A 95,878-nucleotide genomic window follows, 5' to 3' on the forward strand; every position below is an offset into this window, starting at 1 on the left:
CCCGCGGAGCGGGTACCCCATCGCTGCGCGATGGGCAAGCGAACACCCGTGCTGCGCACGGGTGTTGCGCTCCCGCTCCGCGGGAGCGCTGGCGGGACGCTGCGCGTCCCGCTCACCAACCCGGCTGCGCCGGGTTGGTGACGCTCCGTCCGCTGCGCTTCCGGAGCTGCGGGGCGCTGCGCGCCCGAAGGGCCGGCCCTGCTGCGCGGGTCGGCCAACGGGCCTACGGCCCGGGCAGCAGCAAGGGGGCCGGGATTGGCTCATTCAGCCGTCGCGCGCTGCTGCTTTCCTCTTGGCCCGGCTCGCCACCCACTGCGCCACCACGTTGACCACGGCCACCAGGCCAGCGAAGACAAGCGCGTCAAGCCACGTCCGGCCTGTGAGAGCCCGCCACACCACTGCGGCCGTCCCGTAGGCAAGAAGCCACACGGTCACAGCAGCCGTCCAGCGCACCCATCGGCGAGACCACCACTCGGCCAACCATCCCCGACTCTGCATGCCGCCCGGCTACCCCAGAACACGCCCAACGAGCACCGCGCCGGATCCGAGCGGCTACGGGGAAGGTCTCCCGTCTTCTGCGTGGAGCGCGTCCTGATGACGTTTCAGGCGGGTGAAACTCTGGGCCGCGAGGGCCGGCCAGATGAAGGCGCAGGCGCCCGGGAACCACAGGCTGAACCCCGCGGGCCCGTACTCCCCCCGCCGCAACGCCAGTCCGAACCAGACCAGCATGAGAACAGCCACGGCGAGCTGCACCCACCGCATCGTCCGTAGCGTCTCGGCCTGGCCCTCGGGTAACGGATATGAACGGTCTGCCATACCTGTCGGCTACCCCCAGGCAGCGGACGCATCGACCGTCACCTCTCATAGGGAGGATGCTGAGGTTAGTGCCGGAGCCGCATCGCCTGTTCCTGCCGGTGGCGGCGGAGGGTCCGCAGAGTGCCGAGGAGGAAGATCAGGAACATGGCGGTGCATGCGACCGCCCACGCGATCGCTGCCGGACCTTCATCGCCCACGATCGTGTCGATCAGTAGCAGGCACCACAGCATTGCGAATGTTGCGTGGAACCAGCGCCCGAACCGGAGGATTTTCACGGTCCGGGCCGGGAGCGGATACTGGCCTCGCCATCTGAACTGACTCATAGGCTTCGGTTACCCGTCCACAGTCAGTGCGTGCCTTGGTCTCCCTTCGAAACGGCAGGGCACTCTGTGCTTCATTTTTTGTTGGCGATAGGCTCTGGAGAGAGTAGACAGCAGCCGATAGCATCGCACTTGTCTCCGAGTCGCCGTGTCTTGAGTCCTGCCGACTGGCTGGCAGTGGCATCGCTGCTGCCAATGAGGCCGTCTACGTGCAGCTTTCCATGGCGCACCGTGCGGACACAGCTATGAGAAGGAAGCCGAGAAGACCGTGAAGGAACTCCGCCCTCACCAGCGGGAAGCCGTAGACTCGGTACTTCGTGCCTTCGAATTGCCTGCAAGATCACGTGTGTCCGAGCGAGGGCTTCGGGTGCAGGTGATCATGGCGACCGGGTCCGGGAAGACTCTGGTGGCGGTCCGGAGCGCGGAGGAGCTCCACGCGGGCCGTGTGCTGGTGCTCGTGCCCTCGCTCGACCTGCTCGCCCAGACCGAGTCCGCGTGGCGCGAGGGTGGCCGCCGGGGGCCGATGATCGGGGTGTCCTCGCTGCGGGGTGAGGAGGTGTCCTTCCCCAACACCACGGACGTGGACGAGCTGGTGGAGTGGACGCGGGGCCTGGACAAGGTGACGGTGTACGCCACGTACGCCAGCCTCGGGCTGGGCACGCTGGAGCGGGCACACGCCGCCGGCCTCGCGGCCTGGGACCTGATCGTCGTGGACGAGGCCCACCGCGTTTCGGGCCGGATCGGGAAGCCGTGGGCGGTCGTCCACGACAACCAGAAGATCCCCTCCCTGCGCCGTCTGTACATGACGGCCACGCCCCGGCTGTGGCAGCTCGGGGACGAGGACGAGGCCGGCGCCCCCGGCGAGCTGGTCGCGAGCATGGAAGACGACCCGGACGGCCCGTTCGGCGCCCGCTGCTTCACGCTGACGCTCTCGGAGGCGATCGACCGAGGAATCTGTGCCCCCTACCAGGTGGTGTGCGTGGACATCACCGACACGCAGCTCCAGGCCGCGCAGCTCTTGGGCGCTGAGGGGCGCTCGGACGAGGTCCGCGGGGCCCGGCTCGCAGCCCTCCAGACCGCACTGGTCAAGGCGTCCTCGGAGGAGGGCTTCAGGCGCACGCTCGTCTTCCACCACCAGGTCCGCGAAGCCGAGGCGTTCGCCGCCGGCCTGCCCGACGTCGCCGCCAAACTGCACGCCGATGACCCCGAGCTGTACCCGCGCGCGATCTGGGCGGACTGGCTGTGCGGTGAGCACAAGCCGGGCCACCGGCGGCGGGTCCTCGGGGAGTTCGCCGCCGGGATCGCCACGGACGGCACCGTGGTGGAGAAGGGCTTCCTGGGCTCGGTGAAGGTGCTCGGGGAGGGCGTCGACACCAAGAACTGCGACTCCGTCTACTGGGCCGACGTGCGCGGCTCGATGCCCGACCTCGTCCAGGCCGTGGGCCGCGCGCTGCGGATGCAGCCCGGCGAGGGCAAGGTCGCCTCGCTTGTGGTGCCGGTCCTGCTGGGGCCGGGTGAGACGGCGGACAACATGCTCACGAGCCGTGCCTTCGGCGGGCTGGCCAAGCTGCTGGAGGCGCTGCGGGCGCACGACGCGCGGATCGTGGAGAGCCTCGCGGAGCAGCAGGCGCCGAGCCGCTACAAGCCCGCCAGCAAGGACGAGGGCGGCACGAGCACGAGCGGGAGCGGTGAGGGCTCCGGGGGCGTCAGTGCCCCCGCCAAGGCCCTGCTGAAGTTCTCCACGCCGCGCGACCCGGCCGCCCTCGCGGCGTTCATCAACCTGCGGGTCCTCAACCCGGAGCACGAACACTGGCGGCGCGGCGTCGAGGCCGCCGTCATCTACGCCCGCGAGCACGGCGACTTGAAGGTGCCGTTCACGTTCCGGGTGCCCGCTGTCGACGACCAGGAGCAGGGGGAGGAAGGCGCGGTGTGGCCGGCCTCGCTCGCCGGGTTCCCGCTCGGGCAGTGGATCGCCGACAACCGGCGCTTCTACGCCCGCGGCGACATGGATGAGGACCGCGTCAAGCAGTTGGAGAAGCTGGGCATGGTCTGGAGCCACTACGACGTCGCGTGGGAGGAAGGTCTCGCGGCAGCGCGCGGGTGGGCGGCCGAGGCGGGCCACCTCCTGGCCCCGCTGGACGCCACGTTCCAGGGCTACCGGGTGGGCATCTGGCTGAAGAACGCGCGGGCCGCCGCCCGGAAGGCCGCCGAGATCGAGCAGCGGCGTGCCGAGGGCCTGCCGGTGGAGTCGTCGGCCGGCGCGCTGTCGGACGAGCGGCGCGAGCAGCTGGAGGACATCGACCCGTCCTGGTGCCCGAGCTGGCCGGTGACCTGGCAGCGCTGCTTCCACCTGGTGAGGATGCACCTGGACGCGGGCGAGGCGCTGCCCACCGAGACGGGCGACGTCGTGCGCCAGGGCGAGGATCTCGGGCGCTGGGTGCAGTCGGTGCGGCTCGGCTGGGACAACCTCACCACCGTGCAGCAGTGGATGTGCGAACAGGTCCTCGGCATCACACCCGCGAGCGAGGACGAGAAGCCGCCGCCGCGCCGTACGCAGGCCGACAAGTGGGCGATGAACTACGAGGCCGCCCAGCAGTTCTACGAGCGCGAGGGGCACCTTCGGGTACCGAGGAAGCACGTCGAGACGATCGTCGGCGGGGAGGACCAGGAGGTTCGAGAACTCCGGCTCGGGGCATGGATCGGGAACCAGCGGAGCCGGGCGGCGACGCTGACGCCGGAGCGGATGGAGCTGCTGTCCACGATCGGCATGCGATGGACGTAGGAGTGCTGGTCGGGATGGCGAGACCCGTCCCATGACCTGTCCACGATCGAGTGAGCTATTACGTCGTAATAGCTTCCGAAGCCTGTGGGTGCGGGAGCGCTGTCGAGGCTTGCACTCGATCGGCTTGACGGCGCCGGGGAGCTATTACGACGTAATAGCCCGGGCCCAGTCCGCCTTCCGGATGTGGTGGGTCCGTTTCGAGGCTGCCTTGAGTGGATGTCAAGGGCTGTATGCACGGCAGATGCTGTACTGAGAGACGTAACCGTGCTCGTCGTGGCGTACCGGATCGGGCGAGCGTGACCCACGGGCTACGGAGGGAACATGGGCAACACCAAGCAGAACACGTACGAGGGGTTCACGGCCGAGGAGCGGGCCGCGATGAAGGACCACGCGAAGGAGCAGAAGGCGTCTGCGCGACGCAGCTCGCGTGCGGACAAGGCGGCGTTGGCAGAGCAGGACGTGCTGGCCAAGATCGCCGAGATGCAGGACTCGGACCGGGTCATGGCCGAGCGCGTCCATGCCGTGGTCACTGCGAGCGCCCCGGACCTGGCGCCGAAGCTCTGGTACGGCATGCCCGCCTACGCGCTGGACGGCAAACTGATCTGCTTCTTCCAGAGCGCAGCGAAGTTCAAGGCGCGTTACGCGACGCTCGGGTTCAGCGACAACGCGAACCTGGACGAGGGCAACATGTGGGCGGCCGGCTTCGCCCTGAGCGAGGTGACGCCCGAGGTCGAGGAGCGGATTGCCGCTCTGGTGAAGCAGGCCGTGAGTTGACGGTCATCCCTGTGCGGCCGGCGGCCCGGGGGTGACTGGGTATAGTGGGGGTACGACCTTCACTCAGGCAATCGGGGCCCCGCCGTTCTCGGCGGGGCCCCGATTTCTTGGGGTCAGGCGACTTGGAGGTTCGGGCGGCCGTCGGCTGTAGGCGGGACGGCGGCGTAGGCGGGCAGTTTCAGGCCGGGGAGATCGCCCGCCTTGATGCCGGCGATCGCGGACCTGAACGCCGCTTCCATGTCCTGAGTGCTGGCGTACTTCGCCGCCAGGGGGTGCAGCCGGTAGGAGTTTCCCTTACCCCGGCTCCCCTCCTCGTTCTTCGGCCGCAGCACGATGTTCAGCTCGCACAAGGGAGCGATGAGGTTGCTGACGGCCTGGGGAGTGACGCGGTATTCGGTGGCCATGTCCTTCTGGCGTACGGGGAGGTGCCCCCCGAAGTCGCTGCGATAGAGCAGGTACTGCAGGAACTTGACCGTAGCCCCGGACACGGGCAGGGCCCAGATACGTTCGGACACCACCGGTGACATGACATCAGCCATCGGTACCCCTTCCATGTGCGGGTGGGCGAAGCTCTTGTTCGTGGTGTATCACCCGGTCCTCCTTCCCGCTCCATAATGCGGGTGCTCGGTGAGCCCGAGGTCCAGCTGCTCCTGATGGGCTTCCGGGCCGATGCCGTGGGGGAAGGCCTCGGGGTCGCGGTCATGCTGGACGGCGAGCTGCTCGAGGACGGCGTGCTGGGCGTTGCTGTTGCCGTGGAACCACAGGCGTACGTTCAGCTGGATCATGCCGTTGCCGAGTTGCTCGATCCACTTGTAGCCCACCAGTGCTTTGATGGCGCGGTTGACCGTGGAGCGTGTGATGCGTTTGCCGTCCTTCTGGGCGGCGAGCTTGTTGAGGCCGTCGGTGATCTCTTGCTGGGTGTACTGGGCAACGCCGGTGCCGCGTTGCTGTGCTCCCGCGACGTAGAGGAAGACGCACAGCTGGGACTTGGTGATGGAGTTGGCCACGGCGAGCTGGGCCAGGAGCTGGGTGAACCAGTTCGAGGCCAGGCTGTAGCCGGCGTCTCCGGCCATGTCGTGCACGGCCGTGTGGTCGGTCTCGTACTCAAAGGTGACGTTCTTGAGCTTGCGGCGGCTGCGGGAGTCACTGCTCTTGGCCGCTTCGCCGAGTTGCTCTCCGAGGACTTGGAGGAGGTCGTCGAAGCCTGGATCGCCCGATGCGGCGTCAGGAACGGCGCGGGGCCGTCGGTGTGCTGGTGGATCGGCTGTCACAGGACCTCCCTTGATACTCAGGCAGTCCAGAGACTAGCTCAAAAATCAACCAGGGTTTGTCTTTTGTCGGTTCGGCGTGCCGAGTTCACCTCTCCTCTCGGCTCGCGAGGACCGACGGGTCAGATACTCAAGCCTAGCTTGATTATTTTTTCGAGTTTGCAAGGTTACTCAAGCCCAGCTTGATTTCCTGTGTCGCAATGGCGTCACCTTTCGCTCGCCCCTCGCGCTCCCCCAGGCCACGTTCCCCGAGTGAGCGCGAAGCTGTGACCTGCCACGACGTCAGGCGGGGCAGTCGGTCGCAAAAGTCAACCACAGCTTGAGTCTTACTCCCGAATGTGACCGCCAGGTTGACATTTCGAAGGGGCAAATGTGCTCCCCAGGACACCATGGTTGAGACGAAACAGCAGGTCACAGCCTTGCGCGCGGCTGCCGCTCTTATAAAAGAGGGACGTCTGCGGGCACCCTCGCACCTTCCCCGCTCACCCCTGACCGCCCATCACTGACCTCAGCCACAGAACAGCAACCCCCGCGTCGGGGCTCTTGGGCACCCACGAGCGGAGGTACCTGCACCACCCACTTCGCCCAGCCACGCCAATACGGTGTATCCACCGTCCACGACCCGAGGCCGACAGCGCGCCTTGCCTCTTGCCAACGAGTAGCGAAAACTAACGTGTCGACGGCTCGAAGGATCTTGGACGTTAGTATGGTGTCTCCCATGACTTCGACAGATGCTTCCAGTGACCGGGAGAAGGTTGTCTCCAAACTTCCGGGTTGGCTTCGCCAGAACCTCAAGGTCAGAGCAGCCCAGCACGGCATCGAGATCCAGACGGCCGTCGAACAGAGCATCAATGACTGGTGCGATCTGGCCTCCGCCCCAGAGCCTGTCGACACTTCTGGCGCCGACTCGTTCTCCACTTTTCTCCCGCCCGGGCAGTGGGAGGCCTTCCGTCAGGTGGCTGCGGACCGCCGCGTCTCCCTCATCCAAGGGCTGGCCCAGTCCGTCCAACTGTGGCTCTCCGCCAACCCCGTCCCTGATGTGGAGCGGCCGGAGATCACGCGACGCATCGTCGTCTGCAACCAGAAGGGCGGCGTCGGCAAGACAGCCATCACCGCAGGCCTCGGAGAAGCACTGGCCGAGGACCCCAACGCCCTGCACTCCGTGCAGATCGCCAAGGCACTCGCCAAGGCCCTGCGGGACAGCGACACCCGACCCGAAGAACACGTCGCCGACCCGCTGGAGATCGAGAACCTCCCGGGGCTGGGACTCCGCGTCCTCCTCGTCGACTTCGACCCGCAGTGCCACCTCACCAATCAGCTCGGCGCCGCCCCGCTGCCCATGAACGGCGACAGCCTCACCAACCACATGGCGGGGGACCCCAAGGGCCATCTCCGGGACCTCGTCGTCTCCATCGACGACGACACCTTCCAAGGCCGGCTCCACCTCCTGCCCGCCTGCAACGACGCCTTTCTCCTCGACGTGCGCCTGTCCGCCGTAAGGGCCCGGGAAGCGGCTCTGGAGCGTGCGCTCGCTCCGCTCGAGGCCGACTACGACGTCATCCTCGTCGACTGCCCTCCCAGCCTCGGTCTCAGCATGGACGCCGCCTCCTACTACGGCCGTCGCAGAGAGGGGGAGAAGCCCGGTCAGTCCGGCGCACTCATCGTCGTCCAGGCCGAAGACAGCTCCGCCGACGCCTACGACCTACTCACCACACAGATCGAAGACCTGCGCGGTGACCTCCAGATCGACATCGACTACCTCGGCATCGTCGTCAACCTCTACGACTCCCGCCGCGGTTTCATCGCCACCTCCTCGCTCCAGGGGTGGGTCGACATAAAGGACCCCCGCGTCATCGGACTCATCGGAGACCTCAAGGAACAGAAGGAAGCCGTCCGGATGAAGCAACCACTGCTGTCGTACGCGCCCAGGTCCCAGCAGGCGATCAGCATGCGCGCACTGGCCCGGGAGATCGCATGAGCAAGGCCGAACAGTTGGGCGCCGGTCGGTTCGGCGGGGGAGGCCGCCCGATCAGTGCCCGCCGCCAGGCGGTGGCCGCGGCCACCGGGGTCCCCACTGACGGCGCCGCCCCGCCGACCGTGCTCCCCCTCGACCGCATCAGCCTCAACCCCGACAATCCCCGCTCCAGTCTCGGTGACCTCACCGACCTTGCCGGAAGCCTCAAGACCCACGGCCAGAAGCAGGCGATCACGGTCATGAACCGCGACGCCTACGTCAAGGCCAACCCCGAGCGCGAGGCCGACCTCGAAAGTGACAGCACGTACGTCGTGATCGACGGCAGCAGCCGGCTGGCCGCGGCCCGCGAAGCCGGCCTCGCCACCGTCAAGGTCATGGTCAGCGACGACCAGGGCAACTCGTCCGAGGAACTCCTCGAGTCCGCGCTCGTCGCCAACATCCACCGCCAGGACCTCGAGGAACTGGACGAAGCACGCGCTCTGCAACGGCTCCTGGTCATCCACGGCAGCCAGACCTCCCTGGCCAAGCGGCTCCACCGCTCCCAGGGCTGGGTCTCTCAGCGTCTCGCCCTGCTCAACCTCACTCCTGAACTCCAGGCGCGGGTGGGCGAGGAGCCCATTGACCTACTGCGCGCGGTCGGCAACAGGCCGGCTGCGGACCAGGAGGCGGCTCTGCAGACGCTGAAGGAGGAGCGGGCCCGGAAGGAGGCGCAGAAGCGGCAACGCCGGGGCAGGAGTGAGGCAGAGCCCGATGCCGCTTCCCGGAGCAAGCAGGCCGCCGAGAGGCCCACAAGCTATTACGACGTAATAGAGGGCCCCGGGCACCCGGCTGCGGACGCCGCCGACCGGCCCTCCGCCGCACCGCCTGTCACCCGTGCGGTGCCGGAACCGCGGACGGACGCGTCCGTGTCGGACGACGGTACGGCTTCGGCCCACGACGAGGCGCAGGGACGTCGGGTCCCCTATGACGAGCCGGGCGCCCTCGCCATGCTGCTGGACAGGAAGATCGAGGACGACGACGTCTTCTTCAGGCTCTTGCGGTTCCTGAACATGAAGGCGACGGCCAGGGACCCGGAGCGGCTGCGAGAGCTGGCGCGCTCCTTCACCGGAGAGGTTGTGCCACGAGCCGAGTAGCCCCACAAGTCGCCTCCGTAGTGTCCGGGGCCCGGCCACCTCCTGTGCCGGGCCTCGTCTCTACCAGGCCTCTTGTGCGTCAGGTCATCGAAGACGTCCCAGGGGACTGCCCTCATTGCTTTGGCGTCAATGAGGAACGCCCACGCAGACCGGTCACGTAGCGCGGCGCAGCGGGACCACGACGTTTTCGCCCAGAGCCTTGGGACTGAGGCGGTAGTAGCGGATGTGCGCGAGCCGGTCGGACTCCTCGAGCCAGCCGGCCTCGATGACCTGCTTGCGGGTGCGGGAGAAGACGGGGGCGGACATGCCCACCAGGGCGGCGAGGTTGGCCGCGGTCTCCACCACCGCTCCCGCGCGGTCCGTGGGGTGCAGGGCGTAGAGCATGACGACGAGGCGCTGGTTGGCGGTCATGCCAGCCGTGGCCTGCAGCAGCTCCAGGTTCCTCTGCTTGTCGTCGATGGTCACTGCGCCTCCCACCGTGCAGGGGTCATTTCGTTGAAGCCGGGGATGTCCGGAGGCATGCACGTCTTCACTGCTTCACGTTGCTCGAGACCAGTCCCGTGAAACGCGATGTAGGGGCTGATCCTGTAAAGGTTGTAGTTGCCGATGCGCCCCCGCACGATCAGGATGCGGTGCTTGGTCAGTTTACGGTTGATCTTGCCGACCGCATCCGTGGACATTCCCACGCGTTGGGCGATGTCCGCTCCCGTCGCCCTCAGCGGGTCCATGCCCTCCGGAGAGACACCGATCCACCACAGGACCAGGAACTTCTGGCTGGGGGTGAACGCCTTGGACTCGGTGATCGCCTCGACGCGCGACTTGTCCACCTGAGTGTGCCGACCTGAGAAGGCGTACGGCGCGTAGGGGACCGCTTCGCCCGTGTCGGCGTCGACCAGTCTGCGTACTGCTCCCAACGGACCCTCCGTGTACGGGGGTGACGGACATCTCGGATGACGGCGGCGGCACCGACCTGATGAACCTAACGGACATGAGCAAGAAGTCAATCAACTCGGCTTCGCAGGCCGTGTCACTTGCTCACCAGACATGGCCCAAACGGCAGTTCACCGGAGTCCGCTCATTGACCTGAGAGCAATCTAGTCAGTTCCTGGGATCGTGGCACTCAGTTCCTGTGAACTGCCTGGCAGTTCCTGTGAACTGCCTGGCAGTTCACAGGAACTGGGTTCCCGGCCACGTTTTCGCAGGTTGGAGGCGGTTTGACGGTGACGCGCTCTATAGCTGTTATCCGACGGCCGGACTCGGACCCCGAGGACCCGTGCTCGTACCGGTGTTGCGAACACCGCCGGCTTCCTCACCGCCTTCGAAGGCTGCGCCGTGCAGGGCTTCTGGACACGATCTCGAGCGCGACTGCACCCCGCTCGAACCTGTACCACCGAAAGCCCGCCACGGCGCGCCCGCGGCATGGTCTGCGAGGCGCGCGTATGCCTCGATCAACCACCCTGAGGGCCCGCCATGTTGTCGCCGTCTTCCCGGGGGGCTCCGTGCGGCAGCTGTCGGAGGGCCTCAACCACCCCGTCGAGGCACCGCAAGCCCTCAGGGCCGAGGAACTGCCGAGCCCGAACGGGGCGCGGGACCACGGAGGAGAGCCGCATCCGCAGCGCCCCTCGGAGATTCCTGGCGCTCCGATGGGTACAGAACTCAGTCACAATGTGGGAGTCTTGTAAAGAACCGTCCACCCGGTATATTTTCTGGGTCGCGCCAGCCGACCTCCGGGAGGTGGGTCGGTCTTCCGTACGCCACACAGGAGAGGGGCGTGCACCGTGGGTTCTCATCACCGGCCCGGTGACTCTGACATGCCCCTGATCCTGCCGCAACGCCTTAGAGGCCAAGGGGAGGTCCTACGGTGGAGAGTCGTCTGCACGCGCAGGTCGTGATCGTCGGGGGAGGACCGGTCGGCATGCTGATGGCGGCCGAGCTGGGGGAGCGAGGAGTCCACACCGTCCTGCTGGAGGAGCAGGCCTCGGTCTGTGAGCGGCCCAAGGCCAGGGTCCTCCACGCGAGGGCGTTGCAGGGTCTCGCCAGGCGGGGGTACTTCACGGAACTCGTGCCACGGGGGGCATCCAGCGCGGCCGAGACCGAAGTGTCCTTCCGCTTCGGTGGCATACCCGGGCTGACCATCACGGCCCCGGCCTCGGAGCCGGGGCCCGTTCTGAAACGGCCGCAGGCCGACCTTGAGCGACTGTTCGAGCAGCGGGCGCGGATGACCGGCGTACGGGTCCTGCGTGAGCACCGTGTCACCCAGGTGTTCCAGGACCAGGACGGTGTCCGGGTCCGGGCGCAGGGGCCGGTCGGACCCGTGGAGTGCACCGCTCGGTACCTCGTGGGGGCGGACGGCGGGCGCAGCACCGTACGGGAACTGGGGGGCGTTCCGGCGCGCACCTACCGGGCCACGACGTCCGGGCTGTCCGGACTGGTCCGGCTGGAGGACGCTGGGGCTCTGCTGCCGGGCTGGCACCACACCCCGCGCGGCTGGATCGTCGCGCACGACATTCCCGGGGCGGGCACCCACATCAGGACCCTCGACTGCTCCGGTGCTCATGCCGGGCGTCACTTGCCGCCCACCGCTCAGGAACTGCGAGGGGAACTCGCCCGCATCGCCGGGAGGGAGATCGCGTTCGGGCAGGCACGCTGGCTCAGCCGGTTCAGTGACTTCGCCAGGCTCGCCCACTCCTACCGCTGGGGGCGGATCCTTCTCGCTGGGGACGCGGCACACGTGCACTTCCCGGTCGGCGCCCAGGGGCTGAGCACGGGCGTGCAGGACGCTCTCAATCTGGGGTGGAAGCTGGCCCTCGCCGTGCGGGACCTCGCGGGTGAGGACCTGCTCGACACCTATGACCAGGAGCGCCGTCCTGCCGCCCAGCGCGTCATCGACAACACTCTGGCGCAGCTGGCCCTCATGCGGTCGCAACCCGAGGCGGACGCCCTGCGTGCGCTGTTCGCCGGGCTGGTGACCGCCGACCGGGAGAGCCGGTACCTCAGCGATCTGATCAGTGGTCAGGACACGGTGCTCCCGGGATGCACCAGGCAGCCCGCCGGATTGGAAGGAAGGTTTCTCCACAACGTGGCGCTCAGCACGGGAGGAGTCCGGACCGACCTGGTCGGGCTGTTGCGCACCGGCAACCCGCTGCTGCTGCTCTTCGGGGAGGGGGGCAGCCGGTACGCGCGGCGGGCGGGGGAGTGGACGGACGTACTGAGGTCGGTTCACGCCGATCCGGTGGGTGAGATTCCGTGTCACGCCCTGCTGGTGCGCCCCGACGGCTACGTGGCCTGGGCCTCGGCCCCGGGCCCGGGCCCGGCGGGACGGATCACCGCCTCGGACGGCGCTCGGCTCGACGACGTGCTGGCGCTGTACTTCGGCCGCCGGTCGTCCCGGTCCCGGAGGCAGCCGGTCATGACGGGGGCGGGGGCGCTCAGCTGACGGTGGCCGGCGGCTGTTCCCGGAGCTGGCCTCGGATCTCCTCGTAGACCGACTCGCCTCGCTGTTCGGACAGGTCCAGCGAGGCGAGGACGGAGGGCACGGCGATGCTGGGGAAGACATGGCGCAGCAGTGCGGCGCTCCTGGGCCTCAGGTCCTGGTAGTCGCTGACGGTCTGGGACATGGACTGCACGCCCGCGAACGTGCCCACCATGACGTCGGCGGTCACGGACGGCACGACGTGGGGGAGCAGCTCGCTCTGGGCCTGTGCCTTCTCCAGCAGTTCCCGGCACACGTGACTCCAGCGCAGGAAGGGACCGCTGCGGTCGAGGCCCTCCGCGTGCTGGTCCATGCTCAGCCGGACGCCCGCGCGCACCATCGGGTCGGACTGCAGACGGTAGGCGTGCAGCAGCACCACGTCCGCGAGTTCCTGCAGCTTGCAGGCCCGGTCGGGAATGACGAACCGCTGGTCCTGTTCATGGAGCACGCCTTGGGCCAGCTGCTCCTTCGACTCGAAGTGGAAGTACAAGGCACCCTTGGTCACGCCGGCGGTGCCGAGGATCTCGGCGATGGTCGCGGACTGGTAGCCGCGTTCCTCGAAGACCCTCGCTGCTGCCTCGAGGATGGTCCTGCGCGTGCGGATGGCACGATCCTGTTTCACCACTGTGCGGGCCTCCCGTTGCCTGAAGATCGCTTCGACGGATGGAGCCTCGGAGCGACCTCGCAAAAAAACCGCCCAGTATGTATCTTACAGGTTGTGTCCTGCGTGGCCTCAAGAGGCGAGGCGGCTGCTTCGGTGACCGGGCCTTTCCGGCAGAAGGAGGACAGCGGTGATTCTCGTGACTGGCGCCACCGGAACCGTCGGACAGGAGCTGATGCGCCGGCTCCCCCGAGCCCTCGCCGTGCGGGCCATGACCAGGGACCCCTCGCGGCTGGAGGGAAGGGCCCCCGGCACGGACGTGGTGGCCGGCGACTACACGGATCCGGCCTCCCTGGACCACGCCCTGCGGGGTGTGCGCCGCGCGTTCCTCCTCACCAGCCGGGTCGGCGGGGACGACGACGCGCTCTTCCTGCGAGCCGCGCGCTCGGCGGGAGTGCGACATGTGGTCAAGGTGTCCGCGGCCGGCGTCGCCGACGAGGGTGCGGACGACCTCATCACCCGGTGGCAGCGCACGACCGAGAGGCTGCTGATGGACTCCGGGATGCGGTGGACCGTGCTGCGGCCTCGCTCCTTCATGTCCAACGCGCTGTCCTGGGCCACGTCCATCGCTTCCGAGGGGGTCGTCCGTGCTCTGTACGGGACGTCGGTCAACGCGTGTGTCGACCCGGGTGACGTCGCGGCCGCAGCCGTGTGCGCGCTGACCGAGGACGGGCACGAAGGGCGGATCCACACGCTGACCGGACCGCAGCCGATCAGTGCGGTCGAGCAGACGGCCGAACTGGGCCGGGTACTGGGCAGGCCGCTGCGTTTCGAGGAACTTTCCCCCGACCGGGCACGCGCCTGCCTGCGGGAGCGTCACCCCGTGGAGATCGTCGAGGCGTTGCTGGCCAGTGCGGAACGCCAGCGTGCTGGAGCCAAGGCCGGCGTGGAGGACACGGTTCTCCGCCTGACCGGCCGTCCGGCCCGGCGTTTTTGCGCATGGGCCGAGGACCACCGAGAGGTGTTCCGCCGCAGGCCGTAACTGCGGGACGGCATGCGGCCCTTCGCGGCTCTCGAGGAACGTGACGGCCGGGCGGCATGCAGGTCCCCGGAGCTCGGACTCGGCCGACGTGGCCGCCCTCGGGCTGTGGGGGAGGGCCGAGAGCGCGGGGAGTCGTGGTGGAGGGGTGCGGGCCGTCGGCCGTGGGGGGAAGGCGCCGTCGCTCTGCGTTCGTGGGGGAGGGCGCCGCGAGGCCGAAGGCCGGTCCGGGTCAGCTGCCCCAAGCAGTCGTCACGGTCGTGCTGAAGACGGGCTCGCCGTCCTGGTGGCCGGTGACCAGGACGGTGTCGGGGTCACCGACGGCACCCTTGGGCAGGCGCAGGGCGTCGATCAGGCAAGGCCGGTCCAGCTCCGCGTACTTCGTGAACTCGCAGGCGAGGCCGGTCGGCAGGACCGAGGGCCTGCCCAGGACGGCGGTCGCCGCCTGGCGGGCGGCCTCGAGCAGCACCATGCCCGGGACGTGGTCGACCTGGTGGTCGAAGAGGACGGGGTGCCGGGTGTCCGACCGCAGCTGCCACCGGTTCGTGTCACCGGTGGGGGAGAGCACCACGTCGGCGGGCGAGAGCCGCCCAACGGTCTGCGGTGCCACCGGAGCCGTCAGGGCGATCGGAGAGTGCCCGGGGTCGAACACGCGCTCCGGTCGCAGCCGTCGGTAGACGGCCGGAGCGATGACGCTGAACGAGATCCGCCCCGACGCGGCGAGCCTTCCCTCGCGCTGCACTGTCGTCTCGTAGCGCATGCCGGCCAGCCGGCCGCCGCGCTTCTTGACCTCCGCGCACGTGACGTCGAGGTCCAGCGCGGCCGGCGTGGGACCGATGCGCAACTCGTCGGGGTGGACCGTGAGCGCCAGTTCCTCCAGCAGGAACTGATGTCCGAAGGGCACGCCGAACTCGGCGTGAGCGAGAAGGGCACCGACCTGACGGATCGTTTCAGCGGCGATCAGCGGGTCGTGGTGGGTCCCGTCGACGGGGGTGAAGAAGCTGTGGCCCCGCGGCCACTGCGCGGTCGTCGTGAAGTGGGTGTCCCCCAGTCGCCTCCAGTCGGTGAGCATGACCTCGGCGACGGCCGCTCGGTGCACCAGTTCCCTGGGAACCGTGGTGGTCAGAGGCCCGTGATACAACGCCGCCCTGAAGGGCGACAGGCCGGCTTCCGTCGTCGTCTGCTCGATCGACGGTCTTTCGAACCGGAACGTGCTCGCGGTCATCGCTCCCCCAGAACGAGATCGGAGATGCCTACGGAGGGACCGAAAGATACAGTCCACCCGGTTTGGTTTCCAGAGGAATCGCAGCCTCCGTCCAGGAATGTTTGGAGCCGCAGTCGAGGCCCGGTCGACCGGGCCCTCCTTCACGTCCCGCACTCCGGCATTCCTCCAGCTCACGCCCCGCAGGGCGCTCTGCCGTTCCCGGCCGCCCGTCCGAGTGACTCTCAAGCGGTACTGAGGTCTGTCTGTAGCGCGGTGCCGCACGGTGGCCGCAGTGGAGAGGAGCGGACATGGGCGAACCCGGCGCCTCGGCCTTCGCGTTGCGCATAGAGCGCGGTCTGGCCGACGAACAGGAAGTGGCCGCGCTGACTGCCGTGCTGTACGCGGTGGTGGCCGGGCGGGACGCGGAGGCCGCAGAGCGGGAGCCGGCCGACGTTCCGTCGTGGCGGCCGCCGGAGTGTGCCGGATCGGCCTATCGCTCGCCGTACTGCTGGCGGTAGGACGCACCGCTCGCAAGGTCACCGGGGGCCGACAGGCACCTTTTCCAGATGATTCGTGTGCGCACCGCACCCCGCCCCCTCTGTAAACCGCATAGACGGTTTGATAATTTGGGGTCTCCATGCCGGTCGCGCCCAGGGAGGGAGGCATCGTGACAGTCCTCAATGACATTCCTCAGGTGGCCGCGGAGCTGCCGGACGACCGTGGGTGCGTCGCCGAGCTGTACGGGATCCGTGCGCAGGCACTGGCCGGTCCGTGTGAGAAGGCGACGGCGGCGCAGCACGCCAAGGGCAAGCTGACGGCGCGGGAGCGGATCGAACTGCTCCTGGACCCGGGCTCCTTCCGCGAGGTCGAGCAACTGCGCCGGCACCGGGCGACCGGCTTCGGCCTGGAGGCCAAGAAGCCGTACACCGACGGCGTCATCACCGGCTGGGGCACGGTCGAGGGCCGCACGGTCTTCGTCTACGCGCACGACTTCCGGATCTTCGGCGGCGCGCTGGGCGAGGCCCACGCCACGAAGATCCACAAGATCATGGACATGGCCATCGCGGCCGGAGCCCCGCTGGTCTCCCTGAACGACGGTGCCGGCGCCCGCATCCAGGAGGGCGTCAGCGCGCTCGCCGGGTACGGCGGCATCTTCCAGCGCAACACCAAGGCGTCCGGGGTCATCCCGCAGATCAGCGTGATGCTCGGCCCGTGCGCGGGCGGCGCCGCCTACAGCCCCGCCCTCACGGACTTCGTCTTCATGGTCCGCGACACTTCGCAGATGTTCATCACCGGCCCGGACGTCGTCAAGGCCGTCACCGGCGAGGAGATCACCCAGAACGGCCTGGGCGGCGCCGACGTGCACGCCGAGACGTCCGGCGTCTGCCACTTCGCCTACGACGACGAGGAGACCTGCCTCGCCGAGGTCCGCTACCTCCTCTCCCTCCTCCCGCAGAACAACCGGGAGTATCCGCCCCACACCTCCTGCGCCGATCCGCAGACCCGTCGCTCCGAGTCGCTGGCGAACCTGGTCCCGGCGGACGGCAGCCGCCCCTACGACATGGCCAAGGTCATCGAGGAGATCGTCGACGACGGCGAGTACCTGGAGGTCCACGAGCGCTGGGCGCGCAACATCATCTGCGCCCTGGCCCGCCTGGACGGCCAGGTCGTCGGCATCGTCGCCAACCAGCCGCAGGCCCTGGCCGGCGTCCTGGACATCGAGGCGAGCGAGAAGGCCGCGCGCTTCGTGCAGATGTGCGACGCCTTCAACATCCCGATCGTCACCCTCCTGGACGTACCCGGCTTCCTGCCCGGCGTCGACCAGGAGCACGGCGGAATCATCCGCCACGGCGCCAAGCTCCTGTACGCCTACTGCAACGCGACCGTGCCCCGGATCTCGCTCATCCTGCGCAAGGCGTACGGCGGCGCGTACATCGTCATGGACAGCCAGTCCATCGGCGCCGACCTCACCTACGCCTGGCCCACCAACGAGATCGCCGTGATGGGCGCCGAGGGCGCGGCCAACGTCATCTTCCGCCGTCAGATCGCCGACGCCGAGGACCCCGAGGCCATGCGGGCCCGCATGGTCAAGGAGTACAAGGCCGAACTGATGCACCCCTACTACGCGGCCGAGCGCGGCCTGGTCGACGACGTCATCGACCCCGCCGAGACCCGCGAAGTCCTCATCCGCTCCCTCGCGATGCTCCACACCAAGCACGCCGACCTGCCCTCCCGCAAGCACGGCAACCCGCCGCAGTAAACGGAGCAATTTGAATGGTCAAACAGGAACGAGCCCTGCGCACCCGAGAAGCGCTGATCGCTTCGGCCGCCACGGTCTTCACCCGGGACGGCTTCAGCACGGCTTCTCTCAACGCGATCAGTTCGCTGGCCGGAGTGAGCAGCGGAGCGCTCCACTTCCACTTCGTGAACAAGGCCGCGCTGGCCGACTCGGTGGAGCAGGCCGCGGCGGAACGGCTGGACCGCATCGTCACGGCCCACGAAGGGGTGGCCGGCAACTCCCTGCAGCTGCTGGTGGACACCTCGCACGCCCTTGCGCACCTGCTCGCCGAGGACGTGGTGCTGCGCGCCGGGTTCGAGCTGAGCCGGGACCAGGTTCGCGGAGGCAACCAGGGGCTGCACCACCAGTGGCACGAGTGGGTCGGGGCGGCGCTGAAGCGTGCGGACGGCGAGGGACTGCTGAACGAGGTCACACCCGAGACGGTGGCGGCCTCCGTGGTGGCGGCGACCACTGGCTTCGAGGTGCTGGGCACGCAGGACCCGCAGTGGCTCTCGCACGGCACCGTCACCCGCTTCTGGCAGTTGCTGCTGCCGAGGCTGGCGGCGCCCTCCGTACTCGGTGACCTCGTACCGGAGGGCAGCCGCGCCGAGTGATCACGACGAACGGCCGGGGCAACGAAGCGGCGTTCGGCGAGCAAGGAGGCGATCAAAAACAAGACCGCACGGTCTGATTTTAGGTCGACTATGTCTGTTTTCTCACTTCTTATTGGATCTGCCGTGTTGTGTGGATGGGGCTCCGGGGTGCTGTTTCCCGCCGCGTCGCCACGGTCCTGATCCCGCCTGTCCGGTAGAGCCCTCCTGCGGTCAAGTACGGCTCTGGGAGGGCTCTATCGGCTCTTCAGGGCGCTGTCGGGGGTGGTGCCACGCGGCGCCGGGGGTGGTTCGTGTGGCCGAATGTGCGCCTCTCCCATTGACAAACCGACTGTGCTGTTTTTTTAATCGTCTTCGAGCCAGAGTCGTCGGGTGCCCTCCGGGTGTCCAAGCGGCGGCCCTCGCTGCATGGATCCGCACGCAACCGGCATGCAACTCCGAGGGGGAGAAGACAGTGGACATCGAAGTTCTTGGCGCGCTGTCAGTACGCGAGCACGGCGTCTCGATCACACCGACCGCCCCGAAGCCGCGTCAGGTACTGGCGCTGCTCGCCCTGCACGCCGACCGGGTGGTCCAGGTCTCCTCCCTGATCGAGGAGCTGTGGGACGACGAGCCGCCGCGCAGCGCCCGCACCACCCTGCAGACGTACGTGCTCCAGCTGAGGGAGCTCATCGGTGCGGCGCTGGCCGCGGGCGGCGAGACGGACGTCACCGCCAAGGACATCCTCGTCACCCTGCCCGGGGGCTACCGCCTGGACTCCCGTGGCGGCCGGGTCGACTTCCGCGAGTTCGAGCAACGGGCCGGCGCCGGCTACCGGGCCATGGACGCCGAGGACTTCACGGGCGCCGCACGGCGGTTGCGGGAGGCGCTGTCGTTGTGGACCGGCTCGGCGCTCGCCGACGTGAGTGCCGGCGGCCGGCTCGACCTGGAGGTCAGGCGTCTGGAGGAGTCCCGGCTGTGCGCGCTGGACCAGCGCATCGAGGCCGATCTGAGACTCGGGCGCCACCGCGAACTGCTCTCCGAACTGACCGTCCTCGTCAACCGGCACCGGATGCACGAGAGCCTGCACGGCCAGTTCATGGTGGCCCTGCACCGCTCGGGACGGCGCGGCGAGGCGCTCAGCGTCTACCAGCGGCTGCGTGCAACGCTCGTACACGAGCTGGGGCTCGAGCCCTCGGCGACGATAGGCCGGCTGCAGCGCTCCATCCTCATGGCCGCCCCGGAGACCGTCCCGGCTCGCGGCCCGGAGGCGCCCGGCCGCACCGTGGCCCGGGTGGGCTGACCCCGCCCCCGGCGTGCCGACCGGGCGGGCGGTGCGGTCACCGTGCCCGCGGGGACGCGACCTGCAGGCTGTCGAAGCGCCGGATCAGCGCCTCCTGCGTCCAGGAAGAGCCGTTCCACGTGGCCCCGCAGGCGGGCGATCTCGTGGGTGAGGGTCATGACGGCCGCCTCCTGGTCCGGGACGGCCGTGAAGGGCGGAACGCGGGTAAGTGCCGCCGGGAACGGACCGGCGGGACCAGGGGGCGCGAGCGCCGGGTCGTGGTGGAGTATCGCATCCATCCGGCCCCGCAGCTTGCGCGCGCGGTCGTAGACGCCGAGGGCCTCGGCCTGACGTCCGCAGCGGTAGAGCGCCACCATCAGCAGGTCGTAGAAGCGTTCCCGTACGGGGTGGTCGGCGGTCGGTTCCTCCAGCTCGCCCGTGATCTCGTCGTGCCGGGCCGCGCGCAGGCACGCGTCGTACAGCGCTTCCAGGGCGGTCAGCCGGGTCTCCTCCAGCTGGGCCGCCTCGGCCGCGCAGATGCCACCGCGCGCACTGCCCTCCAGTGCGGGCCCCCGCCACAGCGCCAGGGCGCGGCGCAGCAGATCGGCGGCGCGGCCGGGGTCCCCGACGGCGGCCGCCCGGCCCTCGGCCGCCAGGCGGTTGAAGCGCTCCGCGTCCGTGGTGGCCCGGCCGAGGAGCAGGACGTAACCGGACGACCGGGTCGCGATCCACTCGCGGTGCGGCTCGTGGGCGCCGGAGCGTGGCCGCGCCAGCAGCCGCCGCAGGCGGGCCACATGGGCCTGTAGAGCGTTCCCGGCGTTCGCCGGCGGGTGCCCGCCCCACAACTCGTCGATGAGCCGGTGAGCGGAGACGGTCTGCCCCGGCCTCACCACGAGTGCACCCAGCAGAGCGCGCTGCTTCGCCCCCGTGGGAAGCACCCTGAGCCCGGTACGCGCGTCGTGGACCTCGACGGGGCCCAGGATGCGGAACTCCGTCTCCGGCCCGGCGGGCCCGCCGGGTTCCGCGCCCGGGGCGCCGGGTCCGCTCGTGCTCCGGAGGTCCGGGCCGATGACCGGAATGGAGTGGGCGCCGTTTTCCATGGACGACTCCGTAGCGTGGTCCGATTCCTGTCGGCCGGAAAGGAAATACTGCGTTGCCCGGCTGTCGGACGATAGACGGTGTGCATGACGGGGACGCGGCGGCGCGAGTTCGGTTCCAGCGCTTTTCCGGGCTGCCTGGAGTTCAACTGGTGCGGTGCTCGCGGTGACAGGAACAGGACGGTCGCCGACGACCGGAAGCGGGGCGCGCCATCAGTTCGGGGAACCCGACCTCCACGCCGCGCCGGTGCCAGGCGGAAAGGACTTCCATGGCGGTGATCGAGTCCATGGGGGCGCCATCGGCGGCCACGAGGCGCAGGAGCCGGAGCGTCAGCGGATCCGCGCCCCCGGCCGTCGTCCGCCCGCCGTCACGCCCGGTGCTTTCGGTGGCCTCCATGGCGCAGAAATTAACAGCGCGCATGGACCGGCTCAAGACGGACGGCACATTATTTCCGCAACAGTCAGCGGGTGTCAGAGATGCGTCAGGAACAGCTGGACGAGGGGCCGCAAGAATTCCGCTCGAAGACTCCTCGATGTTTTCCTGTGGCGTAATTGCGGCGGGATACGGTGCGCCTCGTGCATACATCGTGGGGTAAGGACACCGGGTCCCCGCGTGGCGCAATATCGACGGATCTCGGGCACCGATTCGAACACCGGCTCGGAGGCCGAGGCCAGCCGTTGAGGTACGGGGAGGGAAGCCATGGAGATTCGTGTTCTGGGTCCACTGAGTGCCGACGTCAACGGGATGTCGATCGTCCCGACGGCCGGGAAGCCGCGCCAGATCCTGGCCCTGCTCGCGCTCTACCCGGGCCGGGTCATGCCCGTGCCCACGCTCATGGAGGAGATCTGGGGCACCGGACTTCCCCAGAGCGCCCTCACCACGCTCCAGACCTACATACTCCAGCTGCGGCGTCGGCTCGGCACCGCCATGGGACCCGGCGCCCCGGGCACCGCCAAGGACGTACTCGCCACCCGACACGGCGGCTACCTGCTGCAGATACCGGCCGACGCGGTCGACGTCCACGCGTACGAACGCCTCGTCACCGAGGGCCAGCAGGCCTTCGAGAACGGTGAGGACGCGCGGGCCGCCCAGACCTACCGCAAGGCGCTGAACCTCTGGCAGGGGCCCGCACTGGTCGACGTACCCGTCGGTCCGGTCCTGGGGATAGAGGCGATGCGACTGGAGGAGAGCCGGCTCGTCACGCGGGAGCGCCGCATCGACGCCGACCTCCGGATCGGCCGGCACGCCGAGGTCACCGCCGAACTCACGGACCTGATCGCCCGGCATCCCGAGCACGAGGGGCTGCACTCGCAGGCCATGGTGGCGCTGTACCGATCCGGTCGGCAGGCCGCCGCCCTGGACGTCTACCACCGGCTGCGCCGTCGTCTGGTCGACGAGTTGGGCGTGGAGCCCTCACCGCAATTGCAGCGGCTGCACCAGGCGATACTTGCCGTGGACCCCCAGCTGGACCTGGCGTCCGGGTCGCGGCGAACCTCCACCTTCGACCTGTACGCGGCCTGACCCCGCGGCGGCTCGGCGACGGCGCGGCGGCCGTCAGCGTGCCGAGTCTATGTCCTTCAGCAGGGCGCGTTCCAACGCGGTCAGCGGCAGGTCGGGACGCAGTCGTTCGGGGTGGCCCGGCGGAGGCACGTCCACCAGGCGGGTATCGGCCCGGGCCGTCTCACCGGCGAGCTGGACGGCGCCGACGGCGATCAGGGACTGCCAGACAGTGGTGGCCAGGGCGCGGGTGAACCGCAGCACACGCCGGGCGAACGCCATCAGGCCTCCTTCGGTCCGCGGATCGTCGTCCCACACCGGTCAGGCTGGGAGCGGCCGCTCGAGAACCGTCTGACGTTCTCTTGATTCCGGGTCGAGCGCCCGGCGGCCCGGCGCGGAGCTCCGGCCACGTGCCCGCCTGTGTGCCGGCCGCGCCCACCGTTCCGGTGGCCTGACGGCTCGCCACCTGATGTCGGTCTTCCATGACGCCCGACCCGAGGAGCGTCGTCCGGCGCCGGACGCGCGGGACCTCCGGCCGGGGGATCCGGTAGTTGGTGGGGGTGGGCGGAGCGCCCCGGCTGGTCGCAGGCGGACCCGGTCGGTCACGCCACGGGCGGGTGCCCGAGGTGGTGCGGTGGCGCGCGTGCCCGGCGCGGGCCGAACACCGGTGCGCGAAGCGGCGGTCGGCAGGGTCGGGCAGCGTGGTCGTGCCCGGATCGACCCGGCGTCCAGCACGGTCGCGTCCGTGCGGGGCGCGCCGCGCTCCGCTGCCGGTTCCAGCGGCGTTCGAGGAGCGGGCGAGTCGTTCTCCACCGGATCAGGACACAGTCCATGGCGAGCCTGTACCAACCGGCGGGCGGCGTCCCATGGCGGCCCGCCCCGCCTTCCGGACGCCGAGACGAGAGGGGTGTGGGGATGTATCTCGCGCCCGTGCACCGTATGGCCCAGCACACGGAGGTCGACGCCCCCGCCGGCGTGCTCTACGGCCTGATCGCCGACGCGCTGCGCTGGCCCGTCTTCCTGCCGCCGACCCTCCATGTCGAACAGCTCGAGTTCGACGGTGAATCGGAGCGGCTGCGCATGTGGGTCACCGCCAACGGCGAGGTCAAGTCCTGGACCACCCGGCGTGTCCTCGACCCCGAGGCGCACCGTGTCGACTTCCGCCAGGAGGTGCTGCCCCGGCCGGTTACCTCCATGGGCGGCAGCTGGACCGTCGAACCGCGAGGTCCCGAGCGGTCGCTCGTCACCCTTCGCAACGACTTCGCCGTGGCCGACAACGCGCGCGCCGACGTGGACTGGGTGAAGAGGGCCACCACCGCCAACAGCCGGGCCGCCCTCACCAACCTCCGGCAGCTCGCCGAGCGCTGGCGCCGTCTCGACGACCTCGTCCTCTCCTTCGAGGACGCCGTGACCGTCGACGCACCCGTCGAGCCGGTGTACGACTTCCTGCACCGTTTCGGCGACCGGCCGGACGCGGTGCCCGGCGCGAGGAGGATCGACATCGCCGAGCGCGCGCCCGGAGTACAGCTGATGACCGTGGAACTGGCCGGCGCCGACGGGACCGTGCGCACGACCGAGTCGGTGCGCATCGGCTTCCCGCACGCCGGGCGCATCGTCTACAAGGACGTCCGGGACACCGAGGAGCCGGCGTTGCTCGCCGCGCACGCGGGGGAGTGGTCGGTCGAACCCGACGCCTGGGGCGCGGGAGTCACCGTCGTCGCGCGGCACCACGCGGTCCTCGACGAGGACGGTGTGCGCGAGCGGTACGGCGACGGTGCCGACGCGGTGCGTCTCGCCCGGCAGGCCCTGCGCTCCCGGCTCGCCCGGGAGAGCGGCGCCGCGCTGCGGCTGGCCAAGGAGCACGCCGAGTGCGCGCCGGCCCGCGGGGCCTGAGCCGCACCGCCGGTCCGTGGCCGAACCGTCCCCGCTCACCGCGCTGTTCGCACCCGTCCGCACCCGCCGGGCGGGCTGAAGCTGGAGGTCGCACGTGAACAACAGCCTCACCGCGGGTGCCGGCACTTCCGTGGCCGCGGGCCCGGCGCCGGACTCCCGCGTCCCCCGGGTGCCCGGCGACGGAGCCGCACGGGCCCGGCACGTCGAGGACCTGCTCGGCGATCCCTTCGCCACCGGCAACCCGTACGGCCAGCAGGCGCTGCTCGCCGCCGACGAACGGCGCGAGGCCCCCGCCGCCACCGAGGAACTGCTCGGCCGCTTCGGACTCGCCGCCGAGTTCGTGCCCACCGCTCTGGGCGGCAGATTCACCGGTGCCGAGGCACTCACCCAGGTGCTGCGGCCCGTTTTCCGGCGGGACGTCGCGCTCGGTTTCGGTGCCGGGGTGACCGCCCTGTTCGCGGCTTCCGTGGTGTGGACCGCGGGGGACGAGCGGCAGCGCCGGGACACCGCGTCGCTGCTGCTCGGCGGCGGCCGGATCACGATCCTGCACCGCGAGTTCGCCCACGCCAACGCGATCCTGCGCGGCGAGTACACGGCACGGCCCGCCCCCGACGGGTACGTGGTCGACGGCCGCAAGGACGTCGTCATCAACGCCGACCGCGCCGACACCTTCGTCGCCTACGTCCGCACCGCGCCCGGCGACGGCCCGGACAGCCACTCCGTGTTCCTGCTCGAGACAGGCAGGCTCCCGGCGCACGCCGTGCACCGGCTGCCGCGCGTCCGCACCCACGGCATGCGCGGCGCACACTACGCGGGTCTGCGACTCGACGACTGCCCGGTGCCCGCCGACGCCCTCGTGGGACGGCTCGGCGAGGGCGTCAGCCTCTCCCTGCGCACCTTCCAGGTCAGCCGTGCGCTGGTGTCCGGTGGTGCTCTGGTCGGCGGAATGGACAGCGCACTGCGATACGCCGTCCGGGCCGTCAGCGAGTCCCGGCGCCCTCTGGTGCTGCGCGGGCGCCGCGGCAGGGTGCTCGCCGGGGTCTTCGCCGACCTGCTCGCCTGTGACAGCCTCGCCGTCGCCGGCCTGCGGCTGCTCGACCTGGCGCCCGAGCACGCCCTGATCCCCTCCGCCGCCGCCAAGTACGCCGTGTCCGCGCTGCTCCACGAGGACCTCGACGAACTCGCCGCGGTGCTCGGCGCGCGCGGATACGACCGCGGTCCCACCTACGGCGGCTTCCAGAAACTGGTGCGCGACCTCCCCGTGGCCGGGCTCGGACACGCCGGTACCGCCGACACCCAGGCCGTACTCGTCCCGCACCTGCGCACCCTCGCCCACGCGACCTGGAGCGGCGGGAACGGACACGAGGCACCCGGCGCGCTCTTCACACCCGGCGTCGGCCGGAGCGCGCTCGACTTCCGGCGGCTCGACGCGGAACCCCGCGACCCGCACAGCGGCTGCGACGGTCTGCTCGCCGCGCTGCTCGGTGCCGTCGCCCGGCTCGACGGCAAGCGGGACCGGGGCCCCAGGTGGGCGGCGCTCGCCGACCTCGCCCACGCCTTCGCCGCCGAGGTGTACAGCCTCGTCGAGCGGTGCGCCACACTCCTGGGGCGCCCGGACACCGGGGCGCTCGCGCCGGCCGCGTACGTCCTCGTCGACCGGTACTGCCTGCTGCTCGCGGCCGCGTCCTGTCTCGGGGTCTGCGAGAACGCCGACCCCGGCTCCCCGGGCGGTGGCCTGCTCGCCGAGCCCGACTGGGCACTGATCGCCCTGACCAGGTTCGGCCGCCGTCTCGGTCTGGACGTGCCCGACCTGCCGGACGGCATTACGCAGGACCTGGCGGCCCGGCTCGTGGACCGGTACCGGAGCGGGCGGAGCTTCGACCTCTACGGGATGCGGCTCGCGTGAGCCCCGAACTGGGCAGAAACGATTCGGCTCGGGAGGTCCGCCAGCCCGGACCGGCCGCCCGGCCCGCAGGACGACGCTGGGAGGCGAACCCCGTGCACCACAGGGAGCCCATGGCCGTGCGCGGAGGCGACGGCCGCGTCACGGACGACATCGACGCCCGTGACGCTGTGGGTGTCCTCGACACCCTGCGGCGCCTGAGCGCGCTCGGTGTCGTCGCCACCGCGCACGGGTGCGCGGTCGCGCCGCCCGTGCACATTCCGCGTCCGGACAGCTCCTGGCTGCGGATCCGGGAGGATCTCCTGGACCGCGGGACCACGGTGGCGTACGCGACGTGGACCGAGTGGTTTCCCGCGGTGCTCACCACACCACGCCTCAAGGCGCTGCTGGGCCGGGACTGGAACCGCTACGCCGGCACCCACGACCCCGCGGTCCGCAGCCGGTTCGCCGCTTCCCGGCTGCTCATCAAGTACACCGCGGCGGCCGCGCTCGGCATCCGTCCGGAGGACATCGACATCGCCTACCGTCTCGGTGGCCGTCCCTACCTTCGGGGCCTCGACCAGGTGGAGGTGGCGCTGACGCACACCGGCGAGCTGATGGCCGTAGGCATCAGCCGGGTGGGCCGGGTCGGCCTGGACGCCGAGTGCGCGGACCGGCGCTTCGACCTGGACCTGATGCGTGGCCGGATGTGCACCCCGGCCGAGGTCGCCGAACTCGACGCGCTGTCCGCGGAACAGCAGGCGGCGTGCGTGCTGCGGCTGTGGACCCTGAAGGAGGCGTACACCAAGGCGCTCGGGCAGGGCATGCGGCTCGCCTTCACCGAGTTCGGCTTCGGCCTCGCCCTCGGCGGCCTGCGCACCCCCGACGGTGCCGCGGCGCTCGGCGACGAGTGGGCGTTCGCCACCCACCCGGTGCTCGGCCGCTACCTGATCAGCGCGGCCTGCCACGACGCCGGGCTCGACCCGGCCGGGGACACCTCGGTCGGCACCATGCTCGACCCGCGGCTGCTCACGGCGATGACCCCGCCCGGAGACGAGGGCCCCGTCGTGGACGTCTGAGCGCCGGACGATCAGCCCCGCGCGGGAGGCTCCCCCTCGGTGAACAGCACCCGGAACGACAGCTCGCGGATCCGCCACCCGGCAGCCGTCCTGCGAGCCTCACCGGAGGCGAGCGTCCCCGCGCGGAACAGCGGCGGCCGGTCCCCGCCGGGATGGTGCGCGTGCGTGGTCAGCACGTTGGCGCGGAACGCCGCCCTGTCGCCCGTGACGGTCACCACCGCCGGCGAGCCCAGGTGCTGGGTGCGCGCGAACGCCGCGAGCGAGGCGCGGTGCCACTCGGCGAGACCGGCGCACCCCTCGTGGCGGCTCATCGGGAAGGTGACGACCGCGTCCTCGGTGAACAGGCTCCGGGCCCACGCGTCGTCGGGCTCCTCGTCGTCGAGCGTGACCAGATAGCGGCCCAGTAGTTCGGCGACCACAACGGCGTCCGCGGAATCGGCGGCCGCGGCCGAATCGGCGGGCGAAAGATTGGAAGTCACCGCCCGAGCATGGCGCCGGGCGTGGTCGGGGTACCAGGCCTCTGCCAGAGATCTGACATTCCCGGCAGAGTTCTGTAATGGATTGCGCAAAGCCTGTACCGAACTCGCTTTACCGTTCCTCCGTGGTCCGGCAATACTCATCAAACACCAGTCGGAAGAGGGCAGATGGACACCTTTGACGCGGACGTGATCATAGTTGGAGCAGGGCCCACCGGACTCATGCTCGCGGGCGAGTTGAGTCTCAACGGAGTCTCCGCCCTGGTCGTCGATCGGCTTGCCGAACCCATCAAGGAATCCCGAGCCCTCGGCTTTTCCGCGCGCACGATCGAGGAATTCGCGCAGCGCGGACTCACATCCCGGCTCGGCGATGTCGATGTCATTCCGTTCGGTCATTTCGGCGGAGTGCCGCTCGACTACCGGGTCGTTCCGAACGGTTCGTACGGCGCCCGCGGTATCCCCCAGTCGCGGACCGAGGCCATGCTCGCCGGCTGGATCGCGGAGCACGGTGTCGAGGTGCGTCGCGGCGTCGAGGTCACCGGCGTCGAGCAGGACGACGACGAGGTCCGTGTCCACGTGGCCACCGCGGACGGCACCGGCACGCTTCGCGCCCACCACGTCGTCGGCTGCGACGGCGCCCGCAGTGTCGTGCGCACCAGCGCCGGGATCGACTTCTCCGGCACCGCGCCCACCGTCGAACTGCGCTTCGCCGACATCGCCGGCGTACAGCTGCGCCCGCGCTTCAGCGGCGAGCCGGTGCCCGGCGGCATGGTCATGGTGCTGCCGCTCGGTCCGGACCGCAGCCGCGTCATCTACTACGACCGCGCGCAGCCGATGCGCGCCGGCGAGGACCCCATCACCTTCGACGAGGTCGCCGAGGCGTTCCACCGCCTGTCCGGCGAGGACATCAGCGGCGCCACACCGCTGTGGGTCTCCTCCACCACGGACGTGAGCCGGCAGGCCACCCAGTACCGCAAGGGACGCGTCTTCGTCGCCGGCGACGCCGCCCACATCCACCTGCCGATCGGCGCCCAGGGCATGAGCGCCGGCATCCAGGACGCCGTCAACCTGGGCTGGAAGCTCGCGTTGGACGTCAAGGGCCGGGCTCCCGAGGGGCTGCTCGACACCTACCACTCCGAGCGCCACCCGGTCGGCGCCCGCATCCTCGCCAACACCCTCGCCCAGCGCACCCTCTACCTCGGCGGCGAGGAGACCGGGCCGCTGCGCCAGGTGTTCGCCGAGCTGGTGCGGCACGAGGAAGTGCAGCGTCACCTGGTGGGCATGGTCACCGGGCTCGACATCCGACACGACGTCGGATGCGACCGCCACCCTCTGCTCGGCCGCCGTCTGGAGGAGAAGCAGGTCTCCCGGGACGGCGTCAAGCAGAGCGTCTTCTCCTTCCTGGAGCCGGGGCGCGGCCTGCTGCTCGACCTCTCCGGCAGCGAAGAGCTGCGTGCTGCGGGCGAGGGCTGGTCCGACCGCGTCGACACCGTCACCGTGCAGGACGCCGAAGACGGCTACGGCCTCGACGCCGTACTCGTTCGTCCCGACGGCTACATCGCCTGGGTGGGGGGCGCGGGCGACGGTCCGGCCGCCGGTGCCACGGGCATGCCGCTCACCGACGCGCTCGCCCGCTGGTTCGGCCCCGCCGGCTGACCACGGCCCTCCCGACCGCACACACGTATCCCGAGGACTCGAGGAAGCGAAGGAACCATGCCGATCATCTCCACCGAGGACAACTACCTGACTGTTCTCAACCTGTTCACGACCGACACCCCCGAGCACCAGGACCAGCTGATCACCGAGATGGGCAAGATCGTCGACGCGGCCGCGTACGAGGGGTGGATCTCCTCCACCGTGCACGCCGGGCAGGGCACCCCCGGCACCGCCAACCTCATCCAGTGGCGCAGCGGCGAAGACCTGCAGAAGCGGTACTCCGGTGAGGAGTTCAAGCACCGTACGCTGCCCGTCTTCCGCGAGATCACCACGGCCATCCGGCTGCTGCAGAACGAGATCGTCTACACCCAGACCCACCCCGACCTCGGCGGCCGCGTCGAGGTCTCGCCCGACCGCGACGACTACACGGCCATCGAGGTCCACCGGGTCGGCGAGGCCGACCAGGCCGAGCTGGTCAAGCTCCTGGGCGAGGGCCAGGACTGGCTGGTGAACGTCCCCGGCTACCGCTCTCACAGCGTCTTCAAGGGCCTGCGCGCCATGTTCGTCGAGGGCGCCTTCGCCGTCGTCTACTCGCAGTGGGACAGCAAGGAGAGCTACGAGGCATTCCGCGACCTGCCCCACGAGCGCAAGCCCAGGCCCCGCCGCGCCAACGACGATCGCATCGCCGAGCTGCAGATCGAGTGCGACGCGAACACCTACCGCGTCGTGCACACGCGCGCTGCGGGCGAGTAGCCCGCCCGCGCGCCGGGCGGCGCGCACCGGCCGTACCGGCGCCGGCCGCCGAGCGGCATCCGTGCCCCGAGCAACCCGTCGGACCCCGCCAAGGAGCGAGAACCTATGCACAGCACGCTGATCGTGGCCCGCATGGCGCCGGGCTCGAGCGCGGACGTCGCCGAACTGTTCGCCGAGTTCGACGCGACCGACATGCCGCACCGGATGGGCACCCGGCGGCGCCAGCTGTTCGCCTTCAACGGCCTGTATTTCCACCTGCAGGACTTCGACGAGGACAACGGCGGCGAGCTGATCCAGGGCGCCAAGGACGACCCGCGCTTCGTGCGGATCAGCGATGACCTCAAACCGTTCATCGAACCCTACGACCCCGCGACCTGGCGTTCCCCGGCCGACGCCATGGCACGGCGCTTCTACCGGTGGGAGGCGTCCGCCTGAGCGGACGGCGTACCGCCGGCGGGCCGGCCGACCCGCGAGCACCGGAAACGATCAGCTGGGGCGTCACCGCCCCGAGACCGAAGGAAGCACCCCATGGCCAGTACCCAGTTCACCCTCGACGACCTGCGGCGCATACTTCTCGAGGCCGCGGGTGCGGACGAGAACGTCGACCTCGCCGGAGACATCCAGGACACCACGTTCGAGGTCCTCGGCTACGAGTCCATCGCACTGCTGGAGACCGGCGGCCGCATCGAGCGCGAGTACGGCATCGTCCTGGACGACGACGACCTCGGCGACGACCTCACACCGCGCGACCTGCTCGACATCGTCAACGCCCAGCTGTCCCTGTCCGGGGCCCGGGCCGCCTGAGAGGAGCACCATGTCCGACACCACCCGCAGGGTCGCCCTCGTCACCGGTGCGACCAGCGGCATCGGCCTGGAAGCCGCCCGGTTGCTGGCGCAGCAGGGGCATCAGGTCTTCATCGGCGCACGCGACGCGGACAACGTCGCCCACACCGCCAAGGCGCTGCGCGAGGAGGGCCTGGACGTGGACGGCCGGCAGCTCGACGTCCGCGACGCCGACTCCGTCAAGGAGTTCGTGCGCAGCGCCGTCGCCGCGTTCGGCACCGTCGACGTGCTCGTCAACAACGCCGGACGCTCCGGCGGCGGCCCCACCGCGGACATCACGGACGAGTTGTGGGACGACGTCATCGACACCAACCTCAACAGCGTGTTCCGGATGACCCGCGAGGTCCTCACCACCGGCGGCATGCGCGCCAAGGACCGCGGCCGGATCATCAACATCGCCTCCACCGCCGGCAAGCAGGGCGTCGTGCTCGGCGCCCCCTACTCGGCCTCCAAGCACGGGGTCGTCGGCTTCACCAAGGCCCTCGGCAACGAACTGGCACCGACCGGCATCACCGTCAACGCCGTCTGCCCCGGATACGTCGAGACGCCGATGGCCCAGCGGGTGCGGCAGGGCTACGCCGCGGCGTACGACACGAGCGAGGACGAGATCCTCAAGAAGTTCCAGGCCAAGATCCCGCTCGGCCGCTACTCCACGCCCCAGGAGGTCGCGGGCCTCGTCGGCTACCTCGCCTCCGACACCGCGGCGTCCATCACGTCCCAGGCACTCAACGTCTGCGGCGGCCTCGGCAACTTCTAGGCCGCCCGTCCACCGGGAGCCGCGCTACCCGCCGTCCGCACAACCGGTACCACCGAGGAGAAGCCGTCATGACGACTCGTGAGGTCGAGCACGAGATCACCATCAGCGCGCCTGCCGCCGCCGTCTACCGCCTCCTCGCCGAGGTGACCAACTGGCCGCGGATCTTCCCGCCCACCATCCACGTCGACCGCGAGGAGACCGGCGGCAACGAGGAGCGCATCCGCATCTGGGCCACCGCCAACGGCGAGCCCAAAACCTGGACCTCGCGGCGCACCCTCGACCCCGAGGCCCTGCGCATCACCTTCCGCCAGGAGGTGCCGGCACCGCCGGTCGCCGCCATGGGCGGCACCTGGATCGTCGAACCCCTCGGTGAGACCACCTCGCGCGTCCGGCTCCTGCACGACTACCGGGCCGTCGACGACGACCCCCACGACCTGCTGTGGATCGAGCGGGCCGTGGACAAGAACAGCACCAGCGAACTGGCCGCCCTCAAGGAGAACGTCGAGCGCGTCCACGCCGCCGACGCACAGGAACTGACCTTCTCCTTCACCGACACCGTGACGATCGACGGCTCGGCCAAGGACGCCTTCGCCTTCGTCAACGAGGCCGGACTGTGGCCGGAGCGGCTGCCGCACGTGGCCCGGGTCCGCTTCACCGAGGACACCCCCGGCCTGCAGGAGCTGGAGATGGACACCCGCGCCAAGGACGGCTCCACGCACACCACCAAGTCCTACCGGGTCGTCCTCGGCCACCACCGCATCGCCTACAAGCAGGTCACGCTGCCGGCCCTGATGACCCTGCACACCGGCGTGTGGACCTTCGAGGAGACCGAGGAATCGGGCACGACGGCCAGTTCCCAGCACACCGTCACCCTCAACACCGAGAACATCGCCCGGATCCTCGGCCCCGAGGCGACCGTCGCCGACGCCCGTACCTACGTGCACGGCGCGCTCAGCACCAACAGCCTCGCCACCCTCGGCCACGCCAAGGACCACGCGGAGCGGAACCGCTGACATGACCGGCGCCCCGCACCCGGACGGCCGGACATCGCGCACCGGGCCCGCCGAGACGGTCGACACCCAGGTGATCGTCGTCGGCGCGGGCCCCGTCGGCCTGCTCCTCGCCGGCGAGCTGGCCCTGCGCGGCATCCAGGTGACCCTCGTCGAGCGGCGCCACGGCCCGACCACGGAGTCCCGCGCCTCCACCCTGCACGCCCGCACGATGGAACTGCTCGACAGCCGCGGTCTGCTCGCGGACCTCGGCAGCCCGCCGTGCGAGCCGCGAGGCCACTTCGGCGGCATCCCCCTCGATCTGACGCTGCCCGGCCCCTACCCCGGACAGTGGAAGGTCCCTCAGACCAGGACCGAGTCCGTCCTGGAGGAGTGGGCCCTCGGCCTCGGCGCCGACCTCAGGTGCGGCCACACCCTGCACGCCGTGCGGGACCGCGGCTCCCACGTCGAGGCGGCCGCCACCGGCCGCCACGGCGACCGCCTCACGCTGCGCGCCTCTCACCTGGTCGCCTGCGACGGTCAGGACTCCACGGTGCGCCGCCTGATCGGCGCCGACTTCCCCGGTACCCCGGCCGCCCGCGAACTGCTGCGCGCCGACGTCGAGGGCATCGACATCCCGGACCGGCGCTTCGAACGCCTCCCCGGCGGCCTCGCCGTCGCCGCCCGCAACCCGGCCGGCGTGACCCGCGTGATGGTGCACGAGTTCGGCGCCGTGGTCCGCGAACGCGCCGGCGCCCCGCACTTCGACGAGATGGCGGCCGCCTGGAAACGCGTCACCGGAGAGGACATCACCGGCGGCACCCCGCTGTGGGTCAACCACTTCGACGACGAGAACCGGCGCCTCGCCCGCTACCGGCACGGCCGCGTCCTGTTCGCCGGAGACGCCGCCCACCGCCAGATGCCCATCGGCGGCCAGGCACTCAACCTCGGCCTACAGGACGCCTACAACCTCGGCTGGAAGCTCGCCGCCGCCGTCGACGGCACCGCACCCGGCGGCCTCCTCGACAGCTACGGCACCGAACGCGCCGCCGTGGGCGCCGCCGTCCTCGGCAACATCCGCGCCCAGGCCCTGCTGCTGCTCGGGGGCCCCGAGGTGGAGCCGCTGCGCACGGTCCTCGCCGAACTCGTCGCCCACGAAGAGGTGCGCACCCGTCTCGCCAAAATGATCAGCGGGCTCGACGTCCGGTACGACGTCGGCGGCCCGGAGCACCCACTGCGGGGCGCACGACTGCCGCATGTGCGGCTGCGGGTCGGCGAGATCGTCTGCAGCACGGCCGAACTGCTGCGCTCCGGACGCGGGCTGCTCCTCGGTCTCGGCGCCCCACCGCCGCGGATCGACACCGCCCTGGCCGACCGCGTCGACACGGTCACCGCACAGGCGGCCCCCGGCTCACCGCTCGCGCGCACGCAGGCCGTCCTGGTCCGGCCCGACGGTCATGTCGTCTGGGCGGGCGGCGGGAACGGGAACGGGCTCGCCGAGGCGGTCGGACGGTGGTTCGGCGCCGACTGAGCCGTCGGTCCCCGGGCCGCACACTTCCCGCCCTCGCCGCCCCCACCCCACCGAGCACGGACCACTGATGACTGAGAGGGATTCCACGACCATGCAGGACACCACGATGGACGCCGACGTCATCGTCGTAGGCGCAGGCCCGACCGGACTGATGCTCGCAGGCGAACTGCGCCTGGGCGGGGCGGAAGTGATCGTCCTCGACAAGCTGCCCGAGCCCACCGGCCAGTCCCGCGGCCTCGGTTTCACCGCCCGCGCCATGGAGGTCTTCGACCAGCGCGGCCTGCTGCCGCGCTTCGGCCAGGGCGAGACCCTGGAGGTCAGCCCTGTCGGCCACTTCGGCGGGGTCCAGTTCGACTTCACCGCCCTGGAAGGTGCCCACTTCGGCGCCCGCGGCATCCCGCAGAGCCGGACCGAGGCCGTCCTCGCCGCGTGGGCCACCGACCTCGGCGCCGAGATCCGCCGCGGGTGCGAGGTCCTCGCCGTCGCCGACGGCTTCCTGGACGGCGACCACGTCGAGGTCACCGTCGGGACCGCGGACGGCGTACGGCAGCTGCGCGCCCCCTACCTCGTCGGCTGCGACGGCGGCAAGAGCACGGTGCGCAAGCTCGCCGGCATCGACTTCCCCGGCACCGAGGCCACCCGCGCGATGTTCCTCGCCGACGTGACCGGCCTCGACCTCAAGCCCCGCTACCTCGGCGAGACGCTCCCCAACGGCATGGTGATGGCCGCCCCGCTCAAGGAAGGCGTACACCGCATCATCGTCTGCCCCCACGGCGCCGCCGCCCGCAGCGCCGACGACACCGTCACCTTCGAAGAGGTCGCCAAGGCCTGGGAGCACATCACCGGCGAGGACATCAGCGGCGGCGGCGCCGAGTGGGTCAGCTTCTTCAGCGACGCCACCCGCCAGGCCGCCGAGTACAAGCGCGGCCGCGTGCTGCTGGCAGGCGACGCCGCCCACATCCATCTGCCCGCCGGCGGCCAGGGCCTGAGCACCGGCGTCCAGGACGCCGCCAACCTCGGCTGGAAGCTCGCCGCCGTCGTCACAGGACGCGCCGACGAGGCCCTCCTCGACACCTACCACGCCGAGCGCCATCCCGTGGGGCGCCGCCTGCTGATGAACACCCGCGCCCAGGGCATGGTCTTCCTCGGTGGCGACCAGGCCGAGCCGCTGCGTCGCATCATCACCGAGCTGACCGGTTACGACACGGTCCGCCGCCACCTCGCGGGCATCGTCTCCCACCTCGACATCCGCTACGACGGCATCGACGGCGGTGAGTCCGGCGACGGCGAAACCGTCCACCCGCTCCTCGGGCGCCGCCTCGGCAGGCTCCCGCTGACCGGGCCCGACGGCGAGACCGACACCTTCGCCCTGCTGCACGCCGGGCACGGCGTCCTGCTCGACCTCGTCGGCGACCCGGGTCTGCGTGCGGCCGCCGCGCCCTGGGCCGGCCGCGTCGACGTCGTGACCGTCACCGCCCGCACGGCCGACCGCGGTGCCGTGTTCGCGGGCGCGGAGGCGGTGCTGGTCCGCCCCGACGGGCACGTCGCGTGGACCGGCGCCGACGGCGGAGACGGTCTCGGCGCCGCCCTCGCCCGCTGGTTCGGCGCACCCGCCGAAGGATGACGTACGCAGTGAGGGGTGCCGCCCGCCGGACCGGGTGGCACCCCTCGTCGCTGCGCGGGCCCCTACCGGAGGCTCGCCTCCACGACCGAGATGGCAGCAGGCGTCTGCACCACCCGCTCCAGCCGGAAGCCGGCCTTCGCCAGCAGCTCCCCGTACTGCCCGGCCGTCCGCTCCCTGCCGCCCACGAGCAGCATCAGCCACAGGTCGACCAGCTTCGAGGAGTGCGCGGCGTTCGGCTTGTCGGGCACGACCATCTCCATCAGCAGCAGCCGCCCGCCCGGCCGCATCGCGGCCCGCACGTTGCGCAGGATCCGAAGCGCCTGCTCCTCGGGCCAGTCGTGCACGATGTGCTTGAGCACATAGGCGTCCCCGCCCTCGGGCACCGGCCCGAACAGATCGGCGGACACCACCTCGCACCGGTCGGCGACACCCTGCTCGGCCAGGTAGTCGGCCGCACCGTTCTCGCCCACCCGCGGATCGGACAGGACCCCGCGCACGCCCGGCGACTTCCGCAGGATCCCGGCGAGCAGCTCGCCCCGGCCCGCGCAGAAGTCGACGACCGTGCCGAAGCGCGAGAAGTCGTACGCCGCGAGAACCGGCTCCGTCTCGGTGGCGGACATGGCGCCCATGCCCTTCATGAACACCTCGCCGTACTCGGGCTTGGCCTCCATGAACTCGAAGGCCGTCATACCGCGCAGCTTCGGCAGACTCGGCTCGCCGGTGCGCACCGCGTCGACGAAGTGCGACCAGTCCTCCCAGTGGATCGGGTGGCCCATGAGCACGGCGATGCCGCGCATGGACATCGGCGCGTCCTCGAGCAGCGCCGCTCCCATCGGGGACAGTTGGAAGGCGCCGTCCTTCCGCTCGGCGAACACGCCGTTCGAGGCGAGCAGCCGCATCAGCCGCTGCAGTGTCTCCGGGTGGGCGCCGACGCGTTCGGCGAGCCGTTCGGCGGACAGCGGACCGTCCCTCAGCGCTTCGGCCACGCGCAGTTCCGCGGCGGCGTAGAGGGCCTGGCTGAGCATGGCGCCCTGGACCATCTCGAGCAGCGAGAACGGTGCGGGGGCCAGCTTCCGTGCCAGCCGCTGCAGACCGGTACGCACGCCTTCGACGACCCGCACGACGCGGGCGGGCGGCAGGGGCATAGGTTCCTCCGTGGTGGGCGGCGGGCGGCCGGGTGGCTTGCCCGCGGGCGGGCGGGGCGACGCGCAGCGGGCGCAACGGCCCGGGTGCGCGAAGGACACCAACGGTCCGGCGGCGCGGACGGGCCGCGCTCGCAGCCGACTCGAGCGGGCACCGCGGTCCTCCAGTTGGTCCCCACCCGCGCTCAGGGGGCAGTCGAGGCAGCCCGGTGACGATCGGGACCGTCCGGCTCGGGCTTGACCGAGCAGAGTCCCGGAGGGGGCCGATCCCGTGAAGAAGCTTGCTTCGTCCGCCGCGCTGTCGGAGCGCGCCGATCGCATCGCCGGACGCTCCCGCGCCGGCAACTGGAAGAAGCCCCCGCGACGCATCGAGGCGTCCGAGTGCATCACCTGCGACAGCTGCCTGCGCGGCTGTCCCGCGGAGTTCGGCGCGATCTTCGACCGGGGCCTCGACGTGGTGATCGTCCCGGAGCTGTGCTCGGGCTGCCCGGCCTGCGTGCTCGAGTGCCCGGTCGACTGCATCTACGTCGACGAGGACTGGACCCCGACCGACGACGCGATGTGGAACCACGTCGAACTCACCGCCGAGAGGGCCGCATGAAGGAGCCCGCAGGGCGCCAGGAGTCCCGCCGCGCCGTCAACGCGAGGAAGCGGATCAGCCGCCGCCCCAGCCGGCTGGGCACCCCCGCAGGCAGCACGGCCAAGCCGGACCGCGTGGGTGACCCCGACGCGGGGTTCCCCGGACTGCTGCGGCGCGTCTGGCGGCGGGCGACCGAGGCCGGGGACCCGCGAGCCGCGCTCGACGTGCTGCTCACCCTCGACGGGCACGTCCCCGGCGACATCCAGTTGCGGGCCCTGAACCGCGCGGAACAGGCCGCCCTCATCGCGCTGTTCGGCCTGAGCTGGCGCGACCCGGACGACCCCGGCGACAGCCTCGCCGACGCGTCGGGCATCCGGGCGGCAGAGCCCGCGCGGCCGGCCCCCGACCCGTCCGGGCCCCCCGCCTTCCTCGGCGAGATCGGGCTCACCACCAACGGCCGCATCGCCGTGCGCACCCCCGGCGCCCGCCCCCTCGACCCTCGCGACCTGGTCGGTGGAGTGCTCCGAGTGCCGTACGACCGCGCCGCTCTCGCCGCCTACCGTCGGGAACTCGACCGGGCCCGGCGAAGGAGTGCCGACAGCGTCGCCGACTGCCGCTCCTGGCTGGCCGAGCAGGGCCCCGAGGGCCGGGCCGCGCTGGTCGCCCAGGCCACGGAGGCGGCGCTGCGCACCGCCCCGTTCGTCCTCCACCAGGAGGACACGCAGTACACCAACTTCCGGGGCCAGAACACGCTGACCGGCAAGACCCTGTGGCCCGGTCACCCCGACTGCGCGTTCAGCGCGCTGCGGGACCTTCCGTTCGACCTGTGGTCGGACCAGGACGTCCAGCTCGTCGTCTGCCTGACCCTGCTCATCCACTCGGCCGGCTTCGGCCGGATCGAGGAGGCCAACGGCACCCAGCTGACCGTCGACCATGTCGCGTACACGCTTGAGCGGGTGCGTCGCGCCTACAACGCCGTACCCGGACTCGAACCCGTGCCCGCCGCGGCCTCGCGGCGCGTCGCCGACCTGAACCGGCTTGCCCTCGCGCTGCGCGAGCGACGCCGGGAGATGGGCGGGCACGCCCAGTTGTACCGGGAGATCCACGGGGCTCTGATGCACAAGGTGGAGCGGGTGGCCGCCGGCCCCGGCCCCGTCGCCAGGGCTCGCGAGGACGCGGTCGCCGAACGCCTGCGCACGAGGCTGCCGCTGGCCGGCGCAACGCTCGCCGAACTCGGCCGCGACCTGGCCGCCGCACCCGGCTGGCTCGCCGAACCGCACGGCTCCTTCGGCACCGGCCTGGAGTCCGTGGTCCACGAGACCGTGGCCGCCACCGTCGACGCCTTCGGCGCCGACTTCGCGATGAGCCGCGGCATGCGCTCGCTGCCCGACCTGGTGCGGGCGCTGCGCGGCGAGAGCTGGGCGGAGATCTGCGACTGGGACATCACGCACTTCTTCTGCTGCGTGGTGCCGCGGCCCGGGGCCGCCGCGCACTTCGGCGGCTCCGAGGCCGCACTCGCCGACGCCGCCTGGGCGATGTCCTCGCGCATGCAGTACAACTCCTGGCACTTCGTCGCCGGCAATCTGCCACGGGTGCCCGAGGTGGTGGCCCGCGACCACTTCGTACCGCCCGCCATCCCGGACGTCGCGTTCTTCTCGGACCAGCACCACCACGGGCACGTCAGCAACAACGTGCGCTTCTCGCTGCGCTCTCCGCAGTCCGTCGAGGTCGACGGCCGCCGCTTCGACGGCTTCATGGACCTCAGGCTGCTGCGCTGTGCCGGGAGCCCGTTCGACGAGCAGGACCTGCTCGCCGCCCACCGGGTGTCGGGGTTCATCGCCCGCGCCACCTCGCTGGCCGCCGGGCTCGTCGCGGCCGGGACGGACATCGAGGTCACCGCGTTCGACGCCGGCTGGCACTGGAGCGCCGTCACCGGCCGGGGACCCGCGGCGTCCGCGGCCGGCCAGGTCCGCCGAGCGTCGTGAAAGGAGACCGATGACCGCCCGCGGCGTCAGCCACACCAGGGAACTCCTGCGGCGGGGCGAACTGTCCGCCGTCGAACACACCACGGCCGTCCTGAGCGCGGCGCGTGAGCGCGACACTCTCGACGCGTACGTGGCCGTCGCGGGCGAGGAGGCACTGCGCGCGGCACGGCGCGCGGACGCCCGCATCCGGGAACTCGGCGCCGATGCCTGGCGGACCATGCCGCTGCTCGGGGTCACCGTCTCCGTGAAGGACCTGCTGCAGACCCGCCACCTGCCCACCGGGCGCGGTTCCCTGCTGCCCAACGACCGGCCCCGCGAGGACGCGCCCGCGGTGGCCCGGCTGCGTGCCGCCGGAGCCGTCGTCGTCGGTAAGACCGCCACCTCCGAGTACGGCTGGAGCGCGTCGACGGTCAGCCGAGTCGCCCCGCCCACCCGCAACCCCTACGATCCTCGCCTGACCGCGGGCGGCTCCAGCGGCGGCGCCGCGGCCGCGGTGGCCACGGGCCTGTGCGACGCGGCCCTCGGCACCGACGGGTCCGGGTCGATCCGGATACCGGCGGCGTTCTGCGGCGTCGTCGGCTACAAGCCGTCCCTCGGCCGCATCCCGTACGTGCCCAACAGCGCCGACCGGCTCGCCCACCAGGGCCCCCTCGCCCGCACCGTCGCCGACGCCGCGCTGCTCGCGGAGGTCATGGCGGGCCCGCACCCGGCCGACCCCGATTCCGGCCTCGGCTCCCTCGACGCGCCACGCACCGCACGGGCACTCCGGATCGGCTGGATCGAGTACGACGGCACCGCCGGCGACGTCCGCCGCGTCACCGAGCAGGCCCGCCTGGCCCTGGTGGGCCAGGGGCACCTGGTCGAGCACGTGGAGGTGCGCTGCACCCACCTGTACCCCGCGCTCGTCGACCTCCTCGCCGCCTCCGAGGCGGCCGGGGCCCGTCCCGAGGACGACGAGTGGGCCGATCCCGGCCGCCTGGAGGTGATCCGGCACGGGCGCACCCTCGGCGGTGCCGACGTGATCCGTGCCGAGGAAGTCCGCCAGAACCTGCGCGCCACCCTGCGCACGGTCATGGACCGCTACGACGTCCTCGCCATGGCCACCGTTCCCGTCGAGCCGTTCGCCGCCGACACCGTCGGTCCGCCCTGGGCGGCCGACGCCCGGGACCTGCAGTGGCTGGCCTGGGCACCCGCCTCGTACCCCTTCAACATGACCGGCCAGCCGGCCCTGTCGCTGCCCGCCGGTCTCACCTGCGCCGGCCTGCCGGTGGGTGTGCAACTGGTCGGGCCCGTCGGCGCCGACGACCTGGTCGTCCAGCTCGCCGGACGCCTGGAGGCCGACCTCGGCACGCCGGTGCCGCCCGGTACGCGCGTGCTGGAACCCGCGATCGCCCGATGACTCACGCCCGTGGAAAGGACGTTCCCATGTACGCCAGGTCATGGTCCTCGCCCGCAGCGGAGGGCAGTGTCGGGCAGCCCTCGTTCGTGGCTGATCACGGGCTGTGGGACGAGGCCCGGCTCGCCGCAGCCGAGCGGGTCGAGGCGAGCCTGGCCGACCTCGACCTCGTGCGCCTCGTCTTCGGCGACCCGCACGGTCTGGTCCGCTCCAAGACGCTCACCGCCGAGGCGTTCCGCACCGTGCTGCGCAACGGCATGAACTTCAGCCCCGGGCCGTTCGTCTTCGACACCGGGCACGCCGTCGCCGTCGACTTCCTCGGCGACCACGGCATCGGCGTCGACGAGATCGCCGGCGCCGGGAACTTCGTCCTGGTCCCCGATCCGCTCACCTTCCACCCGCTGCCGGGCGGCGACGCGCGCACCGCGTGGGTCATCGGCGACGAGTACCTGCGCGACGGCAGCCCGCATCCGCTCTCGTCGCGGGCCGTGCTGCGACGCGTCGTCGACCGGTACACCGAGCGGGAGCTCGCCCCCGTCCTCGGCCTCGAGGTCGAGTGGTACCTCACCCGGCGCCTCGACGACGCGCCCGGCAACACCGGCAACGGCTTCGGACTGCAGGGCGGTGCGCCGCGCGTGTCCGCCCTGAACGCCGGCTACCAGTTCAACCTCGACGCCTACTACGACACCGTCGCTCCCCTCACCGATCCGCTCGCCCTGCACCTGCTCGCCCTCGGCCTTCCGCTGAGGTCGATGGAGCACGAGTCGGGGCCGGGCCAGGTCGAGACGACGTTCAGTCCGATGTCCGCGCTGGACACCGCCGACGCGATGCTGCTCTTCCGCACGGTCACCAAGAGCTGGTGTGCCCGGCGCGGGCACCACGCCTCCTTCATGTCGCAGCCGCTCCTGGACGCCGCCGACCCCAGCGGCTGGCACCTCAACCAGTCGGTCACCGACCTCGCCTCGGGCAGCAACCTCTTCGGCACCGAAGGCCCCTCCGGTGGGCTGTCCCCGCACGGCAAGGCGTACGCGGAAGGGCTGCTGAACTGGGCCCGCGAGCTGTTCCTGCTGTCGGTGCCCACCGTCAACGGCTACCGGCGGCTCGCCGCGGAACACACCCTGGCGCCCACCCGGCTCGGCTGGAGCCAGGAGGACCGCAGCGCGATGCTCCGCGTCGTCGGGCACGGTGCCGGAGCGCACATCGAGAACCGGATCGGCGAGCCGTGCGCCAACCCGTACCTCGCCATCGCCGCCCAGCTGTTCGCGGGCCTCCAGGGCATCACGGCGCCGGCCGCACCCGTGGACGCCACCGGGGCCGCGGGGCCGGGTGACGCCGTCCTCGTACCGCAGCGGCTGGGCGAGGCCCTGGACGCCTTCCGCGCCGGCCGCGCCGCCCGGCTGCTGGGCGAGCCGCTCGCGGCCTGCCTCGCCAAGCTGAAGGAGAGCGAACTGCGCCGCTTCGACGCCTGGTGCCTGCAGGCCGCGCCCACGCCCGGACAGGTCACCGAGTGGGAGCAGCGCGAGTACTTCGGCGTCTACTGACCTCCGCCCTTCCTTGTAGTCCCCGTCCCGACCGGTCTCCTGACGAAGGCGTCGCATGATTCCCCGTTACACGCTGCCCGAGATGGCCCACCTCTTCTCCGACCGGTTCCGCTACGCAACCTGGGTGCGGGTGGAGATCCTCGCCTCCGAGGCGCAGGCCGCCCTGGGCCGCGTACCGCACGAGGCGGTCGAGGACATGCGCCGTGCCCGCGTGCCGGAGCCGGAGCGGGTCGCCGAGATCGAGCGGGAACGCGACCACGAGGTGCTCTCCTTCCTCGCCGCCTACTGCGAGGACATCCCCGAGTCCTCCGCGCGCTGGGTGCATCACGGCATGACCAGCTACGACCTCGTCGACACCGCGCTCGGTCACACCCTGGCCCGGGCCACCGACCTGCTCACCGGCGCCGCCCGGCGACTGCGCCGGGTGCTGACCGGACGGGCCCTGGAGCACTGGGACACCGCGATGGTGGGCCGCACCCACGGTGTGCACGCCGAGCCCACCACCTTCGGGCACAAACTCGCCGGGCACGCCTTCGCCGTGGACCGCTCACTGCGCCGGCTCGACGCCGCCCGCGAGGCCGTGGCCGTCGGCACCGTCTCGGGTTCCGTGGGCACCTACGCGCTGATCGACCCGCGCGTCGAGGAGCACGTCCTGGCCGCGCTGGGCCTGGCCGCCGAACCCGCGCCCAGCCAGGTCGTAGCCCGTGACCGACACGCCCAGCTCCTGCAGGCCGTGGCCACGCTGGGCGCCTGCGTGGAGCAGATCGCCCTGGAGCTGCGGCTGTTGCAGCGCACCGAGGTCCGCGAGGTGGAGGAGCGGCGCACCGGTGCCTACCAGGGCTCCAGCGCCATGCCCCACAAGCGCAACCCCACCACGAGCGAACGGCTGTGCGGCCTCGCCCGCCTGCTGCGCGGCTACGCCGACACGGCCCTGGAGAACGTGGCGCTCTGGCACGAACGCGACCTCGCCCACCAGTCCGTGGAACGGGTGATCCTGCCCGACAGCCTCTGCGTCGGCCACTACCAGGTGACGAAGGCCGCCGACCTGGTGGCGTCGCTCACCGTCGACACCGAACGAATGCGCGCGCACATCGACCAGACCGACGGGCTCGTCCACAGCTCCTCGGTCCTCGCCGACCTGCTCGGCAGCGGCATGGAGCGCGAGAGCGCCTACCGCGGCGTGCAGGCCGCGGCCAACCACACCCTGACGACGGGCGAGCACTTCGGCGCGTCCCTGGCCAAGCAGGGCATTGACGTGGCGGGTCTCGGCCCCGAGCGTTTCCTCGCCCACCACGATGTGATCCACAGCCGATTGGAGAAGCTGCATGAGCTGGAAGACTGACCGCGTCGAGGGTGCCGCGCTCGACCTGGACGAGGTCCTCGGCGTCTACCACGCCTCCGGACTCGGCGAACGACGCCCGGTCGCCGACCGCGAGCGGTTCGCGACCATGGTCCGCAACGCCAACCTGGTGCTCGTCGCCCGCGACGACGACGGAACGCTCATCGGCATCGTCCGCGCGGTGTCGGACTTCTCCTACGTCACCTACGTCTCGGACATCGCCGTCGTCCGGGACCGTCAGCGTTCCGGTGTCGGCCGCGCCCTGATCGACGCCACGAGGGACGCGGCCCCGGCCGCCAAGCTCGTGCTCCTGTCCGCGCCGGCGGCCGTCGACTACTACCCGCGCATCGGGTTCACGCGTCACGAATCGGCCTGGGTGCTCAACCCGTAGGACCTGCCTCCCACCGGGTCAGCAGGGCTGTACCGGGGCTCCACCGCGCTTGCCTAGATTCACGGTCGGGGCGGGCTCACGCATCCGCGGCGCCACGGGTGGTCCGCGTCGTGCCGTCCCACGGCCGCACGCACCGCACCGGACCCCCGGGGGAGGCATGACCCAGACATCGGCACAGGCACTGCTCGACACCCGCCCGCACACCGGCGCCGCCCCGGCCGTCCCACGGACCGCCCAGGAGCGTGAGCCGGTCGCCACCGGCCACGGCGCGGCCGTCTCGATGCCCTCCGGGCGTCGTGTTCTCGTCGTCGACGCCGACGCCGCCTGCGCCGACTCCCTGGTCACCCAGTTGCGCCGGCACGGTCACGAGGCCCTCGGCGTACGGCGCGGCGGAGACGCGCTGAGCGCTCACGAGGACGCCGACCTGGTCCTCCTCGACCTCGAACTGCCCGACCTGGACGGCCTGGAGGTCTGCCGTGCGCTGCGGGCCGTCAGCCGGGTGCCCGTCATCATCGTCACCGCCCGCGCCTCCGAGCTGGACTGTGTCCTCGGCCTCCAGGCGGGCGCCGACGACTACGTGGCCAAGCCGTACGGCCTGCGGGAGCTGATGGCCCGGATCGAGGCCGTGATGCGCCGGGCCGAGTGGCAGCCCGCCGCCGCCCGCGAGATCCGGCACGGCCGCCTGCACATCGACGTGGGTTCCCGCGAGGTCCTGGTCGGGGACGAGGAAGTCGCCCTGACGCGCAAGGAGTTCGACCTCCTGTGCCTGCTCGCCTCACACCCCGACACGGTCATCCCGCGCAAGCAGCTCCTCCAGCAGGTCTGGGGCGACTCCTGGTCCCGCCGCACCGTCGACACCCACGTCAGCAGCCTCCGCGGCAAGCTGGGCGACAGCGGATGGATCGTGACGGTGCGGGGCGTGGGCTTCATGCTGGGAAATCCCTAGCGGTGGTCGGCGGGCGTTCGAGCGGTTCTCAAGCCGGTCTCATGCGTTCCGGCCGACTCTGAGTGAGGCGTGATCACCAGAACGCGCCGTTCCGCTTACCGCACCAATTGGGGAGACGAACATGCAGATCCGCTCGCGTCTGACCAAGTCCGGCCTGCTGGGCGCCGCCGCCGTCGCCGCCCTCGCCTTCACCGCGGCCCCGGCCTCCGCGGCTCCGGCGGTGACCGCCTCGCCCGGCAGCGGCCTGACCGACGGCCAGTCCGTGACCGTGTCCGGCACGGGCTTCCCGGCCGGCTCCGAGGTCGCCGTGTCGCAGTGCCGGGAGAACACCACCTGCACCGACACGCTGGCGACGGCCACCGTCGGCGCCGACGGCAGCTTCAGCACCGCCTACACCGTGCGCAAGCAGTTCACGGCCACCGACTGGAGCACCGGCACGGGCTCCACCGTGACCGTGGACTGCGCCACCCAGCAGTGCCAGCTGGTCGCCTACCAGGAGGCCAGCGGTCCGGTCGGCACCGGTATCTCCTTCGGCTGAGGCGACCCACCCGAGGGTTCGAGCCCACCGGGCGGTGCCCGCGACCGGCACCGCCCGGTGGGCTCGCCCGTGTCCCGCCGCACGTCCTAGGCGGACGTGGACGTCACCGGCGCGGGCTCCCAGGCGAAGCCGTCCGGGTCGGTGAAGGCCTCGGCGGTGCCGCCGAGCACGATCCGGTGCGAGCCGCCGCCGTCCTCGGGCACGCCGACGTCCTTGGCCAGGCCCCGGCGCTTGTACAGCGCCAGCTTGACGGGCCCCGAGTCGTCGGAGGCGAACTCGACGTACTTGCCGCCGAAGCTCTTCGCCACGGTCAGGCCCCGCTCGACGTAGAACTGCTTGCTCGCCTTGACGTCCTCGGCTCCCAGCAGGAGTACGAGGTCGTCGACCTTCCGGGTGGCGGGACCCGTGTTCTTCTTCGACGAGGTGGCCACCTTCCAGATCGTGCCGTCCGGGGCCTGCACGACGCCGCCGTAGCCCCACAGGGACTTCGCGGCCGGCTTCAGGGTCGTGGCACCCGCGTCGAGGGCGGAGCCGATGAAGCTGTCGACGTCGGCCGGCTGGGACACCGTGATCGACATCGTGAATCCGCGAAAGCCGGTCGTCGGCGTGTCGGAGGCCCGCAGACGTACCTGCGAGCCCAGTCCGAAGGCGGCGGTGTAGAAGCGGTCGGCGGCCGAGAGGTCGGCCACCTCCAGGGTGACGGATGCGAGGGAAGTCATGGCGATCACGCTAGCCGCGGTGGGCTCGCCGGGGCTTCTTCGATCCTGCTCGATGACGGCACCGGTGCCGTCACACACCATGGCAGTCCGGCGGACCCGGCTGCCGCCCGGCGCCGGTACACCTCGGGCGGCATGCCGACCAGTTCGGTGAAACGGGTGACGAGGACGGCCGTCGACGGGCAGCCGACCACGAGGCCGAGGTCGGCCGGGCTGTGGTCGCCGTGCCGCAGCATCTCCATCGCACGTTCCACGCGGCGCACCGTCAGGTAGGTGTACGGCGACATGCCGTAGGCGTCACGGAACCGCCGGGCGAGCTGACCGGGCGGTATGCCCGCCTCGCGGGCGAGCGCATCGACGTCCAGCGGCCGCGTGGGTTCCCGGTCGATCCGGTCGCGCACGCGGCGCACGTGCGCGAGGTCGAGCAGGCGTTGCGCGGCGATCATCGCCTGCCTCCACCCGGGATGGCACATGACGGACTCCTCTCAGCCGATGTCGGAAAGCAGTTCCCGGATGCGGACCAGGTTGCCCGCGGGATCGCGGAACGCGCAGTCGCGGAGGCCGTACGGACGGAGGACCGGCTCCTGGACGACCTCGGCGTCGGCGGCCTGCACCCGGGCGAACGTGGCGTCGAGGTCCCGGGTGGCGAGCACGATCCGGCCGTAGGTGCCCTTGGCCGTCATCTCGAGGACGGTGTCGCGCTCCGCGTCGGTGATCGAGGTGTCGGCGGCCGCCGGGGCCAGGAGCAGGGAGGTGTCCGGCCGGCCGACGGGACCGACCGTGATCCAGCGGGTCGCGCCCCGTCCCACGTCCTCGCGGACTTCGAAGCCGGGGGCCTCCCGGTAGAAGGCCAGGGCGGCGTCCGGACCGTCGTGCGGCAGGGCGCTCGTATGCAGGGTGAGGTCCATGAACCGCACGCTAACCGCGGCCCCGTTGAGCGGGCTTCTCCGTTCCTGACCCCTTCCGGAGGGGCCTGTACCGGATCCCTAGCGGGACTCGAGCGGATCGCGATGCCCACGAGCCACCCTGTCGAGTGGACCGACACGTGGTGAGGTGGCTATGGACGCGGCAGTGGAAAGGGCGGTCGAGTACATTCGCGAGCGTTTCGGCGATCCGCTGACCGTTTCCGACATCGCCGAAAGGGTTCGGCTCAGCCGTTTCCATTTCTCGCGCGTATTCAAGGACGAGACGGGGGTGAGCCCCGGGAGATTTATCGCCGCGGTGCGCATTCACGAGGCCAAGCGGCTGATCGACCACTCTTCGATGAGTATCGCCGAGGTCTCCGTCGCGGTCGGGTACAGCAGCCTGGGTTCGTTCACCGACTCCTTCACGGCCGGCGTCGGGCTGTCTCCCGGCCGGTTCCGCAGGCTGTGCCGCGGCGGGGAACAGGAGCCGCCGGGGCCGGACGCGGGACCGCGGCCGGACCTCGGCGCGGTCGCGGGGACGGTCAGGCTGCCGGAGGGGCACGGCAACGCGCGGGTGTATGTCGGCGCCTTCGCCACACCTGTCGTCCAGTATCCGGCTGTCGCCGCGGCCGTCATCGACGTGCCGAGCGACCGGCCGTCCTGCTACTCCCTGCAGAACGTGCCCGAGGGGGAGTGGCACCTGCTCGCGGTGGCGGTGGCCGCCGGTACCGGTCAGGACCCGCGGGCCGGCCGGGCGTCACTCGTCGGGAACCACGGCACGGCGACCGTGACCGTCACCGCGAACACCGTCACCAGCGCGGCGGTGCGGCTGCGCCCGGCACGCCCGGCCGATCCGCCGGTCCTGCTCGCCCTGCCCCGTCTCCGGCCCCCGGAGACCGTCGTGCCGCACCCCGGATGCGCCGCGGCGGCCCCGGGGCCGCCGCCCGCCGGCCGGCTGCGGGTGGTGTCCGCCGCGCCGGTGCGCTCACGACCCTGAGGGCGACGGGTTGCGACACAGCTCCTGCCTGGCCTTCAGTCGTTCGGCGAGCAGGAACCACTCCTTGCCGATGTGGTCGGCGATCGGGGCGATGACGCCCAGCCAGTGTGGCGGGACGGCGTCGACGAGCCGCCGCCAGTCCTCGCCGGGCTCGGTGGCGTGGGTCTGCATCCAGCGCAGCAGTTCCCGGCCGCCGGCGGTGTAGCGGATGGCGGGATCAGTGGCCATCTTGGCTGCCACCGTCGCCCATGTGGGCGGGGTGTCGGTGTGGTTCCTGCGCTGCGGCGGGGCGGCCTCGGCGTGTCCGGCCACCCGCAGCGGTGCCGGGCGAACGCCGTCGGCGACCGCCTCGGCCGGTGCCTGCGGGTCGTCGAGCGGCGGCACGGACGGCACCGGACGCACGTGCTGCGGGCGTGCGGCATGCGTCTGGCGCCCGTTCCGCTCGGGCCCCTCCCCGCGCCGGAGCCGCGCGCTGACGTCGTGCACCGTGCCCAGCGACACGTCGGTCGCCCTGGCGACCTGGCGCAGCGGGGCGTTCGGATGGGTGGCGATGTACTCGGCGGCCCGCCGTCTGCCCTCGCCCGCGTCCACCGGGCGCCGCCTGCCGTCCTGGCCGACGCGCTTGCCGCCCAGCGGCGCCGCGATCGCCGACCGCTCGCGCAGCGACGCGACCGTCTTCGCGCTCAGACCGGTGATGCCGGCGATGGCGCGGTCGGACCAGTCGGGGTGGGAGCCGAGGACCCGCTGGGCGCCCGCGACGCGGTCCGCCTTGGACAGCGGCAGGCCGTGCGAGCCGTTCGCCTGCATGGCGATGACGAGCGCCTCGGAGTTGGAGCAGTCGAGAAAGCGGACCTTGATGCTGTCGTCGCCCATGAGCCTGGCGGCCTCCAGGCGGTGCAGCCCGTCGATGACACGGCAGCCGTCCACCTGGACGAGGAGCGGGGGAAGCTCCGCCGAGCCCGCCGCGTCGACGAGCAGCCGGACATGAGCGGCGTCCGTTCCGCCCTGGCGCAGGGAAACGCCGGGAGCGAGCGCGGCGACGGGAACTTCGCGTGTCGGCAGTTTCTCGAAATTGCGCAGGTCGAATTCGCGGTGCGCCGACGCTCCGACGCCCTCCATCCGGACGGGACTGAATGCACTCGTTATCGAGACGGCTTGCGCATTGCTCTGAGCCATTCCTGTAACTCCCTCTCTGCTGCCGCTGCCGACGAGGGTCGCAGGAGGGTCTCCAGCCGCAGTGGAGAGCAGGTCGACGTCGCCTGGAAACACGAAGCCGTGGGTGCCCGCCGAACCGACGGGCACCCACGGGGATCAGGCGTCGCGGCGCCGCAGCTGTACCGCCGCGACGGCCAGCAGGGCGGCAGCCCAGAGCGCGAGGACCCCGAGGCCCTCCCACGGTCCCAGCAGATCGCCCGCGCGTGCGTGCTGCTGGGTGATCATGAAGCCGGCCTGGGTCGGAAGGTAGGCGTGCACGTGCTCGCCGACGCTGCCGGGCAGCAGGCCCGCCATCGGGGTGATCACCAGGACGAACCCGACGACGACGGTGATGCTCGCCGCCGTGTGCCGGATGATCGCGCCGACGGCCAGGGCGAACAGGCCGAGGAGGGCGAGGTAGAGCCCGCAGCCCGCGACGGCCCGCAGGACGCCGGGGTCGCCGATCGCGACCGGCGCCTTGCCGTCCAGGATCGGCGCGCCGATGAAGAAGGAGCCGAACGCGGTCACCTCGCCCACCGCCAGGACCAGCAGCCCGAACACCGCGCCCTTGGCCGCCAGCACGGGCACCCGCCGGGGCACCGCGAGGAGGCTGGCACGGATCATGCCGGTGGAGTACTCGGAGGCGATCGCCATCACGCCCAGCACGCAGACCGCCAGCTGGCTGAGCAGGATGCCGCTGCCCAGGATGGTGCCCGTCGGGTCCATCCTCATCTCGGCCTGCTGGGACGGATCGGTCTTGTCCCAGTTGGCGATGCCCATCTGCATGAACAGCGCGGTGAACACCAGGGTGAGCACGACCAGGACGGCGAGCGACCAGACGGTGGACCGGACGGAGCGGATCTTGGTCCACTCCGAGAGCATCAGGCTCGCGAAGCCCGGCGCGCGGCCCTCGGCCGTCGACGCGGACGCGTGGGTGGGCGCGGTCGTGGTGGTCACTTCACACCTCCGGCGGTGGGCACGCCGGCGTCGTACTCGACGGCGTCCTTGGTCAGTTCCATGAAGGCGTCCTCGAGGGAGCCGCGTCGGGTCGACAGCTCGTGCAGCACCAGGCCGTCGGCGGCGGCGAGTTCGGCGATGCGCGCGGCCTCCAGCCCGGTGACGTCCAGGTCTCCCTCGTCGGTGGTGGTGACGGTGGCGCCCTTGTCCCGCAGCAGTTCGGCGAGCTGCCTCCCGTCGGGCGTCCTGACCAGGACCGACTGCTCCGTGCTGCGCTCGATGAACTCCTCGGTGGAGCAGTCGGCGACCAGCCTGCCGCGTCCGATGACGATGAGGTGGTCGGCGGTCACGGCCATCTCGTTCATCAGGTGGCTGGAGACGAGGACGGCCCGGCCCTCCGCCGCGAGCGACTTCATCAGGTTCCGGATCCACAGGATGCCCTCGGGGTCGAGCCCGTTGACCGGCTCGTCCAGGACCAGCGCCGCGGGGTCGCCGAGCAGCGCGGCGGCGATGCCGAGCCGCTGGCCCATGCCGAGCGAGAAACCGCCCGCGCGCTTGCGGGCGACCGAGGTCAGCCCCACCTGCTCGATGACCTCCACGACCCGGCGCCTGCCGAGGCCCTGGGTCTGCGCGAGGCAGAGCAGGTGGTCGTAGGCGCTGCGTCCGGTGTGGATCGCGCGTGCCTCGAGCAGCGCCCCGACCACCCGCAGGGGCCGGGACAGGTCGCGGTAGGGCACACCGTTGACGGTGGCCTCGCCTGCGTCGGGCTTGTCGAGCCCCAGCAGGAGGCGCATCGTGGTGGACTTGCCTGCGCCGTTGGGGCCCAGGAAGCCGGTGACCCGGCCGGGCTCGACCGTGAACGACAGGTCGTTCACGGCGGTCTTGTCGCCGTAGCGTTTCGTGAGGTTCTTGGCCTCGATCATGGTCACCTCGGTTGAATGGCCTGCGAGAGTTTCGATGGGGCAGAAAACTCCCCGGCCACCTGTGATAGCAGGATCGCTATCTGTTCAGTAGTCGCAGCCTGGAGTGGCCGTGAACGATGGCCCGGGCATCACGGCACAGATATTTTGACAGCTCCGACTGTCTGGGGAAGTCCGCGTTTCATCTGCTGACTTTCCTCAGTTGAACCCGGAAACCACGAGGTTGGTCATGAATTCAGATACGAACGGGCCGGTGCGCGCCGGGCGGCGGCCGGTGGTCGGGATCTGTGCCCGGACGGCGCCCGTCACCCTCCAGGGCAGCGACCTGGTCGTCTCCCTGGCGCTCCAGGCACACGTGGCCTTCCTCTCCGAGGCGGGCTGCACGCCCCTGCTGCTTCCGGTGCTGCCCGGAGTCGAGGACCTGGCCGAACGCCTCGACGGACTGCTGGTCCCGGGCGGTCCCGACCTGGATCCGTCGCTCTACGGCGCGGACGCCCATCCGGCGACCCGGGCGATGGACCCGGACGCGGACCGCGTCGAACTCGCCCTGCTCGGCAGGGCACTTGACGCGAAAGTACCGGTGCTGGCGATCTGCCGTGGCATGCAACTGCTCAACGTGCTGCACGGGGGTACCCTCCACCAGCACCTGGCGGACGTCACAGGCCACGATGGCCACCGTCCGCGGACGCCGTCCTTCACTCTCGGCCGCCGCCCGCTGAAGCTGCGGCCCGGCAGCCGGATCGCCGGCGTCCTCGACGAGGCCGAACCCGTCACGGCCTGCCACCACCACCAGGCGGTGGACCGCCTCGGCGACGGCCTCAGCGCCACCGGATGGGCCGAGGACGGGACCGTCGAGGTCGTCGAAGCCGCGGACCATCCCTTTGTGATCGGGGTGCAGTGGGAGTCCGGGCAAACGGCCGACAAACGACTTCACCAAGCTCTCGCGGGGGCGGCCGGCAGTGCGAATAATCAACCGGTCGCCGCAATTCTGAGAAATTGAGAAAAGGCGTCCCCGTGAGGAAACTGTTTTCGATCCCCATGCGAAGGAGAAACATGTCGCCGCGGATGCCCAACCCCTCGTTGGTGGTTCCCGACGTTCTTCCGCCCATGCGCGCGCTGGTCAAGGCCGTCAACAGCGTCGGTGTGCCGTTGCAGACGCTCGTGCTCATCCACCTGAGGGTGAGTCAGATCAACGGACGTACGGTCGAACTGCCGCGTAAGCAGAGGGAGTTCGAGGAAGCGGGGGAAGAGGACCACCGTCTGCCGGTGGTGGAGACCTGGCGGGAGCAGACCTGCTTCACCGACGCCGAGCGATCCGTGCTGGCGCTGGCCGAGGCCGCCACGCGCATCAACGACCGCGAGGACCCGGTGTCGGACGAGGTGTGGGACGAGGCCGCGCGGCACTGGAGCGAGGTGCAGCTTGCCGCCGTCGTCATGCACATCGGCCTGGTCAACCTCTGGAACCGGGTCAACGTCGCCACCAAGCAGGAGCCGGTGGACTGGCGGATCAACCCGAAGAAGTGGACCCCGATGACCAGTCGGCTCACCCCGGCGCAGTAACCCGCAACGACTTCGGGCCCTGTCCGGCGCCTCATCGCCGGACAGGGCCCGAAGTCGTTGCGGGCACGCCCGGTTCAGCCGGCGCCGTCGCCCCGCGTGACCGTACCGAGGACGGCGAGCAGCGTCCGGGCCTGCACGTTGACGTAACGACTGTGCCCGGCGAGCCAGGTCAGCTGACCCGGCGTGACCCACAGGTACCCCGGTGGCGGCTGGGTGGGCGTCGTCGCCTCGTCGGTCTCCACGATCAGATAGCGGCTCTCGGCGTTGAGGAACCGGCCGCCCTCCTCGGAGTGGACCGTCGAGTACCGGACGCGGTCGGGGGAGGCGTTGAGTATCGCGTCGAGGAAGGGCGGGCGGTGCTCCGCCGGCAGCGGGGCGTAGTTCGACGGGGCGCACTGCACGGTCGGCGCCAGCTCGACGGTGTCGAGGAAGCCGCCCTCGACCCGCGCGTGCGCGAGGACGTGCGGCACTCCGTCGAACACTCGGTAGGCGAAACCGACGACCCCGGTCTCCACCGGCTCGATGATCGGCTGGCTCCAGCCGGCGACCTCACGCCCCGCGCCCTCGACCGACACCGCCACCACCCGGAAGAACCTGCCGTCGTCCCGGCTGACGGAGTCCTCGCCGGTCCGCCATCCGGCGATCTCGCGCAGGGGCATGCGACGGGCGTGGACGTCGTGCCGGGCCCGCTCCCCCGTGAACCAGGTCAGCAGGCCGGAGTCGGACGACAGCGCCCTCGTCCCGTCCGGAACCGCCGGAGCGCTCGCCAGGACGGTGCGCGCGTCCATGTTCACGACGTTGTCGCGCCCCAGCAGCTCGAGGATCTGCCCGAGGGTGAGCCAGCGGAACGTGTCGTCGACCGGTACGTCGCCGTCCACCTCGACGATCATGTTGCGGTTGCGCTTGCGGTAGAACCAGGCGCCGTGCTCGGACTGCAGGACGTCCGTGAGCACCCGCTCACGCTCGGGGGCGAGGAAGTGCTCCAGGTACTTCACCTCCGTCCCGCCGTGGGCCTTGGTGTAGTTGCTGCGGGTGGCCTGCACGGTGGGGGAGAGCTGCACCAGGTTGGGGTTGCCGGGCTCCATCTTCGCCTGCATGAGGAAGTGGAGGACCCCGTCGAACTCCTTGGCCAGGATGCCGAGGATGCCGATCTCCGGCTGCACGATGATCGGCTGCTGCCACTCGGCCCCGGGCCGGGTGACGTGCAGTCCCTCGATGGTGAAGAACCGCCCGCTGCTGTGCCGCAGGTCGCCGGTGTCCGGAGCGAACGACCAGTGGCCGAGCTCTGCGAAGGGGATTTTGCGGACCACCGTCCCGACGGTCCTGCGGTGCCGGTCCAGCCAGTCCGGTACGTCGCAGGTCGCGATGTGCGCCCCCGCGCTCGACGCGGCGGACCGCGCGAGCCGCTCGGCGGTGCCCGTCCGGGAGCGGGGCACCAGCACGGCCGACGCGCTCACAGCCGGCCACCGCTCTCCTTGACCGGCTTCCACCAGCGGGGGTTGTCCCGGTACCACGCGACGGTCTCGGCCAGGCCCGCGTCGAAGGCGGTGAGGGGCCGGTGGCCCAGCTCGCGCTCGATCTTGCGCTGGTCCAGGGCGTAGCGCCGGTCGTGGCCCTTGCGGTCGGTGACGTGCCGGATCATGTCCGGTTCCACTCCGCACAGTTCGGCGATCCGGTGGGCCAGCGTGAGGTTCGGCACCGCCGTGCCGGACCCGATGTTGTAGACCTCGCCCGCCCGGCCCTCGGTGAGGACCCGGTGCACCGCCCGGCAGTGGTCGTCCACGTGCAGCCACTCGCGGACCTGGCCGCCGTCCCCGTAGACGGGGATGGGGCGTCCCTCGAGCAGGTTGGTGACGGCGAGCGGGATGAACTTCTCGGGGTGCTGGTAGGGGCCGTAGTTGTTGGAGCAGCGGGTGACCGAGAGGTTCAGCCGGTGCGTGCGGAAGTACGACAGGGCCACCAGGTCGGAGGCCGCCTTGGACGCGGCGTAGGGCGAGTTGGGGAGGAGGGGGGACTCCTCGGTCCACACGCCCTCCTCGATGGAGCCGTACACCTCGTCCGTCGATATGTGCACCACCCGCTCGACACCCGCCGCGAGGCATGCCTCGAGCAGCGCCTGGGTGCCCTCCACGTTGGTGCGGACGAACACCGCGCCGCCGGCGATGGAACGGTCGACGTGGCTCTCGGCCGCGAAGTGGACCACCGCGTCCTGACCGTGCAGCACGCTCCCCAGCAGGTCCCGGTCGAGGATGCTCCCGCGCACGAAGGCAAGCCGCGGGTGCGTGGTGGGCAGGTTGTCACGGTTTCCCGCGTAGGTCAGTTCGTCCAGAACCGTGACGTGCGCGTCCTCGAAATCCGGATAACCGCCGTCGAGCATGGTCCGTACGTAATGCGAGCCGATGAATCCGGCGCCGCCTGTGACGAGAATTTTCATGAGACCACACCGCAGTCACCGCAGTCGGAATACCACGCTCGAAGCATGTCCTTTTCCCCTTTCGACGAGGGGACTCGTGACGGGCGTCCCCGTCCGGTGAGGCTGAACGGCCGCCCTCGAAACCCTCTCGAGACGGACTCGAAGAGCTCCGGGGGCGGCCGGTGGTGGGGGGAGGTCAGCTGTCCTGCAGCAGTCCGAGGACGTTGCCGTCCAGGTCGGTGAAGGTGGCCACGCGACGGCCGCCGCCGACGTCCTTGGCGGGGCTGGTCACGGTGGCGCCCGCGGCGGTCACCTCGGCCAGCTTCGCCTCGATGTCGGCCACGTGCCAGTAGGCCACCTGCGAGTCCTGGGCCCCCGCCGGCACCAGCCCGATGTGCTGACCCGCGACGTCGAAGCCGACGTAGTACTCCGAGTCGGTCTGCGGCTCGATGCCGAGCAGGACGGCGTACAGCTTCTTGGCCGCTGCCACGTCCGCCACGGGATGCAGCACGGTCTTGATTCCCTGGATGGCCGAGTCAGCCATTTTCACTCCCGGGGGGTTGGGATTCTGTCGCCTCATGCTAGGAAAATCCGCTGACCCACCGCATCTTCGCGCATACCGCCTCGAGCGGTTTTCCAGGCGTTCTTGACCGTGAGCCGACAGGCCGGTGCCACGCTGCCAGCGCGCTGAATTCAGGAGGGGAATTGTGAGAAGACTTGCGTTGGTCTCAACAGTGATCGCGACTGGTCTGGTGGGCTCGGCCGTGGCCCCGGTCGCGGTGGCGGACGAGGCGTCGTCCGGGTCCGTCGCCGGTAGTGTGGCGTGGGCGCCGTGTCCGGGCGGGGACCCGGTCCTCGGCGACATGCTCCAGGGCCTTGAGTGCGGCACGGTGCAGGTGCCGCTCGACTACGACGACCCCGAGGGCAGGCAGATCAGCCTGGCGCTGACCCGGGCCAAGCACACCGTCCCCGACAGCGAGTACAAGGGTGTCGTCGTGCTCAACCGTGGCCAGTGGCCCGGCGGCATCGGCCGGGACCTGCCCACCCGGTACGCCCAGGGCACCACCGGGCTGGCGAAGGACGTCGGCGACGCCTACGACTGGATCGGCTTCGACCCGCGCGGCGTCGGCGCCAGCGAGCCGGCCGTCGTCTGCGACAGCGAATACCTCGACCCCGGGCACGCCCAGCCCGACCCGGTGCCGGCCACGCCCGCCGCCGAGCGGGAATGGACGGAGCGGGCCCGCGCGTACGCCGAGAGCTGCGGCGACAAGTACGGTGACGTGCTCGAGCACCTCGGCACCGAGGAGGCCGCACGCGACCTCGACCGGATGCGCGTCGCGCTCGGCCAGGAGAAGATCACCTACTTCGGCACCGACTGGGGCACCTACCTCGGCTCGACGTACGGCACGATGTTCCCCGACCGGGTGGACCGGATGGTGCTGGACAGTGTGGTGCGTCCCAGCACAGTGGGGTACCGCAACAGCCTCCGCAAGAACGTGACGTCCGAGCGGAACGCCGAGATCTTCTTCGCCTGGGTCGCCAAGTACGACGCCGTCTACCACCTGGGCACCACCGCGGCCGAGGTCGAGGCGAACTACTACGAGGGGCAGGACGCGCTCCGCGCCGCGCCGGTCGACGGCAGGATCGGCCCGTCCGAGTGGGCGGACGTCTTCGAACCGGTCGTCTACCGCAGCTGGACCTGGCTGTCCCGCGCGCGGATACTCTCCGACTGGGTGGTGAACGAGGACCCGTCCTCGCTGCGGGCCAGCTACTCGCCGCCGGGCTTCCCCCACCAGAACCGGCACGCGATGACCAACGCGGTCAACTGCCTGGACGGCCCCTGGCCGCGGAACTGGAAGCAGTGGCACCGCGCCCACACCCGCCAGTACGACGCCGGTAACCGTTTCCTGACCTGGACCAACGCCTGGTACAACGCTCCTTGCGCCTTCTGGCCGGAGTCCGCCATGAGCGAGCCGCGCGAGATCGGCGACGACGAGGTGGACGTCCTGCTGGTGCAGCCGCAGTACGACACCGCGCACGGCACCGCCGGAGCCGTCGAGACGCACGCGCTGTTCCCGAACTCCCGGCTGGTCCTGGAGAAGGGCGGCCACAACGTCGGCGCGGCGCTGTCGGCGAACAACAACGTCTGCCTCAACGAGTACGTCGGTGACTTCCTGAGGGACGGCACCCGCCCCGCCTCCCGTCGCGGAGTCGATGCCGTCTGCAAGGCGTCACCGGACCCGGTCCCCGCGTCCTGACCCCGCACCGGACGGGCCCCGCACGATCGCCGTGCGGGGCCCGTCGGCCGTGATCCGCGGGTCAGTGCGGGACGGGTGCCGCCTGCTGACGGTGGGCGGTGACCACGTTCCGCAGGGTGTGCGCCAGCTCGTTGGGCGTGGGCATCGCCAGCATCTCCTCCCGCAGCCGCCGGGCGTTCGCGCGCAGGGCCGGGTCCTGGAGCAGGCGGACGAGTGCGGCACGGACCGTGGGACCGTCCGCCTGTGCGGGCGTCATGGCCAGGCCCGCGCCCGCACGCTCCAGGCAGCGGAACTTCAGTGGAGCGTCGAACGCCCGCCCGATCAGCAACTGGGGTACGCCGTGGCGCAGGGCGCAGCCGAAGGACCAGGTTCCGCCGTGGTGCACCACGGCCGAGCAGGTCGGCAGGGCCTCGGCCAGGGGAACGGACTCCACCAGGCGGGTGTTGGCCGGTACTTCGCGCAGCTCGCGCCATGAGTGCGGCGGCAGGGCCAGGACCAGTTCCACCTCCAGACCGGCCACCGAGTCGAGGATCTGCTGGATGCTCTCGACGGGCAGCGGCAGCCGTGCCGGCCCGTCGTCGACCGAGTCGCCGAAGGTCATCAGGACGCGCGGTGCCCGCGGCGTCCGGGTGAGCCAATCGGGCACGACGGCCGGGCCGTTGTAGGGGACGAACTGCACCGGGAGCGTGGTCGGCCGGACATCGGGACGGAACGACTCGGGGAGCGGGGCGATGGTGAACTGCCCGTTGACCAGCTCCTCGGAGAACTCCACGCCGTACCTCCCGGCCCAGCCCGCCAGCCAGTCGCGCAGGTTGTCGGCGCGCCGCTCCGGCGGCTGCAGGGCCTTGGCGTGCAGGAAGTCCTCACGCAGGCGGGTGTAGACGTCGACGGAGTACAGCACCCTGGCGTGTGCCGCGCCGACCGCGGCGGCGGCCACCGCCCCCGCGAACGCCTTCGCGCCCCAGAGCACCAGATCCGGTCGCCATGCGCGGGCGGCGGCGACCAGGTCCTCCATCATCGGGTCGTTCGACCGCCGTGCCTGCGGCAGCACCAGGTCGTCTACGACCCTGGAGGCCTGTTCCCAGCTCAGCCGCTCGCGGTCCGGCCGGATGTCGAACAACGGTTCCAGGCCCGGCCCCTCCCGCGGGGCCCGGCGCGCGGCCGCGGCACGGTCCGAGGTCTGACGCAGGTCCCGCTGCCTGCGTACCTCCGGTGTCTCTCCCGGCCCGACACCCAGGCCCGTCAGTCCCGCTCCGGTGACGGCGCCGAGCAGGTCGGGCCAGCCGGCCACCCGCACCTCGTGCCCGGCGGTCTGGAGCGACCACGCCAGCGGTACCAGGTTGAACACATGCGTCTTCCAAGGGAACGGCACGATGAGGACCCGCACGATGGCACTTCCTTGACGTCGGGGATCACGGACGGGGACCGGGCCGGAGGGCCGCGCATCGCGGCCCTCCGGCCCCAGCCCATCCTGATCACGCGTCCTGCATGTGTCTTCTCCTCGTGTGCCGTGTGGTGCCGGTCGAGGCGGTGACGAGGAGGGTCACCGCGGCGACGGCGAAGGCGGTGGCCAGCGGTCCCGCCAGATCGCAGAGCGCGCCCGTCACCAGGATGGAGACCGCCACGCCGGAGGGGAGCAGGGTGGCCCGGAACGTCACCACCGACGGGAGTTGCGCGTCGGAGGCCGTGGCCAGCAGCCGGTTGTTGTAGTGGACGTAGGCCATCTCGAACAGGATCAGGAAGAGCGCGTAGAGCGCGAGCGTGGGTATCGTGCCGCCGGCCATCATCGCCGCCAGCAGGGGCGGCATCGGGAGCACGGTCCACGCGGCCGAGGGCACCCGGTCGAGGTACCGCTGGGCCGGCAGGGCGGCGAGGGAACCGGCGAACAGGGCCACCGAGGAGACGGCGACGAACACGCCCACCAGGCGGGTGCCGCCGCCGAGCAACTGGACCGGGACGACGGTGACGGCCACCGTGTGGAAGCCCTGCCAGAAGGACACCAGCAGGAAACGGGCGAACAGTCTGCGCAGCACCGGGTCGTCGACGCGCGGGCGCGCGGGTGCCGCGGCCCGGGCTTCGTCCGGGGTGCCCGCACAGGCCGGCTCCGCAGCCGCCGGCAGCGCCCAGGCGAGCAGCGCGGAGACCACCAGCGTCGCCGCGTTCACCGCGAGCAGTCCCCGCAGCGACAGGGTGGACGCGGCCGGACCCGCCAGCGCGGCACCGACGCTGAGCCCGGTCAGCTTGCCTATCTCCGCGACGGTGTTGGCCCGGTCCAGCCGGTCCGGCGGGACCGTGTCGCGCAGGACGACCGCCGTGGCCGCGCGGGTCACCGCCTCGAAGTACCCGCGGGCCAGGAGCAGCACGACGGCGACCGCGAGCAGCGAGCGCCCCGGCGCGAGGAGGGCGGCCGCCGTCAGCACCAGGCTCGTCGCCTCGGCCATCCGGACGAGGCGTTGCGGAGCGTGCCGCGCGAGCAGCCGGTTGAGCGGGCCGGCCAGCAGCAGCGCGGGCAGCCACGGCGCACTCAGCACGGCCCCGGCCAGCAGTCCCGATCCGGTGGCCGACCCCACGTGCGTGGAAAGGCTCACCAGGACCAGGAAGCTTCCACAGGTGTTCACGAAAAGCAGTACCGGAGTGCAGTGCGGCGAGCGGAAATTCGCGGAAAGGGGCGTCATCAGGTATTCCTCCGAAGGGGGAGGATCGCAGAGTTGAACGGTTTTCCGCGAGACGGCGGTCTCTCTACTTTGAACACATGACAGCAGCCATCGAGGACCGCCCGTGCATCGTAATGGTCGACGCGTACGCCCCGGTCCGTTCACTTGTTTTGACATTCCTGGAGCAGGGATGCTCCATCGTCCGCGTGCAGAGCACTCGTGAGGTGCCCTACGTCTACCGCACGGCCCCGTTCGTTCCCGGCGACTTCATCGCCGACATCGTGCACGACGGCGATCTCGACGCCACCGTCGCGGCCGTCGCGGTGTACGAGCCGGCCGCGGTGGTCTCGGGCGGCGAGAGCGGGGTCGAGTTCGCCGACCTGCTCGCGGAGCGTCTCGGCCTTCCCGGCAACGGGACCGAGCTGAGCGCCGCGCGGCGGGACAAGCACCTCATGGTCGAGGCCGTGCGCGCCGCGGGACTGCGCGCCGCTCGGCAGCTGCGGGCCACGGACGGGGACGAACTCGCCGCCTGGCACCGCGAACTCGGCGGTCGTGTCGTCGTCAAGCCGCCCCGCAGCGCGGGCAGCCAAGGAGTCTTCTTCTGCGACACGCCCGAAGAGTCGGTCGCGGCCTTCGAGTCCCTCGCCGGTGCCGACGACGTCTTCTCCCGGCCCAACGAGGGGGCTGTGGCCCAGGAGTACCTGCCGGGCACCGAGTACATGGTGAACACCGTCAGCCGGGACGGCCGCCACCACGTGTGCGACGTCTGGCGGACCGGCCGTCTCAGCGCGAACGGTGTCGTCGACCTCTGCGACGCCCTGATGCTGATCGACTCGGAGAGCCGGGTGGTGGAGCCCCTGCGGGAGTACGCCTTCGGGGTGCTGGACGCCCTCGGTATCCGGCACGGACCGGCGCACCTGGAGATCCGGATGACTCCGGCGGGGCCGTGTCTGGTGGAGATCGGGGCCCGGGTCGCCGGCGGCGGCATCCCGGCCTGCGCGGGGCTCGGCATCGGCGAATCTCAGCTCGAGTGGACCGTCGACGCCTACCTGCGCCCCGACCGGTTCCACAGCCGGGCCGGAACGCCGTACCGGGTGCGGCGCTACAGCGCGATCGCCGGCATGGTCTCACCGGCCGAGGGGGTGCTCAGCGAGTACCGGGGCATCGAGGAGATCGAGCGGCTGGAGAGCTTCCACGGCCTGGCGACCCTGGTGAAACCGGGGCAGCAGATCTCCCGGACGGTCGACGACCTCACCTACCCGGTCGTCGTGACGCTGCTGCACGACCTCGAGGAGGTCGTGCAGCGGGACCTGAACACGATCCGCCATCTCGACGGCGCCGCGTTCTACGCCCTGGACCACGCGGCGAGCCCCTGAGCACGCCGTTCGACTGCCGACCTGCCGCGGTCGAACGTCACAGCCGGGCGACGGCGGCGGGCTCCGTCCGCGTCCAGGACGGCCGCGGCACCCGGTAGACGAAGCTCACGGCCGTACGCGGCTGCGCCGCCGTCGTGTTGGGTGCCGAGCGGTGCAGCACCATGCCGTCGAACATGACGGCCGAACCGGGCTTCAGGGGCACGGCGACCGGTTCGGCCCCACGCGGCAGGTGCCGGTCCGCGACGTGCGGCTCCACGGCCCCCGTCAGCGGCGGATCACCCGGCAGCCGCTCGCGGTCCCCGGTGTGCGGAAAGAGCCCGAGCAGGTGCGAGCCGGGGATGAACTCCAGGCAGCCGTTGTCCCGGGTGGCGGGTTCCAGGGCGATCCAGACCGTCACGATGCCGTGCTCCTCGGAACCGAAGGAGGGCGGCGCGAACGCGATGTCCTGATGCCAGGGCTTGGCCGAACCCACCACGGGCGGCTTGGCCCACAGGAAGGCGTTGACCAGGGTTCCGGGGCTGCCGGCGGCACTCGCGACCGGCCCGTCGGCCAGGTCCAGCGACCGCTGCACGGAGTCGAACTCGGGAACGTGCTCGTGGATGCGGTCGGCCGAGCGGAGCACACCCGTCAGGGCCTCGGAGCCCTGCTGCCAGGCCGCCCAGCCGCCGATGCCGGGCGCCTCCAGGATGAAGTCGTCGCTCGAGGCCGTACGGTCGCGGGCGATCTCCTCCAGCCGCGCCACCGCGCTCCGGAGCCGGGCGAGCGCGTCGCCCGCCGCCACCCCGGACAGGCGCACGAATCCGTTCTCCCGCAGTTCACGGCCATGGGTGTCGCCCATTCTGCTCTCCCTTTCCACACGTCGGACCGTCGCGAACCTACCGGCACATATCACGGGAATGTTCATGTTCAACTCCCGTTCTTCAAGGGCCGTTGCCGTGCCTTCCGGGATTTCCCTATGCTTCCGGGCCGTGAGGATTGGTCCACACAGAACTTGATACGGCGGAGGGAGTGAAAAATGAGCGACCGCGACTTCATCGAGACCCGTGACGCTGATCAGGAGACCAGCAAGTGGTAATCCCCTGACCAGCGAACGCGCCGCCCGTATGGAACTCAATCCGTACGGGCGGCGCGTCGTCCGAGAGAGGCTGAGATGGTAGGAAATCGCGTTTCAGAAGTCATCGACATTCCCGCCGATCTGCTGGTGACCGACGACTCCTCCGACGACCGGTACTGGGCGTCGGTGGAACGCGTCGTCGCGCTGGCCGAGGACCGGGGGCGGGCCGCCGACGGGATACCGCTGCTGGCGTCTGTCGCGGTCTCCCACCCCGAATGGCCGGTGCGGGCCGGCGCGGTGCGCCTGCTGGCCCGGCACCACGCGGGCGACCCGGCCGCCGACTCCGCCGTGGCCGCGGCCACCCACGACGTCGTCGACTGGGTCGCGTTCACGGCACTCAAGGTCATAGCGGAGCACCGGATCTCCGCCGCCGTCCCCGACCTCATCCGCATCTCCGGCTGGCCCAGCAACTTCACCCGGCCCGACTGGACGCGCAAGCCCGTCGGCTGCGGCGCGGCGCTCACCAAGCGGGCTCTCATCGCCGTCTTCGGCACCCGTGACCCCGCCGAGCTCCGCCGCCTGGAGGACGAGTACTTCTCGGACATGCGGACCCGGCTGGAAGCCGCGCGCAAGCGCCCCCGGCGCACCACCGACGTCGTCCTGGTGCCCGGCGGCCCGGCCGTCATCGGTGCCAACGAGCAGCCCGACGCCTTCCGCATGGCACAGGACGACAGCACGCTGCGCGCCGTGGACGTGCCCGCGTTCCTCATCGACCGGACGACGGTGACCAACGCGCGCTACCGCGAGTTCCTCGACGAGGTGGGCGACAGCGGCGAGTTCGACCACCCGGACCAGCCGCTTGAGCGGTCGCACCGCCCGGTGCACTGGCACGACCCGCGCTTCAACGCACCCGGCCAGCCCGTCGTCGGCGTCGACTGGTACGACGCGTACGCCTTCGCGAAGTGGGCGGGCGGTGAGCTGCCCAGCGAGGTCCAGTGGGAGAAGGCCGCACGCGGCGTCGACGGCCGGCGCTTCCCGTGGGGCGAGGAGTGGGACCCGGGCCGGGTGAACTACGTCGAGCGGTCGTTCGGCGAGGAAGTGGCCGACCTCGACTCCCTGGAGGCTCTGCTGGTCACCGTCTCGCAGGGCGACAACCCCGCCCACCCGGTGCTGCCCGCCGACGCCCTCCCGCAGGGCGCCAGCCCCTACGGCGCCCTGCAGATGTCGGGCAACGTCTGGGAACTGACGCGCACCAACTTCTACACCGGCGAGGACATGGACCCCTTCTTCAAGGGCCGCCACCCGCTGGACTTCATGAACCGCAAGGAGGCCTTCCACGTGCTGCGCGGCGGCACCTGGACCTCTCCGCCCTCCTGCCTGACCACGTTCTACCGGGGCAAGGACCTGATCACCGACCGGCACAACGAGGTCGGCTTCCGCTGCGTGTACGAAGCGAGCCTGTGATGCGACTGACCTCCCTCGGCCACGCGGCCGTCCTCGTCGACACGGGAACCGAGCGGATCCTCTTCGACCCGTGGCTCACCCAGCGCCTGGACCGCTTCTGGGAACACCACCCGCCACTGCCGGACCAGCTGGTCCGCGAGGTGCTCGACGAGGGCATCGACTACGTGGTGCTCAGCCACCACCACTTCGACCACCACCACTTCCCCTCACTGCTGCGACTGGTCGACGGCGCCGACGTGGACTTCGACGACAGCCCGCGCCAGAGCTCCGGGGTCACCTGCATCTACCCGGCGGGCCCCGTGCCGCCGCAGCTGACCGCCTCGGGGCTCGGGCATCAGGCGATCGCCTGGACGCTGCGCCGCTTCGGCTACGAGAACCTCCAGCCGGTGACGCCGGGCGACACGGTGACCCTGGGCGGGGCGACCCTGAGGACGTTCCCCTCGGCCGTGTCCTTCCCCGAGATGAGCGTGCTGGTGCAGACCGACGACGCGGCCGTCATGCTGTGCGGCGACGCGCTCCTGCACGAGGACACCGTGGCCGCCTTCCGCCGCTCCGACGCACCGCGGCTCGACGCGCTGTTCGTGCCGGCGCACAGCATCTCCCCGCCCGGTGTGCTCACCGAGCGCCGGCCGCTGACCGACCCGGACGCGGTGCGCGCACGCGCCGTCGCCAACTTCGACCGGTACGTCGACGCGCTCCCCGCGTCCGTGACCGTGCCCTCCTCGTTCGGCTGGCGGATCAGCGGCGACGGGGAACGGGACTACGACTGGTGCAACCGCACGATCTTCCCCTTCACCCCGGCCGAGGCCCTGCGCCGCCTCGGCGAACGGGACCGCGACGGCCTGCTGTGGGGCCCGGGCCAGGTGATCGAGGTCACGGACGGAAAGGTCTCCCCGGTCGAGGGCCCGGTCCCGCCCGGCGGGTACGACTTCGACGAGGTCTACGCGACGGTCACCCTCGACCCGGACACCCCCGTGCCGCCTTTCGACGCCTCCCTCGACCGGTACGGGCGGCAGACCCGTGACTGCGAGGGCATGCTGGGCGAGCTGCTGGACCGGCTGGTGGCGACCGACTACTGGTACCGGGCGCTGGACCACGGCGCCGGACGCCACGTCGTCTCGCTGTACGAGGACGATGGCACCGAGACCTCCTTCCTGCTCGACCCGGTGGCGGGCAGGGTGACCCGGCTCGGACCGGGACCGGCCCGCGGCCATCTCGCCGGCGGTGAGGGCTGGACCGAGATCGCGGCCTCCACGCTGGAGGCGATGCTCGGCGCCGACCTGCTGTTCGGCAGCTCCTTCGGCCTGTGGGCCAGCGACGGCGTGCTGCTCTCCGCGGTCTTCCACCACCCGTCGTTCTACACACGCCACGTGGAGCGCGCCCAGCGGGAGGCGAGCGGGGCATGAGCGAGCCGCTCGTGCTGGAGCACGCGAGCGCCTGTCTGCGCGGCAACCCGCTGGGCGACCCGTACCGCCGCCGCATCGAGGTGCACCTGCCGCCCGGGTACGACGGTGTACGGCGGTTCCCGGTCGTGTACTGGCTGCCCGGGTTCGGTGCCCACCCGAGCCTCGGCAACCGGTCGCTCGCCTTCGGCGGGTCCGTCGGCGACCGGCTGCGCCGGGCGATGACGAACGGCGTGGTGCCTCCCGCACTGCTCGTGGTGCCCGACTGCACGACCTCCTACGGCGGCTCGCAGTACATCGACTCCGCCGCCTGCGGCCGGTACGCCGGCCACCTCGCCGAGGTCGTCGCCGAAGTCGACCGGAGCTTCGCGACGCTGGCCGAGCCCGCGGGACGCGCCGTGGCCGGCAAGTCCAGCGGCGGCTACGGCGCGCTGGTGGCGGGCATGACGTCCGGGCTGTTCGCGGCGGTGCTCGCCTTCTCGCCCGACGCCGGGTTCGAGCACTGCTACCTGCCGCTGCTGCCCGCCGCGCTCGACACCGTCCGGGCGGCCGGCGGCGTCGAGGAGCTGCTGGCCCGCCGGGACACCGGCCCGCACGACGTCCCCTTCATGGTCGCGATGAGCATCGTGGCCATGGGCATGTGCTACGCCGACACCCCGGGGACCACCCCCGGCGACGCGCTGCCGTGCGACCCCGCCACCGGTCTGTTCCGCGACGAGGTGTGGCGGCGGTGGCTCCGCCACGACCCGGTGCGGATGCTCCCCGGCCACGCCGGCCGGCTCGCCGCGCTCGCGCTGCTGCACGTCACCGTCGGCGAACGCGACGACTACGGCATGCACTGGGGGGCCCGTGCGCTGCACGCAGCCCTCGACGCGCACGGCGTTCCCCACGGCTACCGGGAGCACGAGGGAGGACACCACGGCATCGAGCACGTGTTCACCGGGGCGCTGGCCCTGTTGTGGGAACTGTGGCGGGAGGACGGCGCATGTGCGGCATAGCCGGATTCATCAGCTTCGAGGGACGGCGCGACACCGACTGGATGGACGCGCTCGGCCGGACGATGACCGGCGCCATGGCACACCGGGGCGAGGGGGCCCGCGCCCCGTACGTCTCGGCCTGCGGCACGGTGATGCTGTGCGCGACGCGCCTGGCGGTCCGCGACCGCACCGATGCGGGCGACCAGCCGATGACCGACCCCACCGGACGGGTCGTCCTGGTGCACAACGGCGAGGTCTACGGCTCCCGTTCACCCGCCCCGCCGCTGTGGCCCCGCCGCACCACCTGCGACACCGAGTACGTGCTCCAGCAGGTGTGCCGCGAGGACGATCCGGCGTCCGCCCTTCGGCCGCTGTCGGGCATGTTCGCCCTCGCCTGGCACGACACATGGACCGGCCGCGTGGTCCTCGCCCGCGACCACTTCGGCGTCAAACCGCTGTTCTACGCCTACACGCACGGCGGGCTCCTCTTCGCGTCCGAGGCGGGAGTGCTGCTGCGCACCGGCCTGGTGAGCCCCGAGGTGGATCCCGAGGAGTACGTCCTGCGCTCCTGGATCAGGATGGACGCGGCCGACGACCACACCTGGCTGCGCGGCGTGCGCGCACTGCAGCCCGCCGAGTACCTGTCGGTCGACCGTCCCGGCACGAGCACCCACCGCTACTGGCTCCCCACCCCGGTGGACGGGCTGGTGAGCCCGGAGGAGATCAGGGACGCCTTCGACCGGGCGATCGCCCAGCGGGCCGCGTCCGACGTCCCCCGGGCGGCGGTGCTCAGCGGCGGTGTCGACAGCACCGCGGCCGTCGCGGGCCTGACCGCGCTGGGCGTGCCCGTCGAGGGATACGTCCTGCGCTACCAGGACGGCATCGGCGGCTCCGGCGACGACGTCGTGCACGCGGCCGAGGCCGCCGAGCGCCTCGGCGTGCCGCTGACCGTGTGCGACCTGGACCGGCACCGCGCCGCCGAACTCGTGCCCGTCCTGCCCACCCGGCTGATGCGGCCGCTGCTGCACGGCGCCGAACTGGCGATGCACCACCTCTACGGCGTCATCGCCCGCGACCGCAACGTGGTCGTGTACTCGGGCCACGGGGCGGATGAGCTGTGGGGCTACCAGGCAGGTCGCTACTTCCCCGTCGTCGACCCCTACGCGCCCACCTACATCCACGGGCGCCACTACCTGACCCACCAGCTCTACTCCGACGAACGGCCGGTGTGGGCGAAGCTCGTGACGTGGATGGCGCGCGAACTCGACGTCGACATGGCGGCGGTCACCGACCTGGTGTGGGAGCGCACCATGGACGAGTACCGGGCGATCAAGACGGCGTCCCCGCTCAAGCGCGGCCGGCACCACCTGCTGCGGCGCTTCCTGGTCTACGTCAACGACATGGTGGACGCCACGTCGGCGACCTTCACCCTGGAGGACCGGCCCGTCTTCCAGGACGTCGCCCTCGCCGAACTGGCCTTCCGCTGCCCCGAGCACCTGAAGAACTCCGGCGAGCCGGGCAGCAGCCACAAGGGCCTGCTCAAGGAGGCGCTCGCCGACCTCCTGCCGGACTCGGTGCGCCACCGCCCCAAACAGGGCTTCCCCACCCCCACCGACCCCCGGTACGTCCGACAGCTGGCGGGCCTCGCCGACGAGCTCGGCAGCCCGTTCGCGCTGCCGCCGCTACCGGCCGGGCTCCGGGACGAACTGGGCGTGGGCGAATGGATGTTCCTTGCTTCGACCTCCGCGTGGCTCGGCCACCTCGCGGAGCTCCGCACCGACCCGAGGAGTCATGGTGAGCAGTCCCGTTCCCCTGTGGCGCTGGCAGTCCCTGGACCACGTGGAGGGTCTTGACCGGGTGCCCCCGGCGATCGACGAGGCCCGCGCCCAGAGCTGGTGCAACTTCGTGCTGTGGCGGCCGTCCCAGCTGCCCGAGGGGTGCGGCACCAGCGTCGGAACCCTGCGCCGCGAGGCGCCCCCCGGACGGGTCGAGGCGCAGGGGCGGACCCCGTGGAGCGACGCGAACCCGTCCGGCTACCGCACCGAGATCTCCGGCGGGGGCCGGCGGCTGCGTCTCAAACAGTTCCTGTACGACTGGGCCTTCCCGGCCGCCGACCACCCGTGCCTGTGGGGCAGCCGGACCCGGCCGGCGGAGATCGGCGAGGGCCGGGTGGTCTGGCTCGGTACCGACTACCTGGACCACCGGGGCGCCAGCGCCCGGATGGCCCGCACCACGGTCGAACTCTCGGTACTGGAGGGCGAGTTCTCCGACGAGGAGATCGTCGCGCTGTACGCCGCGCTGCGGCCGGCAGTCCCGGAGGCGGTGCCGAGGGTGCTGGCCACCCCCTTCGCCGAGCTGAGCTACTGGGCCAGGCACCCGGCCGACATGGTCTCGGTGCCCACCGGTGTCTTCCGCTTCCACCGCCGCGGGCGTGAGCACGAGGGCGACTGGGTCCCGTCGGAGAAGGTCGAGGACTTCCTCACCGCCCAAGGGGTGCCGGTGGCCGCGGGGGAGTTCCGCGCCGAGAGCGCCGCCACGTTCGGCGACGGCGTCACCGTACGGGAACTGGACGTCGTGTACTCCTCGCCGGCCGGCGCGGAACTGCGCCTCACCGCCCAGCGGACCGGTGGCGGACGGCTCGAGTTCCCGCCGGAGCAGGACAAGCACCCCGCCGCAACCGAGGAATGCGACCTCGGCGGACGCCCGGTCCGGCTCGGCCACCTCAGCGCCGAGTTCGGGGCCTGCGACGCCTGGTGGCAGCACCCCGACGGATACGGCCTCCGGCTGCTCGGCAGTGCGGGGGCGGGCCTGGGCCGGGAGGCGTTCCTCGGCCTGGTCGCCGAGATCGACGGCGCCCTGCGGCTCGACGGCAACGCCGGGGTGCTGGGATGAGTGCCGCGGGCCGACCGGTCCTCGACCCCGCGACCGGCCGCACCGTCGCCCATGTGCCGGACACCGGCGCGTCCGGCGTCGCCGACGCGGTGGCCCGGGCCGAGGCGGCGTTCCACGAGGTCTGGGCCGACACCTCACCGGCCCGCCGCGGCGGCCTGCTGCGGGAACTCGCCCGGCTCCTGCGTGAGGACCGCGACGAACTCGCCGCGCTGGAGCGGCTGAACGCGGGAAAGCCCACCCGGCGTGCTCTGGGTGAGGTGGACTTCGCGGCCGAGGTGGCCGACTGGTTCGCGGCGGCGGCCCGGTACCCGGTGGGGGAGACCCACCCGGCCGGCCCCGGCCTGCGCACCTACACCGACCGGGTGCCGGTCGGGGTGTGCGCGGCCGTCGTCCCGAACAACTACCCGCTGCTGCTCGCCGTCTGGAAGATCACCGCGGCACTCGCGTACGGCAACACGGTGGTCGTGAAACCGGCGCCCGAGACCCCGCTGTCGGTCCGCCGCCTGGTCGCCCGGGCCGGTGAGGTGCTTCCCGAGGGCGTACTCACCGCCGTCCACGGCGGCGCCGGGACCGGCCGGCTGCTGTGCGCCCAGCCGGCTGTCGGCATGGTCTCCTTCACCGGCTCGACGGCGGCCGGGCGCGAGGTGGCGCGGCGCTGTGCGGACGGCCTCAAGCCCGTCTCCCTGGAACTGGGCGGCAAGAGCCCCGTCGTGGTCTTCCGGGACGCCGACCTCGACGCGGCCGCGCGGGCGGTGGTCACCGGTTTCACCGGCAACACCGGTCAAGTCTGCGTGGCGGGTTCCCGTCTGGTCGTGGACCGGGCCGTGCACGCGGAGTTCGTCGGCCGGGTGGCCGCACTGGCCGCGGACCTCGCGGTCGGCCCGCCGGACGATCCCGCCACCGACCTCGGCCCGCTGATCAGCCGGGCCGCCGTGGACCGTACCGCCGACGTGGTCGGGGAAGCGGTGGCCAAGGGCGCGGAGCTGATCCTCCCGCCCGGCCGCTCCGAGGTCACCCACGGCCTCGACGGCGGGTTCTTCGTCCACCCGGCGATCGTGGACCGTGTGCCCCGGGACAGCCGCGCCTGGCGGGAGGAGGTCTTCGCCCCCGTGCTGTCCGTCGCGTCGTTCGGCACGGACGAGGAGGCTCTGGCCCTCGCTCACGACACCGCGTACGGCCTGTCGGCCTCGGTCTGGACCTCGGACGCCGGCCGGGCCGAACGCTTCGCCCGGGCACTACGGGCCGGCATGGTCTGGGTCAACACCTGGGGCGACACCGAGGAGACGGTCAGCGTCTCGGGCCTTGGCCAGTCCGGGTACGGCCGTGAGCTGGGCATCCACGCGGTGGAGGGCTACACCAGGCCCCGCGCTGTCTGGATCGCCCACCGTCCGGGACGGTAGGCCCCATGGTGTGGACCGGCCTCCCGCGACTCGACTTCCGCAGCGACACGCGCACGTCGCCGGACGAACGGATGCGTGCGGCGATGGCCGCGGCCGAGGTCGGCGACGACGTGTACGGCGACGACCCGACGGTCGCCCTGCTGGAGGAGCGGGTGGCCGCGCTGCTCGGCACCGAGGCCGCGCTGTTCACTCCGACCGGCACGATGGCGAACCTGCTTGCCCCGCTCGCCGCGACCGGCGGGCGGGGCACACCCGCGCCGCGGGTGATCGCCGGCGTGGACACCCACATGGCGTTCCTCGAGGCGGACGGGCTGCGCCGGTTCGGCGGGGTCGACCTGGTGCTGGTGGCGCAGCGCCCCGACGGACTGCCCGACCCCGGTGCCCTGGCCGCGCTGCTCGCCGACGGGGCGGGCGCGCCGACCGTGGTCTGTGTCGAGAACACCGCCATGATGCGCGGCGGCAACGCCCTGGACGCCGGGGCGACGCGCACGGTGGCCGCGCTGGCCCGCCGGCACGGTGCCCACCTCCACCTCGACGGGGCCCGGCTCGCGAACGCGGCCGTGGCGCTCGGGGTGCCTCCCGCGGAGTTGGCCGGTCCGGCGGACAGTGTCGCCTTCTGCGTCTCCAAGGGGCTCGGTGCCCCGGCCGGCGGACTGCTGTGCGGAACACGCGAGTACGTCGTGCGCGCCCGCGAGCTGCGGGGGTGGCTGGGCGGCTCCCTGCACCAGGCGGGGGTCCTCGCGGCTCCCGCACTGGTCGCGCTGGGCCGGCTGCCCGACCTGGCCGCCGACCACGACAGGGCCGCCGCGCTCACCCGCGCGCTGGCCTCGGTGCCCGGCGCCCAGCTGATGAGGCCGCCGCGGCCGACCAACATCGTCCTGGCACGGCTGGCCGGGATGACCGCCCAGGAGTGCGCGGCGCGCCTGGCCGACCACGGGGTCGGCGTCCTGCCGCTGCCGAACGGATACGTGCGCTTCGTGACCCACCGGGCGCACGACATGATCGGGGTGCGCGAGGCCGCCGACGCGCTGGAGGCCGTGGCGGCCGGCGCCCGGGGCGCGGTCCGCGCCCGGCCGAGCCCACCCGGACGGGAAGACGTCCCGTCCCGAACGGAGGAAGCATGACAGCGAAAACCGAGGCGCGTGGACTTGAGGCGCGGCTGCGGGACACTCGGGCACGGCTCGAGAACGACGTCGATCTGTGGGTGGCGACCGCGGGCGCCTCGCGCGGCGTCCATCTCGTGCCTCTGTCCTACCTCTGGGACGGGACGGCCATCGTCGTCTCGACGCCCCGCGACTCGGTCACCGGCCGCAACCTGCTCTCGGACGGCCGGGTCAGGCTCGGCCTGGGCCCGACGCGCGACGTGGTGATCGTGGACGGCGTGGCCGAGCCGGTGGACGTCGCCGAGCTGGGCCGGGAGGCGGGGGACGCCTTCGCGGAGAAGACCGGCTTCGACCCACGCAAGCTGGACGAGCCCTACCAGTACTTCCGCATCCGGCCCCGGCGCGTCCAGGCCTGGCGGGAGGCGAACGAGCTGGCCGGACGCGGCCTCATGCGCGACGGCGTCTGGCTCGGCTGACCCCGGCCGCCCCCGGCGCCCCTTCCCGCACCGTCGGCCGGTCGTGGCGGCGACCGGTCGGCGCGGCCGTGTTCCAGTCGTGCTTGACCGGTGTTGAAGAGGGCTTTGCCAGGCTGCGAGTGGCAAGGCATCTGTCGATCTCAAAGGGGCGAATATGGGAGCCATCGAGGTTCCGGTTCTGATCGTGGGCGGTGGCGGATGCGGTCTGTCCGCCTCCGTCTTCCTGTCCGACCAGGGCGTCGATCATCTGCTGGTGGAACGGCACCCGGACACATCGAGGGTCCCGAAGGCGCACTACCTCAACCAGCGCACGATGGAGATCTTCCGCCAGCACCACGTCGCCGACGACGTGTTCGTCGAGGCCGCACCGCTGGAGAAGTTCGGCAAGGTGCGCTGGCAGACCACGCTCGCCGGCGACGGGCCGCTGGACCGGCGCCTGATCCACGAGATGGATGCCTTCGGTGGCGGTGAACTGCGCGAGACCTACGCGGCGGCCGGCCCCGTCCTGCCCGCCAAGCTGCCGCAGATGTGGCTGGAGCCGATCCTGCGCCGGCACGCGGAGGAGCGCAATCCGGGACGGGTCCTCTTCCACCACGAGGTGGTCTCCTTCTCCGACGAGGGCGATCACGTCGTCGCCGAGGTGCGGAACCTGGACACCGGGGAGACCACCACCGTCACGTCGCAGTACCTCATCGGGGCCGACGGCGGCCGCATGGTCGGAGCCGCGGTCGGCATCGAGATGCAGGGCCCGCCCGGACTGGTCAACACCACGACCGCGTACTTCTCCGCCGACCTGTCCGAGTGGTGGGAGGAGGGAACGCTCATCACGCACTTCCTCAGCCCGGAGGACCCCGACCTGTCCAGCAACCTCATCGAGATGGGACCGAGCTGGGGCAAGGACTGCGAGCAGTGGGGCCTGCACTTCGCCCCGGGCCCGCCCGGACGCTGGGACGCGGAGACGGTCGTCCCCCGGATCCGGGAACTGCTGCGCATACCGGACCTCGAGGTGACGGTGCACAAGGTGACGGACTGGATCGTGCACGCGCACCTCGCCGACCGCTACCGGGTCGGCCGCGTCCTGATCGCCGGCGACGCCGCACACCGTCAGCCTCCCGCCGTCGGCCTCGGCCTCAACACCGGCATCCAGGACGCGCACAATCTCGCCTGGAAGCTCGCCGCGGTGCTCGGCGGCCGTGCCACCGACGGCCTGATCGACACCTACGAGGCCGAACGCAGGCCCGTGGGCCGCGAGAACGTCGACTGGGCGGTGTCCGCCGCCGTGCACCACCAGGCGGTCATCGACGCCGTCGGCGCCGGTCACAACATCCCCGCGGGGCGCCGCAAGCAGCGCCTCGAGGCGTACTTCGACCCCTCGCCGCTCGGTGACACCGTGCGCGAGCGTGCCCTGGAGATCTTCCACACGCACCGCGGGGGCTGCCAGTCGCTCGACATGGAGGTCGGCTTCCACTACGAGGACGGTGCGCTCGTCCCGGACGGCAGCGAGGCGCCGGCCCGCGTCCCGATGCGCAACGAGCACCGGCCGACGTCCCGCCCCGGGCACCGGCTGCCGCACGCCTGGATCACCCGGGACGGCCGGCGCCAGTCCACGCTCGACCTCACCGGCCGGACCGACTTCACGCTGATCACGGGCCCGCAGGGGACGTCGTGGCGCGATGCGGCCGTGCGGGTGGCGGAGAAGTTCTCCGTCGGCCTGCGCACGGTGTGCATCGGAGCCGACGGCGAGTACGCCGACGTGGACGGTGGCTGGGAGGCCGTCCGCGGGATCACCGATGCCGGCGCGCTCCTGGTCCGTCCCGACCAGCATGTCGCCTGGCGCAGCGCGGAGGGCGTCGAGGACGCGGAGCAGGTCCTGGCACAGGCGTTCGCCGCGGTGCTTGACCGCTGACGGCACGTGGGAAGACGACAACGGCCGTGCCCGGGAAGCCGGGCACGGCCGCTCGCGTTCGCGCAGGACCGTTCAGGCGCCGACCGAGACCGCAGGGGCCGCGGCGTTCTGCTTGATCCACGCCAGGACCCGGTCGGCGGCCTGGCGGGCGGAGGCCATGCACACCCCGACGCCCACACCGTCGTACAGTGCCCCGCACACCGCGAGGCCGGGCTGGGCGGCCACCGCCTCGCGGATCCGCCGCACCCGCTCGAAGTGACCGACGGTGTACTGCGGCAGGGCGTCCTCCCAGCGGCTGACCCGGGTCGCGACCGGAACCCCGCTGACGCCGGTGGCCTCGGCCAGCTCGGCCGTCGCCAGTGCCACGAGGTCGGCGTCGTCGCGCTGCAGCAGGTTCTCCTCGCCGAACCGCCCGATCGAGCAGCGGACTATCTCCACCTCGCCGGCCAGGTGCGGCCACTTCACGGTGGTGAACGTGACCTCCTTGACCGCCTTACCCTCCACCGCGGGCACCCGGTAGGCGGTGTACCCGCGGCCCGAGAGCCCGCCGGGGAACGCCGCGTGGGGATAGGCGAGGGTGACCATCGCCACGCTCGAGTACGGCACCTCGGCGAACGCCGAGACGGCCGGGGACATCCCGGGGACCGAACCCAGCAGCGCGCCCGCCGGTCCGGCCGGGACGGCGATGACGACGGCGTCGGCGTCGAGGTGCTCGGCGCCGGTGGAGGAGCCCACGGTCACCCGCCAGCCCCCCGCGGTGCGGGTGAGGTCCCGCACGGGGGCGCCGGTACGCACGGACGCGTCGGGCGCGGCCGCCAGCACCTGCCGCACGAGCACGGGGGGCAGCGAACCGAACCCGCCGTCGAGGGTCGCCACCCGCACCGGCGGCGGCTTCTGCCCCTCGGCGAGCACGGGCGTCAGCGAGGCGGCCGCGTCCGCGAGTGAGACGTGCGCGCGGGCCGCCTTGGCCAGCGGCGTCAGCGTGGCCTCGAACGACAGGTCCGCGGCGCGGCCGGAGAACACACCGGCGAGGAACGGTTCGACGAGGCGGTCCACGACCTCCCGGCCGAAGCGCCCGCCGACGTAGTCCGCCACCGACACGTCGCCGTCCCGGTCGAAGGACGGCAGTACGAGGTCCTGCCGGGCCCTGTCCACGCCCTCCGCGGAGACGACACCCGACCTGGCGAGGTCGTCCATGTCGCAGGGCACGCCCATGAACTGCCGGTCCGGCTGCTGCCGGACCTCGCCCCTGGTCCAGATCGCCGACGCGGTCACGCCCGCGGGCATGATCTGCTCGCCGAGCCCGGCGTCCTCGATCAGCCCGGTGGTCCTGCGCCGGTTGGCGTACAGCGACTCGGCGCCCTCGTCGACCGCGATCCCCGCCACTTCGGAGACCGACAGCTTCCCGCCGAGCCGGGACGACGCCTCCAGGACCGTCACCCGGACCGGCTCGTTGCGGAGCCGGAATGCCGCCGCCAGCCCCGCGATACCACCCCCGATGACGACTACATGGGGCTTTCCACTCACCTGATCCTGTTCGGTGCCAGCCATTCCACCAGATCCTTCGTGGTTAGTGTCGTAGAGGCCGTCCCGACGCCGGCGCCCGGCGTCGGGACAGGTCCCGGCAGTCTCGCGGTCAGGCCCAGCCCTGCGGTCGAGGGCGGCTGGAGAACCGTTGCCCGTCGCCGAACCAGCGGTGGAGGGCGTCGGTGAGGTCGTCGGTGGTGCCGGGTGAGGTCCAGGCGACGTAGCCGTCGGGGCGGACCAGGACGGTGTCGAGGGCGGGGTCGGGCGGGGTGGTCCAGGTGCCGGTGACGACGTCGACGCGGTCGGTGTGGTCGCGGGCCGTCTCGGCGGTGGTGCGGTCGGTGGTGAGGAGCAGGCCGCGTCCGGTGCGCAGGAGTTCGGCGACGGTGGTGCGGGTGCCGTGGGCGAGGGTGAGGGTGTGGTCGGGCGGCATGCGCCGGCCGAGCAGCGGGTGGTCGCCCTTGGCCAGGTCGTAGCGGACACCGAGGTTGCTCAGCATGCCGGCCGCGTACTCGGCGGCGTCCTTGTGGGACAGCAGCTCGCCCACGACCTCGCGGACCGGGTCCATGTCCTCGCCGGTGAGCCGCAGCTCGATCGCCGCGCGGGCGTTGCGTGCCAACTGCTCGCCGACGGGGTGGCGTTCGGCGTGGTAGGTGTCGAGCAGTCCCTCGGGTGCCCGTCCCGCGACGGCTGCCGCCAGCTTCCAGCCGAGGTTCACCGCGTCCTGGACACCCACGCTCAGCCCCTGCGCCATGGCGGGGGGCTGCACGTGCGCCGCGTCGCCGGCCAGGAACACCCGCCCGCGCCGGTACTCGGCGGCGGCCCGCGAGGCATCGGTGAAGCAGCTGATCCAGCGGCACCGCCCGTGGTGGATGGACTCGCCGGTGAGCCGCTGCCAGGCATCGGCGAGGTCGGAGAAGGAGAGCGCGTCGCGGTCGCGGGGCGGCGGCGTACCGGCCTCGTGGACGACCACCCGGGTGACACCGTCCTCCAGGTCCATCGCCATCACCATGCTGCCACCCGGCAGGTTCTCGCCGATGCGCCGCTTGCGGGTGTCGACACCGGTGACGTCGGCCGTGAGGAAGCCGCGCCGGCCGTCGGTGCCGGGGAAGGCGATCCCGGCCAGCTTGCGGACGGTACTGCGCCCGCCGTCGCAGCCGACCAGGTAAGCGGCCTGCTCCTCGGCCGGGCCGTCGGGGCCGTCGACGCTCACCACGACACCGTCGTCGTCCTGCCGAAGGGCGGTCACCTCCCGGCCGCGCAGGACCGGTACGCCGAGTTCGCCCACCCAGTCCTCCAGCATCCGCTCGGTGCGGAACTGGGAGACGCCGCGGTGCCCGTAGTGGTCCTGCGCCAGCATGCCGAGGTCGATCGGCACCCCGCCGAAGTGGCTGTCGGCGGGTTCCGTGTCGCCGAGGCGGCCCAGCAGGCCCCGCTGGTCGAAGCACTCGGCAGTACGCCTGGTGAAACTCGCGCCGCGCGACTGACGCGTCGGTGCGGACAGGCGCTCGTAGACGACGACGTCCGCGCCGCCGAGCCTGAGTTCGCCCGCCGTCATCAGCCCGACCGGCCCGGCCCCGACGACGATGACATCCCTGGCCATGTGTTCGCTCCTTCTGAATGGGTGCGACCGGGCGCTCACCGGCCGGCGTACTGCGGGACGCCACTGCCGAACCAGCGGTGGAGGGCGTCGGTGAGGTCGTCGGTGGTGCCGGGTGAGGTCCAGGCGACGTAGCCGTCGGGGCGGACCAGGACGGTGTCGAGGGCGGGGTCGGGCGGGGTGGTCCAGGTGCCGGTGACGACGTCGACGCGGTCGGTGTGGTCGCGGGCCGTCTCGGCGGTGGTGCGGTCGGTGGTGAGGAGCAGGCCGCGTCCGGTGCGCAGGAGTTCGGCGACGGTGGTGCGGGTGCCGTGGGCGAGGGTGAGGGTGTGGTCGGGCGGCATGCGCCGGCCGAGCAGGGGGTGGTCGCCCTTGGCCAGGTCGTAGCGGACACCGAGGCCGCTCACGATTCCGGCGGCCTGTTCGGCGGCGTCCTTGTGGGACAGCAGCTCGCCCACGACCTCGCGGACCGGGTCCATGTGCTCGTCACCGAGGTACAGCTTCGACGCCGCGCGGGCGTTGCGGATCAACTGCTCGCCGACGGGGTGGCGTTCGGCGTGGTAGGTGTCGAGCAGTCCCTCGGGTGCCCGTCCCGCGACGGCCGCCGCCAGCTTCCAGCCGAGGTTCACCGCGTCCTGCAGCCCGGCGCTCAGCCCCCACGCGGCCAGCGGCGGAATCTCGTGCGCCGCGTCGCCGGCCAGGAACACCCGGCCGCGCCGGTACTCCCCGGCCAGTGCGGCCGAATTCCCGCACGCCCACAGCCACTGGCAGTCCGCGTCGTCGATGGATTCGCCGGTCAGTCGCCGCCACGCGTCGGCGACCTGGGCGAACGTCAGGGCGCCCGGCTCCGGACGGGCCGGCAGGGCCGGATCGTGGACGACCACCCGGCAGCGGCCCGGGCCCACCGGAGTGCACACCACCATGCGGCCGCCGGGAAGCCGCTCGCCGATCGGCCGGGGCCGCGGGGTGACCCCGCTGATCTCCGCGGTGTACATGCCCCTGGTGGGCTCCCAGATACGGGTCGGGATGCCGGCCAGCGCCCGCACGGTACTGCCCGCCCCGTCGCAGCCGACCACGTACCCGGCCGTCTCCTCGCCGGGCCCGTCGGGGCCGGTGAAGGACACCACGACCCCTTCGGGTGTCTCCCGCAGGCCGGTCACCTCACGGGCCCGGCGCACCGGTACGCCGAGATCGGCCAGCCAGCCGCCGAGTGCACCCTCGGTCCTGGCCTGGGACAGGCCCAGCACGCCGCTGTGGTCCTGGTCGAGCATGCCTAGGTCGAACCGGACTCCGCCGAAGTGCCCCATCGGGCCCCACCGGAACTCGCCCAGGCGGCTCAGCAGGCCGCGCTGCCCCAGCGATTCGGCCGCTCGCCGGTTGAAGCCGAGCGCCCTGGACTCCTCGGCGGGCGCGGGCAGCCTGTCGTAGACGGCCACGTCCACCCCGCCCAGGCGGAGCTCCCCGGCCAGCATCAGGCCGGCCGGCCCCGCACCGACCACTATGACGTCAGTTCTCTTCATTTCATGAGGCCCTCTGCGCTGTGGCAATGGTTGGCCTTTGTGAAGCTACTCAGGGCGATGTCCGGTCGCAACGATTCCGAATTCCGCAGGCTCCGGTGGAGCGTGCGTTCACGTGGTCGCCACTTTTGAACGCGGGGGTGAACGCTTGAACGTGAGGAGCGCACCGCAGCAATATCGTCGGGTGTCTTCGGGAATTCCCTCTTCCGCGCGGAGAATGCGCGCCTCGACGGCCGCAGAAAGGAAGTCGACGTGACAGTCGAGAAGGTCGCCCTCGTCACGGGTGCCAACAAGGGAATCGGTTTCGCCGCCGCGCGGCAACTCGGTGAGCGGGGGATCGTCGTCCTCGTCGGCGCGCGGGACGAGGTGCTCGGCAAGGAGGCCGCCGACGCGCTGGCCGCCGACGGCATCGCCGCCACGCCGCTGAGGCTGGACGTGAGGGACCCGGCCTGCGTGGCCGGCGCCGCCCGCGAGATCGAACACCGCCACGGACGCCTGGACATCCTGGTGAACAACGCCGGCACCGCCGGGGGTTTCACCGGCGCACCGAGCCGGGCGACCGCGGCCGACATGCGTGAGGTCTACGAGGCCAACGTCTTCGGGGTGGTCACCGTGACCCACGCGATGCTGCCGCTGCTGCGCCGCTCCCCGGCCGGCCGCGTCGTCAACCTGTCCAGCCACCTGGGCTCGCTGACCCTCAACTCGGACCCCGGCTCCCCGCTGGCGGGAATCAACATGATCGCCTACCAGTCGTCGAAGACGGCGCTGAACGCGGTCACGGTCGCCTACGCCAAGGAGCTGCGGGGGACGCCCGTCAAGGTCAACGCCGCCCTGCCCGGGGTGGTGGCCACCGACATCAACCACCATCGCGGTCACCGCACGCCCGCCGAAGGGGCCGAGATCGTGGTCCGGCTCGCCCTGCTGGACGAGAGCGGCCCGTCGGGCGTGTGCCTGGCGGACGAGGGGCCCGTGCCCTGGTAGCGCGCGGCCCCGACGCACGGAGGCCGCCCTGCGGCCGCCGCATCCGACCACACCGCCGGGCCTGGCCGCGGCGGGCACGAGACTTGGAGAAGACAGTGGCGCTTGACGGAACGATCCTGGTGCTGGGCGGGACCGGCCGGCAGGGCGGGGCGGTGACCCGCGAACTGCTGCGGCGCGGGCACACCGTGCACGCCCTGGTCCGTGACCCGGACAAGGCGCAGGCGAGGGAGTTGCGGAAGGCGGGCGCCGTCCTGGTCCGCGGCGACATGGACGACGAGGCGTCGCTGACGGCGGCGATGCGGGACGTCCACGGGGTGTTCAGCGTCCAGACCTTCCGGGGGCCGGGCGGCGTCGAGGCCGAGGTGCGGCAGGGCAGGGCGGTGGCCGACGCCGCGGTGCGCGCCGGGGTACGGCACTTCGTCTACAGCTCGGTCGGAGGCGCGGACCGCGACACCCGGGTCCCGCACTTCGAGAGCAAGCTCCGGGTGGAGCAGTACCTGCGCACGCTCGACCTGCCGACGACGGTGCTGCGTCCGGTCATGTTCCACGACATCCTGCTCGACATCGCCCCGCGCCCGGCCGGCGGTGAACTCGTGCTGGCCATGTGGCTGGACCCGCGGACCCCGGTGCAGCTCATCGCGACCAGCGACATCGGCGTCTTCGCGGCGGACGCCTTCGAGAACCCGGACGCCTGGCTGGGCCGGGTGGTCGAGATCGCCGGCGACGCGCTGACCGGACCGCAGATGGCCGCGGCGTTCGAGGCGGTCGCCGGTGTCCCGGTCCGCTACCAGCGGCTGCCGATCGAGCCGCTGCGCTCGGCCCGCCCCGACCTCGCCAACATGTTCGACTGGTTCGAGCGGGACGGATACCGCGCCGACCTCGACGCGCTCCGCAGCACCAGGCCCGGCCTGGTGACGCTGGAGGCCTGGCTGGCGGACAACTGGACGGCCCCCGTGGCCGCGGTGGGACGCTGACGCGGCCTCAGGTGAACACCGGCTCCCGGGTGCGGGTCCGCTTGAGTTCGAAGAACCCGTCGGTCGCCGCCACGGCGAGCACCCCGTCCCACAGCCGCACCGCCGCTTCACCGCGGGGAGCGGGGGACACCACCGGGCCGAAGAACGCGACGCCCCCCACCGCGACGACGGGCGTGCCCACATCGGTGCCGACCCGGCCGACGGCGTCGTCGTGCGAGGCACGCACCGCGTCGTCGTACGTGTCCGAACCGGCCGCCTCGGCCAGGCCGGCGTCGAGGCCCGCGGCGGTCAGGGCCGCCGCGTAGGTGGCGGGCTCCTTGGGGGCCCGCTCCAGGTGGAACCGGGTGCCCAGCTCGGTGTAGAGCCGGCCCAGCACCTCGGGGCCGTACTTCTGCCCGGCGGCGGCGCAGACCCGGACCGGCTCCAGCCGCACCGCCAGGTCCCGGTGCCAGCGCTCGGGCAGGTCCGTGCGGCCCTCGTTGAGCACCGTCAGGCTCATCAGGCGCCAGCGGACCTCGAGAGGCCGCTGCCGGGCGACGTCGAGGACCCAGCGGGAGGTCAGCCACGCCCAGGGGCAGGTCGGGTCGAACCAGAAATCCACCGTGGTGGGGGTGTCGTGCCGCAACGGGGCCTCCTCGACGTAGCCGGGCCGGAACAATTTGGCAAGCGGTGCCGGAATTCTGCTGGAGCGCCGCTGGACATGGCCTGTTCAACCGCTCAAATTCCACGGTTGAACGCCCGGCGGATAATTGCGTCAAAAATTGAGCTTGCGGTTTTGAGAAGCGCCGACCTATTGTCTGGAATCCGCGAAAAGAGGCGCTCCGAAAGGGAAGGCATGTCCGTGCTGCCCGAGGTTCGTGACCAGTCCGACTCGTACTCACTGCTCCATCTCATTCAGGGCGCGGTGATCACACAGGCGATTTCCGTCGCGGCCAGACTCGGGATCGCGGACGTGCTGGCCGACGGCCCGCTGCCCGTCGAGGACATCGCGGCCCGGGTCGGGGCCCACCCCGGGGCGACCCACCGCATCCTGCGCGCGCTCGCCGGTCACGGGGTGTTCGCCGTCCGCCCGGACGGCCGGTACGAGCACACGCCGTTGTCCGACAAGCTGCGTGAGGACGCGCCGGACTCGATGCGCGGCTTCGCCCTGCTGATGAACCACCCCACGCTGTGGGAGGAGTGGGGCCACCTGTCCAGCACCGTGGAGACCGGTGAGGCCAACCTGCCCAAGCTGCGCGGCATGGGCGCGCTGGACTTCTTCCACGCCAACCCCGGCTACGCGCGGGTGTTCTTCCAGGCGTTCGGCGAGCTGTCGGCATCGGAGACCGCCCCGATCCTCGCCGCCTACGACTTCTCCCGGTTCGGCACCGTCGTGGACGTCATCGCCGGCCGGGGCAACCTCCTGGCGGGCATCCTCGGGCAGGCACCGGACGTCAAGGGCGTGCTGTACGACCAGGAGGTCGCGACCGTGGACTCGCCGGCGCTCTTCGAGGCGGCCGGAGTCGCGGACCGGCTCACCATCGAGCACGGCGGCTACCTGGGCAAGCTGCCCCCGGGCGGTGACGCCTACGTGTTCAAGCACATCATCCACGACTTCTCCGAGACCGACGCCGTCACGGCCCTGCGCAACGCGCGCGAGGCGATCGCCCCCGGAGGCAGGCTGCTCGTCATCGAGTACGTGCTCCCGGAGAACAACGAGAAGCACATCGGCCACACCATCGACCTCTGGCTGATGCTGATGCTCGGTGCCCGAGAACGCACCCGCGCGGAGTACACCGAACTGTTCGCCAAGGCGGGCTTCGAACTCACGAGAGTCGTTCCCACCAGCGCGCCGATCTCGGTCATCGAGGGCATCCCGGTCTGAGGGCGCCGCCGCAAGCAACCGACTCATCCACGCATACCGCACAGGAGAAGACCCGATGACCCCACGGATGGAAAACCCCTCCCTGGTCGTTCCCGGCGCCCTGCAGCCCCTGCTCGACCTGACCGAGGTCATCGGCAAGGTGGGCGTGCCGCAGACCACCCTCGACCTCGTCCGGCTGCGCGTCAGCGAGATCAACGGCCGCACCTACACGTTCCCGGACACCCCGGAGCAGGCGGCCGGGGCGGACGAGCGCCTGCCGCGGGTGGCCGGCTGGCGCACCGAGTCCTGCTTCGACGGGGCCGAGCGCGCGGCGCTGGAGATGGCCGAGGCCGTCACGCTGATGACCGATCCGCAGGACATGGCGTCGGACGAGATCTGGGAGAAGTCCGCCCAGTACTACACCGACGAGCAGCTCGGTGCGCTGGTCATGCACATCGGCCTGGTCAACTTCTGGAACCGGGTGAACGTCGCCACCCGCCAGGAAGCCGCGGCCTGGCGCTGAGAAGGGGAGACGCACTGTGCTGAAGCTCATCAACGCCGGCCTGGGCAGGACCGGCACGACCTCGCTGAAGGTGGCCCTGGACCGGCTCGGTCTCGGCCCCTCCTTCCACATGTTCGACATCGTCGGCGACGCGAAGCGCCTCCAGCAGTGGGAGCGGATCGTCTGCGACGGCGAGAGCCCCGACTGGGCGGCCGTCTTCGACGGCTACGGCTCCGCGGTGGACGGCCCCTGTGCCGTGTACTACCGGCAGATCAGCGAGGCGTTCCCCGACGCCAAGGTGATCCTGACGGTGCGTGACGCCGAGAGCTGGTACCGCAGCACCCACGACACCCTGTACCAGTTCGCCCTGCGCAGCATGGCGAACCCGCCGGAGCCCGGCAGCCCGCAGGCGCGGCTGTTCCGCGTCACCGGCACCATGGTCTGGGACGGTCTGTTCGGGGGCCGGTTCTCCGACAAGGACCACGCCATCGAGGTCTACCACCGCCACAACGAGGAGGTCGTGCGCGCCCTGGGCGCGGACAACGTCCTCGTCTACGACGTGCAGCAGGGCTGGGAGCCGCTGTGCGGCTTCCTGGGGGTCGGCGTTCCGCACGAGGAGTTCCCGCGGACCAACGACACCGCGTCCATGCGGCAGCGGATCGCCCGGGCGGCCGGCGCCGCCGCGGCGGCCACCGGCTGAGCCGGCGAGGAGCCACGGTGCTGATAACGGAAATGACGGTCCCCGGCGCGTACCGCGTCGAACCCGAGCCCCTGAGCGACCGGCGGGGGCACTTCTTCGAATCCGTGCGGTCCAGCTCCTTGCTGGCCGGCAGCGGCTGGGAGTTCACGGTCCGCCAGGTCAACTACTCGGTGTCCCGGCGCAACACCCTGCGCGGCATCCACGGCACCACGGTCCCGCCCGGCCAGGCGAAGTTCGTCACCTGCGTGCGGGGCAGCGCCCTGGACATCGCCGTCGACCTGCGAGTGGGTTCGCCGACGTTCGGCCACTACGACGTCACCCACCAGAGCCCCGAGACGGGGACGGCCGTGTACCTGCCCGACGGCGTCGGGCACGCCTTCCTCGCCCTCACCGACGACACGTGCATGAGCTACCTGTGCTCGCAGGAGTACGAGCCGGGGACGATGATCGACATCGATGCGCTGGACCCGGTCCTCGCCTTGCCCTGGGGCCTGACCGAGCCGCCGATCCGTTCCGACAAGGACGCCGCGGCGCCCACCCTCGCCGAGGCGGCGGCCGCGGGTCTGCTGCCCACCTACGAGCAGTGCCCGCCGCGCCGGCTCACCGCGGCACGGGCCGGACGGTAGAGCGCGCGCGACGGCGGTCGGTGCCCGCGGGCACCGACCGCCGTTCCGTGCTGCCCCGGGTCCGCGCGCCTCACCGGTTCCCGCTCACCGGGGCGTCCGGCCGAGGGCGTGCGCGCGGATGCGAGCCATCAGCCCGGCCTGCCGCACCAGCTCGCGGTGGTGCGCCGCCCGCGCCGCCGGATCGCGCACCGCGTCGTGGAAGGCGGTGAACACGCCGAGGAACTGGTCCGCAGCCGGGGCGAGGATCCTCGTCTCACGGTCCTTCTGCTGCAGCCGGAGAACCGGTCGGGCACTGTGCGAGGGCGTGAACGCCCACTCCAGGACCAGCCGCCCCTCGCTCCCCCACAGGTCGTACGTCGACCGGTAACCGTGGGACAGACCGAAGGAGCAGTGTGCGGTGACGCCGTCGTCGTCGCCCAGCAGCGCCACCCCGGAGACGTCCACGCCCAGGTCCGCGTCGTACTTCAGGCCGGCCCCCAAGACCCGCGCCGACGGCCCGAGGTACTCCTGGGCCGCGCGCACCGGGTAGCAACCGACCTCCCACAGCGCCCCGCCGCCGAGGTCCGCCTGGTACTTGATGCCGCGCGGGTCGGTCGGCGGAATCCCGAACGCGCCGTTGTAGGAGCGCAGTTCACCGATGGCTCCGTCGGCCACCAGGGACCGCGCCTGCTCGTGCTGGGGGTGCCTGAGGAAGGCGAAGTTCTCCATGACGACCAGCCCGCCCTCCTCGGCGAGCGCGACGAGGTCCCGGGCGCTGTCCTCTGCGGGCACGGCGGGCTTCTCCAGCAGCACGTGCTTTCCCGCTTCCAGCGCCCGCTGCGCCCACTTGGCGTGCTCGCTGTTCGGCAGCGGGATGTAGACCGCGTCGATGCCGGGCAGCTCCAGCAGCCGCTCGTAGCCCTCGACGGCCCGGCAACCGGCGGTGGCCGCGACGCCCTCCGCCTTCTCCCGGGAACGGCTCGCCACCGCGGCCAGCCGGAACGGTGAACGGCGGATCGCCGGGAGGGCCCGCCGAACGGCGATGTCGGCGCACCCGATGACGCCGATACCGGCCCTCTGCTCGGATTCGAGAGCGGGCGTCAGATCTTCGATTTCCACAGGTCCACCTAAACGACGACAGTAAATGCGAATGCCTGAACCGGTATGCCGTCAGCCTGAGTAAGCAGGCTCGTGTCTGTCAACAAGAACGTCATTCGGGGCGGTGGTCCGGGAGAGACTTCCGGGTGGGTACCGGCCCCCGATAAAGTGCGGGCACGCCTAATTGGCACGAAGTTACTGAGGAGGCGCCACGGTGAAGGGCATCATCCTGGCCGGCGGCAATGGCACGAGGCTCCATCCGATCACTCTCGGAGTTTCGAAGCAAATGCTCCCGGTCTACGACAAGCCGATGATTTACTACCCGCTGTCCGCCCTGATGCTGGCGGGGATCACCCAGATCGAGATCATCACCACGCCCGAGGACGCGGAGATGTTCCGGCGACTGCTGGGCGACGGTTCCTGGCTGGGCATCACCCTGACCTACGCGGAGCAGGACAAGCCCCGGGGGCTGGCCGACGCGTTCCTGGTCTCCGAGGATCACATCGGCGACGACTCCGTGGCCCTGGTGCTGGGCGACAACATCTTCCACGGGTACGAGTTCGGACCCATGCTGCAGAGGGTCGCGCAGGACCTCAAGGGCTGCGTCCTGTTCGGCTACCCGGTGCGCGACCCCGAGCGCTACGGCGTGGGCACCGTCGACGAGCAGGGCAGGCTCGTCGCCCTCGAGGAGAAGCCCGCCAATCCGCAGACCAACATGGCGATCACGGGGCTGTACCTCTACGACAATCAGGTCGTCGACATCGCCCGCCGACTGCGGCCCTCGGAACGAGGCGAGCTGGAGATCACCGACCTCAACCGCGTCTACCTGGAACGCGGCGAGGCCAGGCTCGTGCCGCTCGGCCGCGGTTTCGTCTGGCTCGACACCGGAACCCACGACGCGCTCATGGAGGCCGGGGACTACGTGCAGGTCCTGGAACACCGTCAGGGCGTCCGCATCGCCTGTCTCGAGGAGATCGCCTGGCGCATGGGCTACATCGACCAGGAGTCCTGCTACCGGCTCGGCAGCCGCCTCGCGAACTCCTCCTACGGCCAGTACGTCATGGAAATGGCCAAGGCCGGCTGATCCCGCATCACATCCCGCGCAGTCCCTGCGCCTCCCAACGGAAGAAGTGCGACAGCCATGAAAATACTTTTCACCGTCGGGGGCAGCCAGGCGGCAGTCTTCGGCGTCGCCCCGCTGGCCGCCGCCGCCCGGAACGCGGGCCACGAGATCCTGCTGGCGGCCGACGAACCGCTGATGGCGGCCGCACAGTCCGTCGGGCTCCCCGCGGTCTGCATCACTCCCGAGCGCATGCGCTACGGCCAGGACGCCATGACGGCCGCCGTCCGGATCGACGCCCTGCTGGAACTGACCCGGCAGTGGTCCCCGGACGTGGTCGTCGGCGGCCTGTCCCACGTCCCCCGGGTGCTCGCCGCCCGGCTCAAGGTCCCCTTCGTCCGGCACATCTGGTACATCGCCCCGATGGCCCGCCGGGACCGCACGGCGGTGGCCGAACTCCAGCCGCAGCTGGAACGCCTCGGGCTGGCCGAGCTGCCGGAGCCCGACCTCTTCGTCGACCTGTGCCCGCCGTCCCTGCGCCCGCCGGGCGCTCCCGCCGGGCGGGCGATGCGCTGGGTCCCCCGGGTGAGCCAGCGCCGGGTCGAGCCGTGGATGTACACCCGCCCCGAGGGCCGCCGCCGGGTACTGATCACCGCGGGCACCCGCAACCTGATGCTCGACACCCCCGGCAGTTCGCTGCGCCGGCTGGTGGACGGGCTGACCGGAACGGGAGCCGAGGTGCTGATCGCGGCACTGCCCGAGGCCGCCGAGCGCTACGGCGCGGAACTGGGCGACGTACGCATCGGCTGGATCCCCCTGGACGTCGTCGCCCCCACCTGCGACCTGGCGGTCCACCACGGCGGCGCGACCACCGCCATGACGCTGATCAACGCCGGCGTGCCCCAGCTGATCGTCCCCGACAACGGCTACGGCAAGGCCGTCGCGGAGGCCGTCAGCGGCTTCGGCGCCGCCGTGCTGGTGGACCGGCACCGGCCGGAGGCCGGCCAGGACCCGGACGAGGTGACCGTCACGGCCTGCCGGTCGATCCTCGCCGACCCGCGGTACGCCGAGCGGACCCGTACCCTCGCCGCGGAGACCGCCGCGCTTCCCACACCGGACGAGGTGCTGCGCGACATCGAGGCCCTGGCCGCCCGCTGACCGGCCGGCCCGCGCGGGCAACGCGAGTCGCCCTGGGACCGGCGGAGAACCTCTCCGCGGCCCCAGGGCGACTCGCGTTGCCGGGAGCGACGCACCTGCCGTCAGACCAGCGCCTCCAGCTTGGGCACGATCTCGGAGGGCGTGGGCAGCGTCGAGATCTCCTTGGCGATGAACCGCGTCCGCTCGGTGTAGCCGGGGTTCTCCAGCAGTTCCCGGCAGGCCGCGGCGATCACCTCGCCCGGCGCCTTGTCGGGCTCCTGGGCCTGCGGCCACAGCGTCTTGCCGGCGCCGAAGTCGGTGATGGCCTTGGCGATGGCCTCCCGGTGGTAGTTCGGCGGGAACTCCGGCGGGTTCTCCGGGATGACCAGCTGCGGCACGCCGTTGGCCATCAGCGTCGTGGCGGTGGTGGCGCCGCCGTGATGGACGGCCAGGTCGCAGGTGGCGGCGGTGACGTCGATCGGGATCCACCCGACGCGGGCGTCGCCCAGCTCGGTGCCGAACCGTTCGACGGCGCCGGGGTTCGACGCGATCAGCGCCTCGGCCCCCAGCTTGTCCAGCTCCTTGACGAGCAGCGGCATGGACCAGCCCGGGTCGCGGAACATCAGGCTGCGGAAGCCGGAGGTGATCACCACCCGCTTGCGGCCCTCGGGACGGGTGTACATCCAGCGCTCCAGCCGGCGCTGCGGGTTGCTGGGGATCCAGCGCATCGGCTGCGCCGCCGGGTCGTGGACGGGTCGCAGCGACGGCGGCGTCGAGTCGAGCAGCAGGTCGGGCTTGAGCAGCCCGTCCACGCCCAGCCGCTCCATCTCGGGCCGCAACTCCTCCTCGGCGCCCGGGTCGATACCGGTGAGCGGGATGCCCAGGTACTCGATGTGGCGCACGTACGGGACCTTCAGGTGGGCGGCGAGCAGCATCGCCGCATAGCTCTGCGAGCTGCCCACGACCACGTCCGGGGTCCAGTCCTTGGCCAGGTCGAGCAGGGACTCGACCCCGGCCAGACCCATCTTCGCGAAGCCGCGGCCCTGCCCGAACATCTCCTCGTCGCCCAGCTCCCGGGGGAACCGCAGTCCCTTGCCCGGGTTGGTGATCCGCATGAAGTGCCGGATCGGGTCCACGGTGAAGCAGAAGGTGGGGAGACCGATGGCCTCCGCGGTCTCCACCCACGGCTCGTGGGCGGCCAGCATGACTTGGTGGCCCGCGTTGCGCGCGGCCGTCGCCAACGGAGCAGCGGCATAGTAGGTGGCCTGGCTGCCTGTGGTGATGAACAGGATTTTCATGGCACTCCGGATGCTTTTCGTGGGACGCGGCCTGCAGCATTTGCGAACAGTACGATGGTCCGCAGGGCGGCCTTTTTCTGTCAAACAGCGGAAATGGGCAAGCTCGTTCAATCGCGGATTTCCCGCAGTTGAACAGGTAATCTCCGGACTTCGTTGCGCGCCCTTCGCCCGCTGACCATCATGAGATCGGTACGTGTGGCCAGGAAGCCTCAGAAACGGATACCGAAAGTCGGTGGCACATGAACAACCTGATCTACGAAGCCCGGATGGCTCTCCGTGACGTCATGGAAGTGAACATCTACAGCCAGGGAAACGACAAGGTCTACCTGACGGTTTTCCCGGAGCTGGTCTGGGAGGGCACCGAAAAGACGCAGCCGGAAAAGGTCGTCCGGAACGTCATCGGCCGCCTCAACGACATGTCCCTGGACGTCGCGGGCGGCGAGGGCGCCGTCCGGACCCTCCTGGACGCCAATCCTGTGGAGATCGTCCGCAAGGCCGCCTGACCGCACTGCCGCCGGCCCCCGCAGCTCTGCCCCGCCGAGTGCCCGCGCCGTCCACCGCCGCGGGCACTCGGCGTGTCAGTGGTGGCCGTTCGCGTGCCGGTGGGCGACCGGGCCGACCACCAGCGGGCGCACCATGTGCTGCTCGTGCTCGAGCATGTGGCAGTGGTGCACGCCCCTGCCGACGACGGGGAAGCGCACCGCCACGGTGACCATCTCGCCCGGTGTTCCGTTCGGTCCGGGGGTGATCCGGCCGGCCGTGCCCACCCGGACGGTGTCCTTCTCCCCGAGCTCGTGCGCCTCCAGTTCCGCCGCCCCCAGGAACGAGACCGGCCTGGCGGAGCCCCTCACGACCCGGTCGAAGCCGGTCACGTCGTAGTTCTCGCGGGACAGCACGTGGAAGTGGGCCAGGTGGATGTGCATGGGGTGCGGCGAGGCGGCGAGGTTGAGGTACTTCCAGATCTCCACATCGTGGTGCGCCACGGTGAACGCGTCGCCGTCGTCGTAGTGCATGGCCGTCCGGCGCAGCGTCGTCACCCTGCCCTCGGCGTCCTCGACCTGGACGATCCCGGCGGACGGCAACGTGATCCCCTCCGCGTCGGACTCCTCCATCTCCTCCATCTCCCACAGCTCGGGCACGTTGGCCGAGCCCGGCCCGACCAGCACCACCCACCGGGGGCGTGCGCCGTGCGGCAGGTCGTGGTGCGTGGGCCGCCTGAAGGTGGGCGAGAGGCTCCGGGGCGGAGCGAACCGTCCGGCGGCCCCCCGGCCGGCGACGCGGAACTGCATCACGTCGGGTTCCAGCAGGTCGTGGCGGGTGCTGGAGTCGCCGGGCGTGACGCCCTCCATCGTGTTGACCAGCTTGACGGACCGGCCGCGGAACGGGCTGAAGTCGACCAGCACGTCGGCGCGCTCGCCGGGGGACAGGTTGAGCGCGCCATCGACCGGCAGCGGCCTGTCGATCAGCCCCTGGTCGGTGCCGATCACCTGCAAGGCGCCGGGCACGGGCCGTCCGTCGGCCAGCAGCATCAGCCGGTAGATCCGGGAGTTGGCCGTGTTGACGACCCGGAACCGGTACCAGCGCGGCTGGACCTCGAGGTAGGGCCAGACCACGCCGTTGACCAGGGTGTAGGGGGCGGCATGGGCACGCATGAGCTTGGTGCCGACCATCTCCACCTTGTGGACCAGACGCCCGGTGAGGGCCCCCGAGCCGTCCAGGGCGAAATTGCGGTCGCTGAGCACCAGCGGCACCTCGTGTCTGCCCCTGGGCAGGTCCAGGGCCCGTTCCTCGGCGTCGCGGGAGATGAACAGGCCCGCGAGGCCGGCGTACACGCTGAAGCGGCTGACGTGGTGGGTGTGGTCGTGGTACCAGAGGGTCGTAGCGGCCTGGTCGTTCGGGTACGCGGACAGCTGCACCTCGCCCGGAGCGACGAGGTTCTCCATCCAGCCGTCGTTGCCGCCGCCGGTCAGCATCCCGTGCAGGTGCACGGCGGCCCACGGCTCCAATCCGGCCACCGCGGCCACCTCCTGGCAGCCCCGCGTCCCGGGGTAGTTGGACAGCGGGTCCGGCATGGGGCCGCCGGGCTGCCCGAACTCCACGGCGGTGACCGGGATGTTCCCCGTCAGCCCGTTCTCCCAGGTGACGCGCAGCCGACGGCCGCGGACCGTCTCGATCGTCGGGCCCGGATGGCTTCCCTCGTACGTCCACATCCGCACCGCGGGCAGCTCCGAGTGCACGGTGACGTCGGCGGTGCGCATGCGTACGGTCAGCTCGTCGTGCCCGCCGCGGTCGCGTGGGCGGAGCACCGGCGGTGTACGCAGCGGGTCCCTGAACTTGGTCAGCAGCAGTCCGTCCGCCGACGGCTCGGGACCGCCGGGCGACGCCGGGCCGGGCGCGGCGAAGGCGGAGGACGACGACACGAGCGCACCCAGGCCGGCCACGGCGCTGCCCCGTAGCAAGGTGCGCCGGGCCACTGAGGGCGGTTCCGGTATTTCGGCAGACGCGGTCTCCATTCGCCGGATCGTAGGCAATGCCCCCTCCAGAACCGCTCGAGGTCCGCTGCACGGCCTCCGCCCGGCACCGGCCTACACGACGGCCATCTCGCTGTCCCGGCGCACCAGCGTGGCGTAGTGACCGTCGAGGGCGAGCAGCTCGTCGTGGGTGCCGCGCTCGGCGACGCGGCCCCGTTCCAGGACGAGGATCTCGTCGGCGTCGCGTACGGTCGACAGCCGGTGCGCGACCGTGATGGTGGTGCGTCCGGCGCTGGCCGCGTCGATGGCCTGCTGGACGGCCCGCTCCGTCTGGGTGTCCAGCGCGCTGGTGGCCTCGTCGAGCACCAGCACGGGTGGGTCGCGCAGGATGGCGCGGGCGATGGCCAGACGCTGCTTCTCCCCGCCGGAGAAACGGTACCCGCGCTCGCCCACCACCGTGTCGTAGCCGTCGGGCAGGGACATCAGGTAGTCGTGGATGTGCGCCACCCGCGCCGCGGCGACCAGTTCCTCGTCACTCGCGTCGGGTTTGGCGAACCTGAGGTTGTCGGCGACCGAGGCGTGGAAGAGGTACGTCTCCTGGGAGACGACGCCGACGGCGGCGGCGAGCGTGTCGAACGACAGGTCGCGCACGTCGATGCCGTCGATCGTGACGGTGCCGGACGTCGCGTCGTACAGACGCGGTATGAGGTAGCTCAGGGTCGTCTTGCCCGAGCCGGTCTCCCCGACGACGGCGAGGCTGTGCCCTGCGGGAACCGTTACGTCGACGCCCTCCAGAGTCGGCCGCTCGGCGCCCGCGTAGCTGAAACCGACCCCGCGCAGCCGCACCTCGCCCCGCAGGCTCGCCGGCACCACCGGGTGCTCGGGCTCGGCGACGTCGACGGGCAGGTCGAGGTACTCGAAGATGCGCCCGAACAACTCCAGGGAGCTCTGGATGTCCAGACCGATGGTCAGCAGCCGCTGCGCCGGCCGGAACAGGATCTGCTGGAGAGTGGCGAAGGCGACCAGCGCGCCGATGGAGATGGACATGTGGCCGCCGCTGCCGGTCAGACCAGCCACCCAGTAGATCACCGCGGGCATGGCCGCCAGGACGATCCAGATCGTGGACTGGTACCACAGGCCCGCCGTGCTGGCGCGCACCTCGATGTCGGTGAGCTTGCGGGACTGTCCCGCGAAGGCGTCGCTCAGCGAGCGCGAACGGCCCATGGTGTGGCCGAGCATGATGCCGCTGACCGACAACGACTCCTGGACGTTCGACGACAGGTCGGCGAACTGGCGCTGCCGGGCACGGGTGAGGACCCGCAGCTCGTCCCCGACGTGGCGGCTGACCCAGACGAAGCCGGGCAGGACGATCAGCGACGCGAGCGTGAGCCGCCAGTCGAGCAGCGCCATCGCGGTGACCGTGGTGATGACGGTGGTCACGTCCGACACCAGGGCCGTCGCCGTGGTGGTGACGGTCACCTGCATCCCGCCGATGTCGTTGGCGATCCGCGACTGGACCTCACCGGTGCGGGTCCGGGTGAAGAAGGCCAGTGACATGCGCTGGAGGTGGGAGTAGACGGCGGTGCGCAGATCGTGCATGACGAGCTGGCCGACCTTCGCGGAGAGGTAGGTCTGCCACACGTTGAACGAGCTGTTGGCGACCGCGACGACGACCATGCCCAGGGCCAGCAGGGACAGCAGTCCCGTCCTGCCCTGCGGCAGCGCCACGTCGATGATCTCGCGGATCAGGAAGGGGTTGACGAGAGAAACCAGCGAAGAGGCCGCGACCAGCGACGCGACGAACAGCAGGCTCTTGCGGTACGGACGGAACAGCTTGAGTATGCGCCGCTTCTGCACGGGAACGTGAGCCTTGGCCGGCCCGGTGCTGGTCACCCTGGTCTCCTTGTCTTCGGGCGGGAAGATGCGCAGGCCGCGGAACGGCTGCGGCCACCTCTCACAAGTGCTTGGCCGCGGTCGTCCACCGGGCGAAATCCTCCTCCGACAGCGGAGGCAGGCACGGCTGCTCGGCGGGCGGCATCGCATACCCCGACCAGGGGTGGGGCGGATGCGTTCCGAACCATCCGAACCCCATCCACATGAGGCCCTCGCCGAAACTCCTGCCGATGGCTCGCATGGCGGATGTGTGCCGTGTCCGCATGACGGTCTCCGTTTCGCCGGTAAACCATTCACCGCCACCTTGATAGACGCGTCTCAAGGACCAGCAGGTGATCCGTCGAGTCCCGCTGGAGGGAGTGCCGAGCCCCGCCGGGAGACGGGCGGACGGCCCGGACGCCCGGCGGACGGAGGGCGCCGCCGGCCACGGGCGACGAGCAGAGCGGAGCGGAGCGCACGGTGCGGGGTGGCTGTCAGCTCCTCACCAGGAGGCCGCGGCTGCGCAGGACCCAGCGTTCCAGTGGGCTGAAGATCAGCAGGTCGATGGCGATGCCGACGGTGAGGATGAGGAGGATCGCCTCGAAGACCATGGCCATGTCGCTGGCGTTGCGGCCGTTCTCCAGCAACTGGCCGAGGCCGACGCCGAGGTCGGGGAAGGAGGCGATGATCTCGGCGGCCATCAGCGAGCGCCAGGAGAACGCCCAGCCCTGCTTGAGGCCGGCTACGTAGCCGGGCAGGGCGGCGGGCAGCACGATGTGCCAGGTGCCCTTCAGTCCGGTGGCACCGAGGGTGCGGCCCGCGCGCAGGAAGATCGGGGAGACCTGGTCGACGCCGGACACCAGGCCGTTGGCGATGGACGGTACGGCGCCGAGCAGGATGACCGCGTACATCATCGAGTTGTTCAGGCCCAGCCAGATCACGGCCGGCGGCACCCAGGCCACCGACGGCAGCGACTGGAGGCCGGACAGGATCGGGCCGATCGCCGCGCGCACGAACTTCACCCGCGCCACCAGCAGCCCCAGCGGGGTGCCGATCACCAGCGCCAGCAGGAAGCCGGACAGTCCGCGCGAGACGCTGGTCCAGATGTAGCCGAGCAGTTCGCCCTGGAGCCAGGCCTGGTGCACCACGTTCCACACGTCGGACGGGGCGGGCAGCTTGGTCGGGTCGTCGACGATCTCGAAGGAGACGAGTCCCTGCCACACCGCGATCACCAGGAGGACGGCGACGGCCGGGGGGAGGATCTTCTCCACGAAGGTCTGCCGGAAGGGCGTGCGGCCCTGCTGCACCGTCTCCAGTGCGTCCAGGCCCGCCTCCAGACCGGCGAGATCGCCGCCGTCCTTGGCGCCCGCGTCCTTGGCGGGACGCGTCGTGTCAGTGCTGGCCATGGCGGCGGATCTCCCCACGCAGTTCTTCGGTGATCTCGACGGACAGTTCCGCCACGGCGGTGTCCTCGATGCGGCGCGGATGCGGGATGCCGACCGTCCACTGGCGGGCGACGCGTCCGGGGCGGGAGGAGAGCAGCACCACGCGCTCGGCGAGGCGGACGGCCTCGCGGACGTTGTGCGTGACGAACAGGACGGACAGCTTCGTCTCGCGCCAGATCCGGGTCAGCTCGTCGTGCAGTACGTCCCGTGTGATGGCGTCCAGGGCGGCGAACGGCTCGTCCATCAGCAGCAGCCTGCTTTCCTGGGCGAGCGCACGGGCCATCGCGACCCGCTGGCGCATACCGCCCGACAGCTCGTGCACCCGCTTGCCGTACGCGCCCTTCAGCCGGACGAGTTCGAGCAGCTCCTCCGCCTTGTCGCGGCGCTCGGACTTGGGCACGCCCCGCAGCCGCAGGGCGAGTTCGATGTTCTTGCCCGCGGTCAGCCACGGGAACAGGGCGTGCTCCTGGAACATCAGGGCCGGCCGCCCGTCCGTGGTGATCGCGCCGGCGCTCGGCTTGTCCAGGCCCGCCACCAGGTTCAGCAGCGTGGACTTGCCGCAGCCGGAGGCCCCCAGGAGGGTGACGAACTCGCCGGGTGCGACATCGAGGGTGATGTCGTCCAGCACGAGCTGCTGTCCGGCGGGGCCCCCGAACGACTTCGAGACGTGCTCGATGCGGGTGGTGCGCGCAGCCGGCTCCGCGATCTTGCCGGGCGCGGCGGTCCCGTCGGCCCCGGCGGTCTCGTCGGCCCCGGCGATCCGGGTGTCCTCGGCGATGGGCGTGGTCGTGGCCATGGTCGAACCTCCTGGTCCCTGGTCCCTGGTCGTGGTCCGGGCCTACTGCCGACCGCCGAGTCCGGCGTCGTCGACCGCGGGTTCGCCCTTGGCCTTGAGGACCTTGTTGAGCAGCGTGAGGTCGTAGATGCCCTTGAGGTCGGGCTGCTCCAGCAGACCCGCCTTGACGGCGTGATCCGTCTGGGCGTCGAGGGTGGCGGCCAGCGGGTCGTCGGTCAGCCGGATCGACTTCCACGCCGGGTCCAGGACGTCGGCGGGCAGTGCCTTGCCGGTGTCCTTCTCCAGCTGCTTGTTCGCCGCGGCCTTGGCCTCGTCGGGGTTGGCCTCGATCCACTCGTTGGTGTCCACCGAGGCCTT

85 protein-coding genes and 2 pseudogenes are annotated in these 95,878 nt (G+C 71.4%); 53 read left to right on the plus strand and 34 right to left on the minus strand.

What is annotated here, in order from left to right:
• The first annotated feature begins 1,404 nt into the window (after positions 1–1,404).
• Both ACIQ6R_RS35680 and ACIQ6R_RS35685 read left to right on the plus strand, forming a co-directional pair.
• On the plus strand, positions 1,405–3,918 hold the full coding sequence (locus ACIQ6R_RS35680; protein ID WP_404226087.1) for a Helicase associated domain protein: 2,514 nt from the start codon (positions 1,405–1,407) through the stop codon (positions 3,916–3,918).
• A 321-nt stretch (positions 3,919–4,239) separates the two neighbouring features.
• Positions 4,240–4,692: an iron chaperone gene (locus tag ACIQ6R_RS35685; RefSeq protein WP_404226089.1), complete on the plus strand. Its 453-nt coding sequence runs from the start codon at positions 4,240–4,242 to the stop codon at positions 4,690–4,692.
• Positions 4,693–4,805: 113 nt separating this feature from the next.
• Here ACIQ6R_RS35685 and ACIQ6R_RS35690 read toward each other — a convergent pair whose 3' ends face one another.
• Together ACIQ6R_RS35690 and ACIQ6R_RS35695 are read right to left on the minus strand one after the other, a co-directional pair.
• The gene (locus tag ACIQ6R_RS35690; RefSeq protein ID WP_404186297.1) at positions 4,806–5,231 is read right to left on the minus strand and encodes a hypothetical protein; all 426 of its coding nucleotides are present in this window, start codon (positions 5,229–5,231) and stop codon (positions 4,806–4,808) included.
• A gap of 48 nt (positions 5,232–5,279) precedes the next feature.
• Entirely contained in the window at positions 5,280–5,963 is a 684-nt protein-coding gene (locus tag ACIQ6R_RS35695; RefSeq protein ID WP_404186299.1) for a hypothetical protein, read from the minus strand.
• A 715-nt stretch (positions 5,964–6,678) separates the two neighbouring features.
• Here ACIQ6R_RS35695 and ACIQ6R_RS35700 point away from each other — a divergent pair.
• A complete protein-coding gene (locus ACIQ6R_RS35700; protein WP_404186301.1) occupies positions 6,679–7,938 on the plus strand; it encodes a ParA family protein in 1,260 nt (419 codons plus the stop codon).
• Positions 7,935–9,068 (plus strand): ParB/RepB/Spo0J family partition protein, encoded by a 1,134-nt coding sequence (locus ACIQ6R_RS35705; protein ID WP_404186303.1) that lies wholly within the window; start codon positions 7,935–7,937, stop codon positions 9,066–9,068. The genes ACIQ6R_RS35700 and ACIQ6R_RS35705 overlap by 4 nt, the downstream gene beginning before the upstream one ends.
• Before the next feature lie 153 nt (positions 9,069–9,221).
• Here ACIQ6R_RS35705 and ACIQ6R_RS35710 read toward each other — a convergent pair whose 3' ends face one another.
• Both ACIQ6R_RS35710 and ACIQ6R_RS35715 read right to left on the minus strand, forming a co-directional pair.
• Positions 9,222–9,533, minus strand: coding sequence for a replication initiation protein, RepL2 (locus tag ACIQ6R_RS35710; RefSeq protein ID WP_404226092.1), 312 nt, complete (start codon positions 9,531–9,533; stop codon positions 9,222–9,224).
• Positions 9,530–9,982 carry a MarR family transcriptional regulator gene (locus ACIQ6R_RS35715; RefSeq protein WP_219189011.1) on the minus strand — a complete coding sequence of 151 codons (453 nt, stop codon included), beginning with the start codon at positions 9,980–9,982 and terminating at the stop codon, positions 9,530–9,532. Before ACIQ6R_RS35715 ends, ACIQ6R_RS35710 begins: the two co-directional genes overlap by 4 nt.
• Before the next feature lie 947 nt (positions 9,983–10,929).
• Here ACIQ6R_RS35715 and ACIQ6R_RS35720 point away from each other — a divergent pair.
• Entirely contained in the window at positions 10,930–12,504 is a 1,575-nt protein-coding gene (locus tag ACIQ6R_RS35720; RefSeq protein ID WP_404226094.1) for an FAD-dependent monooxygenase, read from the plus strand.
• Here the strand turns inward: ACIQ6R_RS35720 and ACIQ6R_RS35725 are convergent.
• Positions 12,497–13,165, minus strand: coding sequence for a ScbR family autoregulator-binding transcription factor (locus ACIQ6R_RS35725; RefSeq protein WP_404186309.1), 669 nt, complete (start codon positions 13,163–13,165; stop codon positions 12,497–12,499). The genes ACIQ6R_RS35720 and ACIQ6R_RS35725 overlap by 8 nt on opposite strands.
• Positions 13,166–13,331: 166 nt before the next feature.
• Between ACIQ6R_RS35725 and ACIQ6R_RS35730 the strand changes: the two genes are divergently transcribed.
• Positions 13,332–14,183 carry an SDR family oxidoreductase gene (locus ACIQ6R_RS35730; protein WP_404186311.1) on the plus strand — a complete coding sequence of 284 codons (852 nt, stop codon included), beginning with the start codon at positions 13,332–13,334 and terminating at the stop codon, positions 14,181–14,183.
• Between the two features lie 229 nt (positions 14,184–14,412).
• Here ACIQ6R_RS35730 and ACIQ6R_RS35735 read toward each other — a convergent pair whose 3' ends face one another.
• Positions 14,413–15,405 carry a ScbA/BarX family gamma-butyrolactone biosynthesis protein gene (locus ACIQ6R_RS35735; RefSeq protein WP_404226096.1) on the minus strand — a complete coding sequence of 331 codons (993 nt, stop codon included), beginning with the start codon at positions 15,403–15,405 and terminating at the stop codon, positions 14,413–14,415.
• 287 nt (positions 15,406–15,692) lie between these two features.
• On the opposite strand from ACIQ6R_RS35735, the gene ACIQ6R_RS35740 reads away from it, so the two are divergent.
• The 4 genes from ACIQ6R_RS35740 (at position 15,693) to ACIQ6R_RS35755 (ending at position 19,555) form a co-directional block, all read left to right on the plus strand.
• Complete coding sequence (locus tag ACIQ6R_RS35740; RefSeq protein ID WP_404186315.1) at positions 15,693–15,902, plus strand: acyl-CoA carboxylase subunit epsilon; 210 nt, start codon at positions 15,693–15,695, stop codon at positions 15,900–15,902.
• Positions 15,903–16,051: 149 nt separating this feature from the next.
• Positions 16,052–17,644 carry an acyl-CoA carboxylase subunit beta gene (locus ACIQ6R_RS35745; RefSeq protein WP_404226097.1) on the plus strand — a complete coding sequence of 531 codons (1,593 nt, stop codon included), beginning with the start codon at positions 16,052–16,054 and terminating at the stop codon, positions 17,642–17,644.
• A gap of 14 nt (positions 17,645–17,658) precedes the next feature.
• The gene (locus ACIQ6R_RS35750) at positions 17,659–18,276 is read left to right on the plus strand and encodes a ScbR family autoregulator-binding transcription factor (RefSeq protein ID WP_404226098.1); all 618 of its coding nucleotides are present in this window, start codon (positions 17,659–17,661) and stop codon (positions 18,274–18,276) included.
• A gap of 451 nt (positions 18,277–18,727) precedes the next feature.
• Positions 18,728–19,555: a BTAD domain-containing putative transcriptional regulator gene (locus tag ACIQ6R_RS35755; protein ID WP_404186321.1), complete on the plus strand. Its 828-nt coding sequence runs from the start codon at positions 18,728–18,730 to the stop codon at positions 19,553–19,555.
• Positions 19,556–19,902: 347 nt separating this feature from the next.
• Here the strand turns inward: ACIQ6R_RS35755 and ACIQ6R_RS35760 are convergent.
• Both ACIQ6R_RS35760 and ACIQ6R_RS35765 read right to left on the minus strand, forming a co-directional pair.
• A pseudogene (locus ACIQ6R_RS35760) lies at positions 19,903–20,634 on the minus strand (BTAD domain-containing putative transcriptional regulator); the annotation flags it as partial.
• Between the two features lie 142 nt (positions 20,635–20,776).
• Entirely contained in the window at positions 20,777–21,028 is a 252-nt protein-coding gene (locus ACIQ6R_RS35765) for a hypothetical protein (protein ID WP_404226100.1), read from the minus strand.
• A gap of 303 nt (positions 21,029–21,331) precedes the next feature.
• On the opposite strand from ACIQ6R_RS35765, the gene ACIQ6R_RS35770 reads away from it, so the two are divergent.
• On the plus strand, positions 21,332–22,153 hold the full coding sequence (locus ACIQ6R_RS35770; protein WP_404186325.1) for a BTAD domain-containing putative transcriptional regulator: 822 nt from the start codon (positions 21,332–21,334) through the stop codon (positions 22,151–22,153).
• 33 nt (positions 22,154–22,186) lie between these two features.
• On the opposite strand, the gene ACIQ6R_RS35775 is transcribed toward ACIQ6R_RS35770, so the two are convergent.
• Positions 22,187–22,411, minus strand: a complete 225-nt coding sequence (locus ACIQ6R_RS35775; protein ID WP_404226102.1) for a DUF6059 family protein — start codon at positions 22,409–22,411, stop codon at positions 22,187–22,189.
• 657 nt (positions 22,412–23,068) lie between these two features.
• Between ACIQ6R_RS35775 and ACIQ6R_RS35780 the strand changes: the two genes are divergently transcribed.
• From ACIQ6R_RS35780 to ACIQ6R_RS35790, 3 genes are all read left to right on the plus strand, one after another.
• Positions 23,069–24,022, plus strand: coding sequence for an SRPBCC family protein (locus ACIQ6R_RS35780; protein WP_404226104.1), 954 nt, complete (start codon positions 23,069–23,071; stop codon positions 24,020–24,022).
• A 94-nt stretch (positions 24,023–24,116) separates the two neighbouring features.
• On the plus strand, positions 24,117–25,928 hold the full coding sequence (locus ACIQ6R_RS35785; RefSeq protein ID WP_404226106.1) for an acyl-CoA dehydrogenase family protein: 1,812 nt from the start codon (positions 24,117–24,119) through the stop codon (positions 25,926–25,928).
• 110 nt (positions 25,929–26,038) lie between these two features.
• Positions 26,039–26,983 (plus strand): 4'-phosphopantetheinyl transferase family protein, encoded by a 945-nt coding sequence (locus tag ACIQ6R_RS35790; protein WP_404226107.1) that lies wholly within the window; start codon positions 26,039–26,041, stop codon positions 26,981–26,983.
• Positions 26,984–26,994: 11 nt separating this feature from the next.
• On the opposite strand, the gene ACIQ6R_RS35795 is transcribed toward ACIQ6R_RS35790, so the two are convergent.
• Positions 26,995–27,462, minus strand: a complete 468-nt coding sequence (locus ACIQ6R_RS35795; protein WP_404186335.1) for a nuclear transport factor 2 family protein — start codon at positions 27,460–27,462, stop codon at positions 26,995–26,997.
• A 186-nt stretch (positions 27,463–27,648) separates the two neighbouring features.
• Between ACIQ6R_RS35795 and ACIQ6R_RS35800 the strand changes: the two genes are divergently transcribed.
• The 8 genes from ACIQ6R_RS35800 to ACIQ6R_RS35835 all read left to right on the plus strand — a co-directional run bounded on the left by ACIQ6R_RS35800 (position 27,649) and on the right by ACIQ6R_RS35835 (position 35,612).
• Complete coding sequence (locus ACIQ6R_RS35800) at positions 27,649–29,115, plus strand: FAD-dependent monooxygenase (RefSeq protein WP_404226109.1); 1,467 nt, start codon at positions 27,649–27,651, stop codon at positions 29,113–29,115.
• Between the two features lie 57 nt (positions 29,116–29,172).
• Complete coding sequence (locus tag ACIQ6R_RS35805) at positions 29,173–29,868, plus strand: antibiotic biosynthesis monooxygenase family protein (protein WP_404186339.1); 696 nt, start codon at positions 29,173–29,175, stop codon at positions 29,866–29,868.
• Between the two features lie 105 nt (positions 29,869–29,973).
• The gene (locus ACIQ6R_RS35810; RefSeq protein ID WP_404186341.1) at positions 29,974–30,303 is read left to right on the plus strand and encodes a TcmI family type II polyketide cyclase; all 330 of its coding nucleotides are present in this window, start codon (positions 29,974–29,976) and stop codon (positions 30,301–30,303) included.
• A 93-nt stretch (positions 30,304–30,396) separates the two neighbouring features.
• Positions 30,397–30,672 (plus strand): phosphopantetheine-binding protein, encoded by a 276-nt coding sequence (locus ACIQ6R_RS35815; protein ID WP_404186343.1) that lies wholly within the window; start codon positions 30,397–30,399, stop codon positions 30,670–30,672.
• A gap of 10 nt (positions 30,673–30,682) precedes the next feature.
• Positions 30,683–31,468 carry a 3-oxoacyl-ACP reductase FabG gene (gene fabG, locus ACIQ6R_RS35820; RefSeq protein ID WP_404186345.1) on the plus strand — a complete coding sequence of 262 codons (786 nt, stop codon included), beginning with the start codon at positions 30,683–30,685 and terminating at the stop codon, positions 31,466–31,468.
• A 68-nt stretch (positions 31,469–31,536) separates the two neighbouring features.
• The gene (locus tag ACIQ6R_RS35825; RefSeq protein ID WP_404186347.1) at positions 31,537–32,481 is read left to right on the plus strand and encodes an aromatase/cyclase; all 945 of its coding nucleotides are present in this window, start codon (positions 31,537–31,539) and stop codon (positions 32,479–32,481) included.
• 1 nt (position 32,482) lies between these two features.
• Entirely contained in the window at positions 32,483–33,988 is a 1,506-nt protein-coding gene (locus ACIQ6R_RS35830; protein WP_404226112.1) for an FAD-dependent oxidoreductase, read from the plus strand.
• Positions 33,989–34,055: 67 nt separating this feature from the next.
• Entirely contained in the window at positions 34,056–35,612 is a 1,557-nt protein-coding gene (locus ACIQ6R_RS35835) for an FAD-dependent monooxygenase (RefSeq protein WP_404226114.1), read from the plus strand.
• Positions 35,613–35,674: 62 nt separating this feature from the next.
• On the opposite strand, the gene ACIQ6R_RS35840 is transcribed toward ACIQ6R_RS35835, so the two are convergent.
• Entirely contained in the window at positions 35,675–36,757 is a 1,083-nt protein-coding gene (locus ACIQ6R_RS35840; protein ID WP_404226116.1) for a methyltransferase, read from the minus strand.
• Positions 36,758–37,025: 268 nt separating this feature from the next.
• Between ACIQ6R_RS35840 and ACIQ6R_RS35845 the strand changes: the two genes are divergently transcribed.
• From ACIQ6R_RS35845 to ACIQ6R_RS35880, 8 genes are all read left to right on the plus strand, one after another.
• Entirely contained in the window at positions 37,026–37,355 is a 330-nt protein-coding gene (locus tag ACIQ6R_RS35845) for a 4Fe-4S dicluster domain-containing protein (protein WP_404186355.1), read from the plus strand.
• Entirely contained in the window at positions 37,352–39,319 is a 1,968-nt protein-coding gene (locus ACIQ6R_RS35850) for a hypothetical protein (protein ID WP_404186357.1), read from the plus strand. Before ACIQ6R_RS35845 ends, ACIQ6R_RS35850 begins: the two co-directional genes overlap by 4 nt.
• Before the next feature lie 10 nt (positions 39,320–39,329).
• Positions 39,330–40,718 carry an amidase gene (locus tag ACIQ6R_RS35855; RefSeq protein WP_404226117.1) on the plus strand — a complete coding sequence of 463 codons (1,389 nt, stop codon included), beginning with the start codon at positions 39,330–39,332 and terminating at the stop codon, positions 40,716–40,718.
• A gap of 26 nt (positions 40,719–40,744) precedes the next feature.
• The gene (locus tag ACIQ6R_RS35860; RefSeq protein ID WP_404226120.1) at positions 40,745–42,256 is read left to right on the plus strand and encodes a glutamine synthetase family protein; all 1,512 of its coding nucleotides are present in this window, start codon (positions 40,745–40,747) and stop codon (positions 42,254–42,256) included.
• Between the two features lie 55 nt (positions 42,257–42,311).
• Positions 42,312–43,598: an adenylosuccinate lyase gene (gene purB / locus ACIQ6R_RS35865; RefSeq protein ID WP_404186363.1), complete on the plus strand. Its 1,287-nt coding sequence runs from the start codon at positions 42,312–42,314 to the stop codon at positions 43,596–43,598.
• Positions 43,582–43,986 (plus strand): GNAT family N-acetyltransferase, encoded by a 405-nt coding sequence (locus ACIQ6R_RS35870; RefSeq protein ID WP_404186365.1) that lies wholly within the window; start codon positions 43,582–43,584, stop codon positions 43,984–43,986. The genes purB and ACIQ6R_RS35870 overlap by 17 nt, the downstream gene beginning before the upstream one ends.
• A gap of 157 nt (positions 43,987–44,143) precedes the next feature.
• The gene (locus ACIQ6R_RS35875; protein ID WP_404186367.1) at positions 44,144–44,932 is read left to right on the plus strand and encodes a response regulator transcription factor; all 789 of its coding nucleotides are present in this window, start codon (positions 44,144–44,146) and stop codon (positions 44,930–44,932) included.
• A gap of 121 nt (positions 44,933–45,053) precedes the next feature.
• The gene (locus ACIQ6R_RS35880) at positions 45,054–45,470 is read left to right on the plus strand and encodes an enediyne antibiotic chromoprotein (RefSeq protein WP_404186369.1); all 417 of its coding nucleotides are present in this window, start codon (positions 45,054–45,056) and stop codon (positions 45,468–45,470) included.
• A gap of 86 nt (positions 45,471–45,556) precedes the next feature.
• Here the strand turns inward: ACIQ6R_RS35880 and ACIQ6R_RS35885 are convergent, their stop codons facing one another.
• The 3 genes from ACIQ6R_RS35885 to ACIQ6R_RS35895 are packed head-to-tail and all read right to left on the minus strand — an operon-like array spanning position 45,557 to position 47,094.
• Positions 45,557–46,189, minus strand: coding sequence for a glyoxalase (locus tag ACIQ6R_RS35885; protein WP_404186371.1), 633 nt, complete (start codon positions 46,187–46,189; stop codon positions 45,557–45,559).
• Between the two features lie 5 nt (positions 46,190–46,194).
• On the minus strand, positions 46,195–46,659 hold the full coding sequence (locus tag ACIQ6R_RS35890) for a helix-turn-helix transcriptional regulator (protein WP_404226123.1): 465 nt from the start codon (positions 46,657–46,659) through the stop codon (positions 46,195–46,197).
• Positions 46,660–46,671: 12 nt separating this feature from the next.
• Positions 46,672–47,094, minus strand: coding sequence for a VOC family protein (locus ACIQ6R_RS35895; RefSeq protein ID WP_404226126.1), 423 nt, complete (start codon positions 47,092–47,094; stop codon positions 46,672–46,674).
• A 151-nt stretch (positions 47,095–47,245) separates the two neighbouring features.
• Between ACIQ6R_RS35895 and ACIQ6R_RS35900 the strand changes: the two genes are divergently transcribed.
• Positions 47,246–48,088, plus strand: coding sequence for a helix-turn-helix domain-containing protein (locus tag ACIQ6R_RS35900; RefSeq protein WP_404226128.1), 843 nt, complete (start codon positions 47,246–47,248; stop codon positions 48,086–48,088).
• Here ACIQ6R_RS35900 and ACIQ6R_RS35905 read toward each other — a convergent pair.
• The 3 genes from ACIQ6R_RS35905 to ACIQ6R_RS35915 all read right to left on the minus strand — a co-directional run bounded on the left by ACIQ6R_RS35905 (position 48,077) and on the right by ACIQ6R_RS35915 (position 51,162).
• Entirely contained in the window at positions 48,077–49,264 is a 1,188-nt protein-coding gene (locus ACIQ6R_RS35905) for a nuclease (protein ID WP_404186379.1), read from the minus strand. The two genes, ACIQ6R_RS35900 and ACIQ6R_RS35905, sit on opposite strands and share 12 nt — an antisense overlap.
• A gap of 135 nt (positions 49,265–49,399) precedes the next feature.
• Positions 49,400–50,239, minus strand: a complete 840-nt coding sequence (locus ACIQ6R_RS35910) for an ABC transporter permease (protein ID WP_404186381.1) — start codon at positions 50,237–50,239, stop codon at positions 49,400–49,402.
• The gene (locus ACIQ6R_RS35915; RefSeq protein WP_404226130.1) at positions 50,236–51,162 is read right to left on the minus strand and encodes an ABC transporter ATP-binding protein; all 927 of its coding nucleotides are present in this window, start codon (positions 51,160–51,162) and stop codon (positions 50,236–50,238) included. Before ACIQ6R_RS35915 ends, ACIQ6R_RS35910 begins: the two co-directional genes overlap by 4 nt.
• Positions 51,163–51,388: 226 nt before the next feature.
• On the opposite strand from ACIQ6R_RS35915, the gene ACIQ6R_RS35920 reads away from it, so the two are divergent.
• Positions 51,389–52,159, plus strand: coding sequence for a gamma-glutamyl-gamma-aminobutyrate hydrolase family protein (locus ACIQ6R_RS35920; protein WP_404186385.1), 771 nt, complete (start codon positions 51,389–51,391; stop codon positions 52,157–52,159).
• 53 nt (positions 52,160–52,212) lie between these two features.
• Positions 52,213–52,719 (plus strand): carboxymuconolactone decarboxylase family protein, encoded by a 507-nt coding sequence (locus tag ACIQ6R_RS35925; RefSeq protein WP_404186387.1) that lies wholly within the window; start codon positions 52,213–52,215, stop codon positions 52,717–52,719.
• A gap of 74 nt (positions 52,720–52,793) precedes the next feature.
• Here ACIQ6R_RS35925 and ACIQ6R_RS35930 read toward each other — a convergent pair whose 3' ends face one another.
• From ACIQ6R_RS35930 to ACIQ6R_RS35940, 3 genes are all read right to left on the minus strand, one after another.
• Positions 52,794–54,176, minus strand: a complete 1,383-nt coding sequence (locus ACIQ6R_RS35930) for an NDP-hexose 2,3-dehydratase family protein (protein ID WP_404226131.1) — start codon at positions 54,174–54,176, stop codon at positions 52,794–52,796.
• Positions 54,173–55,153 carry a dTDP-glucose 4,6-dehydratase gene (gene rfbB, locus ACIQ6R_RS35935; RefSeq protein ID WP_404186391.1) on the minus strand — a complete coding sequence of 327 codons (981 nt, stop codon included), beginning with the start codon at positions 55,151–55,153 and terminating at the stop codon, positions 54,173–54,175. The genes ACIQ6R_RS35930 and rfbB overlap by 4 nt, the downstream gene beginning before the upstream one ends.
• 175 nt (positions 55,154–55,328) lie before the next feature.
• Positions 55,329–55,676, minus strand: coding sequence for a VOC family protein (locus ACIQ6R_RS35940; protein ID WP_404186393.1), 348 nt, complete (start codon positions 55,674–55,676; stop codon positions 55,329–55,331).
• A 190-nt stretch (positions 55,677–55,866) separates the two neighbouring features.
• On the opposite strand from ACIQ6R_RS35940, the gene ACIQ6R_RS35945 reads away from it, so the two are divergent.
• Positions 55,867–57,390: an alpha/beta fold hydrolase gene (locus ACIQ6R_RS35945; RefSeq protein ID WP_404186395.1), complete on the plus strand. Its 1,524-nt coding sequence runs from the start codon at positions 55,867–55,869 to the stop codon at positions 57,388–57,390.
• Between the two features lie 61 nt (positions 57,391–57,451).
• Here the strand turns inward: ACIQ6R_RS35945 and ACIQ6R_RS35950 are convergent, their stop codons facing one another.
• Positions 57,452–58,777 (minus strand): nucleotide disphospho-sugar-binding domain-containing protein, encoded by a 1,326-nt coding sequence (locus tag ACIQ6R_RS35950; RefSeq protein ID WP_404226133.1) that lies wholly within the window; start codon positions 58,775–58,777, stop codon positions 57,452–57,454.
• A gap of 88 nt (positions 58,778–58,865) precedes the next feature.
• On the minus strand, positions 58,866–60,065 hold the full coding sequence (locus tag ACIQ6R_RS35955) for an MFS transporter (RefSeq protein WP_404226136.1): 1,200 nt from the start codon (positions 60,063–60,065) through the stop codon (positions 58,866–58,868).
• 77 nt (positions 60,066–60,142) lie between these two features.
• On the opposite strand from ACIQ6R_RS35955, the gene ACIQ6R_RS35960 reads away from it, so the two are divergent.
• Positions 60,143–61,420, plus strand: coding sequence for an ATP-grasp domain-containing protein (locus tag ACIQ6R_RS35960; RefSeq protein WP_404226138.1), 1,278 nt, complete (start codon positions 60,143–60,145; stop codon positions 61,418–61,420).
• A 37-nt stretch (positions 61,421–61,457) separates the two neighbouring features.
• On the opposite strand, the gene ACIQ6R_RS35965 is transcribed toward ACIQ6R_RS35960, so the two are convergent.
• Positions 61,458–62,258, minus strand: a complete 801-nt coding sequence (locus ACIQ6R_RS35965; protein ID WP_404226140.1) for a phytanoyl-CoA dioxygenase family protein — start codon at positions 62,256–62,258, stop codon at positions 61,458–61,460.
• 312 nt (positions 62,259–62,570) lie between these two features.
• Here ACIQ6R_RS35965 and ACIQ6R_RS35970 point away from each other — a divergent pair, with 312 nt between their 5' ends.
• The 9 genes from ACIQ6R_RS35970 to ACIQ6R_RS36010 all read left to right on the plus strand — a co-directional run bounded on the left by ACIQ6R_RS35970 (position 62,571) and on the right by ACIQ6R_RS36010 (position 74,095).
• Positions 62,571–63,938: a formylglycine-generating enzyme family protein gene (locus ACIQ6R_RS35970; protein WP_404186404.1), complete on the plus strand. Its 1,368-nt coding sequence runs from the start codon at positions 62,571–62,573 to the stop codon at positions 63,936–63,938.
• Positions 63,938–65,344, plus strand: coding sequence for an MBL fold metallo-hydrolase (locus ACIQ6R_RS35975; protein WP_404226142.1), 1,407 nt, complete (start codon positions 63,938–63,940; stop codon positions 65,342–65,344). The genes ACIQ6R_RS35970 and ACIQ6R_RS35975 overlap by 1 nt, the downstream gene beginning before the upstream one ends.
• Positions 65,341–66,339, plus strand: a complete 999-nt coding sequence (locus tag ACIQ6R_RS35980; protein ID WP_404226145.1) for an alpha/beta hydrolase-fold protein — start codon at positions 65,341–65,343, stop codon at positions 66,337–66,339. The genes ACIQ6R_RS35975 and ACIQ6R_RS35980 overlap by 4 nt, the downstream gene beginning before the upstream one ends.
• Positions 66,327–68,171 carry an asparagine synthetase B family protein gene (locus ACIQ6R_RS35985; RefSeq protein ID WP_404226148.1) on the plus strand — a complete coding sequence of 615 codons (1,845 nt, stop codon included), beginning with the start codon at positions 66,327–66,329 and terminating at the stop codon, positions 68,169–68,171. Before ACIQ6R_RS35980 ends, ACIQ6R_RS35985 begins: the two co-directional genes overlap by 13 nt.
• Positions 68,110–69,210 carry a hypothetical protein gene (locus ACIQ6R_RS35990; protein WP_404226150.1) on the plus strand — a complete coding sequence of 367 codons (1,101 nt, stop codon included), beginning with the start codon at positions 68,110–68,112 and terminating at the stop codon, positions 69,208–69,210. Before ACIQ6R_RS35985 ends, ACIQ6R_RS35990 begins: the two co-directional genes overlap by 62 nt.
• Positions 69,207–70,610 carry an aldehyde dehydrogenase family protein gene (locus ACIQ6R_RS35995; RefSeq protein WP_404226153.1) on the plus strand — a complete coding sequence of 468 codons (1,404 nt, stop codon included), beginning with the start codon at positions 69,207–69,209 and terminating at the stop codon, positions 70,608–70,610. The genes ACIQ6R_RS35990 and ACIQ6R_RS35995 overlap by 4 nt, the downstream gene beginning before the upstream one ends.
• A 5-nt stretch (positions 70,611–70,615) precedes the next feature.
• On the plus strand, positions 70,616–71,734 hold the full coding sequence (locus ACIQ6R_RS36000; RefSeq protein ID WP_404226155.1) for a threonine aldolase family protein: 1,119 nt from the start codon (positions 70,616–70,618) through the stop codon (positions 71,732–71,734).
• Positions 71,731–72,189, plus strand: coding sequence for a pyridoxamine 5'-phosphate oxidase family protein (locus ACIQ6R_RS36005; RefSeq protein ID WP_404186418.1), 459 nt, complete (start codon positions 71,731–71,733; stop codon positions 72,187–72,189). Before ACIQ6R_RS36000 ends, ACIQ6R_RS36005 begins: the two co-directional genes overlap by 4 nt.
• Positions 72,190–72,343: 154 nt before the next feature.
• The gene (locus tag ACIQ6R_RS36010) at positions 72,344–74,095 is read left to right on the plus strand and encodes an FAD-dependent monooxygenase (protein ID WP_404226157.1); all 1,752 of its coding nucleotides are present in this window, start codon (positions 72,344–72,346) and stop codon (positions 74,093–74,095) included.
• A 72-nt stretch (positions 74,096–74,167) separates the two neighbouring features.
• On the opposite strand, the gene hemG is transcribed toward ACIQ6R_RS36010, so the two are convergent.
• The 3 genes from hemG to ACIQ6R_RS36025 all read right to left on the minus strand — a co-directional run bounded on the left by hemG (position 74,168) and on the right by ACIQ6R_RS36025 (position 78,742).
• Complete coding sequence (hemG, locus tag ACIQ6R_RS36015) at positions 74,168–75,646, minus strand: protoporphyrinogen oxidase (RefSeq protein ID WP_404226160.1); 1,479 nt, start codon at positions 75,644–75,646, stop codon at positions 74,168–74,170.
• Positions 75,647–75,731: 85 nt separating this feature from the next.
• Positions 75,732–77,225 carry an FAD-dependent monooxygenase gene (locus ACIQ6R_RS36020; protein ID WP_404226163.1) on the minus strand — a complete coding sequence of 498 codons (1,494 nt, stop codon included), beginning with the start codon at positions 77,223–77,225 and terminating at the stop codon, positions 75,732–75,734.
• Positions 77,226–77,260: 35 nt separating this feature from the next.
• Positions 77,261–78,742: an FAD-dependent monooxygenase gene (locus ACIQ6R_RS36025; protein ID WP_404226165.1), complete on the minus strand. Its 1,482-nt coding sequence runs from the start codon at positions 78,740–78,742 to the stop codon at positions 77,261–77,263.
• 249 nt (positions 78,743–78,991) lie between these two features.
• Here ACIQ6R_RS36025 and ACIQ6R_RS36030 point away from each other — a divergent pair, with 249 nt between their 5' ends.
• Together ACIQ6R_RS36030 and ACIQ6R_RS36035 are read left to right on the plus strand one after the other, a co-directional pair.
• Positions 78,992–79,720 carry an SDR family oxidoreductase gene (locus tag ACIQ6R_RS36030; protein ID WP_404226167.1) on the plus strand — a complete coding sequence of 243 codons (729 nt, stop codon included), beginning with the start codon at positions 78,992–78,994 and terminating at the stop codon, positions 79,718–79,720.
• Between the two features lie 95 nt (positions 79,721–79,815).
• A complete protein-coding gene (locus ACIQ6R_RS36035; protein ID WP_404226169.1) occupies positions 79,816–80,694 on the plus strand; it encodes an NmrA/HSCARG family protein in 879 nt (292 codons plus the stop codon).
• Between the two features lie 7 nt (positions 80,695–80,701).
• Here the strand turns inward: ACIQ6R_RS36035 and ACIQ6R_RS36040 are convergent, their stop codons facing one another.
• Positions 80,702–81,319, minus strand: a complete 618-nt coding sequence (locus ACIQ6R_RS36040; protein ID WP_404226171.1) for a DsbA family protein — start codon at positions 81,317–81,319, stop codon at positions 80,702–80,704.
• Positions 81,320–81,529: 210 nt separating this feature from the next.
• Here ACIQ6R_RS36040 and ACIQ6R_RS36045 point away from each other — a divergent pair, with 210 nt between their 5' ends.
• The 4 genes from ACIQ6R_RS36045 to ACIQ6R_RS36060 are packed head-to-tail and all read left to right on the plus strand — an operon-like array spanning position 81,530 to position 84,365.
• Positions 81,530–82,558 carry a methyltransferase gene (locus tag ACIQ6R_RS36045; RefSeq protein WP_404186434.1) on the plus strand — a complete coding sequence of 343 codons (1,029 nt, stop codon included), beginning with the start codon at positions 81,530–81,532 and terminating at the stop codon, positions 82,556–82,558.
• A 55-nt stretch (positions 82,559–82,613) separates the two neighbouring features.
• On the plus strand, positions 82,614–83,060 hold the full coding sequence (locus ACIQ6R_RS36050) for a carboxymuconolactone decarboxylase family protein (RefSeq protein WP_404186436.1): 447 nt from the start codon (positions 82,614–82,616) through the stop codon (positions 83,058–83,060).
• 16 nt (positions 83,061–83,076) lie between these two features.
• The gene (locus ACIQ6R_RS36055; protein WP_404226173.1) at positions 83,077–83,739 is read left to right on the plus strand and encodes a sulfotransferase family protein; all 663 of its coding nucleotides are present in this window, start codon (positions 83,077–83,079) and stop codon (positions 83,737–83,739) included.
• Between the two features lie 17 nt (positions 83,740–83,756).
• Positions 83,757–84,365, plus strand: a complete 609-nt coding sequence (locus ACIQ6R_RS36060) for a dTDP-4-dehydrorhamnose 3,5-epimerase family protein (protein ID WP_404186440.1) — start codon at positions 83,757–83,759, stop codon at positions 84,363–84,365.
• An 84-nt stretch (positions 84,366–84,449) separates the two neighbouring features.
• Here the strand turns inward: ACIQ6R_RS36060 and ACIQ6R_RS36065 are convergent, their stop codons facing one another.
• Complete coding sequence (locus ACIQ6R_RS36065) at positions 84,450–85,463, minus strand: Gfo/Idh/MocA family protein (RefSeq protein ID WP_404186442.1); 1,014 nt, start codon at positions 85,461–85,463, stop codon at positions 84,450–84,452.
• Between the two features lie 193 nt (positions 85,464–85,656).
• Between ACIQ6R_RS36065 and rfbA the strand changes: the two genes are divergently transcribed.
• A complete protein-coding gene (rfbA, locus tag ACIQ6R_RS36070) occupies positions 85,657–86,526 on the plus strand; it encodes a glucose-1-phosphate thymidylyltransferase RfbA (protein WP_404186444.1) in 870 nt (289 codons plus the stop codon).
• Positions 86,527–86,583: 57 nt separating this feature from the next.
• Entirely contained in the window at positions 86,584–87,660 is a 1,077-nt protein-coding gene (locus ACIQ6R_RS36075) for a nucleotide disphospho-sugar-binding domain-containing protein (RefSeq protein ID WP_404226174.1), read from the plus strand.
• A 101-nt stretch (positions 87,661–87,761) separates the two neighbouring features.
• Here the strand turns inward: ACIQ6R_RS36075 and ACIQ6R_RS36080 are convergent, their stop codons facing one another.
• Positions 87,762–88,937, minus strand: coding sequence for a glycosyltransferase (locus tag ACIQ6R_RS36080; RefSeq protein WP_404186448.1), 1,176 nt, complete (start codon positions 88,935–88,937; stop codon positions 87,762–87,764).
• A 239-nt stretch (positions 88,938–89,176) separates the two neighbouring features.
• Between ACIQ6R_RS36080 and ACIQ6R_RS36085 the strand changes: the two genes are divergently transcribed.
• Positions 89,177–89,440 carry a hypothetical protein gene (locus ACIQ6R_RS36085; RefSeq protein ID WP_404186450.1) on the plus strand — a complete coding sequence of 88 codons (264 nt, stop codon included), beginning with the start codon at positions 89,177–89,179 and terminating at the stop codon, positions 89,438–89,440.
• A gap of 75 nt (positions 89,441–89,515) precedes the next feature.
• Here the strand turns inward: ACIQ6R_RS36085 and ACIQ6R_RS36090 are convergent, their stop codons facing one another.
• The 5 genes and pseudogenes from ACIQ6R_RS36090 to ACIQ6R_RS36110 all read right to left on the minus strand — a co-directional run.
• Positions 89,516–91,378 carry a multicopper oxidase family protein gene (locus ACIQ6R_RS36090; protein WP_404226177.1) on the minus strand — a complete coding sequence of 621 codons (1,863 nt, stop codon included), beginning with the start codon at positions 91,376–91,378 and terminating at the stop codon, positions 89,516–89,518.
• Between the two features lie 144 nt (positions 91,379–91,522).
• On the minus strand, positions 91,523–93,301 hold the full coding sequence (locus ACIQ6R_RS36095; protein ID WP_404186454.1) for an ABC transporter ATP-binding protein: 1,779 nt from the start codon (positions 93,299–93,301) through the stop codon (positions 91,523–91,525).
• 473 nt (positions 93,302–93,774) lie between these two features.
• Positions 93,775–94,686, minus strand: a complete 912-nt coding sequence (locus tag ACIQ6R_RS36100; protein WP_404226178.1) for an ABC transporter permease — start codon at positions 94,684–94,686, stop codon at positions 93,775–93,777.
• Positions 94,673–95,521, minus strand: a complete 849-nt coding sequence (locus tag ACIQ6R_RS36105; protein WP_404226180.1) for an ABC transporter ATP-binding protein — start codon at positions 95,519–95,521, stop codon at positions 94,673–94,675. The genes ACIQ6R_RS36100 and ACIQ6R_RS36105 overlap by 14 nt, the downstream gene beginning before the upstream one ends.
• Positions 95,522–95,563: 42 nt before the next feature.
• Positions 95,564–95,878, minus strand: a pseudogene (locus tag ACIQ6R_RS36110) (sulfate ABC transporter substrate-binding protein); the annotation flags it as partial.

Origin of the sequence: Streptomyces sp. NPDC096048 (assembly GCF_044763415.1) — a bacterium.
Taxonomy (GTDB): domain Bacteria; phylum Actinomycetota; class Actinomycetes; order Streptomycetales; family Streptomycetaceae; genus Streptomyces.

What these genes read in the sequence shown, in the direction of transcription:
- ACIQ6R_RS35685 (WP_404226089.1), top strand. Translation starts at nt 4,240, where the DNA reads ATGGGCAACACCAAGCAGAACACGTACGAGGGGTTCACGGCCGAGGAG.
- ACIQ6R_RS35690 (WP_404186297.1), bottom strand. Translation starts at nt 5,231, where the DNA reads ATGGCTGATGTCATGTCACCGGTGGTGTCCGAACGTATCTGGGCCCTG.
- ACIQ6R_RS35700 (WP_404186301.1), top strand. Translation starts at nt 6,679, where the DNA reads ATGACTTCGACAGATGCTTCCAGTGACCGGGAGAAGGTTGTCTCCAAA.
- ACIQ6R_RS35705 (WP_404186303.1), top strand. Translation starts at nt 7,935, where the DNA reads ATGAGCAAGGCCGAACAGTTGGGCGCCGGTCGGTTCGGCGGGGGAGGC.
- ACIQ6R_RS35735 (WP_404226096.1), bottom strand. Translation starts at nt 15,405, where the DNA reads ATGACCGCGAGCACGTTCCGGTTCGAAAGACCGTCGATCGAGCAGACG.
- ACIQ6R_RS35740 (WP_404186315.1), top strand. Translation starts at nt 15,693, where the DNA reads ATGGGCGAACCCGGCGCCTCGGCCTTCGCGTTGCGCATAGAGCGCGGT.
- ACIQ6R_RS35750 (WP_404226098.1), top strand. Translation starts at nt 17,659, where the DNA reads ATGGTCAAACAGGAACGAGCCCTGCGCACCCGAGAAGCGCTGATCGCT.
- ACIQ6R_RS35765 (WP_404226100.1), bottom strand. Translation starts at nt 21,028, where the DNA reads ATGGAGGCCACCGAAAGCACCGGGCGTGACGGCGGGCGGACGACGGCC.
- ACIQ6R_RS35770 (WP_404186325.1), top strand. Translation starts at nt 21,332, where the DNA reads ATGGAGATTCGTGTTCTGGGTCCACTGAGTGCCGACGTCAACGGGATG.
- ACIQ6R_RS35775 (WP_404226102.1), bottom strand. Translation starts at nt 22,411, where the DNA reads ATGGCGTTCGCCCGGCGTGTGCTGCGGTTCACCCGCGCCCTGGCCACC.
- ACIQ6R_RS35780 (WP_404226104.1), top strand. Translation starts at nt 23,069, where the DNA reads ATGGCCCAGCACACGGAGGTCGACGCCCCCGCCGGCGTGCTCTACGGC.
- ACIQ6R_RS35790 (WP_404226107.1), top strand. Translation starts at nt 26,039, where the DNA reads ATGGCCGTGCGCGGAGGCGACGGCCGCGTCACGGACGACATCGACGCC.
- ACIQ6R_RS35805 (WP_404186339.1), top strand. Translation starts at nt 29,173, where the DNA reads ATGCCGATCATCTCCACCGAGGACAACTACCTGACTGTTCTCAACCTG.
- ACIQ6R_RS35810 (WP_404186341.1), top strand. Translation starts at nt 29,974, where the DNA reads ATGCACAGCACGCTGATCGTGGCCCGCATGGCGCCGGGCTCGAGCGCG.
- ACIQ6R_RS35815 (WP_404186343.1), top strand. Translation starts at nt 30,397, where the DNA reads ATGGCCAGTACCCAGTTCACCCTCGACGACCTGCGGCGCATACTTCTC.
- fabG (WP_404186345.1), top strand. Translation starts at nt 30,683, where the DNA reads ATGTCCGACACCACCCGCAGGGTCGCCCTCGTCACCGGTGCGACCAGC.
- ACIQ6R_RS35825 (WP_404186347.1), top strand. Translation starts at nt 31,537, where the DNA reads ATGACGACTCGTGAGGTCGAGCACGAGATCACCATCAGCGCGCCTGCC.
- ACIQ6R_RS35830 (WP_404226112.1), top strand. Translation starts at nt 32,483, where the DNA reads ATGACCGGCGCCCCGCACCCGGACGGCCGGACATCGCGCACCGGGCCC.
- ACIQ6R_RS35835 (WP_404226114.1), top strand. Translation starts at nt 34,056, where the DNA reads ATGACTGAGAGGGATTCCACGACCATGCAGGACACCACGATGGACGCC.
- ACIQ6R_RS35840 (WP_404226116.1), bottom strand. Translation starts at nt 36,757, where the DNA reads ATGCCCCTGCCGCCCGCCCGCGTCGTGCGGGTCGTCGAAGGCGTGCGT.
- ACIQ6R_RS35850 (WP_404186357.1), top strand. Translation starts at nt 37,352, where the DNA reads ATGAAGGAGCCCGCAGGGCGCCAGGAGTCCCGCCGCGCCGTCAACGCG.
- ACIQ6R_RS35855 (WP_404226117.1), top strand. Translation starts at nt 39,330, where the DNA reads ATGACCGCCCGCGGCGTCAGCCACACCAGGGAACTCCTGCGGCGGGGC.
- ACIQ6R_RS35860 (WP_404226120.1), top strand. Translation starts at nt 40,745, where the DNA reads ATGTACGCCAGGTCATGGTCCTCGCCCGCAGCGGAGGGCAGTGTCGGG.
- purB (WP_404186363.1), top strand. Translation starts at nt 42,312, where the DNA reads ATGATTCCCCGTTACACGCTGCCCGAGATGGCCCACCTCTTCTCCGAC.
- ACIQ6R_RS35870 (WP_404186365.1), top strand. Translation starts at nt 43,582, where the DNA reads ATGAGCTGGAAGACTGACCGCGTCGAGGGTGCCGCGCTCGACCTGGAC.
- ACIQ6R_RS35875 (WP_404186367.1), top strand. Translation starts at nt 44,144, where the DNA reads ATGACCCAGACATCGGCACAGGCACTGCTCGACACCCGCCCGCACACC.
- ACIQ6R_RS35880 (WP_404186369.1), top strand. Translation starts at nt 45,054, where the DNA reads ATGCAGATCCGCTCGCGTCTGACCAAGTCCGGCCTGCTGGGCGCCGCC.
- ACIQ6R_RS35885 (WP_404186371.1), bottom strand. Translation starts at nt 46,189, where the DNA reads ATGACTTCCCTCGCATCCGTCACCCTGGAGGTGGCCGACCTCTCGGCC.
- ACIQ6R_RS35890 (WP_404226123.1), bottom strand. Translation starts at nt 46,659, where the DNA reads ATGTGCCATCCCGGGTGGAGGCAGGCGATGATCGCCGCGCAACGCCTG.
- ACIQ6R_RS35895 (WP_404226126.1), bottom strand. Translation starts at nt 47,094, where the DNA reads ATGGACCTCACCCTGCATACGAGCGCCCTGCCGCACGACGGTCCGGAC.
- ACIQ6R_RS35900 (WP_404226128.1), top strand. Translation starts at nt 47,246, where the DNA reads ATGGACGCGGCAGTGGAAAGGGCGGTCGAGTACATTCGCGAGCGTTTC.
- ACIQ6R_RS35905 (WP_404186379.1), bottom strand. Translation starts at nt 49,264, where the DNA reads ATGGCTCAGAGCAATGCGCAAGCCGTCTCGATAACGAGTGCATTCAGT.
- ACIQ6R_RS35915 (WP_404226130.1), bottom strand. Translation starts at nt 51,162, where the DNA reads ATGATCGAGGCCAAGAACCTCACGAAACGCTACGGCGACAAGACCGCC.
- ACIQ6R_RS35920 (WP_404186385.1), top strand. Translation starts at nt 51,389, where the DNA reads ATGAATTCAGATACGAACGGGCCGGTGCGCGCCGGGCGGCGGCCGGTG.
- ACIQ6R_RS35925 (WP_404186387.1), top strand. Translation starts at nt 52,213, where the DNA reads ATGTCGCCGCGGATGCCCAACCCCTCGTTGGTGGTTCCCGACGTTCTT.
- rfbB (WP_404186391.1), bottom strand. Translation starts at nt 55,153, where the DNA reads ATGAAAATTCTCGTCACAGGCGGCGCCGGATTCATCGGCTCGCATTAC.
- ACIQ6R_RS35940 (WP_404186393.1), bottom strand. Translation starts at nt 55,676, where the DNA reads ATGGCTGACTCGGCCATCCAGGGAATCAAGACCGTGCTGCATCCCGTG.
- ACIQ6R_RS35955 (WP_404226136.1), bottom strand. Translation starts at nt 60,065, where the DNA reads ATGACGCCCCTTTCCGCGAATTTCCGCTCGCCGCACTGCACTCCGGTA.
- ACIQ6R_RS35960 (WP_404226138.1), top strand. Translation starts at nt 60,143, where the DNA reads ATGACAGCAGCCATCGAGGACCGCCCGTGCATCGTAATGGTCGACGCG.
- ACIQ6R_RS35965 (WP_404226140.1), bottom strand. Translation starts at nt 62,258, where the DNA reads ATGGGCGACACCCATGGCCGTGAACTGCGGGAGAACGGATTCGTGCGC.
- ACIQ6R_RS35970 (WP_404186404.1), top strand. Translation starts at nt 62,571, where the DNA reads ATGGTAGGAAATCGCGTTTCAGAAGTCATCGACATTCCCGCCGATCTG.
- ACIQ6R_RS35975 (WP_404226142.1), top strand. Translation starts at nt 63,938, where the DNA reads ATGCGACTGACCTCCCTCGGCCACGCGGCCGTCCTCGTCGACACGGGA.
- ACIQ6R_RS35980 (WP_404226145.1), top strand. Translation starts at nt 65,341, where the DNA reads ATGAGCGAGCCGCTCGTGCTGGAGCACGCGAGCGCCTGTCTGCGCGGC.
- ACIQ6R_RS35985 (WP_404226148.1), top strand. Translation starts at nt 66,327, where the DNA reads ATGTGCGGCATAGCCGGATTCATCAGCTTCGAGGGACGGCGCGACACC.
- ACIQ6R_RS35990 (WP_404226150.1), top strand. Translation starts at nt 68,110, where the DNA reads ATGGTGAGCAGTCCCGTTCCCCTGTGGCGCTGGCAGTCCCTGGACCAC.
- ACIQ6R_RS35995 (WP_404226153.1), top strand. Translation starts at nt 69,207, where the DNA reads ATGAGTGCCGCGGGCCGACCGGTCCTCGACCCCGCGACCGGCCGCACC.
- ACIQ6R_RS36000 (WP_404226155.1), top strand. Translation starts at nt 70,616, where the DNA reads ATGGTGTGGACCGGCCTCCCGCGACTCGACTTCCGCAGCGACACGCGC.
- ACIQ6R_RS36005 (WP_404186418.1), top strand. Translation starts at nt 71,731, where the DNA reads ATGACAGCGAAAACCGAGGCGCGTGGACTTGAGGCGCGGCTGCGGGAC.
- ACIQ6R_RS36010 (WP_404226157.1), top strand. Translation starts at nt 72,344, where the DNA reads ATGGGAGCCATCGAGGTTCCGGTTCTGATCGTGGGCGGTGGCGGATGC.
- hemG (WP_404226160.1), bottom strand. Translation starts at nt 75,646, where the DNA reads ATGGCTGGCACCGAACAGGATCAGGTGAGTGGAAAGCCCCATGTAGTC.
- ACIQ6R_RS36020 (WP_404226163.1), bottom strand. Translation starts at nt 77,225, where the DNA reads ATGGCCAGGGATGTCATCGTCGTCGGGGCCGGGCCGGTCGGGCTGATG.
- ACIQ6R_RS36025 (WP_404226165.1), bottom strand. Translation starts at nt 78,742, where the DNA reads ATGAAGAGAACTGACGTCATAGTGGTCGGTGCGGGGCCGGCCGGCCTG.
- ACIQ6R_RS36045 (WP_404186434.1), top strand. Translation starts at nt 81,530, where the DNA reads ATGTCCGTGCTGCCCGAGGTTCGTGACCAGTCCGACTCGTACTCACTG.
- ACIQ6R_RS36050 (WP_404186436.1), top strand. Translation starts at nt 82,614, where the DNA reads ATGACCCCACGGATGGAAAACCCCTCCCTGGTCGTTCCCGGCGCCCTG.
- ACIQ6R_RS36075 (WP_404226174.1), top strand. Translation starts at nt 86,584, where the DNA reads ATGAAAATACTTTTCACCGTCGGGGGCAGCCAGGCGGCAGTCTTCGGC.
- ACIQ6R_RS36080 (WP_404186448.1), bottom strand. Translation starts at nt 88,937, where the DNA reads ATGAAAATCCTGTTCATCACCACAGGCAGCCAGGCCACCTACTATGCC.
- ACIQ6R_RS36085 (WP_404186450.1), top strand. Translation starts at nt 89,177, where the DNA reads ATGAACAACCTGATCTACGAAGCCCGGATGGCTCTCCGTGACGTCATG.
- ACIQ6R_RS36100 (WP_404226178.1), bottom strand. Translation starts at nt 94,686, where the DNA reads ATGGCCAGCACTGACACGACGCGTCCCGCCAAGGACGCGGGCGCCAAG.
- ACIQ6R_RS36105 (WP_404226180.1), bottom strand. Translation starts at nt 95,521, where the DNA reads ATGGCCACGACCACGCCCATCGCCGAGGACACCCGGATCGCCGGGGCC.